At 69.7% G+C, this 102,637-nt stretch carries 132 protein-coding genes, 1 tRNA gene and 3 pseudogenes (1 of these 136 only partly in view); 56 read left to right on the top strand and 80 right to left on the bottom strand.

Annotated elements, in window-relative coordinates; genetic code table 11:
* Window positions 1-214, bottom strand: the 5' end (the start) of a protein-coding gene (gene cmk / locus HWV07_RS18625; RefSeq protein WP_178335769.1) for a (d)CMP kinase. Its footprint begins 365 nt before the window's first position; 214 of the gene's 579 nt are visible here — the first part of the coding sequence; the start codon lies at window positions 212-214; its stop codon lies beyond the left edge, outside the window.
* A gap of 231 nt (window positions 215-445) precedes the next feature.
* Between cmk and HWV07_RS18620 the strand changes: the two genes are divergently transcribed.
* Window positions 446-1,093, top strand: coding sequence for a hypothetical protein (locus tag HWV07_RS18620; protein ID WP_178335768.1), 648 nt, complete (start codon window positions 446-448; stop codon window positions 1,091-1,093).
* Window positions 1,094-1,227: 134 nt separating this feature from the next.
* On the opposite strand, the gene HWV07_RS18615 is transcribed toward HWV07_RS18620, so the two are convergent.
* The 4 genes from HWV07_RS18615 to HWV07_RS18600 all read right to left on the bottom strand — a co-directional run bounded on the left by HWV07_RS18615 (window position 1,228) and on the right by HWV07_RS18600 (window position 4,285).
* Window positions 1,228-2,130 (bottom strand): DUF106 domain-containing protein, encoded by a 903-nt coding sequence (locus HWV07_RS18615; protein WP_178335767.1) that lies wholly within the window; start codon window positions 2,128-2,130, stop codon window positions 1,228-1,230.
* 56 nt (window positions 2,131-2,186) lie between these two features.
* Window positions 2,187-2,465 (bottom strand): DUF3006 domain-containing protein, encoded by a 279-nt coding sequence (locus tag HWV07_RS18610; protein ID WP_211694181.1) that lies wholly within the window; start codon window positions 2,463-2,465, stop codon window positions 2,187-2,189.
* A 1-nt stretch (window position 2,466) separates the two neighbouring features.
* Window positions 2,467-3,573 (bottom strand): ComEC/Rec2 family competence protein, encoded by a 1,107-nt coding sequence (locus HWV07_RS18605; RefSeq protein ID WP_178335766.1) that lies wholly within the window; start codon window positions 3,571-3,573, stop codon window positions 2,467-2,469.
* Window positions 3,574-3,652: 79 nt separating this feature from the next.
* Window positions 3,653-4,285, bottom strand: coding sequence for an adenylate kinase (locus HWV07_RS18600; RefSeq protein ID WP_178335765.1), 633 nt, complete (start codon window positions 4,283-4,285; stop codon window positions 3,653-3,655).
* An 85-nt stretch (window positions 4,286-4,370) separates the two neighbouring features.
* On the opposite strand from HWV07_RS18600, the gene HWV07_RS18595 reads away from it, so the two are divergent.
* On the top strand, window positions 4,371-4,718 hold the full coding sequence (locus HWV07_RS18595; RefSeq protein WP_178335764.1) for a DUF7975 family protein: 348 nt from the start codon (window positions 4,371-4,373) through the stop codon (window positions 4,716-4,718).
* A gap of 21 nt (window positions 4,719-4,739) precedes the next feature.
* On the opposite strand, the gene HWV07_RS18590 is transcribed toward HWV07_RS18595, so the two are convergent.
* The 5 genes and pseudogenes from HWV07_RS18590 to HWV07_RS18570 form a co-directional block, all read right to left on the bottom strand.
* Window positions 4,740-6,272 carry a TrkH family potassium uptake protein gene (locus HWV07_RS18590; RefSeq protein ID WP_178335763.1) on the bottom strand — a complete coding sequence of 511 codons (1,533 nt, stop codon included), beginning with the start codon at window positions 6,270-6,272 and terminating at the stop codon, window positions 4,740-4,742.
* A gap of 69 nt (window positions 6,273-6,341) precedes the next feature.
* Window positions 6,342-7,841: a TrkH family potassium uptake protein gene (locus HWV07_RS18585; protein WP_178335762.1), complete on the bottom strand. Its 1,500-nt coding sequence runs from the start codon at window positions 7,839-7,841 to the stop codon at window positions 6,342-6,344.
* The gene (gene trkA / locus HWV07_RS18580; RefSeq protein ID WP_178335761.1) at window positions 7,842-9,179 is read right to left on the bottom strand and encodes a Trk system potassium transporter TrkA; all 1,338 of its coding nucleotides are present in this window, start codon (window positions 9,177-9,179) and stop codon (window positions 7,842-7,844) included. It lies immediately after the preceding gene.
* Window positions 9,180-9,260: 81 nt separating this feature from the next.
* Window positions 9,261-10,112: pseudogene (locus HWV07_RS18575) on the bottom strand (universal stress protein); the annotation flags it as partial.
* An 8-nt stretch (window positions 10,113-10,120) separates the two neighbouring features.
* Window positions 10,121-10,546: a universal stress protein gene (locus HWV07_RS18570; RefSeq protein ID WP_178335760.1), complete on the bottom strand. Its 426-nt coding sequence runs from the start codon at window positions 10,544-10,546 to the stop codon at window positions 10,121-10,123.
* A 162-nt stretch (window positions 10,547-10,708) separates the two neighbouring features.
* Between HWV07_RS18570 and HWV07_RS18565 the strand changes: the two genes are divergently transcribed.
* Window positions 10,709-11,188, top strand: coding sequence for a hypothetical protein (locus HWV07_RS18565; protein WP_178335759.1), 480 nt, complete (start codon window positions 10,709-10,711; stop codon window positions 11,186-11,188).
* A 140-nt stretch (window positions 11,189-11,328) separates the two neighbouring features.
* On the opposite strand, the pseudogene HWV07_RS20175 reads toward HWV07_RS18565, so the two are convergent.
* From HWV07_RS20175 to HWV07_RS18435, 26 genes and pseudogenes are all read right to left on the bottom strand, one after another.
* Window positions 11,329-11,463: pseudogene (locus HWV07_RS20175) on the bottom strand (DUF7127 family protein); the annotation flags it as partial.
* 124 nt (window positions 11,464-11,587) lie between these two features.
* Entirely contained in the window at window positions 11,588-13,069 is a 1,482-nt protein-coding gene (secY, locus tag HWV07_RS18555) for a preprotein translocase subunit SecY (RefSeq protein ID WP_178335757.1), read from the bottom strand.
* Window positions 13,070-13,579, bottom strand: coding sequence for an uL15m family ribosomal protein (locus HWV07_RS18550; RefSeq protein ID WP_178335756.1), 510 nt, complete (start codon window positions 13,577-13,579; stop codon window positions 13,070-13,072).
* The gene (locus HWV07_RS18545; RefSeq protein ID WP_178335755.1) at window positions 13,579-14,043 is read right to left on the bottom strand and encodes a 50S ribosomal protein L30; all 465 of its coding nucleotides are present in this window, start codon (window positions 14,041-14,043) and stop codon (window positions 13,579-13,581) included. The genes HWV07_RS18550 and HWV07_RS18545 overlap by 1 nt, the downstream gene beginning before the upstream one ends.
* Window positions 14,040-14,675, bottom strand: a complete 636-nt coding sequence (locus HWV07_RS18540) for a 30S ribosomal protein S5 (RefSeq protein ID WP_178335754.1) — start codon at window positions 14,673-14,675, stop codon at window positions 14,040-14,042. Before HWV07_RS18540 ends, HWV07_RS18545 begins: the two co-directional genes overlap by 4 nt.
* The gene (locus tag HWV07_RS18535; protein ID WP_178335753.1) at window positions 14,672-15,223 is read right to left on the bottom strand and encodes a 50S ribosomal protein L18; all 552 of its coding nucleotides are present in this window, start codon (window positions 15,221-15,223) and stop codon (window positions 14,672-14,674) included. Before HWV07_RS18535 ends, HWV07_RS18540 begins: the two co-directional genes overlap by 4 nt.
* A complete protein-coding gene (locus HWV07_RS18530) occupies window positions 15,223-15,672 on the bottom strand; it encodes a 50S ribosomal protein L19e (RefSeq protein WP_178335752.1) in 450 nt (149 codons plus the stop codon). Before HWV07_RS18530 ends, HWV07_RS18535 begins: the two co-directional genes overlap by 1 nt.
* Window positions 15,669-16,382 carry a 50S ribosomal protein L32e gene (locus HWV07_RS18525; protein WP_178335751.1) on the bottom strand — a complete coding sequence of 238 codons (714 nt, stop codon included), beginning with the start codon at window positions 16,380-16,382 and terminating at the stop codon, window positions 15,669-15,671. Before HWV07_RS18525 ends, HWV07_RS18530 begins: the two co-directional genes overlap by 4 nt.
* Entirely contained in the window at window positions 16,382-16,915 is a 534-nt protein-coding gene (locus tag HWV07_RS18520; RefSeq protein WP_178335750.1) for a 50S ribosomal protein L6, read from the bottom strand. The genes HWV07_RS18525 and HWV07_RS18520 overlap by 1 nt, the downstream gene beginning before the upstream one ends.
* A gap of 4 nt (window positions 16,916-16,919) precedes the next feature.
* Window positions 16,920-17,312, bottom strand: coding sequence for a 30S ribosomal protein S8 (locus HWV07_RS18515; protein WP_178335749.1), 393 nt, complete (start codon window positions 17,310-17,312; stop codon window positions 16,920-16,922).
* A gap of 2 nt (window positions 17,313-17,314) precedes the next feature.
* Entirely contained in the window at window positions 17,315-17,494 is a 180-nt protein-coding gene (locus HWV07_RS18510; RefSeq protein ID WP_178335748.1) for a 30S ribosomal protein S14, read from the bottom strand.
* Window positions 17,491-18,027: a 50S ribosomal protein L5 gene (locus HWV07_RS18505; RefSeq protein ID WP_178335747.1), complete on the bottom strand. Its 537-nt coding sequence runs from the start codon at window positions 18,025-18,027 to the stop codon at window positions 17,491-17,493. The genes HWV07_RS18510 and HWV07_RS18505 overlap by 4 nt, the downstream gene beginning before the upstream one ends.
* Entirely contained in the window at window positions 18,024-18,785 is a 762-nt protein-coding gene (locus tag HWV07_RS18500) for a 30S ribosomal protein S4e (protein ID WP_178335746.1), read from the bottom strand. The genes HWV07_RS18505 and HWV07_RS18500 overlap by 4 nt, the downstream gene beginning before the upstream one ends.
* Complete coding sequence (rplX, locus tag HWV07_RS18495) at window positions 18,782-19,138, bottom strand: 50S ribosomal protein L24 (protein WP_178335745.1); 357 nt, start codon at window positions 19,136-19,138, stop codon at window positions 18,782-18,784. Before rplX ends, HWV07_RS18500 begins: the two co-directional genes overlap by 4 nt.
* Window positions 19,139-19,140: 2 nt before the next feature.
* Complete coding sequence (locus HWV07_RS18490; RefSeq protein WP_178335744.1) at window positions 19,141-19,539, bottom strand: 50S ribosomal protein L14; 399 nt, start codon at window positions 19,537-19,539, stop codon at window positions 19,141-19,143.
* A gap of 11 nt (window positions 19,540-19,550) precedes the next feature.
* A pseudogene (locus HWV07_RS18485) lies at window positions 19,551-19,883 on the bottom strand (30S ribosomal protein S17); the annotation flags it as partial.
* Window positions 19,874-20,152 carry a ribonuclease P protein component 1 gene (locus tag HWV07_RS18480; RefSeq protein ID WP_178335742.1) on the bottom strand — a complete coding sequence of 93 codons (279 nt, stop codon included), beginning with the start codon at window positions 20,150-20,152 and terminating at the stop codon, window positions 19,874-19,876. The pseudogene HWV07_RS18485 and the gene HWV07_RS18480, both read right to left, overlap by 10 nt.
* Window positions 20,149-20,358 (bottom strand): 50S ribosomal protein L29, encoded by a 210-nt coding sequence (gene rpmC / locus HWV07_RS18475; RefSeq protein WP_178335741.1) that lies wholly within the window; start codon window positions 20,356-20,358, stop codon window positions 20,149-20,151. Before rpmC ends, HWV07_RS18480 begins: the two co-directional genes overlap by 4 nt.
* 2 nt (window positions 20,359-20,360) lie before the next feature.
* Window positions 20,361-21,338 carry a 30S ribosomal protein S3 gene (locus HWV07_RS18470; protein WP_178335740.1) on the bottom strand — a complete coding sequence of 326 codons (978 nt, stop codon included), beginning with the start codon at window positions 21,336-21,338 and terminating at the stop codon, window positions 20,361-20,363.
* Window positions 21,338-21,808 (bottom strand): 50S ribosomal protein L22, encoded by a 471-nt coding sequence (locus HWV07_RS18465; protein WP_178335739.1) that lies wholly within the window; start codon window positions 21,806-21,808, stop codon window positions 21,338-21,340. The genes HWV07_RS18470 and HWV07_RS18465 overlap by 1 nt, the downstream gene beginning before the upstream one ends.
* 2 nt (window positions 21,809-21,810) lie before the next feature.
* On the bottom strand, window positions 21,811-22,233 hold the full coding sequence (locus HWV07_RS18460; RefSeq protein ID WP_178335738.1) for a 30S ribosomal protein S19: 423 nt from the start codon (window positions 22,231-22,233) through the stop codon (window positions 21,811-21,813).
* On the bottom strand, window positions 22,230-22,961 hold the full coding sequence (locus HWV07_RS18455) for a 50S ribosomal protein L2 (RefSeq protein ID WP_178335737.1): 732 nt from the start codon (window positions 22,959-22,961) through the stop codon (window positions 22,230-22,232). Before HWV07_RS18455 ends, HWV07_RS18460 begins: the two co-directional genes overlap by 4 nt.
* A gap of 2 nt (window positions 22,962-22,963) precedes the next feature.
* Complete coding sequence (locus HWV07_RS18450; protein WP_178335736.1) at window positions 22,964-23,212, bottom strand: 50S ribosomal protein L23; 249 nt, start codon at window positions 23,210-23,212, stop codon at window positions 22,964-22,966.
* Complete coding sequence (rpl4p, locus tag HWV07_RS18445; protein WP_178335735.1) at window positions 23,209-23,955, bottom strand: 50S ribosomal protein L4; 747 nt, start codon at window positions 23,953-23,955, stop codon at window positions 23,209-23,211. The genes HWV07_RS18450 and rpl4p overlap by 4 nt, the downstream gene beginning before the upstream one ends.
* Window positions 23,956-23,958: 3 nt before the next feature.
* The gene (locus HWV07_RS18440; protein ID WP_178335734.1) at window positions 23,959-24,969 is read right to left on the bottom strand and encodes a 50S ribosomal protein L3; all 1,011 of its coding nucleotides are present in this window, start codon (window positions 24,967-24,969) and stop codon (window positions 23,959-23,961) included.
* A gap of 5 nt (window positions 24,970-24,974) precedes the next feature.
* Window positions 24,975-25,814, bottom strand: a complete 840-nt coding sequence (locus HWV07_RS18435; RefSeq protein WP_178335733.1) for a putative RNA uridine N3 methyltransferase — start codon at window positions 25,812-25,814, stop codon at window positions 24,975-24,977.
* A gap of 194 nt (window positions 25,815-26,008) precedes the next feature.
* Between HWV07_RS18435 and HWV07_RS18430 the strand changes: the two genes are divergently transcribed.
* The 9 genes from HWV07_RS18430 to HWV07_RS18390 all read left to right on the top strand — a co-directional run bounded on the left by HWV07_RS18430 (window position 26,009) and on the right by HWV07_RS18390 (window position 33,071).
* A tRNA-Gly gene (locus HWV07_RS18430) sits at window positions 26,009-26,079 on the top strand.
* Window positions 26,080-26,193: 114 nt separating this feature from the next.
* Window positions 26,194-26,565 (top strand): hypothetical protein, encoded by a 372-nt coding sequence (locus HWV07_RS18425; RefSeq protein ID WP_178335732.1) that lies wholly within the window; start codon window positions 26,194-26,196, stop codon window positions 26,563-26,565.
* A 103-nt stretch (window positions 26,566-26,668) separates the two neighbouring features.
* Window positions 26,669-26,872 (top strand): hypothetical protein, encoded by a 204-nt coding sequence (locus HWV07_RS18420; protein ID WP_178335731.1) that lies wholly within the window; start codon window positions 26,669-26,671, stop codon window positions 26,870-26,872.
* A gap of 176 nt (window positions 26,873-27,048) precedes the next feature.
* The gene (locus tag HWV07_RS18415) at window positions 27,049-27,363 is read left to right on the top strand and encodes an MTH1187 family thiamine-binding protein (protein ID WP_178335730.1); all 315 of its coding nucleotides are present in this window, start codon (window positions 27,049-27,051) and stop codon (window positions 27,361-27,363) included.
* Window positions 27,364-27,456: 93 nt separating this feature from the next.
* Window positions 27,457-28,035: a DUF2150 family protein gene (locus HWV07_RS18410; RefSeq protein ID WP_178335729.1), complete on the top strand. Its 579-nt coding sequence runs from the start codon at window positions 27,457-27,459 to the stop codon at window positions 28,033-28,035.
* Window positions 28,036-28,210: 175 nt separating this feature from the next.
* Window positions 28,211-29,461 carry a hypothetical protein gene (locus HWV07_RS18405; protein ID WP_178335728.1) on the top strand — a complete coding sequence of 417 codons (1,251 nt, stop codon included), beginning with the start codon at window positions 28,211-28,213 and terminating at the stop codon, window positions 29,459-29,461.
* A gap of 110 nt (window positions 29,462-29,571) precedes the next feature.
* The gene (gene hmgB, locus HWV07_RS18400) at window positions 29,572-30,915 is read left to right on the top strand and encodes a hydroxymethylglutaryl-CoA synthase (protein ID WP_178335727.1); all 1,344 of its coding nucleotides are present in this window, start codon (window positions 29,572-29,574) and stop codon (window positions 30,913-30,915) included.
* Between the two features lie 179 nt (window positions 30,916-31,094).
* The gene (locus tag HWV07_RS18395) at window positions 31,095-32,246 is read left to right on the top strand and encodes a sensor histidine kinase (protein ID WP_178335726.1); all 1,152 of its coding nucleotides are present in this window, start codon (window positions 31,095-31,097) and stop codon (window positions 32,244-32,246) included.
* A 285-nt stretch (window positions 32,247-32,531) separates the two neighbouring features.
* Entirely contained in the window at window positions 32,532-33,071 is a 540-nt protein-coding gene (locus HWV07_RS18390; RefSeq protein WP_178335725.1) for an NUDIX hydrolase, read from the top strand.
* 78 nt (window positions 33,072-33,149) lie between these two features.
* On the opposite strand, the gene carA is transcribed toward HWV07_RS18390, so the two are convergent.
* Complete coding sequence (gene carA, locus HWV07_RS18385) at window positions 33,150-34,214, bottom strand: glutamine-hydrolyzing carbamoyl-phosphate synthase small subunit (protein ID WP_178335724.1); 1,065 nt, start codon at window positions 34,212-34,214, stop codon at window positions 33,150-33,152.
* Window positions 34,215-34,316: 102 nt separating this feature from the next.
* Between carA and HWV07_RS18380 the strand changes: the two genes are divergently transcribed.
* Window positions 34,317-34,730, top strand: a complete 414-nt coding sequence (locus tag HWV07_RS18380) for an Lrp/AsnC family transcriptional regulator (protein WP_178335723.1) — start codon at window positions 34,317-34,319, stop codon at window positions 34,728-34,730.
* A 21-nt stretch (window positions 34,731-34,751) separates the two neighbouring features.
* Here the strand turns inward: HWV07_RS18380 and HWV07_RS18375 are convergent, their stop codons facing one another.
* Window positions 34,752-35,402: a PHP domain-containing protein gene (locus tag HWV07_RS18375; protein WP_178335722.1), complete on the bottom strand. Its 651-nt coding sequence runs from the start codon at window positions 35,400-35,402 to the stop codon at window positions 34,752-34,754.
* A gap of 53 nt (window positions 35,403-35,455) precedes the next feature.
* On the opposite strand from HWV07_RS18375, the gene HWV07_RS18370 reads away from it, so the two are divergent.
* From HWV07_RS18370 to HWV07_RS18360, 3 genes are all read left to right on the top strand, one after another.
* Window positions 35,456-36,394: a diacylglycerol/lipid kinase family protein gene (locus HWV07_RS18370; protein WP_178335721.1), complete on the top strand. Its 939-nt coding sequence runs from the start codon at window positions 35,456-35,458 to the stop codon at window positions 36,392-36,394.
* A gap of 91 nt (window positions 36,395-36,485) precedes the next feature.
* Window positions 36,486-37,079, top strand: coding sequence for an NUDIX hydrolase (locus HWV07_RS18365; RefSeq protein ID WP_178335720.1), 594 nt, complete (start codon window positions 36,486-36,488; stop codon window positions 37,077-37,079).
* A gap of 341 nt (window positions 37,080-37,420) precedes the next feature.
* Window positions 37,421-37,606: a DUF7317 family protein gene (locus tag HWV07_RS18360; RefSeq protein ID WP_178335719.1), complete on the top strand. Its 186-nt coding sequence runs from the start codon at window positions 37,421-37,423 to the stop codon at window positions 37,604-37,606.
* Here the strand turns inward: HWV07_RS18360 and HWV07_RS18355 are convergent.
* From HWV07_RS18355 to HWV07_RS18345, 3 genes are all read right to left on the bottom strand, one after another.
* Window positions 37,603-38,847 (bottom strand): MmgE/PrpD family protein, encoded by a 1,245-nt coding sequence (locus tag HWV07_RS18355; RefSeq protein ID WP_178335718.1) that lies wholly within the window; start codon window positions 38,845-38,847, stop codon window positions 37,603-37,605. The genes HWV07_RS18360 and HWV07_RS18355 overlap by 4 nt on opposite strands.
* A 63-nt stretch (window positions 38,848-38,910) precedes the next feature.
* Complete coding sequence (locus HWV07_RS18350) at window positions 38,911-39,240, bottom strand: DUF7977 family protein (protein ID WP_178335717.1); 330 nt, start codon at window positions 39,238-39,240, stop codon at window positions 38,911-38,913.
* Entirely contained in the window at window positions 39,233-40,288 is a 1,056-nt protein-coding gene (locus HWV07_RS18345) for a zinc-binding dehydrogenase (protein WP_178335716.1), read from the bottom strand. Before HWV07_RS18345 ends, HWV07_RS18350 begins: the two co-directional genes overlap by 8 nt.
* A gap of 126 nt (window positions 40,289-40,414) precedes the next feature.
* On the opposite strand from HWV07_RS18345, the gene HWV07_RS18340 reads away from it, so the two are divergent.
* The 3 genes from HWV07_RS18340 to HWV07_RS18330 are packed head-to-tail and all read left to right on the top strand — an operon-like array spanning window position 40,415 to window position 43,142.
* A complete protein-coding gene (locus tag HWV07_RS18340; protein WP_178335715.1) occupies window positions 40,415-40,984 on the top strand; it encodes a MogA/MoaB family molybdenum cofactor biosynthesis protein in 570 nt (189 codons plus the stop codon).
* A 39-nt stretch (window positions 40,985-41,023) separates the two neighbouring features.
* A complete protein-coding gene (locus HWV07_RS18335; RefSeq protein WP_178335714.1) occupies window positions 41,024-42,088 on the top strand; it encodes a DUF7972 family membrane protein in 1,065 nt (354 codons plus the stop codon).
* 55 nt (window positions 42,089-42,143) lie between these two features.
* Window positions 42,144-43,142: a DUF7972 family membrane protein gene (locus HWV07_RS18330; RefSeq protein ID WP_178335713.1), complete on the top strand. Its 999-nt coding sequence runs from the start codon at window positions 42,144-42,146 to the stop codon at window positions 43,140-43,142.
* Between the two features lie 5 nt (window positions 43,143-43,147).
* On the opposite strand, the gene HWV07_RS18325 is transcribed toward HWV07_RS18330, so the two are convergent.
* Together HWV07_RS18325 and HWV07_RS18320 are read right to left on the bottom strand one after the other, a co-directional pair.
* Window positions 43,148-43,675 carry an HPP family protein gene (locus HWV07_RS18325; RefSeq protein ID WP_178335712.1) on the bottom strand — a complete coding sequence of 176 codons (528 nt, stop codon included), beginning with the start codon at window positions 43,673-43,675 and terminating at the stop codon, window positions 43,148-43,150.
* 77 nt (window positions 43,676-43,752) lie between these two features.
* Window positions 43,753-44,067: a cupin domain-containing protein gene (locus HWV07_RS18320; protein WP_178335711.1), complete on the bottom strand. Its 315-nt coding sequence runs from the start codon at window positions 44,065-44,067 to the stop codon at window positions 43,753-43,755.
* Between the two features lie 108 nt (window positions 44,068-44,175).
* Between HWV07_RS18320 and HWV07_RS18315 the strand changes: the two genes are divergently transcribed.
* A complete protein-coding gene (locus tag HWV07_RS18315; RefSeq protein ID WP_178335710.1) occupies window positions 44,176-44,550 on the top strand; it encodes a 30S ribosomal protein S8e in 375 nt (124 codons plus the stop codon).
* A gap of 45 nt (window positions 44,551-44,595) precedes the next feature.
* Here HWV07_RS18315 and HWV07_RS18310 read toward each other — a convergent pair whose 3' ends face one another.
* Entirely contained in the window at window positions 44,596-45,300 is a 705-nt protein-coding gene (locus HWV07_RS18310) for a helix-turn-helix domain-containing protein (protein WP_178335709.1), read from the bottom strand.
* A gap of 135 nt (window positions 45,301-45,435) precedes the next feature.
* Here HWV07_RS18310 and HWV07_RS18305 point away from each other — a divergent pair, with 135 nt between their 5' ends.
* The 6 genes from HWV07_RS18305 to HWV07_RS18280 all read left to right on the top strand — a co-directional run bounded on the left by HWV07_RS18305 (window position 45,436) and on the right by HWV07_RS18280 (window position 48,441).
* Window positions 45,436-45,849, top strand: coding sequence for a DUF2178 domain-containing protein (locus HWV07_RS18305; RefSeq protein WP_178335708.1), 414 nt, complete (start codon window positions 45,436-45,438; stop codon window positions 45,847-45,849).
* A gap of 39 nt (window positions 45,850-45,888) precedes the next feature.
* On the top strand, window positions 45,889-46,281 hold the full coding sequence (locus HWV07_RS18300; RefSeq protein WP_211694175.1) for a DUF2178 domain-containing protein: 393 nt from the start codon (window positions 45,889-45,891) through the stop codon (window positions 46,279-46,281).
* Window positions 46,278-46,484: a helix-turn-helix transcriptional regulator gene (locus HWV07_RS18295; RefSeq protein ID WP_178335706.1), complete on the top strand. Its 207-nt coding sequence runs from the start codon at window positions 46,278-46,280 to the stop codon at window positions 46,482-46,484. The genes HWV07_RS18300 and HWV07_RS18295 overlap by 4 nt, the downstream gene beginning before the upstream one ends.
* Window positions 46,485-46,566: 82 nt before the next feature.
* Complete coding sequence (locus tag HWV07_RS18290; protein ID WP_178335705.1) at window positions 46,567-47,238, top strand: metal-dependent hydrolase; 672 nt, start codon at window positions 46,567-46,569, stop codon at window positions 47,236-47,238.
* On the top strand, window positions 47,238-47,912 hold the full coding sequence (locus HWV07_RS18285) for a metal-dependent hydrolase (protein WP_178335704.1): 675 nt from the start codon (window positions 47,238-47,240) through the stop codon (window positions 47,910-47,912). The genes HWV07_RS18290 and HWV07_RS18285 overlap by 1 nt, the downstream gene beginning before the upstream one ends.
* Window positions 47,905-48,441: a GNAT family N-acetyltransferase gene (locus HWV07_RS18280; RefSeq protein ID WP_178335703.1), complete on the top strand. Its 537-nt coding sequence runs from the start codon at window positions 47,905-47,907 to the stop codon at window positions 48,439-48,441. Before HWV07_RS18285 ends, HWV07_RS18280 begins: the two co-directional genes overlap by 8 nt.
* On the opposite strand, the gene HWV07_RS18275 is transcribed toward HWV07_RS18280, so the two are convergent.
* The 4 genes from HWV07_RS18275 to HWV07_RS18260 all read right to left on the bottom strand — a co-directional run bounded on the left by HWV07_RS18275 (window position 48,436) and on the right by HWV07_RS18260 (window position 51,856).
* On the bottom strand, window positions 48,436-49,029 hold the full coding sequence (locus HWV07_RS18275) for a DUF7978 family protein (protein ID WP_178335702.1): 594 nt from the start codon (window positions 49,027-49,029) through the stop codon (window positions 48,436-48,438). The two genes, HWV07_RS18280 and HWV07_RS18275, sit on opposite strands and share 6 nt — an antisense overlap.
* A gap of 56 nt (window positions 49,030-49,085) precedes the next feature.
* The gene (locus HWV07_RS18270) at window positions 49,086-49,922 is read right to left on the bottom strand and encodes a TatD family hydrolase (protein ID WP_178335701.1); all 837 of its coding nucleotides are present in this window, start codon (window positions 49,920-49,922) and stop codon (window positions 49,086-49,088) included.
* Window positions 49,923-50,008: 86 nt separating this feature from the next.
* Window positions 50,009-50,461: an NYN domain-containing protein gene (locus HWV07_RS18265; protein ID WP_178335700.1), complete on the bottom strand. Its 453-nt coding sequence runs from the start codon at window positions 50,459-50,461 to the stop codon at window positions 50,009-50,011.
* 54 nt (window positions 50,462-50,515) lie between these two features.
* A complete protein-coding gene (locus HWV07_RS18260; protein ID WP_178335699.1) occupies window positions 50,516-51,856 on the bottom strand; it encodes a sodium:calcium antiporter in 1,341 nt (446 codons plus the stop codon).
* Between the two features lie 217 nt (window positions 51,857-52,073).
* On the opposite strand from HWV07_RS18260, the gene gcvT reads away from it, so the two are divergent.
* From gcvT to HWV07_RS18240, 4 genes are all read left to right on the top strand, one after another.
* The gene (gene gcvT / locus HWV07_RS18255) at window positions 52,074-53,162 is read left to right on the top strand and encodes a glycine cleavage system aminomethyltransferase GcvT (RefSeq protein ID WP_178335698.1); all 1,089 of its coding nucleotides are present in this window, start codon (window positions 52,074-52,076) and stop codon (window positions 53,160-53,162) included.
* 42 nt (window positions 53,163-53,204) lie between these two features.
* Window positions 53,205-55,676 carry a PAS domain-containing sensor histidine kinase gene (locus HWV07_RS18250; protein WP_178335697.1) on the top strand — a complete coding sequence of 824 codons (2,472 nt, stop codon included), beginning with the start codon at window positions 53,205-53,207 and terminating at the stop codon, window positions 55,674-55,676.
* 58 nt (window positions 55,677-55,734) lie between these two features.
* Window positions 55,735-56,118: a glycine cleavage system protein GcvH gene (gene gcvH / locus HWV07_RS18245; RefSeq protein WP_178335696.1), complete on the top strand. Its 384-nt coding sequence runs from the start codon at window positions 55,735-55,737 to the stop codon at window positions 56,116-56,118.
* Between the two features lie 131 nt (window positions 56,119-56,249).
* Complete coding sequence (locus tag HWV07_RS18240) at window positions 56,250-57,200, top strand: phytoene/squalene synthase family protein (protein ID WP_178335695.1); 951 nt, start codon at window positions 56,250-56,252, stop codon at window positions 57,198-57,200.
* On the opposite strand, the gene cruF is transcribed toward HWV07_RS18240, so the two are convergent.
* The 3 genes from cruF to HWV07_RS18225 are packed head-to-tail and all read right to left on the bottom strand — an operon-like array spanning window position 57,197 to window position 60,402.
* Window positions 57,197-58,021, bottom strand: coding sequence for a bisanhydrobacterioruberin hydratase (gene cruF, locus HWV07_RS18235; RefSeq protein WP_178335694.1), 825 nt, complete (start codon window positions 58,019-58,021; stop codon window positions 57,197-57,199). The two genes, HWV07_RS18240 and cruF, sit on opposite strands and share 4 nt — an antisense overlap.
* Entirely contained in the window at window positions 58,014-58,898 is an 885-nt protein-coding gene (locus HWV07_RS18230) for a prenyltransferase (protein WP_178335693.1), read from the bottom strand. Before HWV07_RS18230 ends, cruF begins: the two co-directional genes overlap by 8 nt.
* Window positions 58,899-58,926: 28 nt before the next feature.
* Window positions 58,927-60,402 carry a phytoene desaturase family protein gene (locus HWV07_RS18225; RefSeq protein WP_178335692.1) on the bottom strand — a complete coding sequence of 492 codons (1,476 nt, stop codon included), beginning with the start codon at window positions 60,400-60,402 and terminating at the stop codon, window positions 58,927-58,929.
* 110 nt (window positions 60,403-60,512) lie between these two features.
* Here HWV07_RS18225 and HWV07_RS18220 point away from each other — a divergent pair, with 110 nt between their 5' ends.
* Window positions 60,513-61,208 carry an SDR family NAD(P)-dependent oxidoreductase gene (locus tag HWV07_RS18220; protein WP_178335691.1) on the top strand — a complete coding sequence of 232 codons (696 nt, stop codon included), beginning with the start codon at window positions 60,513-60,515 and terminating at the stop codon, window positions 61,206-61,208.
* A 19-nt stretch (window positions 61,209-61,227) separates the two neighbouring features.
* Complete coding sequence (locus HWV07_RS18215) at window positions 61,228-61,887, top strand: Pr6Pr family membrane protein (protein ID WP_178335690.1); 660 nt, start codon at window positions 61,228-61,230, stop codon at window positions 61,885-61,887.
* Between the two features lie 4 nt (window positions 61,888-61,891).
* Here the strand turns inward: HWV07_RS18215 and HWV07_RS18210 are convergent, their stop codons facing one another.
* The 7 genes from HWV07_RS18210 to mch all read right to left on the bottom strand — a co-directional run bounded on the left by HWV07_RS18210 (window position 61,892) and on the right by mch (window position 67,606).
* Window positions 61,892-62,596, bottom strand: a complete 705-nt coding sequence (locus HWV07_RS18210) for a universal stress protein (protein WP_178335689.1) — start codon at window positions 62,594-62,596, stop codon at window positions 61,892-61,894.
* The gene (locus tag HWV07_RS18205) at window positions 62,597-64,009 is read right to left on the bottom strand and encodes an APC family permease (RefSeq protein ID WP_178335688.1); all 1,413 of its coding nucleotides are present in this window, start codon (window positions 64,007-64,009) and stop codon (window positions 62,597-62,599) included.
* 66 nt (window positions 64,010-64,075) lie between these two features.
* A complete protein-coding gene (locus HWV07_RS18200) occupies window positions 64,076-64,846 on the bottom strand; it encodes a Nif3-like dinuclear metal center hexameric protein (RefSeq protein WP_178335687.1) in 771 nt (256 codons plus the stop codon).
* A gap of 64 nt (window positions 64,847-64,910) precedes the next feature.
* Entirely contained in the window at window positions 64,911-65,717 is an 807-nt protein-coding gene (locus HWV07_RS18195; protein WP_178335686.1) for an arginase family protein, read from the bottom strand.
* 8 nt (window positions 65,718-65,725) lie between these two features.
* Window positions 65,726-66,100: a translation initiation factor IF-5A gene (locus tag HWV07_RS18190; protein WP_178335685.1), complete on the bottom strand. Its 375-nt coding sequence runs from the start codon at window positions 66,098-66,100 to the stop codon at window positions 65,726-65,728.
* 54 nt (window positions 66,101-66,154) lie between these two features.
* Window positions 66,155-66,667 carry a double winged helix-containing putative transcriptional regulator gene (locus HWV07_RS18185; protein ID WP_178335684.1) on the bottom strand — a complete coding sequence of 171 codons (513 nt, stop codon included), beginning with the start codon at window positions 66,665-66,667 and terminating at the stop codon, window positions 66,155-66,157.
* Window positions 66,668-66,673: 6 nt separating this feature from the next.
* The gene (mch, locus tag HWV07_RS18180; protein ID WP_178335683.1) at window positions 66,674-67,606 is read right to left on the bottom strand and encodes a methenyltetrahydromethanopterin cyclohydrolase; all 933 of its coding nucleotides are present in this window, start codon (window positions 67,604-67,606) and stop codon (window positions 66,674-66,676) included.
* 255 nt (window positions 67,607-67,861) lie between these two features.
* On the opposite strand from mch, the gene nirK reads away from it, so the two are divergent.
* The 3 genes from nirK (at window position 67,862) to HWV07_RS18165 (ending at window position 69,954) form a co-directional block, all read left to right on the top strand.
* Complete coding sequence (gene nirK / locus HWV07_RS18175; RefSeq protein ID WP_178335682.1) at window positions 67,862-68,965, top strand: copper-containing nitrite reductase; 1,104 nt, start codon at window positions 67,862-67,864, stop codon at window positions 68,963-68,965.
* Window positions 68,966-69,034: 69 nt separating this feature from the next.
* Window positions 69,035-69,475 carry a DUF2240 family protein gene (locus HWV07_RS18170; protein WP_178335681.1) on the top strand — a complete coding sequence of 147 codons (441 nt, stop codon included), beginning with the start codon at window positions 69,035-69,037 and terminating at the stop codon, window positions 69,473-69,475.
* Complete coding sequence (locus HWV07_RS18165) at window positions 69,475-69,954, top strand: DUF7993 family protein (protein WP_178335680.1); 480 nt, start codon at window positions 69,475-69,477, stop codon at window positions 69,952-69,954. The genes HWV07_RS18170 and HWV07_RS18165 overlap by 1 nt, the downstream gene beginning before the upstream one ends.
* Here HWV07_RS18165 and HWV07_RS18160 read toward each other — a convergent pair.
* Window positions 69,904-70,569, bottom strand: a complete 666-nt coding sequence (locus HWV07_RS18160) for an HAD family hydrolase (RefSeq protein WP_246279796.1) — start codon at window positions 70,567-70,569, stop codon at window positions 69,904-69,906. The two genes, HWV07_RS18165 and HWV07_RS18160, sit on opposite strands and share 51 nt — an antisense overlap.
* A gap of 124 nt (window positions 70,570-70,693) precedes the next feature.
* Between HWV07_RS18160 and pyrF the strand changes: the two genes are divergently transcribed.
* Both pyrF and HWV07_RS18150 read left to right on the top strand, forming a co-directional pair.
* Complete coding sequence (gene pyrF / locus HWV07_RS18155; protein ID WP_178335678.1) at window positions 70,694-71,515, top strand: orotidine-5'-phosphate decarboxylase; 822 nt, start codon at window positions 70,694-70,696, stop codon at window positions 71,513-71,515.
* A 117-nt stretch (window positions 71,516-71,632) separates the two neighbouring features.
* Window positions 71,633-72,307, top strand: coding sequence for a response regulator (locus tag HWV07_RS18150; RefSeq protein WP_178335677.1), 675 nt, complete (start codon window positions 71,633-71,635; stop codon window positions 72,305-72,307).
* A 63-nt stretch (window positions 72,308-72,370) separates the two neighbouring features.
* On the opposite strand, the gene HWV07_RS18145 is transcribed toward HWV07_RS18150, so the two are convergent.
* A complete protein-coding gene (locus HWV07_RS18145; protein WP_178335676.1) occupies window positions 72,371-72,574 on the bottom strand; it encodes a hypothetical protein in 204 nt (67 codons plus the stop codon).
* A 68-nt stretch (window positions 72,575-72,642) separates the two neighbouring features.
* Here HWV07_RS18145 and HWV07_RS18140 point away from each other — a divergent pair, with 68 nt between their 5' ends.
* The gene (locus tag HWV07_RS18140) at window positions 72,643-73,176 is read left to right on the top strand and encodes a J domain-containing protein (RefSeq protein ID WP_178335675.1); all 534 of its coding nucleotides are present in this window, start codon (window positions 72,643-72,645) and stop codon (window positions 73,174-73,176) included.
* Between the two features lie 76 nt (window positions 73,177-73,252).
* Window positions 73,253-74,209 carry a ribose 1,5-bisphosphate isomerase gene (locus tag HWV07_RS18135; protein ID WP_178335674.1) on the top strand — a complete coding sequence of 319 codons (957 nt, stop codon included), beginning with the start codon at window positions 73,253-73,255 and terminating at the stop codon, window positions 74,207-74,209.
* On the opposite strand, the gene HWV07_RS18130 is transcribed toward HWV07_RS18135, so the two are convergent.
* Complete coding sequence (locus HWV07_RS18130) at window positions 74,210-74,521, bottom strand: DUF7991 family protein (protein WP_178335673.1); 312 nt, start codon at window positions 74,519-74,521, stop codon at window positions 74,210-74,212.
* A gap of 66 nt (window positions 74,522-74,587) precedes the next feature.
* The gene (locus tag HWV07_RS18125) at window positions 74,588-74,818 is read right to left on the bottom strand and encodes an Lrp/AsnC ligand binding domain-containing protein (protein WP_178335672.1); all 231 of its coding nucleotides are present in this window, start codon (window positions 74,816-74,818) and stop codon (window positions 74,588-74,590) included.
* 159 nt (window positions 74,819-74,977) lie between these two features.
* On the opposite strand from HWV07_RS18125, the gene HWV07_RS18120 reads away from it, so the two are divergent.
* From HWV07_RS18120 to HWV07_RS18110, 3 genes are read left to right on the top strand one after another with little or no spacing between them, the layout of a single operon-like run.
* Window positions 74,978-75,664 (top strand): potassium channel family protein, encoded by a 687-nt coding sequence (locus HWV07_RS18120; protein WP_178335671.1) that lies wholly within the window; start codon window positions 74,978-74,980, stop codon window positions 75,662-75,664.
* Window positions 75,665-75,666: 2 nt separating this feature from the next.
* Window positions 75,667-75,894: an Lrp/AsnC family transcriptional regulator gene (locus HWV07_RS18115; RefSeq protein ID WP_178335670.1), complete on the top strand. Its 228-nt coding sequence runs from the start codon at window positions 75,667-75,669 to the stop codon at window positions 75,892-75,894.
* 42 nt (window positions 75,895-75,936) lie between these two features.
* On the top strand, window positions 75,937-76,290 hold the full coding sequence (locus tag HWV07_RS18110) for a DUF7113 family protein (protein ID WP_178335669.1): 354 nt from the start codon (window positions 75,937-75,939) through the stop codon (window positions 76,288-76,290).
* Between the two features lies 1 nt (window position 76,291).
* On the opposite strand, the gene HWV07_RS18105 is transcribed toward HWV07_RS18110, so the two are convergent.
* Window positions 76,292-77,536, bottom strand: coding sequence for a DNA double-strand break repair nuclease NurA (locus tag HWV07_RS18105; protein ID WP_178335668.1), 1,245 nt, complete (start codon window positions 77,534-77,536; stop codon window positions 76,292-76,294).
* 126 nt (window positions 77,537-77,662) lie between these two features.
* Here HWV07_RS18105 and HWV07_RS18100 point away from each other — a divergent pair, with 126 nt between their 5' ends.
* The 4 genes from HWV07_RS18100 (at window position 77,663) to HWV07_RS18085 (ending at window position 79,225) form a co-directional block, all read left to right on the top strand.
* The gene (locus HWV07_RS18100; protein WP_178335667.1) at window positions 77,663-78,268 is read left to right on the top strand and encodes an arsinothricin resistance N-acetyltransferase ArsN1 family B; all 606 of its coding nucleotides are present in this window, start codon (window positions 77,663-77,665) and stop codon (window positions 78,266-78,268) included.
* A gap of 70 nt (window positions 78,269-78,338) precedes the next feature.
* Window positions 78,339-78,629, top strand: a complete 291-nt coding sequence (locus tag HWV07_RS18095) for a helix-turn-helix domain-containing protein (protein ID WP_178335666.1) — start codon at window positions 78,339-78,341, stop codon at window positions 78,627-78,629.
* Between the two features lie 70 nt (window positions 78,630-78,699).
* On the top strand, window positions 78,700-78,924 hold the full coding sequence (locus HWV07_RS18090) for a DUF7996 family protein (RefSeq protein ID WP_178335665.1): 225 nt from the start codon (window positions 78,700-78,702) through the stop codon (window positions 78,922-78,924).
* 40 nt (window positions 78,925-78,964) lie between these two features.
* Window positions 78,965-79,225 carry a DUF8006 family protein gene (locus HWV07_RS18085; protein WP_178335664.1) on the top strand — a complete coding sequence of 87 codons (261 nt, stop codon included), beginning with the start codon at window positions 78,965-78,967 and terminating at the stop codon, window positions 79,223-79,225.
* Between the two features lie 118 nt (window positions 79,226-79,343).
* On the opposite strand, the gene ahbB is transcribed toward HWV07_RS18085, so the two are convergent.
* A complete protein-coding gene (gene ahbB / locus HWV07_RS18080) occupies window positions 79,344-80,381 on the bottom strand; it encodes a siroheme decarboxylase subunit beta (protein WP_178335663.1) in 1,038 nt (345 codons plus the stop codon).
* A 190-nt stretch (window positions 80,382-80,571) separates the two neighbouring features.
* Here ahbB and HWV07_RS18075 point away from each other — a divergent pair, with 190 nt between their 5' ends.
* Complete coding sequence (locus HWV07_RS18075; RefSeq protein WP_178335662.1) at window positions 80,572-81,636, top strand: anthranilate phosphoribosyltransferase; 1,065 nt, start codon at window positions 80,572-80,574, stop codon at window positions 81,634-81,636.
* Window positions 81,637-81,665: 29 nt separating this feature from the next.
* Here HWV07_RS18075 and HWV07_RS18070 read toward each other — a convergent pair whose 3' ends face one another.
* From HWV07_RS18070 to pdxS, 3 genes are all read right to left on the bottom strand, one after another.
* Entirely contained in the window at window positions 81,666-81,956 is a 291-nt protein-coding gene (locus HWV07_RS18070) for a hypothetical protein (protein WP_178335661.1), read from the bottom strand.
* A gap of 86 nt (window positions 81,957-82,042) precedes the next feature.
* Window positions 82,043-83,182 (bottom strand): multicopper oxidase domain-containing protein, encoded by a 1,140-nt coding sequence (locus HWV07_RS18065; protein ID WP_178335660.1) that lies wholly within the window; start codon window positions 83,180-83,182, stop codon window positions 82,043-82,045.
* Window positions 83,183-83,295: 113 nt separating this feature from the next.
* The gene (gene pdxS / locus HWV07_RS18060) at window positions 83,296-84,201 is read right to left on the bottom strand and encodes a pyridoxal 5'-phosphate synthase lyase subunit PdxS (RefSeq protein ID WP_178335659.1); all 906 of its coding nucleotides are present in this window, start codon (window positions 84,199-84,201) and stop codon (window positions 83,296-83,298) included.
* Window positions 84,202-84,341: 140 nt separating this feature from the next.
* On the opposite strand from pdxS, the gene HWV07_RS18055 reads away from it, so the two are divergent.
* The 3 genes from HWV07_RS18055 to HWV07_RS18050 all read left to right on the top strand — a co-directional run bounded on the left by HWV07_RS18055 (window position 84,342) and on the right by HWV07_RS18050 (window position 86,266).
* Entirely contained in the window at window positions 84,342-85,046 is a 705-nt protein-coding gene (locus tag HWV07_RS18055; RefSeq protein WP_178335658.1) for a DUF1405 domain-containing protein, read from the top strand.
* Between the two features lie 136 nt (window positions 85,047-85,182).
* Window positions 85,183-85,305 carry a hypothetical protein gene (locus tag HWV07_RS20000; protein ID WP_281362316.1) on the top strand — a complete coding sequence of 41 codons (123 nt, stop codon included), beginning with the start codon at window positions 85,183-85,185 and terminating at the stop codon, window positions 85,303-85,305.
* Window positions 85,306-85,354: 49 nt separating this feature from the next.
* Window positions 85,355-86,266: an alpha/beta fold hydrolase gene (locus HWV07_RS18050; protein WP_178335657.1), complete on the top strand. Its 912-nt coding sequence runs from the start codon at window positions 85,355-85,357 to the stop codon at window positions 86,264-86,266.
* Here HWV07_RS18050 and HWV07_RS18045 read toward each other — a convergent pair.
* The 4 genes from HWV07_RS18045 to HWV07_RS18030 are packed head-to-tail and all read right to left on the bottom strand — an operon-like array spanning window position 86,244 to window position 87,582.
* Entirely contained in the window at window positions 86,244-86,609 is a 366-nt protein-coding gene (locus HWV07_RS18045) for a DUF8048 family protein (RefSeq protein WP_178335656.1), read from the bottom strand. The two genes, HWV07_RS18050 and HWV07_RS18045, sit on opposite strands and share 23 nt — an antisense overlap.
* Complete coding sequence (locus HWV07_RS18040; protein WP_178335655.1) at window positions 86,609-86,890, bottom strand: MoaD-like domain-containing protein; 282 nt, start codon at window positions 86,888-86,890, stop codon at window positions 86,609-86,611. The genes HWV07_RS18045 and HWV07_RS18040 overlap by 1 nt, the downstream gene beginning before the upstream one ends.
* Window positions 86,891-87,172 (bottom strand): ubiquitin-like small modifier protein 1, encoded by a 282-nt coding sequence (locus HWV07_RS18035; protein WP_178336099.1) that lies wholly within the window; start codon window positions 87,170-87,172, stop codon window positions 86,891-86,893.
* A gap of 23 nt (window positions 87,173-87,195) precedes the next feature.
* On the bottom strand, window positions 87,196-87,582 hold the full coding sequence (locus tag HWV07_RS18030; protein ID WP_178335654.1) for a DUF7971 family protein: 387 nt from the start codon (window positions 87,580-87,582) through the stop codon (window positions 87,196-87,198).
* 137 nt (window positions 87,583-87,719) lie between these two features.
* On the opposite strand from HWV07_RS18030, the gene HWV07_RS18025 reads away from it, so the two are divergent.
* Entirely contained in the window at window positions 87,720-88,364 is a 645-nt protein-coding gene (locus HWV07_RS18025; RefSeq protein WP_178335653.1) for a DUF6517 family protein, read from the top strand.
* Window positions 88,365-88,379: 15 nt separating this feature from the next.
* Here the strand turns inward: HWV07_RS18025 and arcS are convergent, their stop codons facing one another.
* Together arcS and tgtA are read right to left on the bottom strand one after the other, a co-directional pair.
* Window positions 88,380-90,134 (bottom strand): archaeosine synthase subunit alpha, encoded by a 1,755-nt coding sequence (gene arcS / locus HWV07_RS18020; protein ID WP_178335652.1) that lies wholly within the window; start codon window positions 90,132-90,134, stop codon window positions 88,380-88,382.
* Complete coding sequence (gene tgtA, locus HWV07_RS18015) at window positions 90,131-91,663, bottom strand: tRNA guanosine(15) transglycosylase TgtA (RefSeq protein ID WP_178335651.1); 1,533 nt, start codon at window positions 91,661-91,663, stop codon at window positions 90,131-90,133. The genes arcS and tgtA overlap by 4 nt, the downstream gene beginning before the upstream one ends.
* A gap of 114 nt (window positions 91,664-91,777) precedes the next feature.
* Here tgtA and HWV07_RS18010 point away from each other — a divergent pair, with 114 nt between their 5' ends.
* Window positions 91,778-92,062 (top strand): ubiquitin-like small modifier protein 1, encoded by a 285-nt coding sequence (locus HWV07_RS18010; protein ID WP_178335650.1) that lies wholly within the window; start codon window positions 91,778-91,780, stop codon window positions 92,060-92,062.
* A 58-nt stretch (window positions 92,063-92,120) separates the two neighbouring features.
* Here the strand turns inward: HWV07_RS18010 and HWV07_RS18005 are convergent, their stop codons facing one another.
* Together HWV07_RS18005 and gatD are read right to left on the bottom strand one after the other, a co-directional pair.
* On the bottom strand, window positions 92,121-93,053 hold the full coding sequence (locus HWV07_RS18005; protein WP_178335649.1) for a GNAT family N-acetyltransferase: 933 nt from the start codon (window positions 93,051-93,053) through the stop codon (window positions 92,121-92,123).
* 6 nt (window positions 93,054-93,059) lie between these two features.
* The gene (gene gatD / locus HWV07_RS18000; protein WP_178335648.1) at window positions 93,060-94,304 is read right to left on the bottom strand and encodes a Glu-tRNA(Gln) amidotransferase subunit GatD; all 1,245 of its coding nucleotides are present in this window, start codon (window positions 94,302-94,304) and stop codon (window positions 93,060-93,062) included.
* A gap of 82 nt (window positions 94,305-94,386) precedes the next feature.
* Between gatD and HWV07_RS17995 the strand changes: the two genes are divergently transcribed.
* A complete protein-coding gene (locus HWV07_RS17995) occupies window positions 94,387-94,896 on the top strand; it encodes a hypothetical protein (RefSeq protein WP_178335647.1) in 510 nt (169 codons plus the stop codon).
* A 93-nt stretch (window positions 94,897-94,989) separates the two neighbouring features.
* Complete coding sequence (locus HWV07_RS17990; protein ID WP_178335646.1) at window positions 94,990-95,289, top strand: DUF6684 family protein; 300 nt, start codon at window positions 94,990-94,992, stop codon at window positions 95,287-95,289.
* 1 nt (window position 95,290) lies between these two features.
* On the opposite strand, the gene HWV07_RS17985 is transcribed toward HWV07_RS17990, so the two are convergent.
* The 3 genes from HWV07_RS17985 to HWV07_RS17975 all read right to left on the bottom strand — a co-directional run bounded on the left by HWV07_RS17985 (window position 95,291) and on the right by HWV07_RS17975 (window position 98,633).
* Window positions 95,291-96,112, bottom strand: coding sequence for an ArsR/SmtB family transcription factor (locus HWV07_RS17985; RefSeq protein ID WP_178335645.1), 822 nt, complete (start codon window positions 96,110-96,112; stop codon window positions 95,291-95,293).
* A 54-nt stretch (window positions 96,113-96,166) separates the two neighbouring features.
* Window positions 96,167-97,186 (bottom strand): hypothetical protein, encoded by a 1,020-nt coding sequence (locus HWV07_RS17980; protein WP_178335644.1) that lies wholly within the window; start codon window positions 97,184-97,186, stop codon window positions 96,167-96,169.
* 193 nt (window positions 97,187-97,379) lie between these two features.
* A complete protein-coding gene (locus tag HWV07_RS17975) occupies window positions 97,380-98,633 on the bottom strand; it encodes an RNA-guided endonuclease InsQ/TnpB family protein (RefSeq protein WP_178335643.1) in 1,254 nt (417 codons plus the stop codon).
* A 197-nt stretch (window positions 98,634-98,830) separates the two neighbouring features.
* Between HWV07_RS17975 and HWV07_RS17970 the strand changes: the two genes are divergently transcribed.
* A complete protein-coding gene (locus HWV07_RS17970) occupies window positions 98,831-99,187 on the top strand; it encodes a DUF5802 family protein (RefSeq protein ID WP_178336098.1) in 357 nt (118 codons plus the stop codon).
* Between the two features lie 24 nt (window positions 99,188-99,211).
* Entirely contained in the window at window positions 99,212-100,114 is a 903-nt protein-coding gene (locus HWV07_RS17965) for a Vms1/Ankzf1 family peptidyl-tRNA hydrolase (RefSeq protein ID WP_178335642.1), read from the top strand.
* 38 nt (window positions 100,115-100,152) lie between these two features.
* Here the strand turns inward: HWV07_RS17965 and HWV07_RS17960 are convergent, their stop codons facing one another.
* Window positions 100,153-101,214 (bottom strand): preprotein translocase subunit SecD family protein, encoded by a 1,062-nt coding sequence (locus tag HWV07_RS17960; RefSeq protein WP_178335641.1) that lies wholly within the window; start codon window positions 101,212-101,214, stop codon window positions 100,153-100,155.
* A gap of 43 nt (window positions 101,215-101,257) precedes the next feature.
* Entirely contained in the window at window positions 101,258-102,613 is a 1,356-nt protein-coding gene (locus HWV07_RS17955; protein WP_178335640.1) for a cyclase family protein, read from the bottom strand.
* Window positions 102,614-102,637: the final 24 nt, after the last annotated feature.

Raw genomic sequence — 102,637 nt, 5'->3', positions numbered from 1 at the left:
CGGCGATCTCCCGCAGCCGTCGGTCGAGGTCGCGGTCGATCTGCTCGTCGTCCTCGGCGAGCCGGTTGAGTTCCAGCGGCGTGAGGTCGCGCTCGGCCGCCAGGTTGCGGAAGATGTCGCCGCCGCTGACGTGGTCGTAGCCGAGTTCTTCGGCCAGCGCGGCGGCGACGGTGCTCTTGCCGCTGCCGGCGGGGCCGGAGATGGTCAGCAACATATCAGTACTCCGCCGCTACGCCCCAAAGAGGTTGTCCTTCGCGCCGGCGAGACGGCCACAGCGGCCGGTCCCCAGGGTCCAAGTGAGCGCGTGCCACGGCTTACCGCCGGGCCGTTCGAGGTGGCGTCCCGCTTACTCCGTGATAACGCTGGCTTATGGTCTGCCCGTGGGGAGTTCCGTCCGACTACTTATCCACTCATAGGGGCACGTCTAGCATGGAGTGAGTACATTTTGACACGAGATTCCCAGTCCCTCGACGACGCGGTGGAGGACGCGATGGAAGGAACGGTCGGCGAACAGCTCGTCCAGGTCATCCAGAGCGACAACCCCGACGAGAGCGGGCTGATCCGCCCGTTCATCGTCATCGACCTGCGCAACGCGCTGAAGAAGGTCCGGAAGAGCGACGCGCCGGTGCCGGGCATCGACGAGGCAGCCCAGGCCGCCAGCGACCTGACCGCCGAGACGGACGGCGAGTCCCAGACCAGCCAGCAGAGCTCCGGCGGGAGCCGGCTGCCGCGGCTGCTGCTGGCCGGCGTCGTCCTCGGCGTCGGCTACGCGCTGCGCAACCGCCGGCAGTCGCAGTCCGAGACCCCGTCCGTCGACGAGGCCGCCGAGGAGGCCGCCGGCGAGACCCAGAGCATCGCCGAGAAGGCCGCGAGCACGATCCAGCAGCGCGGCGAGGTCGCCGCCTCGCGCATCGAGGAGAGCACCGAGGTCATCGCCGAACGCATCGAGGAGCGCGGCGAGATGACCGCCGAGCAGATCGAAGAGCAGGGCCAGCGCCTCGACGAGAAGGAGTCCGAAGCCGAGGAGAAGGCCCAGGACGTCAAGGAGGACGCCGAGGAGAAGGCCGACGAGATGAGCGACGACGAGGAGTGACCTCGTCCTCGTAAGACCGGACCGAATCGATAGAACGAACGCGACGAACAGGGCGTCCCCGCCGCGGGGCGGACGCAGTATCTCGTTTCTCCGCGGTTTCCCGCCGCGCTACGGACGGAAGGACGACCACGCCGTCACGTCGGCGTCGTCTGGATGTTCAGCGCCTTGCGGATGACCTGCGTGAAGCACATCGAGCAGACGAAGTACCAGACGATCCACACCTGCAGCGGGCCGACGAACCCGTCGGTCCAGGCGACCTCGCCGGCGATCGGGATCACCACGTTCGAGAGACTGTCGGCGATCTCCGGGTAGAGCGGCTGGCCGCGGAAGCCGATGATGGCGTACATCCACAGGAAGACGGGGATGGTGATGACCATGATCCACACCATCGGGCGGAACTGCTCCTTGAACATGCCCATGTTGTCGGCCATCGCCTCCATCTGCTCCTCCTGGATGCGCTCGAGCTCCTCGTCGTCGCCGCGCTCCTTTGCCTGCTTGCGCTTCTCCTGGATGTCCTTCATCCGCTGCTGGTACTCGCCCATGACCTCCATGTCCATGAGGTTCGCCTGCAGCAGCGTCGAGTACAGACCGGTGAACAGCGCGAGCACCATCACGACGGCGAAGAACGGCAGCACGTCGATCAGCGGGCCGAGGACGACGTGCAGCGCACTCGCCAGCGGTTCGCGGACCGACTGGAACGTGTAGCCGGCGAACATCGCGATCGAGCCGACGGCGGCCATCTTGTCCCACTTCGTCCACGAGGAGTCGGTGTCCGGGGCGTCGGGGATCTCCAGTTCGTCGTCGGAGAGGGCCTCTCGGACGCCCTCCGGGTCCGCGACGTCGAACCCCTCGCCGTCGGAGTCGACGAGGATCCCCTTCTCGATGAGCCGGCCCCACTGGCCGCTCGACAGCTCGTCGGAGACGTCCCCCCAGGAGACGGTCCCGTGGTCGGCCTGCTCGAGGACGTACTCGAGGGCCGGCTCCATCTCGGGGTCCTCCCTGACGAGCTCCTGCACCTTCGACGCTGTACGTGCCATTACCAGTCCGTATACGAGCGCGGGTAATCAACCTTTTACATCCCGCCGACCGGGAGTCACTCCTCGTCGTCGCCCAGGCGCCGCGACAGCCGGTCGAACTTCTCGCGCATGCGCTCGCGGCGGTCCTCGGTCTCCTCGGGCCGGTACTCGACGTCCTCGAGGTCGCCCGACTCGAAGTCCAACTCCAGGACCGCGCCCTCGCCGGCGCCCTCCGGGAGGGACGCCTCGGGGAGGTGCCGCTCCGCGACTGTCTCGCCGTCCGATTCGACGAGGAGGACCGCCCGACCCTCCTCGATCCTGTCGACCGTCGCCGCGTAGGTTCCATCCAGTGTCATGTCAGCCTCCCGCCGCAGCGACCGCCCCAGCCGGCGCGGGCGGCGCCAGCCGGTCGTTCGTCCCGCCGACGGTGAACCGCTCCTCGGTGGCGTCGCTCGGGTCCGCCGTCGCTTCGCCGGCGTCGCGTAGCTCCAGCGGGTCGGTCGTGACGTCGTGCTGGGTCCGGACGGAGAGCGCCGAGCCGTCGCTGACGACGACCGTCGTGCCGTGGGTCGCAGTCCAGGTCGTCCTGGTGTCCCGTTCGGCGAACCGCTGGAGCGGTTCGTCGTGCGGGTGGCCGTACTGGGAGTCGTAGCCCGACGAGACGACCGCGACCTCCGGGTCGACGGCGCCCAGGAACGACGCCGAGGAGGAGGTCTCGGAGCCGTGGTGGCCGGCCTGGTAGACGTCGGCGTCGAGGTCGTCGCCGTAGTCGTCGACCAGCCGGTCCTCGACGGGGCCCTCCGCGTCGCCGGTGAACAGGAACGTCGTCTCGCCGAACCGGACGTCGAGGACGACGCCGTTGGCGTGCAGGTCGTCGCCGCCCGGTTCTACCGGGTTGCGCACGGTAGTCGCGGTCCCGGGGAAGGGAATCTCGTCGCCATCGGCGACCTCGTACAGCGTGACGTCGTGGCGCTCGACGGCGTCCAGGTAGTTCTCGTAGGTCTGGGAGGTGTGGACCACACCACTGTCGTAGACCGCGCCGACGCCGTCCTTCTCGGTCTCGAAGTGGTCGATGACCGCCGCGTGGCCGCCGATGTGGTCGGCGTGGGCGTGCGTCGACACCAGGTGGTCGATCCGGTCGACGCCGCGGGCCTCGAGGTAGTCGATGACGGTCTCGCCGTCGTTGCGCCAGTCGCCGGAGTCGATCAGCATCGTCTCGCCCTCTGGAGAGATTAGCAGCGTGGCGTCGGCCTGCCCCACGTTGATGTAGTGGACCGACAGCTCGCCCTCCGCGCCGGTCCCGTCGTCGCCATCACCGTCGGGCGACGAGGTCGAGTCGGGCGTCTGGAGCGGGGTCTCCGTCCCCTCGGTCGAATCGGTCGGCTCGAGGCCGATCCCCGCGTCGGTACAGCCCGCGGTGGCGAGCAGCGTACACAGCGCCAGGACGGCCAGCAGTCGTCGCATCGTCGACACTTCGGCGGGGGGCTACTACGGTCTTGCGGGTGGGGAACGGGGTCGCTGGGAGAAGAGTGAGCGGTCCGCGTCAGGTCGCGTCCTCGATGGCCGACCGCAGCTCCGACCAGACCTCGTCGGGGGTCCCCTCGCCGTCGATGCGGGCGAGTTCGCCCTCGTCCTCGTAGTAGTCGATGACCGGCTGGGTGTTCTCCTCGAAGACGTTCAGCCGCTCCTTGACGGTCTCCTCGTTGTCGTCGTCGCGCTGGATCAGCTCGCCGCCGCACTCGTCGCAGACGCCCTCCTCCTCCGGCGGGTTGAACTCGACGTGGTAGTTGGCGCCGCACTCCGAGCAGACGCGGCGGCCGGTCAGCCGGTCGACGAGTTCGCTGCGGTCGACGTCGAGCAGCGCGACGAGGTCGAGGTCCGTGATCCCGTCGAGGTACTCGGCCTGCGAGAGGTTCCGGGGGTAGCCGTCGAGGACGAAGCCGTCGGCCTCCTCGAGGGCGGCCCGGACGATCTCGTTGACGACGGGGTCGGGGACGAGCTCGCCCGCCTCCATGTACTCGCGGGGGGTGCCGTGCTCGGTCTCCATGTCCTTGTTCGCCCGCAGCGCGTCGCCGGTCGTGACGTGGTCGACGCCGTACTCCTCGACGACGTTGCTGGACTGGGTGCCCTTGCCGGCCCCGGGCGGACCGAGCAGCAGGATCTTCGGCTGGCTCATACCTCGTCGTTTCTCACCGCCGGTAAAAGGCTTGTATGAACGCGGCGAGCGTCGCCTTCTTGTCGTCGCCCGCCCGAGACACCGCATGGACGCCGACGACCCCCGGAGCCGCCGGCAGGCGCTCGTCTCGGCCATCGTCGAGGCCAGGCGCACCGACGAGCCGGTCGTGTTCTCGTCCGCCGACGCGCGCGTCCGGTACGCCGACCGGACGCTCCGGCTGGAGGTCGACGCCGACGAACGCGAGCGCCTCGACGAACTGCTCGCGGCGTACCACGTCTTCAAGGTCGAGCAGCCGGCGACCCGGAAGGCCGACGACGGCGTCGTCTACCTCTCGGCGGTCACCGACCCCAAGCACGCCGCCGACTTCCTCGAGGGGCTGTTCCGCGAGGTCTACGGCGCGCCCGAGGACTACGAACTGCAGATCTCCGAGTAACGTGGTCTTCCCGCAGCGCCCCTACTCGCGGGTCGTCCCGACGAACAGCGCCAGCACGGGGACGATCTCCAGGCGGCCGACCCACATCAGGAAGATCATCAGTAGCTTCGAGGCGTTCGAGAACTGGAGGTAGCTCCCGAACGGCCCGAGCGACCCGAAGCCCGGGCCGATGTTCCCGAGCGTCGCGATGGAGGCGCTGATCGACTCAAGCGTCGTGAGGTCGTAGCCGACGCGTGCGGAGTCCAGCGAGATGAACACCGTCGCCACCCCGAACATGACGAGGTAGAGCACGGTGAACGCGAAGACGCCGCGGACGGCGTCCTCGTCGACGACCCGGCCGCCGAGGCGGATCGGCTCCACGACGTTCGGCCGCGCGGTCACGAACAGTTCGCGGTAGATGGCCTTGAGGACGACCAGCCACCGGACGACCTTCACGCCGCCACCGGTCGACCCCGCGGAGCCGCCGACGAACATCGCGAACAGGAGGACCATCTGGGCGTTCGAGTCCCACTGGGCGAAGTCGCTCGTGGCGTACCCCGTCGAGTTCAGCAGGGAGACGATCTGGAACGTCGCCTGCCGCAGCGCGTTCTCGCCGACGCCCTCGGTCGCCCCGCCGAGGTCCAGGACCGGCGCCGCACCCGAGTACAGCAGCGCCGCCAGCACCCCCGTGATGGCCGCGGTCGCGCCCGCGTACCACCGGAACTCGGGGTTGTCGGTGAGCTCCCGGACCTCCCCGCGCAGGACGTACCAGAACAGCCCGAAGTTGACGCCCGCGACGAACATGAACGGGATGACCGCCCACTGCACGACGGCGGAGAAGGCCGCGATGCTGTCGGCCTCCGGCGAGAACCCGCCGGTCGGCAGCGTCGTGAAGCCGTGGGCGAGGGCGTTGTAGAAGTTCATGTTCGGCGCCAGCCCCCCGAGGTGCAGCGCGTACAGCAGGGCGACGTAGACGACGGTGAAGCCGAAGTAGACGATCCAGAGGACCCGCGCGGTCTCGGCGATCCGGGGGGTGAGCTTCTGCAGTTCCGGCCCCGGAGCCTCCGCCTGCATCAGCTGGGCGCCGTTGACCGCCAGCTCCGGCAGGATGGCGATCATCAGGACGATGATGCCCATCCCGCCGAGCCACTGGGTGAGCTGCCGCCACATGAGCAGCGCGTGGGAGTGCCGCTCGAAGCTGATCTCGCCGAGCACCGTCGCCCCGGTGGTCGTGAAGCCGGACATCGACTCGAAGAGCGCGTTGACCGGGTGCGCGACGGTCGAGGCCGTGCCGTACCCCGCGAGGACGTAGGGGATCGCGCCGACGACGGCGACGGCGAGCCAGGAGACGGCGACGAGCGCCAGCGCCTCCGGGGCGCCCACGTCGGGGTCGGGGTCGAGCTGTTCGAGCAGCAGTCCGAGCGTCACGGTCAGGACCATCGTCACCACGAACACCCAGACGTCCTCCCAGTAGACGAGCGAGACGACGAACGGGACCAGCATCGCCACGGCGAGGTACTTGATCACGGTCCCGACGAGGCTGAGCGTGGTCCGCCACCGGACCCGGAACGTCACCGAACGACGACCTCCATTGGCGCTGTGGTTTCGCACCTGTCACAATAAACCGGGCGATTCCCGGGGCCGTCACGACGTCCAGAACGCCTTCGTGAACAGCACCAGCACCGGGATGATCTCGATGCGGCCGATCCACATCAGCACGATCATCACCGCCCGGGTCGTCCGCGGGAAGTTCGCGTACGTGTCGTAGGGGCCCGCCAGCCCGAACGCCGGGCCGATGTTGAGGAACGTCGAGGCCGCCGCGCTCATCGCCTCGAACTCGGTCACCGAGTCCGAGACCCGGGAGCCGTCGACGACGATGAACACCGTCAGCAGGACGAAGATGACGATGCTCAACAGGAGGTACTGGTAGATATCGCGGATGGTCGCCTCGTCGACGGCCCGACCCGAGACCCGGACGGGGCGGACCGCGGACGGGTGGATCGTGGTGAACAGCGACCGCCGGAAGGCCTTCAGCGCGACGAGCCACCGCAGGGACTTGATCGAGCAGGTCGTCGACCCGACCATCCCGCCGACGAACATCCCCAGGAAGAGGACGTGCTTTGCAGCCGGCGACCAGGCGTCGAAGTCGACGCTCGCGTAGCCGGTCGTCGTCACGATGGAGGCGACGTTGAACAGGGCGTGCCGGATCGTCGGCTCCAGCCCGTAGTTGACGTCGGGGTCGACCGTCAGCGAGAGGGCGACGACGGCACTGCCGGTGGCGACGACGCCCATGTAGAAGCGGAACTCCTCGCTCTCGACCAGCCGCCAGGGGTCGCCGTGGATGGCGAAGTACAGCAGGACGAAGCTCGTCGACCCCACGAGCATGAACGGGATCACCGCCCACTGGACGACGGGCGTGAAGGCGCCGATGCTCTCCGGCTCCGGGGAGAATCCGGCCGTCGACACCGACGTCAGTGCGTGGGCGACGGCGTTGTAGAACGTCATCTCCGGGGCCAATCCCGCCAGGTGGAGCCCGAAGTAGACGGCGACGGCCAGCACCGTCAGACCGATGTAGAGCCCCCAGATGAGCTGTGCCGTCTGGGTGATCTTCGGCGTCAGCTTGTCGACGCTCTGGGTCTGGGTCTCCGTCTCCATCAGCTGTGCGCCCCCGACGCCGATCTCCGAGAGCACCGCCGTCGCGAGCACGAGGATGCCGAGTCCGCCCAGCCACTGGAGGACCTGCCGCCACATCAGGACCGCACGGGAGTGTACAGAGAAGTCGCGGAGCGCCGTCGCGCCGGTGGTCGTCAGGCCGCTCATCGACTCGAACAGAGCGTCGACCGGGTGCGCGAGGACGCCGGTGCCGGCGACGTAGAACGGGACCGCGCCGACGACGGCGACGAGCAACCAGATCAGCGAGACGCCGAGGAACGCCTCCCGCGCGCCGAGTTCGCCGGGCTCGCCGGGGAGCCTCCGGAGGGCGGCGCCGGCTAGGACGGTGACCGCGATGGCGGCCAGGAACGGTACGATCGGGTCGCCGTAGTAGAGGGCGACGAACAGGGGGATCCCCAGCGGGACCGAGACGTACAGCAGGACGCGCCCGGTCAGATCCAGGCTCGCGCGCCAGTCGACGCGGAGGTGCATCTACGCCATCGACATCAGCGCCTCGACGCAGGCTGTCTCGACGAAGACGACGACGTGGTCGCCGGCCTCGAGGACTGTGTCGCCGCGCGGCGTGATCTGGTCGCCGTTCCGCGTCACGGCCCCGATGACGATGTCGGAGTCGAACTCCGCCGAGATGTCGCGGATGGGTTTGCCGACGAGGCTGCTGTCAGGCGACAGCTCCAGCTCCAGGACCTCCGCCTGGTCGTTCTCGAGGACCGAGAGGTTCTCTGCGACCCCCTCGTGGGTGAAGCGGGTGATCTCCTCCGCGGTTACCTGCCGGGGGTTGATCGCGACGTCGACGCCGATCTCCTCGAAGACGGTGACGTAGTCGCCGCTGTCGACGATGGCGACGACGCGGTCGGTGCCCAGCCGCTTCGCGAGGATGGACACCAGGAGGTTCTTCTCGTCGGAGTCCAGCGCCGCGACGACGATGTCGGCCTCGTCGACGTGTTCGCGGGCGAGGAACTCCGTGTCCGTCGCGTCGTGCTCCATGACGAGCGTCTTCGGGAGTTCCTCGGCCAGATACCGGGCGCGGTCGTGGTCGCGCTCGATGATCCGGGGTTTCAGCCCCCGCTTCTCGAGCAGCCGGGCGGTGTGGTAGCCGATCTCGGAGCCGCCGATGATGACGATCTCGTCGGCCTCGTCGGGCGTCGCCTCCGGCGAGATGTCGTCGGCGAACCCCTGGACGCTCTCGGGGCTGCCGATGACGACCGCGCGGTCGCCGGCGCGGATCTCGGTCGACCCCTGCGGGAGGATCATCTCGCCGTCGCGGAACAGGCCGGCGAAGGTCAGCGACTCGAAGCGGTCGGCCTCGGCGACGGTCTGGCCGTCGACCGGGCTGCCGTCTGCGATCTCGAACTCCGCCATCTGGATCCGGCCGCCAGCGAAGGGGTCGACGTCGACCGCCGCCGGGAGCCCGACGACGCGGACGATGTTCTCGGCGGTCAGCAGGTCCGAGCACACCATGAAGTCGACGCCGAAGGCCGCCTCCGTCATCTCCCAGGTCCGCAGGTACTCGACGCTCTTCACCCGCGCGATGGTGAAGGGGTCCGAGACCGTCTTCGCCGTCTCGCAGGCGACGAGGTTCGTCCGGTCGTCGTCGGTGCTGGCGATGAGCATGTCGGCGTCGGCGACGCCGGCCTCCTGGAGGACCGACAGCGACGTGCCGTCGCCGGCCAGCGTCATCACGTCGAGTTCGTACTTCAGCTGGTCGGCGCGGGCCTGATCGACGTCGATGACGACGACGTCGTGGCTATCGTCGAGGCTCTCGGCGATCGAGGTGCCGACCTCCCCCGCCCCGATGATGACGACGTGCATGCAAAATCCGTCTCGGGCCGCCCGTAAGTGGATTACTATCGGCGAAGTGACCGCTTCGGGAGATCGGCGCGGATCACCGCCTCACCGCCGGCCGAACAGCCGCCGCCAGATGGACCGCGAGGTCGGCCGCTCGGCCATCACCACCGGCGTCTCGAGGTCCTCGATCACGTCGAAGGTCAGCGAGCCCCGGACGACCCGCGCGAGCAGCCCGCGCCCGGTCGCACCCACGACCACGAGGTCCGCCTCGGCGCCGTGTCGCGCGATGGCCGCCTCGACGTCGCCCGTCTCGACGCGGCGTTCGGCGTCGCCGAGACCGTGTTCCGCCGCCCACTCCGTCAGGAACTCACGGCCCGCCGCTGCCTCGCTCTCGTCGGCGACGTACAGCAGCGCGACGTCGGCGCCGGTCGTCTCCCGCAGCGCGACGGCGACCTCCGCCGAGAGGTCCGACGAGTAGCCGCCGGCCGTGGGGACGAGTACCGACGACGCGTCGACGGACTCGCCGTCGAGGACGAGGACGTCGCAGGGGAGGTCGGCCGCCAGCTCGTCGAGGACGCCCTCCGCGCGGCCGCCGGCGAACTGCGCGCCGCCGTAGCCCATCACCACCGCGTCGGCGTCGTGCGTCCGCGCCGCGTCGAAGACCTCCGCGAGCCCCCGGTGTGAGAGGACGGTCCGCGTCTCGACCGGGACGCCCACCGCCTCGACGTCGGCCGTCGCGTCCGCGAGCAGGTCCGCGGAGGCGGACTCGATCCGGTCGCGGTTCTCGGCGGCGGCCGCCAGCGGCGTCTGGTCGGGGACGGTCACGACGTGGACGGCGAGGACGCGGCCACCCCGGTGGTCGGCGAGCGCGGCGCCGAGCGTCGCCAGCGCCCGCTCGGTCCGGGGGTTGGCGAGAGCGACCAGCACGGTGCTCGCCGGCTCGTCGCTCGAGGCGCCCACGGCCCTCACCCCCCGTCGGGGACGGGCAGCGAGACGACGGGGAGCTCCGGGTCGGTGACGAGGTCGGTCGCCACGTCCCCGGTGAGCAACTGGACGATGCGGCTCCCGCCGCGCGCCCGGAACGCGATCGCGGTCGCGCCCGCGTCGGCCGCCTCGTCGAACAGCGTCTCGACAACGTCGGTGCCGAAGGCGGTCCGGGTCTCGACGGCCACCCGGTCGCCCAGCCGCGAGTCGACGATGGAGAGGAACGCCGCGGCGTCCTCGCGGCGCTTCTCCATCGGCGCTTTGTCCATCGCCCCGCCCGCCTTCTCGACGACGTGGACCGCGGTGACTCGATCGACGTCGGACAGGTACGGCTCCAGGGCCGCGCAGGTCGCCCGCGCGTCCTCCTCCGAGGCCACCGGGAGCAGGACGTGGTCGAGCAGCGTCATCGGTCGCCCCCCGCACCGTCGCGACGCCCGGTCGGTGAGATCGGTTGTCGGTCGTGCATGTGTGGTTGAACTCCGTCGACGCCCATAAAGCACCAGTCCCGTCCGTGGCCGGACCGGGCGTCCGACGCAACCCCTATCCCGGACCGCGCCGACTCCCCACCCATGCAGCGACGATCCGTCCTCGCCGGGGCCGCGTCGACCCTGGCGCTCGGCGGCTGTCTGGACGTCCGCTCGGTCGGCGACGAAGGGGGTGGCGACGGCGGCGGCAGCGGTGACGGGGAGTTCTACGAGTCCGGCACCATCGAGGTCGCCGTCGACGGCGAGGCCGTCGACCTCACGGCCGACCGGTTCCAGGCCGAGCACGCCGACGAGGACGTCCGCTTTCACTTCCACGAGGGCGACGACCGCTGGCACATGGAACGCGAGCGCGTCACCTTTGCGACGGCCGTCGACCTCCTGCCGCGCTTCGCGTACGCCCGCGAGGAGGACGCCCACGTCGCGACCGTCGACGGGACCACCTACGACGGCCGCGAGCCGGGGACCGAGATCGCCTTCCGCGTCGACGGCGACCCGGTTGACCCGACTGCCCACCAGGTGCGCGAGGGCCAGCATCTGGTCGTGGCAGTGACGACAGGAGAATAGGGAGCCGCCGGCGTCACGCCGTCGCGTCCGGCGCCGACGTGATGAACAGCATGCCGCCGTTGGTGGCGACGTCCGTCGCCCCCTCCGGGACCCTCGAACTCGAACTGCCGGTCGCCCGCCACGACGATGGCCGTCCCGCCGACGACGTCCACCACTGCCTCGACGCCCGGCCCGAAGTCCACCGCGACCACGGTCTCGTCCGGATACTCTCGCCGACTGACGGTCACGTCGTCGCGCTGGTCGGCCGCGAGCCGTAGCGAGCCTGGTAACTCCATACGTCGACTTGGTCGCAGACACGGGTAAGGGGAGAGCCTACGCTCTTTGGGATGGACGGCCGCCGGGCTATTCCCCGGCGTTCGCGGCTACGTCGACAAAAAACGAGCGGCGTCGGATACCGAATCAGTCGCCGAACATCTCGCGCATCATCGGGTGCATCTCCATCATCTGCTCCTCCGCGATCTCCTCGTAGAGCTTGTAGGTGATGGAGACGGTCAGCAGCAGGCCGGTGCCGGTGACCTGCCCGATGGTGCCGAGCATGTTCGCCATGACGGCGAGCAGGCCGACGAGGGCGCCGCCGATGACGGTCACCTGCGGGATGTACCGCTCGAGGACCTTCTCGGTGACGCCGGGCGACTGCCGGAAGCCCGGGATCTGCATCCCGGAGTTCTGGATCTGCTTGGCCGTCGAGTGCGGGCCCATGCCCGTCGTCTCGACCCAGAAGACGGCGAACACCGCGCCGCCGACGAGCATGAACGTCAGGTCGATCCCGACGCGGATCATGATCTGCCAGGGCGCCGCGGTGGTCTCGCCGAGCCACCACATCCAGTCCTCGGGCGCGTAGATCGGAGCCAGGTAGTAGAACAGCCCGCCGATCGGTTCGGCGAAGCCGCCGCCACCCGGGTTCGAGTAGTTCCCGAGCCACGCGGGCATCCCGCCCCACTGGGCGTTGAGGATGCGGCCCAGGAACTGGACGTTCGCCTGCAGCGCGCGGACGAGGATCATCGGCAGGACGCTCGCGTAGATGAGCTTCACGGGGAAGCGACCGCGGGCGCCCTTCACGCGGGCGTGGCTCAGCGGGATCTCGACCCGCACGGACTCGGCGTAGACGACGATGCCGAAGATGAACAGCGTCGTCAGTAGCGCGAGCAGTTCGCCCGGCCCCAGGAACAGGTCCCGGAGTCCGGCGGACGTCAGGATCGGGTCCATCTCGACCTGGCCGGTGAGGATGCCCCACCAGCGCGGGAAGAACCCGACGTAGCCGGCGCCGAGGCCGCTCCAGGCGATGAACCCGCCGATGAGTCGCTGGCTCACGCCGGCGATGATGAACAGCCCGATCCCGGAGCCGACGCCCCACTTCGAGATGACCTCGTCCATGTAGAGGATCAGGAGGCCACCGACGAAGATCTGGGCGAACATGATCCAGCCGAGGACCGACGTGCTGACGCCGATCTGGCTGGCGATCTGTGGGCTCGGCCGGAGGAAGCCGGCGAACACCATCGGCAGCGCCGTCAGTACCGTCATCACGACGACCAGCAGCTTCTGGAGCCCCTGGTACAGCGCCTGGTCGCGCGGGTTGTTCTCCGTGTCGAGTCCGAGCAAGTCCGCGCCACCGAGCAACTGCAGCACGATGGACGCGGTGACGATCGGCCCGATGCCGACCTGTAGTATCGACCCCTGCGACCCCGCGAGGATGGTACGGAACTGCCCGAATATGTCCGAGTTCTGACCGAGTCCGTAGATACCGACGTTGGTCAGGAAAAAGTACAGCACGAGGATGCCCGCGGTCCAGCCCAGCTTCCGACGGAACGGGACGTGTCCCGTCGGACGCTTGACTGCGGGCATGCGCGTGAGTACCGGTTCGGCGGCCTCCTTCCAGCTCATTTACGCTTCCTCGTTCTCCTCTTCGGTAGAGTCACTTTCGGCTGACTCATCTGCTGCGGCGAGTTCCTCGCCGTGTTCGGTGAGGACCGCCTCGCCGCCGGCCGCCTCCAGCGCCTCGCGGGCGCCGTCGGAGAAGGCGTCGGCGGTGACCGTCAGCTCGTTGTGGACGCGCCCGGCCGCCAGGACCTTCACGACGTCGGCGTCGTGGCCGTCCTCGACGATGTCGCGGGCGTCGAGCTCGTAGCCGTCGCCGGACTCCTCGGCGAGGCCCTCCTCGGCGAGGACGACCGCGTCCTCGTCGAGCTCGCGGAGGTTGATCGTCTCGACCTGCGTCTGCGTCTTCTGCGGCCGCGAGAAGCCCGATTTACCGAGCGGTTCGTAGTTGTGGAACTCGTGTTTGTCGCGGCCCGCGCGCCCGCGCCCGCCCCGGTGGCCGGCGCCGCGGCGGTTCTTGTGGGTGCCGCCGCCGTGCGTGCGGGAGCCGCGCTGTCGTCGTTTCTTGCTTGTCATTATCGCATCGCCTCCAGGAGTGCGTCGATGTCGGCGTCGGAGTGGGGGCCGAGCTGGCCGCCCTCCGTGGTCGGGTGCTTGACGCCGTCGTGGCCGCCGCGCGGCGGGTGGAGCCGGAGCGTCGGGGAGAGGCCCTGCTCCTGCAGGGTCGTCTCCTCGTCGACCAGCGCCGCCGCCAGCGCGTCGACGCCGTCGTAGTCGGTGTTGTCGCCGACCCACTCGTCGTCGACGTCCGCGGCGCCCTCGGCGGGCTGTGCGCGGCGCTCCAGCAGCAGCGCGACGGTGTCCTCGTCCGGGTCGCCGTGGGCGACCCAGTCGTTGACCTTGTTCACCATGCCGCGGTAGGCGTCCGTGTCGGGCACGAACGTGGCGTGGTTGACGCGGCCGAGGTTCAGCATCTCCAGGGTGTCGCGGACCTCCTGGTTCTGGTTGACCTCGCCGCGGAGTTGGACGACCGCCCTCATTCTCGGGCCTCCTGCTGTACCTGCTGGGCGTGCTCCGGCGTCCGGGACTCCGAGGCGTTCTTCAGCGCGATGTAGGTCGCCTTCGCGAGGTTGATCGTCGTCCGGGTGTTGCCGTGGCACTTCGTCCAGGCGTCCTCGACGCCGGCGAGTTCGAGCACGTGCCGCACCGTCGGCGCGGCCGCGAGCCCGAGCCCGCGTGGCGCCGGCTCCAGTTCGACCTCGACGGAGCCGGCCTTGCCGGTCGTCCGCCGCATCAGCGAGTTGCGCCCGCCGGGGCGGTCCTCCCACGACCCCGAGCCGAGCGGCACCTCGATGACGTTCAGCTTCGCGACCTCGATGGCCTTCTGGATCGCGCCGCCGACCTGGTCGTCGCGGCCCTGCGCGTAGCCGACGTAGCCGTCGCGGTTACCGACCACGACGACACACCGGAACTTCACCCGTCGACCGGAGTCGGTCATCCGCTGGACCATGTTGATGTCCAGGACCTCGTCCTCCAGCCCCGGGAGGAGCTGGTCGACGATCTCCGGTTCCTTCAGCGGCAGGCCCGTCTCGAGGGCCTCCCGCATCGAGGTGATCTCTCCCTCAGCTACCTGTCGTCCGAGCCGCGTGCGCGGCTCCCATCCGTGACTCATTGTTCATCCTCCAGGCGCTCTCGCACCTCGTCGAAGTGGTCCGGAAGCTCCGTCGCGTCGAAGTCGCCCGAGTAGAGGCCGTCCTCCTGCTCGGCGTACTCCGCGATGTGGGCACCGCGCGTGCGCTGCCAGTCCGCGAAGACGTCCTCGTTGTGCGGGATCTCCAGACCTGCGTCGATTGCACCTTCCTGTACCGCGAACACCTTGTTCCCGGGCGTCGCCGAGTTCAGCCCGATGTCGAGGACGGCCTCCTCGAGGCCGGCCTCGACCGCGCGCGCGCCGGCCAGCATGCCGGTCAGGTACGCCGCAGGGAGGTTGCCCGTCGGGGCCTCCCAGCCGAACTCTTCGAGATCGGCCGAGGAGGCGTTCGCGACGGTCTCGTCACCCTGCGGGCCCGTGACGACCAGCTGCGCCCTGGTTTGGTTGTTGCTCTTTCGAGCGACCAGGCGTGGCTTGCCGGATTTCAGCAGGCGCAACCTCTGATGGTAGTTCGTTCGGGCCTCGCGGCGACGCCGCATCGGCACCTTGTATCGTGGTCCTGTCGCCATTATTGTTCACCGTAGTTGTCTTCGATGTACCGCTCGAGGTCCGCGACGCTGTCGAACTCGCCACCGCTGGCCTGGTCGTACAGCGCGCGGTACTGCGAGCGGCTGATCTCGTCGTCGTCGCGCAGGTCGCGCAGCTTGTTGCGCTGTGCGCGGATCTTGCTCTGCCACTCCTCCTTCCGGTTCTGCCGGGCGCCGGACTTCCCCTTCCGGGAGCCGTGTCCCTTCTGGTGGCCGTAGGCGCGCTTCTGTGCGCGCTCGCGGGCCCGACCGCGGGAGTTGCCCTTCTCGCGCTCGGCGTCGATGATGCCCTCCTCGACGAGTTCGCGGACGTCGTCGCGGGTGATGGCGTCGGCGATCTCGCCCTGGGCGTCCGGGTCGAACCACACGCGGTTCTCCCCGACGCCGAGGACGTCGGCCGCCAGACGCTTCTGGGCCTTCAGGTCGGTCATTCTTCCACCTCCACTTCGACGTAGGTGGGGTTGAGGACGCGGATGTCCTCCTCCTCGGCGACCTCCTCGATGCGCTCGCGCTTGCGGGCGCCGACCGTCGAGCCGATGCGGACGGCCTCCGCGTCGCCGTCGACGCCCTCGAGGTCGTCCACGTTCTCGACGCGGACCTCCTCGAAGCCGCTGGGGTGCTTGCCGCGCACCGCCTTCGGCGTCCGGTAGCCGGCCTCGACCTTCGGGCCCTTGCCCTTGATGCCTCGCCGCTGCTTGGAGAGGCCGCCGCGGGGCTTGCGCCACGAGGTGGGCGTCCGCTTCTTCTTGTGGTAGTCCTGCCGGTTGAACTGCGGCTTGCCCTCGCTGTGTCGCTGCTTGAGGAGCCGCGCCTCGTTCTCCGAGAGGTCGGGCGTCTTGTCCGCGAGCCCGCGCGGCTGCAGTTCGGTCTCGACGTCCTCGTCGGCTTCCTCGGCCGCTTCTTCCTCGGGCGCTTCCTCCTCGACTTCTGCCTCGGTGTCGTCGGAGACCTCGAGGCCGCCGACGTCGCCCTTGATCCGCGCGGCGAGCGCGTTGCCGATGCCTTCGGCCTCGGCCAGTTCCTCCTGGGAGGCCTCGCGGACGTCGTCGACCGTCTCGAAGCCGGCGTCCTCCAACGCGTCCGCCTTCGAGGGGCCGACGCCGCTGATGTCGGTCAGTTCGTCGTATTCCTCGTCGCTCATCAGACCTCACCTCGGTCGGGCGTCTGCGTGATGTAGACCCCGTCCTGGAAGACGCGGGTGTCCTTGTCGGTCACGCGCGTCAGCTGTTCGATGTCGGCCGCCGTCTGGCCGACGTCCTCGATACTCGGGCCCGAGATGGTCAGTTCCTCGCCGTCGACGGAGACCTGGGTGTCCCCGCGGATCTCGGTGGTTCGCGGCGCCTTCTCGCCGAGGAAGTTCTCGATGACGACCTCCTCGTCCTGCGTGGAGACCTGCATCGGGAAGTGGGAGTAGAACACCTCCATGGTGTACTCCCAGCCCTCGGTCACGCCGTGGAACATGTTCGTGACGTGGCTCTCGAAGGTGCCGACCGTCGATCGGGCCTTGGCGTTCTCGTCGTCCGTCTCGACGACCACGGTGCCGTCCTCGACGCTCACGCTCACGTCGGGGTACCAGAGGCGTCGCGTGACGCTCCCCTCCGGTCCCTCGACGGTGAGTTCGAGGTGGTCCATCGTCGCCGTGACGTCGTCCGGGATGTCGATTTCTGTGCGCATTGTTCTAGTAGACGTAGGCGATCACCTGGCCACCGATGCCCGCCTCTCGGGCCTCGTAGTGGCTCATGATGCCGTGGCTGGTCGTGACGACGAGCGTCCCGTAGTCGCGGGCCGGGAGGAACCGCTTCTCCCACTTCTCGAACTCGTCTGCGCCCGCCGAGTAGCGGGGCTTGACCGCGCCACACTCGTTGATCGCTCCCTTCAGTTCGACCTCGAACCGACCGGCCTTGCCGTCTTCCACGAACTGGAAGCCGTTGATGTACCCGCGGTCGTAGAGGACCTCGAGTACGGAGCCGATCTCGTTCGAGGCGGGCGATACCGTCTGGTCTAGGTGGCCGACGCTCTCGGCGTTGTCGAGTCCCGACAGCGCGCTGGCCAGTGGATCGTTGTCCGCCATTGTTAGCTGTACTTCTTGAAGCCCATGCTCCGGGCGACCTCGCGGAAGCACTGTCGGCACAGCCAGATGTCGTACTTGCCGACGAGTCCCTGCTCGCGCCCGCAGCGCTGACACGATTCGAGCTGGCCGGTTCGCTTGGCGGCCTGCTCGCCCGTCTCAGGTTCTGTCTCTGATTCGCTCATTCGGTCACCTCCACGTCGTAGTTCGCTTCGAGGAACGCGATGGCGTCCTCGGCGGTCAGCCGGTGTCGCGACGGGATCTGCCGTGCGACCTTGTCTCGCTTGCGCACGCGGTAGCCCGGCCGGACCAGGTTCACCGTCACGTCGAGCCCGAAGATACCGATCTCCGGGTCGTACTCCTGGCTCGGGAACTCCGTGTGCTCCTCGACGCCGAAGCTGAAGTTGCCGGTCTCGTCGAACTGCGAGGCCGAGACGTCGGCCAGCGGCAGCGCCGTCTCCAGGAACGCCTCGGCGGCGTCCCCGCGCAGGGTGACCTTCGCGCCGATCGGGTCGCCCTCGCGGACGTTGAAGTCCTGGATGGTCCGCTGGGCCGTCGTCCTGACGGGGTCCTGCCCCGTGATCTCGCTCAGGATGGTCTCGGCCTCGGCGAGCGGTTCGCCACCGCGGCCGATGCCCATGTGGGCGACGACCTTCTCGACGGTGGGCTCGCGCATCTCGTGGAACTCGCCGGCGTCGGCGTCCGATTCGGAGCTCATTCGCCGTCACCTCCGTCCTGCTCGCGGCTCCCGCCGCTCGCGTCTTCCGACTCGGTGCCCGAGTCGCCCGTGAAGTTCTCGTCGATGACGACGACGTACTCCTCGATCGTCTCGAAGTCGTCGCCGTTCTCGGCGTCGATCAGCACGTTGTTGTCGGAGGACCCGGGGGTCACCTGGATCTCGTCGATGGTGCCGATCTGGCCCGCGTGGGCGCCGCGAACGGCGGTGACGAGCGCGCCCTCTTCGTAGGTGAAGTGGGCGACGACCTCGTCGCCCTCGTTGGAGACGACGATGGAGTCGTTCGTGCTGTAGCCGGCGTCGTCGTCGACGAGCAGCGTCTGTCCGTCGTGCAGCGTCAGCTGCGTGTCGCCGCCGGCGACCTGCTGCTTGCCGGCGATTTTACCGAGCTTCGACTGCGCGGCGTCCTCGGCGATGGCCGTCAGCGAGAGCCGACCGCCCTCGTCCGGGAACACGCGGTAGTACTCCTCGCGTTCGACGAACGCCAGGATGTCGAACATCCCGATGGGGATGCGCTCGTCGGAGACCGCCTTGCCGTTGACCAGGACGCTGTCCTGCTCGAGGGCGTAGCGCGCCTCCTTCTTCGAGTCGACGTAGCCGAGCACGTCGCGCAGGACGATGAGGAGCGGAACCCCCTCCTCGCCGTGCGGTCCCGCGCCCGCCTTCGTCGTGTACTTCTCCTCCTTCCGCTCGACCGGCCACGACTTCGGTACCGCGAGCCGTTTCTGGTGCTTCGTCATTCGTTGTCCTCCTCGAGGCGCGCCTCGCGCACGTCGTCGGAGAGGTCCAGGTCGGTGACCTGGACGTTGCTGGCCTCGAGCGAACGGGGAACCTCCTCGCCGTCCGCCGTCTCCAGCGTCACGTCCTCGACGTTGATCTCCGCGGCACGGAGGTCGACGTCGACGACCTCGCCGGTCTCGCCGGCGAAGTCGCCGCGCTGGACCTCGACCGTGTCGCCCACGTTGACGCGGACGGACCGCTGGCCGTACTCCTCGCGGAGGTCGGGCGACAGCGGCGCGCGGACCTGCTTCTGCTTGTCGTGCAGCGCGGCGCGCTCCTGTCGGTTGCGCTGTTTGGTTGGTTGTCGTGTCATTGCTATACGATGATGGTCGCCGTGCTGGCGATGCTCCCGAACCGCTCTGCGACCTCGCGAGCGATGGGGCCCTTCAGTTCGGTCCCGCGGGGGTCCTCGTTCTCGTCGACGATGACCGCCGCGTTGTCCTCGAACTTCACGCGCGTGCCGTCCGGCCGCCGGACCGGCTTGCGCTGGCGGATGATGACCGCCTCGAGGACCTGTCGCCGCATCTCCGGGGTGCCCTTGGTGACCGAGACGGTCACCTTGTCACCGAGGCCCGCCTTCGGGTGGCGGTTCTTGGTGCCGGAGTAGCCGGAGATCGAGATGACCTTCAGCTCCCGGGCGCCCGTGTTGTCGGCGCAGGTGATCAGCGACCCCTTCTCGAGGCCCTGCGTGACGTCGGCGTTCAGCGCCTCCATCACTCCTCACCTTCCTTGACTTCCACGACCACGTGGCTCTTCGTCTTCGAGAGCGGTCGCGTCTCTGCTATCTTCACGTCGTCGCCGACCGAGAGCGGCTCCAGTACCTCCGGCACGTGCGCCGGGATGCGCGACCGCCGCTTCATGTAGCGGTCGTACTTGGGTACCTTCACGTCGTACTCTCGCTCGACGACGACCGTACGGTCCATGTCGTTGGAGACGACCGTCCCCTCGATGATTTGCCCGCGGACGGGCAGGTCACCGTAGAACGGACACGTCTCGTAGTCGTACTCCTCCGGATTTTCGGGTTCCGGAGGTTTGGTTACGTCGAGTCCTATTGCCATAGTGAACCTCCATTCGTTTCGGTGCGCCGGGCGGGCCGGGCGACGAGTCGGTCACCGTCGACGAGCACTGTGGCGTCGTCTAGGTCGAACCGGAACGTCGCGTCGGCCTTCGGCACCTGCTTGACTCCCTCGCCCGTCGCCACGAGCAACGTGTGCATCGTCTCGTCGACGACGCGCCCGGCTACCCCGACGAGGTCGGGATTGGGCGAGTCCTCGACGGCGACGTCGAGTCCGGCGAGTTCGTGGCGGACGAGCGATTCGGGAGTCATTCGTCCAGATCGCCCTCCTCTCGCTGGACCGTCTTCAGCCGCGCGATCGTGCGCTTGAGCTCGCCGATGCGGCCCGGGTTCTCCGGGGCGCCACCGGCGGCCAGGACGGCCTTCTCGTTGAGCAGCTCGGTCTCGAGCTGCTCGAGCTCTACCTCGCGTTCGGCGGGCGTCATGTCGCGGATCTCGTCGACGTGCAGGATGGCCATGATCACTCACCCTCCTCGTCGGCGTCCGCGTCTCCCTCGCCCTCCATCTCGGCGACGAGTTCCTCCGCCTCGGCGGCGACGTCCTCGTCGAGGTCCTCCTCGGCGTCCTCGAGGTCGTCGATGTCCTCGTCGGACTCCTGGGCCGCCGTCTCCGAGACGCCGGACTTCGTCTGGCCGGCGTCGGACTCGTCGGCCGCCTCCGACTGGACGATCTCCTCTTCGACGACCTCCTCCTCGATGTCGGCGGCCTCCTCGGCCTCGCCGCGGGCCTCCGCGCCCTCGGCCTCGGTGCCGGTGGCCGCGTCGGGTTCGTCGGCCTCGTCGGGCTCCTCGAGGAGCTCCTCGACGTCGCCCTCGGGTTCCTCGACGAAGTCCTCGACCTCCATGTCCTCGTAGACCTCGAAGTCGTCGGGGAGTTCGGCGTTCGGCGGGATGATCTTCACCTGGACGCCGATGGTGCCGAGCTTCATGACCGCCGTCCCGATACCGTGGTCGACGATCTCCTCGGCGGGTTCGCCGTTGTGCTTGATGTACCCGCGATTGAACTTCTCGACGCGCGAGCGGGCGCCCGTGACCTTCCCGCTGAGGACGATCTCGGCGCCGAGGGCGCCGGAGTCCATGATGCGGTCGATGGTCGTGTGGCCCGCCTTCCGGAAGTACCAGCCGCGCTCGAGGGCGTTGGCCAGCCGGTCGGCGACGATCTGGGCGTTCAGGTCCGGCTCGTCCACCTCCTGGACGTCGATCTGTGGGTCGTCGAGGTCGAACCGCTCCTCGAGTTCCGTCGTGATCTTCCGGATGTTCTTCCCGCCCTTGCCGATGACCATGCCGGGCTTCTCGGCCTTGAGCACGATCTGGGTGCCCATCGGCGTCTTGGCGACGTCCATGCCGCCGTAGCCCGCGCGGCTCAGCTCGTCCGAGAAGAACTCGTCGATCTGGGTCCGCTGGAGCCCGTTCTCGATGAACTGGTGTTCGTCGGCCATTATTCGTCACCCTCCTCCTCGGTCTCGAGGACGAGTTCGACGTCGACCTGCGGGGTGTTCCAGGGGGAGGCACGACCGAACGCCCGCGGCTTCTGGCCGGGGGACTCCCCGACCTTGTGCGCCGCGACGTGCGCGATGGTCATCGCCTCGCCCTCGAAGCCCTGGTGGTCGGCGTTGTTGATGGCGTTCTCGAGCAGGTCGAGGAACGCCTTCGACGCCTTGTTCGGGTACCGGCCCGCGTCCCAGCCGTCGATGTCGTTGCGGTGACCGACACCGGTGTTGTGGGACTTGAAGGGAACCGACCGCTCTTCGTCGACGACCGCCTCCAGGTACTCGACGGCCTCGCCGGCCGTCTTGCCCTTGATCTCGCGGGCGATCTCCTTGCTGTGCTTGTGGCTCATGTGACGCTCCCGGAGCATGGCTTTCGCCGTCGTGTCCGGATCCGCGTCGATTGAGTAGCTGATTCCCATGGTTACTTGAGCGGTACGAACTTCGAGGAGCGGGTGGCCCCGATTCCTGCCTGTCCGTGTTCGACGGACGTGCGAGTCAGCTGGAACTCGCCGAGGTAGTGCCCGAGCATCTCGGGTTCGACCTCGACGCGCTCGAAGCTCTGGCCGTTGTACACCGCGAACGTGAGTCCGACGAACTCCGGCAGGATCGGCATGTCCCGCAGGTGCGTCCGGATCGGGTCGTTCGCGGTCTCCTCCTCCTCGGCGTTCCGTGCCTTCTCGAGCAGCTTCTGCTTCTCGACGGAGAGGCCCCGCGCGATGGTTCGCCGCTGGCGTGCGGGCAGCAGTTCCGCGACCTCGTCGAGCTCCATGTCCTGCAGCTCGTCGAGCGTGTGACCACGGAAGGAGAACTCCCCCTCGTGGCCGATCTGGTATTCCGAACTCATTCTCTACCTCCTTTGCCGCCGCGTCCGGTCCGCTTGGAGGCGATGTCGCCGACCTTGCGGCCCGGGGGCGCGTTCCGGGAGATGCTCTTAGGTTTGCCGGGGTGCTGTCGGCCGCCGCCACCGAAGGGGTGGTCGACGGCGTTCATCGCGACACCGCGGACTCGCGGGTACTTCGTCCCGCGCGCTTTCATCTTGTGGTGCTTGTTGCCGGCCTTCACGAACGGCTTCTCCGTCCGACCGCCGCCGGCGACCACGCCGATCGTGGCGCGGCACTCCGGGGACAGCCGGCGCATCTCGCCGCTCGGCAGCTGGACGACCGCGGCGTTGCGGTCGTGGGTGAGCAGCGTCGCGCTCACGCCGGAGGCGCGGGCGAACTTGCCCCCGTCGCCGGGCTGGCGCTCGACGTTGCACACCGGGACGCCCTCCGGGATCTCCGCCAGCGGCATCGTGTTGCCGGGTGCGATCTCGGCGGAGACGCCGATCTGGATCGTGTCGCCGACCGTGACGCCCTCGGGGGCGAGCACGAGCCGGCGGTCCTCGTCCTCGAACTGCACGTCGGCCAGCGGCGCCGACCGCGCGGGGTCGTGCTCGATGCCGACGACCTCGCCGGAGACGACGTCCGAGTCCTCGACGTTGCGGTACGAGAGGTCCGCCTTGTATCGGTGCGACGGCGCGCGGAACGTCGACGTCCCGCGGCCACGTCGCTGACCCTGGATTCTGCGTCCCACGGTCAGAACACCCCGATCCGGGAGGCGACTTCCTGTGCGTCGTCGCCTTCCCCGAGTTCGACGGTTGCTTTCTTCTCGCCGTTCATCGTGTTCTGCGTGTTGACCGAGGCGACCGAGACGTCGAACTGCTGCTCGACGGCCTCGGCGATCTCGCCCTTGCTGGCGCCGGTGTCGCAGATGAACTGCAGCTTGTTGTCGAAGTCCATGGCGTTCATGGCCTTCTCGGTGACGAGCGGGTGCTTCAGCGTCATCGCCCCGCCACCTCCTCGACGGCGCTCTCGGTCCACAGCGTGAGGCGACCGGCCTGCGTGCCGGGCGCGAGATCCTCCGCGTTGACCTCGCCGGCCGTCGCGACGTCGGCGCCCGCGAGGTTGCGGGCGGCCAGCGACGGCTCCTCGCTGGTGACGACCAGGAGCGACTTCGGCTGCGTGTACTTCCGCCCGCGGGTCGTCCCGCGGCCGGCCCGGACCGTCTTGCCGTCCTCGGCGCGCTCGACGTCCGCGTAGACGCCCAGCGTCTCGAAGAACTCGACGGCCTCCTTCGTCTTCTGGAGGTCCTCGAAGTCGTCGCTCACGACGAGCGGGATCTCGAGGTCGTCGTCGAACGCGTGACCGCGCTCGGCGACGAGCTCCGGGTCCGCGGTCGCCGCGATGGCGCTGCGGGTGGCGAGCTTCTTCTCCTTGGTGTTCATCTCGAGTCCGCGGTCCGTCTCGACCTTCGGCGGGTGCGCCGGGCGGCCGGAGACGGCCTGCGGCACCTCGCGTGCGCGCCCGTTCTGTCTGGGCACGTGCGCCATCCCGCGGCCGCTGCCGTGGGACTCCGCCGGGGTCCTGAGACCCGCGTACTCGTCTGTACCTGTGTCCTGCTGTCGGTTGGCCTGGGCGGCGAGCACCGCGCGCTTGATGAGGTCGGGCCGGTAGGGCGTCTCGAAGACGTCCGGCAGGTCGACCTCGCCCGCGTCGTCGCCGTCCAGGTCTCGTACTGTTGCGTTCATGTGTTATCCCTGGTTGGAGGCGGTTGAGACGTACCGAACCTCGGGGTCGAGGCGCGGCTGGTCTGCAGGTCGCACCGCCGGGCGGAAGCGCACGAGGCGCTTGTCGGGGCCCGGAACGGAGCCCTTCACCAGCGCGTACGAACCGTCGACCTCGCCGTAGTTGACGAAGCCACCGTCCGGGGTGACGTCGTCGTCGCCGAGGTCGACGAGCCGCTTGTTCAGCTCCGTACGCTGGTGGTAGCCGGTCTGTCCCTGCTGGGGGACGGTCGACCGGACGCGCGAGGGGTTCCAGGGGCCGAGGTTGCCGATGCGTCGGCGCCAGCCCTGTCGGGCGTGCTTGCCCTTCCGCTTCTGGACGCCCCATCGCTTGACGGGACCCTGCGTGCCTTTGCCCTTCGTGACGCCCGCGACGTCGGCGTACTCGCCGGCGCGGAACACGTCCGTCACGGAGTGTTCCCCGCCCTCGTCGACGAGGTCGAACGCGAAGTCGACGCGCTCGTCCAGCGAGCCGCCGCCGACGCGCGTCTCCATCACGTCGGGGCGTTTCTTCGGGACGCTCGAAAGCTGGCTCGGGACCGTGTGGGTGATGACCCGCACGTCCCCGAGGGCACCCTCGTCGAGTGCATCGCGGATCTCGCTTTCGGCGTCGCCGGACTGTCCTTCAGGTACGGAGAGCGCCCGCTCGAGGTCGTCGTGGACGTCGTCGGTCCAGACCTCGGTCAGTGGACGCTGCCCGTACGGCGTGTCTTCGTAAGCTCGGACGGCTACAGCCCGCATCGGTGGCGTCTCGACGACGGTCACCGGGACGGTCTCCTCCTGACCCTCGCGGGGGGAGTTGGGCTCGTCGTTGATCGAAACGACGTGGCTCATACCGGCCTTGTAGCCGGCGAAACCCTGGAGCCCGGGCTGTCCCTCGTCGTCCGGCCAGGAGTTGAATCGCGGGACCTCACTGGCCGCACGGCTGCGGGGGCTGAAGCCCATCGAGCCTTTGCGTGGTCTGCTTGGTTGTGGCATTTATCTCACTCCAGTGTGAGGGGCGCGAGAGTGGCGAACAGAGCCTCCTCCGTCCGCACGACCTCGCTACCCTGGTTCGGAACCGTATTGAGCCAAAGGTCGAACCGCGCTGTGGGTTCGTCGTCGTCGATGGTCTCCTCGCCGGGCTGGCAGTCCAGAACCTCCGGCAGCCCCCGTTCGGGGGCGCCGAAGGCGACTGTCAGTCCGTCGGACGTCGTCCGCTCGACCAGCTGGCCGAGACGGTCGACCGTCAGCACCTCGCCGTGCCGCGACGCGGCGATCCGTACGCCGGCGTCGGGGCGGGTGAGGGCGTCCGCGATGGTCGCACGCTCGACGGAGAACCCCGGAAGGGGTTCGTCCACGAGTTTCGCGCGAACCGGTTCTCTCGAAGAGACCCTGATGGTGACGCGCTCCCCCTCCGCGACCTCCATCGATGGAGGGACGGGGAGGGAGATCGGGTGTTGCAGTCCGCAATTGACCCGGACGCGCCCGTCAGATCCGACCTCGGTCACGATTCCCTGTCTTAACGACCCCGAACCGTCCGATCCGGAGCCGGTCTGTGAACGGACGCGGAGCGGCGGCAGGATGCCCGCGTACTCTAGTTCGTCCCGCCTGCTCCACGCCTCCTTTCGGAGGTACGGAGCCGTGGCGGCGTACGACAGCACGGTGCTGACGAACCCGTCGCCGAACCGGCCGTCGTCGCCCCCGGAATCGGGGTAGACGACGAGCCGATCCACCCGGAAGATGACCGCCGCGCGTGCGACGTAGCCGAGCTTGCGAGTCGCCTCGCGTTTGTCCTCGGCCTCCCGGGTCAGAGACGACGGCACGAGCACGCTGCGTGTCATGCCGTGACGCTTCCTCGTCCCTTCACTAGACTGTGACGGTCCTACCGAATGCTACCTTAAAAGTATCGCGATGTTCGACCGCCGTGGTTTCCGTTGACAGCCCCGTGGTGGGGGCTGACGGGGCGGAAACTCACACACGGGGCGAGGTTCCGCAAGCCTTTTATCCATATCCCCGGTACCAGAGATTGCGAAAGGCGTCGGTAGTGTAGTGGTATCACGTGACCTTGCCATGGTCACAACCTGGGTTCAAATCCCAGCCGACGCACTTCTACGGCGAATCGACCGACAGCGTCGCCGACACCCGGCCCATCCGGAGGGTAGAGGCAAAATTCAGCGTTTAGGCCCGCCTCTTTTCACTTCAGAAGTCCAACCATTCGGCGTGAACGTTCCAGACGACGCGACACGGCGGCGAGTCCTCACTGGTACCGGCGCGGCATTCGCGGCGGCGCTCGCAGGGTGTGGAAGCCCGGGCGGCGACGAGGGCGACGACGGGAACGCCTCCGGCGACGGCGGAACCGAGACCGACTCCGTGGCCCAGGAGGGTAACGAATCCGGTAGCGGAGTCCCGACCGACGAGGAGGCGGACGACCCGTACGCCCCCGAGGATAACTCGACCCGGGGTTCGGGCAACAGGACGGTCGAGGAGCGGACACCGGGTGACGCGGAGACTGAGAGCAGTGGCGGAACCGGCGGGAACCAGAGCGGGACCGGAGACGGTGGCGGCGATGGCAGCAGTCAGAACGGGAGCTAGTCCACGGTAGCGGACGACACCGGCGATTCTGTCACCTATCTCACCTCTTTCAGCGGCTGAAAGGGGTGGTAGACTAAAGTACTCGCGACCCCGTGGCGAGTCTATGGGTACCACCCGTCGAGTGCTGGAGTTCGGGCCGGTCTCCGTCGAGGTACCGGCCGTGACCAGCGTGCGGGTACTCGGTCGGAGCCGGTTCGCCGCGTGGTCGGACGAGGACCTCGTGACCGTCTCCGTCGGGCGTTACAGCCTCGCTCTCAACGAGCGCGGGATGCTCGTGCTGCGGAAGTACGAACTCCCGGCCAAGTGACCGACCGGGTCGAAAGCCCCGCCGCGGTAGCTCTCTTGTTAATTCACGCGCACGCGTGAGGAGATAGAATCGTCTGCACTATAGTCTGCACTGTAGCCCACCGGCGACGTTGCGCTACAGCCCACCGGCCACGTCTCGGGGGTACGCTATAACTCGGTGGCGCACGTAGGCCCCGTATGAGCGTCGTCGCGTTACTGAGCGTCGCACCGGTGATCGAGGACAGCATGGCTCCGGAGGTCGCGAAGGCGGTCGACGCCCTGGAGGACTTCGACGTGAGCTACGAGACCACGCCGATGGGGACGATTCTCGAAGCCGACGAAATCGAGGAGCTGATGGCCGCCGCGACCGCCGCCCACAGGGCGGTCGACGCCGACCGCGTGAGCACGTTCCTCAAGATCGACGACAAGCGGACGCGGGACCACGACGCCGCCGAGAAGGTCGAGGCCGTCGAGCGCGAGCTCGGCCGCGAACCCCGCGGAGAGCGGTCGTGATGGCCACGTGGATGGCCGGTGGTCGTCCGTTGCGAGCGGCGCGCAGCCTGAGATAAGGAAAAGGCATATCCCCCGCCCAACATACGTTCTGGCATGAGCACGCCCCCCGGCGAGTACTACACCGAGGAACGCTGGAACAACTGGCTCGACAGGCTCCGGGAGGAGGAGATCGACCCCGAGAACGAGGACTCCGCCCGCCTCCTGTTGAACCTCCAGGACGACACCGCCATCGCGATCGCGAAGATCGTCACCGACTACGAGGACGGGGAGCTCGACGAGGACGCCGCCCTCCAGGAGCTCGCCCACCTCCGCGATATCGTCCTCTCGGAGGTCGAGTTCGAGGACGAGGAGAAGCTGATGCTCGTCGACGGCGTCCAGACCTCGCTGGTCTGCGTCTTCTACGCCGCCGAGGAGTACATCGCCGCCGGCCCCGCCGAGGACGGCACCGTCGAGGAGTACATCCGCGGCGCGGCCGACGCCGAGGCCGAGGAGGACCTCGACGCCGCCCTCGCCCACTGCGCGCAGGCCGGAACGCTGCTCTTCGCCGGCGAGGAACTCGACATGGAGGTCGCCGAGGACATCGAGTACGGCCTCGTCGCCGAGTGGGTCAACGGCCTCGACTCGCTGGGGACCGCGCTGGCCGACCCCGAAGTCGTCGAAGAGGACGGCTGAACCCGCGGTCGACCCTCCGACGGCACCGCCGATCCGGTTCGAAGATTCTCGCCGGGCGAACTTCGACGTCCCCATCACCGACGTGTCGCGGCAACACGCGTGACGTAAACGCTGTGGCTCCCTCCTGGCTGGAGCGAGGGGACATCCTTTTAGTTACCAGTTCCGTTGGTCGGCCATGGATTTCTGGGGCGACGAGCGCGGCCAACCCGTCCAGATCGGGTTCATCCTGCTGTTCGGCATCCTGGTGCTCGCGTTCGCGGGGTACCAGGGCTACGTCGTCCCCAACCAGAACTCGCAGGTGGAGTTCCAGCACAGTCAGGAATCGTCGAACGAGATGCAGACCTTCCGGGAGGACTTCCTTGGAGCGGCGGAAGACGGGCGACGCTTCTCTGCCGGGTTCACGCTCGGAACGGACTACCAGCCCAGGCTCATCGCGCTGAATCCGCCACCGGTCAGTGGCAAACTCCGCACGGAACAACCGGGTAACGGTCGATTCTACCTCGATACTGGCGACGAGTCGCTGGCGGAGGTCTGCGGTGTCGAACAGGGCGGCGACGGAGGCGTCCCGAGCAAAGCGCTCGTCTACCAGCCCGCGTACAACGAATACCAGAACAGCCCTCGGGTCGTCTACGAGAACACCGTCACCTACAACCGCTTCAGCCGGAACGACGCCGTGACCCTGACCACCGAGCAGACGCTCATCCAGGGGACAGACATCCTCATCCCGCCCCTCGTGGGTGAGGTCTCGGAGCACGGGACGGAGCGGCACACTGTGGATCTGTACCCGGGGAAGGCGGGCGTCGGTAAGGCGACCGGGTCCGGTATGACGTTGACTGTCCCCACAGAACTCGGCGCAGAACAGTGGGAGCGCCTGCTGGAAGACGAGATGGGCGAGGACGGGAAGGTCGAGTCAGTGAGTCCCAACGGTTCCAACGTGGACATCGCCCTCGAAGCCGGCTCGTACGACATCACCTGTCCCGTCATCGGGGTCGGTGATCAGCCAGATAACGCACCAGCGCAAGTGCGGGGTGCGGACGACGACATCAATCCGGCGGCACCCGGTGGAGTCCAGCTCGTCGGAGCCGATTGGAACAAAAATGCCGTGACGTTGACCTTCGAGAACTCCGGTGGCCAAAATAACTTCACAGAAGGCCGGATCAATTTCTACCACGGTAATCAGAAACCGGAAAAGGTAGTCGCGGTCAACGCGATCGGAGCAGGTGACAATCCTCGGGGAGAAAATTGGCCGGTAATGGGTGAGTTCAATGATCTTACACCACCCGTACTGTTAGAAGGTGACGGCGGCACGGCTTCGGTCGAAATCGAGTTCGACAGGAACATCAACGTGAACCAGGATTTCATCGTCATCACCTTTACCCTCGAAACGGGAGAGCGAGCGACGTACTTCGTCGGTGGGGAATTTTAGGCCTCGGAGATTGGATTCTTAGAGAAGGCACAGTGACAGACCACCGTTCTTCGACAAACGTCGAACCCTGCGTCGACAGACCCTTATAGCAAACTCCCGACGTTCCGTACATGACCGACCAGAGCGTGGGCATCGACGCCATCGAGATCCACACGGGCAAGCTCAAACTCGACCTCGCCGAGACCTTCGCCCCGAAGATGGGCGACGACCCCGGCAAGTACACAAAGGGCCTGGGGCTGTACGCGAGTTCCTTCCCGGACACCTACGAGGACATCGTGACGATGGGCGCCAACGCCGCCCACCGGCTGATGGACCGGAAGGGACTCGAACCCGAGGACATCGGCCGCATCGACGTGGCCACGGAGTCCGCCTTCGACCACTCCAAGCCCGTCTCGACGTACATCGCGGGCTGTCTGGAGCAGGTCTACGAGGGCGACTTCCACCACGCCAACAAGGGCGAGCGGAAGTTCGCCTGCGTCGCGGGCACCCAGAGCATCGACGACGCGTACAACTGGATCCGCGCGGGGCGGCACCGCGGCCGCGCGGCGCTGGTCATCGCGACCGACACGGCGCTGTACGCCCGCGACGACCCCGGCGAGGCGACGCAGGGCGCGGGCGCCGTCGCGATGCTCATCGACGAGGACCCCGACCTCGTCGAGCTGTCGAACGCCCAGGGGTACGGCTCCGCCGACGAGACGGACTTCCTGAAGCCCCAGCAGCAGTTCCCCAGCGTCGACGGCAAGCGCTCGGTGAAGGTATACCTCGCCCGCATGCGCGAGGCGCTGGTCGACTACGAGTCCGTCGCGGGGGACATCCACCCCGACGACTTCCGGCTCGGGCCGTTCCACACCCCGTTCCCGGGGATGGTCCGGAAGGCCGCCGTGCTCGCCTACCGGCACATCACCCGCGACACGGAGATCGAGGACGACCTCGACGACCAGATCGGCCGGCAGCCGCGTCCGGAGGCCTTCGACGACGATGCCGCGTACATGGACGCCCTCGGCGACTATACGGACAAGCTGAAGGACACCGACCGCTACCAGGAGTGGTACGACCGGACCATCGACCCGACGCTGTCCATCTCCCGGGAGGTCGGCAACTGGTACACCGGCTCGGTCCACGTCGCCCGCGTCTCCGGGCTGAAGGCGCTGGCCGAGGACGGCGAGGACGCGACCGGACAGAAGCTGCTGGTCGGCTCCTACGGGTCCGGCGCGCAGGCGGAGATTCACGTCGAGACCGTCCAGGAGAACTGGCTCGACGAGATCGACGCGCTGAACGTCGACGAGCAGCTCGAGGCCCGCTACGACCTCGACTTCGACGAATACGAGGACGTCCACGACGCCCACAACTTCGACGAGGAGCGCGGCGTCGAGGAGTTCCGGACGCCCGACGAGGAGTTCGTCTTCGACGGCTGGGGCCGGATGGGCGAGCGGAAGTACCAGTACGTCGAGTAACAGTTCGGCCGCCGCCGCGGACGGATTCGACCCACCAAATCGACCTCCGCTTATAAAGACCTTGTATAGTTAAAGGCTGTCCTCAAAGGAATCGGCCCACTGTATTGGGCGTGATGAGTGGGGCGCTCCCCGGTACGTCGAGAGGTGCGACCGGATACTGGCAGCTGGTGATACCCGCGATGGGAGGGGTGCTGCTGGTCGCCGCGTTCGTGAAAGCGTTCGCCGCGCTGACCGGGGGTGACGGACTCCTGGAGGCCACGCTGGATCTGGTCCTCCTGTGTTCCCCGGGCCTCGTGATGCTGTACGTCGGGCGCTGGCTGCCGTCCGCGTCCATCGAACCGGAGCTGTACCCCCGCATCGTGGGCTGGGTCCTCGGCGGCATCGGCGTGATGGGCGTGGTCCTCTGGCTGCGGGTCATCCACCCCGGGGTCGACGTCCAGTTCACCTTCGGGACGCAGGCCGTCCTCCTGTCGATCGGCTCCATCGCGGGACTGGGGATCAGCGTCCACGAGGCGATCGCGTTCACCAACGCCCGCGTCCTCGAGACGCAGAACGAGAAGCTCCGGCGCGCCGAACGGGAGCGCGAGGAGGCCGTCGAACAGCTAGAGGCGTCGAACGAGCGCCTCGAGCAGTTCGCCTACGCCGCCTCCCACGACCTCCAGGAGCCGCTCCGGATGGTGACCCGGTACCTCGAACTCGTAGAGCGACGGCTGGGCGACGACCTCGACGAGGACTGCCGGGAGTTCATGGGCTACGCCGTCGACGGCGCCGAGCGGATGCGTGGGATGATCGACGGCCTGCTCGACTACTCCCGGGTGGGGACGCGGGGCGAGTCCTTCGATACCGTCGGACTCGACGACGTCCTCGACGACGTGCTCACCGACCTCCAGTTCAGGATCGACGAGACCGACACCGAACTCACCCGCGATCCCCTCCCGGCCGTCCGCGGCGACGAACGACAGCTCCACCAGCTCTTCCAGAACCTCCTGAGCAACGCGATCGAGTACAGCGGCGACGGACCGCCGCGGATACACGTCGGCGTCGAGGAGCCGGCCGGCTCCGATCCGGTGGTCTCGGTCCGCGACGAGGGGATCGGTATCGAGTCCGGCAACGAGGACCGCATCTTCGACATCTTCCAGCGGCTCCACTCGATCGACGAGCACGAGGGGTCGGGCATCGGGCTCGCGCTCTGCGAGCGAATCGTCGAGCGCCACGACGGCGAGATCTGGGTCGACTCGACGGTCGGCGAGGGGACCACGTTCTCATTCAGCCTCCCGCCCGGCCTCCAGCGACGGGACGCCGTCGACGCCGCCGAACCGATCGAGCAGTGAGGCGTCCTCGCGGCCGGTTCGGCACGCCAGCGATCCGGCCGTCCCGCGGTCTGTATTGGGGCTCGGGACCAGGCCCGCGACCCGGTATCGACGTCCGGCGCTTCAGTCTCCCAGGATATTCTTCCAGTCGAAGACCGGGAAAACTATTTACCGTTACCCGAGGAGGTAGCACCATCGTTCGCACTGCTGCTGACCCCGGGAGTCGCCGCTGGCGTAGGTGACGCTCCCTGAACGGGGTACAGCACGGTACCGAAATGCCTCCACGCGGACCTCCATCACTACGCGATGACGAGCCACAGAGCCACGGACGACCCCGCTTCGACCGGTATCGATTCGATCGACGACTACGAGTCGCTACGCGACCGCGACGGCGTCCCCTACCACGAGGAGAGCGACGTCGTCGACGGCGAGACCGTCGGGGCGGTCGCCGACCTCCCGGATCTGGCCGCCGTCGGCGTCACGAACCCGGACGGCGACCTGCTGTTCCGGCGACTCACCAACACCTGTTCCTGGAAAATCCCGGTCGCGACGGTCGGCCCCGGCGACGACTTCGCCCGGTCGATCGTCGAGCACGTCGAGGAGACCATCGGGTTCACCCTCGAACTGGAGTCGGTCGCCGGCGTCTGGAACATCGGCGTCCGGACCGAGGACGGCGAACGGACGGCGTCCCGCGGGTTCGTCACGTTCGGCGCCGCGCCCGTCTCGGGGGAGTACGACCTGGACGCGGCGGTGGCTGCCGGCGAGGCCGTCGAGGAAGCCGGCTGGTTCGACGAACGACCAGCGGACGCCGACGAGATTCCGGGGACGGACCTGTTCCTCGACTGACCGGCAGGTCGTCGGGCGGGAACGCTCGAAGAACGGGAGCCGGTGACCGGGAGGAGAGAAACGCGGGCAGTCAGTTAGTCAGTCGGCGTTCGGCTTCGGCGCCGCCTCGATCATCTCGACGACGTCGTCGAAGAAGCCGAGCGTGTCGTGGGGGCCGGGGTTGGCCTCGGGGTGGTACTGACGCGTGATGACGCCCAGTTCGTCGCTCTCGAGGCCCTCCGGGGTGTCGTCGTTGACGTTCTTCTGGGTGACCTCGAGCTCGCCGGGTTCCGAGACCGTGTAGCCGTGGTTCTGGGTCGTCATGACGACCTTCCCGGTACGGAGGTCCTGGACGGGCTGGTTGACGCCGCGGTGGCCGAACTCCATCTTCTCGGTCTCGCCGCCGAGGGCCTCGGCGATGACCTGCTGGCCGAGGCAGATGCCGGCCATCGGGACGTCGCCGACGTACTCGTCGACGAGGTCTGCGGCGGCCTCGAAGTTCTTCGGGTCGCCGGGGCCGTTGGAGATGAAGATCACGTCGGGGTCGATCGCCTCGACGTCCTCGGGCGCCGCGTCGTACGGCAGGACCTCGACGACGGCGTCGCGCTCGACGAGGGAGTCGACGATGGAGCCCTTCGCGCCGCAGTCGACGAGCGCGACGGTCGGGCCGTCGCCATCGGCGTTGTGGGTGAGCTGCTCGTCGACGGAGACCTGCGCGCCGATGTCGGTGTGGTCGCTCATCTCCTTGCACTCGGCGAGCTCCTCCCGGGCGGCCTCGGGGGTCGCGTCGGGGCCGGCGGCGATGCCGCACTTCATGGCACCCTGCTCGCGGATGCCGGTCACGAGGTCGCGGGTGTCCAGGTGGTCGACGGCGGGGACGCCCTCGCTCTCGAGCCACTCGGCGACGTCCTCGGTGAGCTCGCGAGCGACGACCGCCCGCGGGTGGACGCGGTCGGACTCGAAGCGTTCCTCCCGGACGCCGTAGTTGCCGATGAGCGGATACGAGAAGGTGAGGATCTGCTCCTCGTAGCTCGGGTCGGTCAGCGACTCCTCGTAGCCGGTGTAAGCGGTCGTGAACACCAGTTCGCCGCGGCTGCGACCCGGCGCGCGGGCGCGTGCTTCGACGGTGCGGCCGTCCTCGAGCGCTACGTAGGCATCGGTCATTACGAGATGCGTACGAATCACCCCCAAATAACGCTTGTGTTCGAAGCGTCGTTACGAAATTCGTAACGGGTAAGTGGTCCCGGGGGGAAGGTACGCACCTCGATGGACGACCTCGACCGCGAGATACTCGCGATCCTCCGTCGCGACTCCCGGACGCCCTACACGGAGATCGCCGACCGCATCGGGACCTCGGAGGGGACGGTCCGCAACCGCGTCGAGCGGCTCATCGAGGACGGCGTCATCGAGCGGTTCACCATCGCTACGCGGACCGGGAACGTCAAGGCCATGGTCGAGGTCGGCGTCGCCGTCGACGTCGACACCAGCCACATCTCCGACCGGATGGCCGAGTGGACCGAGGTCGACTTCGTCTGGCAGGTCTCCGGCGAGGAGGACATCGTCGTCGTCGCCGACACCGCCGACACCGGGACGCTCAACGACCTCATCACCCGTGCGCGCGAACTCGACGAGGTCGTCTCCACGAAGACGCGGCTCATCCTCGACGAGAAGCTCGGGTGACGGACGGCGGTCGGCGGACCGCTACTTGGCGCCCTTCATCTTGTGTATCGTCCGGTAGGCCGGCTGGAGCAACCGCTCCAGGGGGCCGCCGCGGTAGATCGGCTCGACGCGGCCGTCGCGGACCGCCTCCACGACGCTCTCCGGGGTCAGCTCCTCGGCTTCGACGCGCGTGAAGCCGCGGGCGGCCTCGAACGGGAAGTGCGCGTCGCTACCGCCGGTCATCGGCAGCGATCGCTCCTCGGCCAGCCGCCGGACCCGGTCGTGTGTGTCGGGGTGCTTGCCGTTGAGCTCGACGGCGTCGAAGGGCGCCTGGCTCTCCCGGACGGAGCTGCTCCGGAAGGGGTGCGGGAGGATGGCGGCGCAGTCGCGGTCGTGGGCCTCCTCGACGACCTCCTCGGGGGTCAGGGTCCCCGCCTCGGTGTGGTCGGGGGGGTCGGGGCCGACGACGAGGACGTGGCCCTTCGTCGTCGTCACCTCGATGCCGGGGATGAACGTCACGCCGCTGTCGGCGAACGGCTCGTAGTAGTCGTGGTTCGTGAGCGCCACGGCGTCGAGGCCGCGGGCGCTGGCGGTCCGCCCGAGGAGTCGGGCCCCGATGGGATCGTACGGCGTCGCTTGCTCCGGGATCGAGTGGAAGAATCGCGTGTGCGCGTGCAAGTCGACGTGGTACACGTCCGGAACGTCGGGTGCCAGCTTATTTGTCTTTCTGGGTTCAACGGAATACGATGGCCGACTCCACCGAGGCGACGGGCGGCCGCGTCGTCGTGTTGAACCCGGTCTCCGGGGCCGGCGACCACGGCCCGCAGGTCAGGCGCCTCGCCGACGAGTACGGGTTCGACGTCGTAGAGACGACAGAGGAGGAGGGCGCGGCGCCGCTAACCGAGCGGGCCTCCCGCCGGGCGTCGCTCGTCGCGGCCTGCGGCGGCGACGGCACGATCAACGAGACCGTCCGGGGGCTCGTCGCCGCCGACGCCCTCGAGGACACGACGCTCGGGGTCGTCCCGGCCGGGACCGGCAACAACTTCGCGGGCAACATCGGGGTCGAGAGCATCCCCCAGGCCTTCGAGGTCCTCGTCGACGGCGAGGAACGGCAGATCGACCTCGGGACGGCCTGGGAGTCCGCGACCGACGAGGGCCGGCCGTTCGTCAACTCCTGTATCTGCGGCATCACGGCCGAGGCCAGCGCGAGCACCGACCACGAGCAGAAGAACCGCCTCGGGACGCTCGCGTACGTGCTCAACGGCCTCCGGGAGGCCCAGCAGTTCGACCCGATCCCGATGCGCGTCCACACCAGCGACGATATCGAGACGACGTGGGACGGCGAGGCGATGATGGTGCTGATCGGCAACGGCCGTCGGTTCCCCGTCGAGGGAGCGACGCAGGCCAACATGGAGGACGGTCTCCTCGACGTAGCGATCATCGAGGACCGCCCCACCTTCGACCTCGTCGGCGAGGAGGCCCGGCGGCGGCTGCTCGACGCCGAGGCCGACCACATCACGCGGCTGCGGACGCCGGCGCTGCAGCTGGCCGTCCGGGACGACGAGCCGGTGTCGTTCAGCCTCGACGGCGAGATGCTGTCGGCCAACGACCTCCGGCTGTCAGTCGACCGGCAGTGCCTCGGGCTCCGGGTCGGCGAGGCCTACGAGCCCGCGCCGGGCGAGTGAGGCCCGCGGGCCGGAACCCAGCCCCGGCAGCGGACCCGGCGGAGTGACCCGTTTCGAAGAGTCCTTAACAACCACCACCGATTGAACGCCCATGAGCACCGACGACGTCGACTCCGCGGGGTCGAGCGCGGAGGGCGCGCAGGACCACGAGAACGCCCTCCAGGACGTCATCGCCGTCGACGCCGACGACGAGCCGACGGAGCTGGTCAACCGCCTCGACGCCCACACCGGCGAGGGCATCCGCCACCGCGCGTTCACGGCGCTGGTCTTCGACGGCGACGACAACATCCTGCTGGCCCAGCGAGCCCCGGGCAAGCGCCTCTGGGACACCTTCTGGGACGGCACGGTCGCCTCCCACCCGGTCGAGGGCCAGACGCAGGTCGAGGCGACCCGCCAGCGGCTCGAGGAGGAACTCGGCGTCTCCCCGGACCAGTACGACGACCTCCGGGTCACGGACAAGTTCGAGTACAAGCGCTACTACATGAACGAGGGCGTCGAGTGGGAGGTCTGCTCGGTGCTGCAGTGCACCCTCCAGGACCACGAACTCGACCCCGACGAGGCGGAGGTCGCCGGCCTGATGTGGGTGCCCTACCAGCGGCTCCACGAACACCCCAAGTGGTACCGGCAACTGCGCCTCTGTCCGTGGTTCGAGATCGCCATGCGTCGGGACGTCGGCGACGCGTAGAGTAACCGAAACCTCGTTCTCCAGTTCCGATCCAAGCCGCCAGTCGCTGCACGGTCCGGCTTTCGTATGCATCCATCCTCCAACGAGATTCTTCGATCGACTAGCCGAAGCTGCCGCGTCGTACGGCGAAACCCTCGATCAGCTACCATTTCCCCGCGTCCTCCTGGCCGCGAGCGTCGGGGTTGTGACGGTTTCAGTGGACAGAAGATTCCTGGACGTCTGGTTACCCGATTAGACCTCGAACAAACGCCCGTCGTCTTTATCAAAGTACTAAACGCTGTTCGGTCGCCTTCGTCGGAGATAGATTTACAAGAGTGGGGAGATTACCGCGATTCTGTACGATGTACGACGACCAGGTCCGGACGGCCGTGGCACTGTACCTGTCGGGGGCGCTGACCGAGGAGGAGGCGGTGCGGCGCGCCGACATCTCGCGGTCGGAACTCCGGCACTACGCGCGGACCTCCGGGACGGTCGTCCCCGCGCCCGACCCCGACGTCGACGACGAGTCGAACACCGAACCGGCCTAGTCGAGCAGGCGGGTGAGTTCGGCGGCGCTCTCGGCCTCGAGGCCGCGGACCGTGTCGACGATCTCGGTGCGGCGGTCCGCGTCGTAGCGGTCGCCGACGGCGGCGTGGAACTTCTCCTCGACCGTCCCCCACGTCGCCGGGTCCGCGGGGTGGCCGGTGAACCACTGCCGGTCGGCCTCGTGGACGGCGCCGTCGCGGCACTCGACGACGACGCGGGCCGGTACCGCTCCCTCGGCCGCCCGCGACGTCAGGTCCTCGGTCTCCTCTATCGCGACCGTCTCGGCGACCGGCTGGAGGTCCGCGCGGTCGCCCGGGCGGGCCGGCAGGTCGCGGTCGACGAGCGCGGCGGCGACCGCCCGCGGGTCGACCTCCGGGACGGCGTCGGCGAACGTCTCGACGCGGACCGACTCGACGTCGGCGGGGTCGAGCGCGGCGTCCCCGGCGAGTTCGACCCCCGCCTCGACTGCGGTCTGGGCGTAGGGGTGGACGGCGTAGGGCAGCAGCGCTGCGTCCTCGACCCGCTCGCAGCCGGGGTCCAGGTCCAGGTCGAACGGGCCGACGTGGGCCGCCCAGCCCTCGGGGTCGTCCAGCGGGTCCGGGCCCTCGATACCGCCGTCGGCCAGCAGACACGCGTAGACGGCGGTCTGGGCGGCCGTGCCGGCCGCCAGCGGATCGACCTCGCCGCCGACGGACAGCGTCGCCTGCGTGGCCGCGAGGCCGACGGCGTTCGCCAGGACGTCCGGCGCGAGGTCCATCGTTCGCCCGACGCCGGCGGCCCCGGCGACGGCGCCGTGGCTGGCCGGGTGGAAGCCGTCGACGGGGACGTTCCAGGCCAGTTCGCCGCGGACCTCGTGGGCGACCGCCAGTCCAGCCAGGACGTCCTCGCCGTTGGCGCTGCGGGCCTCGCCGGCCGCGAGGACCGCGGCCACGCCGTCGCCGGCCGAAGCGAGCGTCGGCGCGAGGAACACCGCGCCGTTGCCCGAGGCGACCAGCGCCGCGTCGTACATCGCGGCGTCGGACGGCGAGGCGCTCAGCTCCGAGCCCCACAGGCGGCTCCGGCCGGTCGCGTTCTGGACGGACACGGCCCGGCGGACGGCGTCGGTCGGGTGGTCGCCGACCGCGCCGAGCCCCACCCCGACGGCGTCGAGGACCCGACGCTTGACCGCCTCGCGGACGGCTTCCGGGAGGGCGTCGTAGCTCACCTCGGTCGCGAAGGCCGCGAGCTCCTCCGTCGAAGTCATGCTAGGGGATGACACACTGCGACGGCAAAAGCGTTCCGCGCCGCCCGCCCGGGGTTCCGGGGTTCAGGGCCGGGTCGTCGCCCAGACCGCGAGGATGCCGAGGAGGATGGCAGGGATCATCGGCAGCGCGAGGTAGGTGTCCCAGAAGGTCAGTCCCATCGCGGAGCCGACGTGCGGGTAGAGGTAGATGAGTCCCGGGACGACGAGGAACGCGACGACGATGGCGGCGACGAGCGTCCAGCCGCGCCAGTCGAACTCCCGGTCGACGCCCTCCGGGTGGGCGCCCTGCTCGTCGGCCGTCGGGTCGCGGTCCGGGTCGGCCGCGCCGCCGTCGCCCACCCCGGGGCCGTCGCCGTCGATGGCGTCCGGGTCGTGGGTGTAGCCGTCACTCATAGTCGTCGGGGTCGTACTCGCTGTCCGGGACGACGACCACCGAGCCGAACCCCTCCCGGTCCTCCAGCATCTCGTGGGCGCGGACGATCTCGCTCATCGGCATGACGTCGCGGACCCGCGGCTCGAAGGTGCCGTCGAAGACCTTCGCCATCACGTCGTCCATCTCGCCGGGCGTGCCCATCGTCGACCCGAGGATGTCGAGCTGCTTCCAGAACACCTTCGGGATGTTCGTCTCCGGGGAGATGCCGGAGGTCGCACCGCAGGTGACGATGGCGCCCCCGTGGGCGGCCACCGAGAGGGAGCCGTCCCAGGTCGCCTCGCCGACGTGGTCGACGACGACGTCGACGCCGCGGCCGTCCGTGGCGGACTTGATCTCGTCGACGAAGTCGTCTTCCTCGTAGTTCACGAGGTGGTCGGCGCCGATCTCCGAGGCGTACTCCAGCTTCTCCTCGGAGGAGGCCGTCGCCCAGACCTCGCAGCCCTCGTTGGCGGCGATCTGGACGGCGGCGTGGCCGACGCCGCCCGAGGCGCCGTGGACGAGGACGCTGTCGTTCTGCTGGATCTCCGCGCGGGTGACGAGCATCCGCCAGGCGGTCTGGAACACCAGCGGCGCCGAGGCGGCGGTGACGAAGTCGACGTCGTCGGGCAGGTGGATGAGGTTGTCCTCGTGGAGGGCCGCCTGCTCGCTGTGGACGCCGCGGACGTGCTCGCCGATCATCTTGAAGTCGACGCACAGCGAGGTCTCGCCCTTCCGGCAGAACTCGCAGTCTCCGCAGAACAGGTTCGGGTCGACGACGACGCGGTCGCCGGGCTCGAAGCGGGTCACGCGGTCGCCGACCTCGCTGACGACGCCCGCCGCGTCGCTGCCGGGGACGTGCGGCAGTTCCTCGGGGCTCGGCATCCCCTTGCGCGTCCAGACGTCGAGGTGGTTGAGCCCGCCCGCCTTGACGTCGACGAGCACCTCGTCGGGCCCGATCTCTGGGTCCGGGAACTCGCCGTACTCCAGGACGTCCGTCGAGCCGTGCTCCTCGTAGAAGATGGCTTGCATACCCCCACGTGCGCTCGCACCGTGCAAAACAGTAGCGAAGACAGCAAGCTGTCCCGGGACGGCGCCCGCGGGCGGCCTCTACGGCGACGGCGGGGATTTACCCCGATGGGGTCCGGAGGTGCTCCCATGAGCGACAACGAGGGTGCGGGCTCCCACGAGCGCGATAGCGGGGGCGAACCCGAGCCGGAGCGGTACCACCACCATCACCACGACCTCGACGAACTCGGCGTGGCGGTCCTCACCGTCTCGTCGTCGCGCTCGCTCTCGGACGACCCGGCGGGCGACGCCGTCGCCGAGATCGTCGAGGGGGAGGGCCACTCGGTCGTGATCCGCGAACTCGTCCGCGACGAGCACGACCGCGTCCAGGACACCGTCAACCGGTTCGTCGACCGCGAGGACACCGACTGCGTCGTGACGACCGGCGGGACCGGCGTCACCCCGGACGACGTGACCCTGGAGGCCGTCGACCCGCTGTTCGACAAGCGCCTCCCCGGGTTCGGCGAGCTGTTCCGGCGGCTCTCCTACGACGAGGTCGGGACGAAGATCGTCTGTACGCGCTCGGCCGCCGGCGTCGCCGACGGCGTCCCCGTGTTCTGTCTACCCGGCAGCGAGAACGCGGTCCGCCTCGGGGTCGAGGAGATCGTCGTCGAGGAGGCCGGCCACCTCGCGGGGCTGGCCCGACGCGACGAGGCGTAGGGCGCCCGCTTTTTCTGTCTCGACAGCAGATTGTCAGGTATGGGTGCCGACAGCAGCGACGGCGACGACCTCGCGTCGTCCGCGGGCGAGCAGCCCCCGGCGACGGGCGACCGGTCGCCGCCGTCGCGGTGGACCGAGTGGGTCCTCGTCGACGGAGACCGGATCCTCATCGCCGGTGCGGTGACGGCCCTCGTCTTCTGTTTCCTCGTCGGCGTCGAGGCCCTCGGACTCGTCGCGTTCGACGACGGCGGACCCGTGAGCCGGGTGGCCAGCGGACTGATCGCCGGCGTCTTCTCGCTGACCACCATCGTCGTCTCCATCAACCAGCTCATCCTCTCCCGGGAGTTCACCACCCCGAAGGAGTCCCGCGAGCGCCTCGACGGCGTCGTCTCGTTCCACGAGGACATCGAGGACGCCACGGACATCTCGACGGTCCCCGCCGAACCGACCGAACTGCTCGAACTGCTCGCGGTGGTCGTCGACGACCGGGCGCGGACGGTCCGGCGGCTCGCCGAGGACCACCCGGACGAGGAGTTCCGGCGGCGCGCGAAGGCCGTCACCGACGAGGTCGTCGAGAGCGCCGACGGCCTCGACAGCAGCCTCGAGTCGACGGACGTCGGCGCGTTCTCGGCGCTCTCGGCGACGATGCGGTACGACGATCACTGGCAGATCTACGCGACGAGGCACCTGCGGAACGGCTACGCGGCGGAGACGTCGCCGGCCCTCGACGGCGCCCTGGCGGACCTGCAGGAGGTCCTGGAGTTCTTCAGCGTCGCGCGGGAGCACTTCAAGACCACCTACATGCAGCGGGAGCTCACCCGGTTCTCCCGGCTGATCGTCGTCGCCGGCGCCGTCGGTCTCGTCGCCGCGGCGATGCTCGGGCTCCTCTACGGCGACCTCCGCGGCCCCACCCTGCGGCCCACCTACCTCCCGTACGCCGCCAGCGCGCTCGTCTCGATCGCGGCGTTCCCCGCCGCGCTCCTCGTCACCTACACGCTCCGGACCGCGACCGTGACGCGGCGGACGGTCACCATCGGCCCGTTCCTCGCCAACTCCGACCCCGACGCCAAGCCCTTCGGCGGCTCCGCCCGGTCCGACGACTGACGGAGCCCCGCCGCGGTGGCGGCCGTTTTACGGAGCCCCCGGTCGAAGCGTCCCCATGGCCCCCGACGACGGGCCCGACCCGTTCGAGGACGAGGACAGCGAACTCACCTACGACCCCGTCTCCGAGTCGCCGGTCAAGCGGTGGCTGCTCCTCGACGGCGACCGGCTGGTCATCTCCGCGGTGCTCGCGGCGGGCGTCTTCACGGCGGTCGTCGCCCTCCACCTCGGCGGCGTCCTGCGCGTCCGGAACGACCAGGCGGTGGTGACGCTCCTGTCGGGGCTTGTCGGCGGGACGCTCCCGTTCATCACCATCGTCCTCGCGATCAACCAGCTCGTGCTCTCCCAGGAGCTGGGCTGGACGGACGAACTCGCCGACCGGTTCCAGGGCATGGTCTCGTTCCGCCGCGACGTCGAGGAGCTCACCGGAGAGACCGTCAGCCCGGCGTCGCCCGCCGACTTCCTGAAGCACGTCGTCCTGGCGACCGTGGAGACGGGACGGCGGCTGCCCGGCTCGCTGGCCGACGACGCCGACGAGGACGACGTCGCCGACGTCGAGCGGTTCGGCGACGCGCTCGTCGCGGAGGGACGGCCGGTGATCGACGCGCTCGACGACGCGGAGTTCGGGACCTTCGACGCCCTGACGGCCGTCCTCGGCCACCACCAGGGCGACCACCTCCACACCGCGCGGGTCCACCGGCTGGAGCGGACCGACGCCTTCGCGGACACCGGGCCGCTGGACGAGCTCATCGACCTGCTGGAGGCGCTGGCGGTCGCCCGCCAGACGTTCAAGACCCTCTACGTCCAGCACGAGCTGGCGGTCCTCTCGCGGCTGCTGCTCTACGTCGGCTTCCCGACGCTCGTCGGCGGCGGCCTCCTCGTCATGGTCTATCCGACGCTCGCGGGGGACGTCGCCATCGGGACGCTGGTCGTCGTCGCCGCGGTCGGCGTCACGCTCGTCTTTCTGCCGTTCATCGTGCTGTTGAGCTACTCGCTTCGGATCGCGACCATCGCCGCCCGCACCGCCGACTTCGGGCCGTTCGTCCCCGGCGACTAGGCAGGTTACTCCGTCTCCTCGCCCGTGTAGAGCGGGTAGGACTCGCCGACGACCCGCTTGAAGCACTCCAGGACCGCGGCGTGGACCGCCACGAGCACGACGACGCTGACGACGATGGTGACCACCTGGAACGCCGTCGAGAGCAGGCCGAGCGAGACGATGAGCGTCGTCGCGCAGGCCGGCGCGTGATTGGCGTCGGTCGCGATCATCCCCCAGCTGGTCGCGACGATGGAGAGCATCCCGCTGGCGGCCAACCGGAGCCCGTCGGCGGAGAACGCCCCCGCCGTCGTCGTCAGGGTGACGCCCGACGCCAGCAGCGAGTACGCCAGGAAGCCGGCGACGGCGCCGATCAGGTGGCTGCCGACGACGCGGTAGACGCGGGTGCGCTCGCCCTGGCGGTCGAACGCCAGGATGAACGCCGACGGCCCGAGGCTCGGGAAGATGAACGGCTGGCCGCTCGCCCACGCGACGGTCCCCAGCACCGTGAACAGGAACCCCGCGTAGAGGCTCGTCCCGACGCGCCGACGGTTCATACCAGGTACTCGACAGCGGCCCGATGATAGACCTGTCTACTCAGGACGGGTTTCGGGGAGTCCACTCGGCGGGCGAGTCAGGGGAGCGGACAGAGACTCGCCGTCAGCAGGGCCCGGTCGTCGCTCTCGTTCCGTGCACCGTGTTCGACGCCGCGGGGATTGTGGACCACCGTCGGCGCGGTCAGCGTCTCCGTCTCGTCGCCGCGCGTGACGACGACCTCCCCCTCGAGCAGGTGGAAGACGTTCGTGCTCGCGTCGTGGACGTGCGGGTCGAAGGCGCCGCCCGGCCCGAGCGCGAACAGCTTCACGAGGACGTCGTCCTCGACGACCAGTTCGGCGGTCTCGACCTCGCCCTCGGCCGGGTCGATGTCCGGGAGTTCGTTCAGCGTCATGGTGTGTAGTGGGTGGGGCCGTCCCCCTCAACGTTCCGGCGCTGGCGACCCGGATCGGGGCGAGTCCAACCCGAGGCATTGAAGTACGCGCCCGGACTTGCTACCCATATGAATCACGCTCGGTCCACCAAGAAGCGCACCGGTGGGCGACGTCGTCCGGTTCGAAAGAAGCGAAAGCACGAGCTCGGCTCGGCGCCGACGGAGACCCGCCTCGGCGACGAGCAGCTGAAGGTCGTCGACGCCCACGGCAACACGGACAAGGTCCGCGCCATCGCCCGGAGCGTCGCCAGCGTCGCCTCCGACGGCGGCGTCGTCCAGGCCGACATCGAGGACGTCGTCGAGAACCCCTCGAACCCGAACTACGTCCGCCGGAACATCATCACGAAGGGCGCCATCATCGAGACCTCCGAGGGCAGGGCCCGCGTCACCTCCCGACCCGGCCAGGACGGCCAGGTCAACGCCGTCCTCGTCGACGACGAGTAACCCGCCAGTTCTCAGTTCTCTTCCGCCGTCCAGCGACGCCGTCGGTCAGGGAAGCTCCCGGAGAGCCTCCAGCAACTCCTCGAGCGGCCGGGTCGTGGTCGCCAGCGAGACGCCGTCGGCCCGCGCCAGCGCGGGGGCGTGCTCCCAGAGGCCCTCCGGCTCGATGCCGTGCAGGACGACCGCCGACGGGGTCGGCGTCACGACGCGCAGGGCGACGAGCGGCGACTCCCCCCGAGTTACGTCGGTGAAGACCAGCGCGCGGTTCGTCGACTGTCCGTAGAGGCGGTAGAACTCCTCGCTGGAGAGCCGCTTGATCGCCTCGACGCTGTTGATGACGGTGTGGCCGGCGACGGTGTCGGCGGTGCCGGCGGTGATCTCCTCGGCGTCGATGGTCCGGTAGAACCGGGTCAGCGGGACGGTCGCGGCGTACTCCCGGAGGTCGTAGACGACGTCCTGGTCGAAGCCGGCCGAGAGGACGCGGGCGTGCTGGCGGACGCGGTCGCCGCCGCGCCGCTCGTCGACGGCGAGCAGTCCCTCGACGACCCGCCGGACGACGCGGATGCCGGGGTTCTCGCGGCGGCCGCTCTCGTAGTCGGAGACCACCGACGCGGAGACGTCGAGTTCGTCGGCCAGCGTCGTCTGGGCGACGTCGAACTCCTCGCGCCACTTCCGGAGGGTCGCCCCGGGGTCCTCCGAGAGGGCGACCTCGCCGGCGATGCGCTCGGCGAGCTCCTCGCGAGGGTCGCGCATACGCCGAGATGGGCAGCCCCCGGTATAAGCGTACCTTCACGGCCACGAACCGGCGAAAAGAATAAGTAAGTGTGTAAAGTACGCTTTACTGTAAAGGACGCTTTACGACAAGCGTCCTTTCCAGGTGATCCGATCATGACGACCAACGCGGCGCAGGGGACGAACCTGCCCTCCAAGCGACGCAAGTACAGATACGCGATGTACGGCTGTCTCGCGGTGGGGATCGCGGGATACCTGCTCGGCCTCCAGGTGGAGATGCCGCTCGCCGCCCTCGCCGTCTACTGGGCGGCGTTCCTCGGCTTCCTCGGGATCCAGAGAGGGAGTTCCGTGACCATCTACGACGAACGGCACCACGCCCTGGAGCGGAAGGCGGCGAAACGGACCATCGGAGTCGTCGGTGCGGTACTGATACTCGTCGGCCCGGCGCTTCCGGCCCTCTCCGCCGCCGGGTACGAACCGCCCACGCTCGTGCTCGGGGCGCTGTACGGCTACGCTGCCATGTTCTTCCTCCTGGGAGCGTTCTGCATCGGGATGCGCTGCTGGAAGTGACCCGCGTGAACGACAGACCGAACGACCGACATGATGACCATGACAACGACACGATTCGAACCCGCGACGTATCGACGATCGACACTCGCCTTCGGGCTCGCCGCGGGGCTCTGTCTCGCCGTCGGCGCGATGATCGAGCGGCCCCTACTCGGGGTCGGACTGTACGCCGTCGGGATGGCCGTCGCCGCCGCGCTCCCGTACGCGGTGGACGTCCGGCTGTTCGACGAACGGGACGACCGCATCCACCGGCGGGCCAGCGGCCTCACGCTGGCGCTGTTCGGCTGGCTCTCCGCGCTGGTGTACCCCTCGCTCGTCGTCCCCGCCGGGACCGAGCACTTCTCGTGGGGGCCGGCCAGCGCGGCGGTCGCGTGGACGACGACGGTCGTGTACAGCGTCTACCTCCTCGCGATGGGCTACTACCGGACCCGATGAAGAACGACCTGAAGGACCGGCGCGCCGGCGCGGGCGAGAGCCAGGCCGACCTCGCGGCGGCCGTCGACGTCACCCGCCAGACCATCAACGCCATCGAGCGCGACCGCTACGACCCGTCGCTGGAACTCGCGTTCGAACTGGCCGACCACTACGACTGCGCCATCGAGGACATCTTCTCCCCCGGCGCGGACGGCAGCGAGTAGCCGCCGGGTCCGCACTCCGGAGTTGCGGTGCGAGGCCACCTGCCAGCGAAGTTAAGTCCCAGGCCGCGCAGGAACGGGGTAGATGCCGCCGACCCTCGTCGCCGTCGCCGTCGGCGCCCTGCTCGGAGTGGCGCTGCTCGGGTCGGCGTTCGACCGCCGCTCGCTCACCCTCGTCGTCGTGGCCGCCGCCCTCCCCGACCTCGACGCCGCCCTCGCGCTCGTGGTCCCGGGCGCCGCGAACGCCCTCCTGCACACGCTGTTCGTCCCGCTCGCGGCCGCCGTCGCCCTCTACTACGACACCGAGCTCCGGGCGGCCTCCTGGCTCCGCTCGCGGTACGGCCGGTACGGCGTCCGGGTCGCCTGGGTCGCCGTGGCCGCCTACGCCGTCGCCGGCATCGGCCTCGACCTCTTCAACGTCGACAGCGCCGCCGTCCTCTACCCGCTGTCGGACCGCTACTACGCGATCATCGGCAAACTCGTCCTCTCGACGCAGGAGGGCGTCGTCCAGACCTACGTCTCGCTCGGCGACGGCTGGCTGGAGGTGGCCTCCCCCGGGACCGTCGGCGACCACCACGTCGAAAGCTGGCTCGACCCCGGCGACGGGCAGCGCCGGCTCCGCCTCGCCGACTCGGGCTGGCAGGCCGCCCTCGTCGCGACGGCCGCCGCGGCGGTCCCCGCGAAGTTCCTCGCCCGGCGCGCCGAAGCGAACGGGCGGACCGCCCGGACCGGTCGGGGCGAGGGAGGGGACCGCTGATGCCGTCGACGGTCGTCCACGCCGCCGTCGGGTTCACCGTCGCCGTCGGCCTCCTGGGAACGTACTACGACCGGCGGGCGCTGGCCGTCGTCCTCGTCGCGCTGCTGATCCCGGAGACGGACACCTTCGCCGGCTACCTGATGGACGGCGCCCACCGGGCGCTGCTGCACAACCTCGTGTTCACCGCATCGGCGGGCGGCCTACTGTACTGGGAGACCGCCCGCGAGTCGTCGCGGCTCCGGGGCCGCTACGGGGCCCGCGGCGTCCGGCTGGCGTGGGTCGCGCTGTTCGTCCACGCGTTCGCGCACATGGCCTTCGACTGGGCGCACCTCGAGGGCATCAACGTCCTCTTCCCGCTACACGACCGGTTCTTCCAGCTCTCCGGGGAGGCGTACCTCGCGCCCGCCGAGGGGTTCGTCCAGACGTTCGTGGAGGTCGCCCCCGACCCGGAGACGGGCCGGACCAGCGTCGACGCCGGCCAGGGCGGGACGACCGACGACACCCACGTCGCCAGCCCCGCCCAGCCGACGAAGGAGCCGGACCCGGGCCCGGTCGACCGCCGGTTCCCCATCGCCGTCCAGGGGTGGCAGCTCTACCTGATCGGCCTCGGCGCCTTCACCCTCGTCGCGAAGCGCCTACAATCACCCGTCCCCTCCGGCCGGAACGATGACTGACGCGACGCTCCGCCCCTACGACCCCGACGACGAGGCCGACCGCAGCGCGCTCTGGGCGCTGAAGACGGCGTTCGAGACCGACCTCGCGGACGGCACGGGCGGCGAGGAGAAGGCCGCCAGGTACGACGCGAAGCTGACCGACGACTACCGGCGGCGGTGGCTGGCGTGGGTCGACCGCTGCGTCGCCGACGACCGGCGGTGCGTGACGGTCGCCCACGAGGGCGGGGACGCCGAGTACGGCACCGCTGGCGATCCCGACGACGCGGTCGGCTACGTCTTCGTGCTCCCCGAGCGGCTGTCGTTCGTCTGGGACGCCGCCGTCGTCAACGAACTGTACGTGGTCCCGGAGCATCGCGGCGCCGGCGTCGCCGACGCCCTGCTGGAGTCGGCCGTGGACCTCGCCCGCGACCAGGACCTGCCGCTCGACAGGCTCCTGCTCGACGTGGACCCGGAGAACGAGCGCGCGTACGCCTTCTACGAGCGGTTCGGCTTCGAGCCGTGGGGTGAGATCGTCGCCCGCGAGTTATGACGTGCTGCGCCGGCGAGCCGGTTCATCGTCGGTGGTGACCGCCGCGGCGACGCCGCCGATGGCGCCGAAGACGAGCGGGTAGACGATGCCGGCCAGCAGGATCGCCGGCAGTAGGTCGGGTTCGCCGCTGGCGCCGCCGACCTCGACGCGGAACAGGATGGCGCCGACGATGCACAGCACCAGGTAGCCGGGGACGACCAGGGCGCCGGCGACGGCGCCGTCGTTGGCGCGGGTGACGCCCTGCGAGCGACCGACGGCGAGGCCGGCGGCGAGCAGGAGCACCGCCGGGATCACGAAGAGGAGGACGCTGAAGCCGTCCTCGCCGCCGACGAAGTTCGCCGTCCGCGAGCCGACGAACGGGGCGTCGATGACCGCGTCGACGAGGTGGGAGTTGAAGAACACCCAGCCGACGAGCTCGTAGGTCGCGTCGCCGTCGCCGAACGCCTGGGCGAACTGGTTGAGCCCGGACTCGCGGATGTCGGAGGCGACGAGCAGGTACGTGAGCACGTACCCGACGATCCACGAGAGGAGGCCGGCCACGGCCCCGGGGACGATCGGCAGGTCGTTGACGTCGAAATTGGCGGACATACGGACTCGACCGTTGTCGGCCCTTTAAATATAAGTTGCGGTGTATGGCCGGCGTATTAATCCAGCGCCGCCTCGGTGTCGACGCCGTAGACCCGCGCGGGCGTCTCGACGTGCGCCCGACGCAGCGCCGCCTCGTACCCCTCCTCGGCGAGCCACGTCGTCCGCCGCGGGACCGTCTTCGGCCCCATCACGGCGCCCGGCCGGTCCGGGTCGTCGATGAAGTCCGTCTCCATGAAGAACGGCCAGTCGCCGCCGCAGGCCCGCTCCAGTTCGTCCTTGTCGCAGATGACGCTGGGAATCGGCCCCTCGACGTGGCCGTTCGAGTAGTGCTTGACCACCTGCTCGCGCGGCAGGCCCTCGGCCTCGGCCCACTGGGCGACCTCCTCGAAGTCCTCGCCGCCCTCGGTGTGCAGTTGGACGGCACAGCCCACCTCCGCGCCGCGGGCGAAGGCGTGCCGCATCACCTCGTTGGAGGCGTCCCACACCGCGTCGTCGACGTCGTAGTGCGGCCGGCCGGACTTGATCGCCAGCGCCGGCCCCTCCGCGACGAACTCCGCGGCCACGTCGATGCCGGTCTTCATCAGGTCGGCCGCCTCGTCGGCGTCGTAGCCGCGGTCGACCAGCTGGGAGATCAGCGCCGGGTGGACGCCCAGGACGGGCCACGCCTCGCCGGGGAGGATCTCGTCGGCCGCCTCGGTCACCTCGACGGTGATCTCGAATGTCTCGCGGAACCCGTCGGCGCCGTCGACCTCGCCGACGAGGTGCCAGGACGGCTTGTTGAGGACGTTGAGGTGCGTGCCGCCGGCGCCGGCGAACTCCTCGGCCGCCTCGACGCCCCGACCGTTGACCGGGTCCAGGTGGAGGTGGTTGTCCAGGACTGGTCCGTCGTACATGGACGCGTGTACTCGCGGCGCGTGGAAAAGCCGTGTGTTCGCGCCCGACGCCGACCCCGCGATCGGACGGGGCCGACCGGGCGCAGCTACTCCAGCGTGATCTCGTGGTGGGCGGCGTTCCGGAGGGCGTCCGAGCGGCCGTGCGTCCCCGGAGCCACCGCGACGGTGCGCAGCCCGCGCTTGGCCGCCAGCTCCAGGACCGGCTTGAAGTCGGTGTCGCGGGAGACGACGACGACGGTGTCGATGCGGTCGGCGACGGCGGCCTCGACGGCGTCGATGCCGAGCTTCACGTCGACGTCGCCGCTCGTGGTGACGACCTCGAAGCCGCGGGCCTCGGCGGCCTGGATGAGCCCGCCGCTGGCGTTCTCGTCGACGTACACGCGGGCGAGCGCCACGGTGCCCTCCTCGCGGGCCAGCTCCCGGAGCTCGTCGAGGTCGACGTCGAACTCGCTGCGGAAGACGTTCGGGCCGTCGACGAAGATGCCGACCCGCGGCGCGCCGCGGCGCGACCCGCCGCGGAGCCGGTCCAGCAGTCCCATACGTCGACTCTGCCCGGCCCCGTCAAATCGGTGACGGTCGGCGGGCGCCGGGGGTCAGCCGCCGGAGAAGGCGGTGCGGACCGTGCCGGCGGTCCGCCGGAAGAGCGCGGCGAGGGCCTTTCGGCGGCGGACGAACAGGACGGAGCCGAGGACGAGGTAGATCCCGCTGAACGCCAGCAGGAATTCGTAGTCGGTGAGGGGGAACGCGACGAGGTCGCGGATGATGAGGAACTCGATGAACACCTGCGAGCAGAAGAGGACCAGCAGCGTGATGGCCTCCTTCACCGAGATCTCGAAGTTGACGAGGATGGCGATGGCGAAGAACGACTGGGCGGCGGTGAGCCAGATCTCCGCGCTCTGCTTGTCGTCGAACGGCAGGGCGCCGTAGCGGCCGAGCGCGACGGAGTAGACGACGACGAGCGTCCCGATGAGCAGCGTCCACTGGTTGAGCTTCGAGGAGATGAGCGCGTTGAAGCCCGCCGTCGAGCGGGCCTTGTTCACGAGGTAGACGACGACGATGAGCTCCGGGGACTCGGAGGCCAGCGGCGCGATCCACTGGATCATGAAGAACGGCGGGATGCCGACGCTCGTCCCGATCTCCTCGAGGCCGTGGGCGAACGGCTCGACGGCGACGAAGATGACCAGCCCGGAGTACGCGAACAGCGCGATCACGGTCGCGATCCGGCGGGGCTTGCGGAACCCCTGGAGGTACGCCGGGACCCCGACGTGGTCGAGGTCGGGGTCGACGTCGCCCTTCAGGACGATGGCGATGTAGGTGACGTAGATGCCGACGAGGACCGCCATGTCCAGGATGTCGATGCCGCCGTTCAGCGGGATGAGGAACGCCCACGTCGTCGCGGCCAGCAGGAAGACGATCTCGAGGCCGATGTCGCGGTCGAGGGTGACGGCGGAGTCGAGGAAGCCGGATCCCTTATCGACGGCGGTGTCGACGTTCGTCCGGGCCCGGATAACGGTGAACAGCGCGATGCCGGCCCACCCGATGCCGATGAGGATGCGGTTGGCGCCGGTCATGTTCGCGACCGCGAGGTTGCCGGCCTCGGCGCCGCGGGTGGTGCCGAAGTTGACGCCGGCGTTCCAGGCGTAGAGGGCGTCGACGGCGTACTCGGGGGCGACGGCCAGCACCGCCAGCACTGCGATGGCGAACGCCCGGGGGACGTCCTTCTCTGCGGTCTCGGCCGCCCACGCCAGCAGGAACGACGCCCCCAGGATGGAGAGACCGCTGACGGCGACCTCGCCGACCGTCGATAGCTGTTCCTCGAGGTGGGGGACCCCGACGCCGAGACTCGGGAGGACGCTGCTCGTGAGCCAGACCGCGACCCACGGAACCGTCACCGCAACCACGATCATGATCGCTTTGACGTTCCGGTTTGTCATGCGTAGCACTCCGTCGTCGAGGCGACCGCCGGCCGCTCGGCCGACGGCGTCCGACTGACCGCGTCCACGTACAGGATGTGCGGAGAGACGCGCGCCTGGTTTATAAAAATCGAGCGTTCGTCCCCGCCGGCGCTCGGCGGCGGGTCGCCCCGCCGACCCGGCCCACCGCGACCCCGGGAACCGAACTACTTACTCCCTCGCCGCCGACGGTCCGGGTATGACGCTCCGAGAGCCGCCGCTGGGCGGCGTCCACGCCGACGCGGGCGCGAAGACAACCGAGTTCGGCGGCTGGGAGATGCCCGTCGAGTTCGACTCCATCCGGACCGAGCACGAGGCCGTCCGGGAGGCCGCCGGAAAGTTCGACGTCTCGCACATGGGCGAGATCGAGGTGTCGGGCCCCGACGCCGCCGAGCTGACGAACCGGCTGACCACGAACGACGTGACGGCCCTCGGCCCAGGCGACGCCCAGTACTCCACCATCACCGACGAGCGCGGCGACATCGTCGACGACACCGTCGTCTACCGCCTCCCCGCGGACGACGACCCCGACTACCTGTTCGTCCCGAACGCGGGCCACGACGGGGACGCCCACGAGCGCTGGGTCGACCACGCCGCCGAGTGGGACCTCGAGGTCGACGTCGAGAACGCCACCGGCGACTACGGGATGATCGCCCTCCAGGGCCCCGACGCCCTCGGGCTGTTGGGCGACCACTGCGAGTCGCCGGAGTCGATATCGCGGTTCACCGTCGAACGCCGGACGGTCGCGGGGGTCGACTGCCTCGTCGCGCGGACCGGCTACACCGGCGAGGACGGCGTCGAGTTGCTCTTCGACGCCGACGAGTCAGAGGCGGTCTGGTCGGAGCTGGACTGCCAGCCCTGCGGGCTCGGGGCCCGCGACACGCTCCGGCTGGAGGCCGGCTTCCTGCTCTCCGGACAGGACTTCCACATCGACGAGAACCCCCGCAACCCCTTCGAGGCCGGCATCGGCTTCGTCGTGGAGACCGGCACCGAGTTCGTCGGCCGCGACGCCCTCGAGCGGGTGGAGGCGGAGGGCGTCGAGGAGAAGCTGGTCGGCTTCCGGCTCCAGAAGCGCGGCATCGCGCGCCACGGCTACGACATCGTCGACGACGGCGAGACGATCGGTACCGTCACCAGCGGGACGATGAGCCCGACGCTCGGCGAGGCCATCGGCCTCGGTTACGTCCCCGTCGAGTACGCCGGCCCGGGGACGGAACTGTCCGTCGAGGTCCGCGGCGAACCGAAACACGCCGAGGTGGCGTCGCTACCGTTCTACGAGCGGGCGTGAACCACGCGAAGTGTTTATGGACCCACACCTTTTCTCGCCTCCATGGGGTCACCAGGAACGGCGCCGGACGGGGCCACCGAGGAGGTCCGGCGCCACTTCGCCCGGTCCGACGATCCGTCGGCGCCGCGGACGGCCGCCGAGGTCGCGGCGGACCTCGGGTGCTCGCTCGACGTCGCGCAGGACTCTCTGACGGATCTCGCCGAACGCGGTGCCCTGCGGTCGAAGGAGGTCGCGGCGGGGACCCGGGTCTGGTGGCAGCCGGCTGATGCGACGACCGGAGCGACGGCGGAGCGCGAGGAGTTCGACGCCTTCGTCAGCGCCGTCCAGGACTACGCCATCTTCAAGCTCGATCCCGACGGCCGGGTCGCCAGCTGGAACGCGGGCGCCCGACGGATCAAGGGCTACGAGGAGGCCGAGATCGTCGGCGAGCACTTCTCGACGTTCTACACCGACGACGACCGCGCCGCCGACGTCCCCGAGACCAACCTCGAGACCGCGGCCGCGAAGGGGCGCGTCGTGGACGAGGGCTGGCGCGTCCGGCGGGACGGCACGCGGTTCTGGGCGAACGTCACGATCACGGCCGTCCGCGGCGACGACGGGGCGCTCAGGGGGTTCACGAAGGTCACCCGCGACATGACGGAACAGCGGGAGTACGAAGAGCGGCTCCGCCAAGAGCGGGACCTCAACCGGCAGGTCCTCGAGACGGTTCCGGTCAGCATCGGCGTGCTCACCGACGAGGGGGGCTTCGTCCGCGCGAACCAGCAGATGCTCGATCGGCACGGCATCGACGACTCGGACCTCCCCGGCTACGGCATCGATTCACTCGACGTGTACGACGGTGACGGCGACCCGATCCCGACGTCGGAGTGGCCCCTCACCAGGGTCGTCGAGACGGGCGAGCCGGTCCGCGGCTTCCAGTGCCAGGTCGAGTTCCCGGGCGGCGACCGGCAGTGGGTCTCGATCAACGCCGCGCCGCTCGAGGACGGCCAGCAGGACGGCGACCGCGTCGTCGCCGCCATCGAGGACGTCTCCGACCAGAAGGCCCGGGAGCGCCAGCTCCGCCGCGAGCGCGACCAGACCGAACAGCTGCTCCGGACGGCCCCCGTCGCCATCGCCGTCCACGACGCCGACGGCGAGACGATCATGGCGAACCGGCGGGCCGGCGAGTCGCTCGGCCTCACGGAGGAGGAGATCGTGGAGGAACCCGAGAACCCCGACGAGTGGACCGTCTACGACGCGGACGGCGAGGAGATCCCCGACGAGCGGCTGCCGACCGCCCGCGCCGTCGCCACGGGCGAGGCGGTGTTCGACGAGGAGGTCGTCATCGAGCGACCGAGCGGCGACCGCATCCACTTCACGATCAACTCGGCGCCCCTTTTCGGACCGGACGGGGACCTCGAGCGCGTCATCACGGCCGGGAAGGACATAACGGAGCTGAAACACCGGGAGCGACAGCTCGAGCGGCGGAAGGCGGAGCTCGAGACGGAGCTCAGCGAGATCCTCGATCGGGTCTCCGACGCCTTCTACGCGCTCGACGACGAGTGGCGGTTCACGCACCTCAACGACCAGGCCGTCGAGCTCCTGGGCCAACCCCGCGAGGAGCTCCTCGACCGGACCATCTGGTCGGTGTTCCCGCAGGCGACCGACAGCATCTACCACGAGCAGTTCCAATGGGCGATGGAGACGCAGGCGCCCGCCGACTTCGAGGTGTTCGTCGACAACCTCGATGCCTGGCTGGAGTTCAACCTCTACCCCTCCGAGAGCGGCCTCTCCGTCTACCTCCAGGACATCACCGAGCGGAAGGAGTACGAGCGCAAGCTCGAGGAGTCCAACGAGCGCCTCGAGCAGTTCGCCTACGCCGCCTCCCACGACCTCCAGGAACCCCTGCGGATGGTCTCCAGCTACCTGCAGCTCATCGAGCGGCGGTACGCCGACGAACTCGACGCGGACGGGGCCGACTTCATCGAGTACGCGGTCGACGGCGCCGACCGGATGCGCGAGATGATCGAGGCGCTGCTGCAGTACTCGCGGGTGGAGACGCAGGGCGACGCCTTCGAGCCCGCCGACCTCGAGGCCGTCCTGTCGGAGGCCCGCGAGAACCTCCACCTGCAGATCGAGGAGAGCGACGCCGACGTCACGGTCGGCCGGCTCCCGACCGTCTCGGGCGACGCCAGCCAGCTCCGGCAGGTGTTCCAGAACCTGCTGGACAACGCCATCGAGTACAGCGGCGAGGCGCCGCTCCAGGTCCACGTCGACGCCGAACGATCCGGCGAGGAGTGGGTCGTCTCGGTCAGCGACGAAGGGATCGGCATCGAGCCGGACCAGCACGAGCGCGTCTTCGAGGTGTTCCAGCGACTCCACTCCCGCGACGAACACGAGGGGACGGGCATCGGGCTGGCGCTCTGCGAGCGCATCGTCGAGCGCCACGGCGGCGACATCTGGGTCGACTCCGACCCCGGCGAGGGCACGACGTTCTCCTTCACGCTCCCAGCGACAGACGGTATCGACTCCTGAGCGGCACACCGGCGGGAAGTGGGAAAGCACTACGTGCCCCACTGCAGATACTCGAACCATGAGCTTCGACGTACCCGAGGACTGCCGGTACCTGGAGAGCCACGAGTGGGCGCGCCGCGACGGCGACGCGGTCCGCGTCGGCATCACCGACTTCGCGCAGGACGAGCTCGGCGACGTGGTGTTCGTGGAGCTGCCCGAGGTCGGCGACAGCGTCGAGCGGGAGGCGGAGTTCGGCGTCGTCGAGTCCATCAAGGCCGTCTCTGACCTCTACGCGCCCGTCTCCGGCGAGGTGACGGCCGTCAACGAGGCGCTGTTCGACGAGCCGGAGCTCGTCAACGAGGACCCCTTCGGCGACGGCTGGATGATCGACGTCGAACTCGACGACGAGGGTGAACTCGACGACCTGCTCTCGCCCGCCGAGTACGAGGACCAGATCGCCTGAGCGGTCGACGGACCGAGCGACCGTCCGGGGTTCAGACGGGAGCGACGCTGGCGCCGCGGGGGAGTTTGCTGACGCGGTCGCAGAGCCGCAACAATGTATAAGCGAATCCGAGCCGTACGTGTAACCACGAGATGGTCGATTCTGCCCAGCTCTCGCGCAGCAAGTCGATCCACCGGCGGACCGGTCGGACGTTCTACTTCGCGACGCGACTGTTACCGAAGCGGGTCCGCCGCGCCACGTACGTCCTGTACGCCTTCTTCCGGGTGGCCGACGAGGTGGTCGACGACCCCGGCGAGGCGTCGCCGGCCGCACAGCGGCGACGACTGGAGGAGTTCCGCGAGGCGGCCCTCGGACGGCGGTTGACGGACGACCCCGTCGTCTCGGCGTTCGCCGAGCTCCGGGCGGAGTACGACATCCCCGCCGAGGAGGTCGATGAGTTCATCGACGCGATGGCCAGCGACGTCGAGACGTCGCGGTACGAGACCTACGAGGAGCTGGAGGCCTACATGCGCGGGTCGGCGGCCGCCGTCGGGGCGATGATGACGTACGTCATGGAGCCCGACGACCTAGAGGCGGCGCTGCCGCACGCCCGGACGCTGGGGGAGGCGTTCCAGATGACGAACTTCCTGCGGGACGTCGGCGAGGACGTCGCCGAGCGCGACCGGATCTACCTGCCCCAGGAGACGCTCGACCGCTACGACGTTGACGTCCGGGACGTCGAGGAGCGCCGGTTCACCGGCGAGTTCGCGATGGCGGTCGAGCGGGAGCTCCAGCGGACCGAGCAGCTGTACCTCGAGGGCGTCGCCGGCATCCAGTACCTCCCGGCGGACTGCCAGCTACCGGTGCTGACGGCGGCCGTCCTCTACGCCGACCACCACCGGCTGATCCGCGAGGGCGGTTACGACACGCTCACCCGGACGCCGTCGCTGGGCACGCTCCGGAAGCTAGTGCTCGTCGCGCGCACCCGGTGGCACTGGCAGTTCGTCGAGGACCCCGAGGCCGTCTTCCGGACGGTCAGCGAGGGGGTCGCGGGCGACGAGCCGACGCCGGCGCGGCCGGACGACCCCCTGCCGACGCACTAGCGGGACGGGAAGTCGAAGCGGTCGGCGCGCCAGAGCCCGTAGCCGTAGGCGAGCGCCAGCGCCGTCGCCGCCCAGTTCCCGAAGTACGCGTTGACGCCGCCCCACAGCAGGACGAAGCTGACCAGGTCGTCGAGCGCGAACCGGCAGGTCTCGAGTCGCGCGAGGAGCGCGGCGCGGTCGAAGGCCGCGTCGAGGATGACCACCGCGACGGTCGCCGAGAGCAGCCACCCGGCGTAGTTCGACAGCGGGACGCCGTAGTAGGCGCCGCCGGCCGCGTACGTCCAGAAGCCCAGCGAGACGGCCGCCGGGTCGAGGACGAGGTCCATCCCGACGACCGCGAGGACGACCGCCGGGAGCCTGACGGCGGCGCGGTCCGCCGCGTCGCCGAGCAGCAGGAGGCCCAGCAGGTAGGCGTTGCCCACCAGCGGCAGGAAGAACAGCGGCAGCGCCGCCGGGATGTCGGCGACCATCGGCCCGAGGTCGACGCCGTACTCGAAGCGCCCGTAGGGCCAGCCGGTCCGGACGCCGACCGCCTCGATCGCGTAGGTGTACGCACAGAGCACCGCGACGCCGGCCGCGACCCGCCGCGTCACCAGCGGCGCGACGCCCGCGACGAGCGGCAGCCGCATCACCGCGATGCCGACGAGCAGGAAGTAGGGGTTGAAGGCCAGCGGCTCGGGCAGCAGTCCCTCGGCGGACGCCAGCAGCGTGACCGCGCCGACCGCCGGGAAGACGACCGCGATGACGAACCGGTTCTCGGCGACGAGTTCGTCCAGCCGGCGCTGGACGGGGCCGCGGGCGGGCAGCGTCGCCTCAGCCAAGCAGCATCACCCACAGGGCGCCCATCGTGAGGACCATCCCGGCGAGGGTGTTGATCGCGGGGAACCACCAGTAGGCGCGGTCGACGTCGACGTCGGTGAGGGCGACGCCGGCGACGAACAGGGGGTAGACGGCGAGGACGGCCCCGAAGAACGGGTGGACGAGCCCGAAGATCGCGGCCGCGGCGAGCCAACAGCCCCCGCAGTAGACGTAGGTCCGCCCCTCTCCCAGCAGGGTCGCGGTCGTCTCGATGCCGGCCGCTCGATCCGGTTCGATGTCGGGGATCGCCGAGAACGTGTGCATCCCCATCGCCCACAGCCAGCCGGCGGCGACCGCCGCGGCGGGCGGCGCCTCCCCCGCGACGGCGGCGTAGGCGACGACGCCCGGCAGGACGTAGAGGCCGTTCGACACCGAGTCGAGGAACGGCGTCGTCTTGAACCGCAGCGGCGGGGCGCTGTACTCGACGCCGAGCAGGAGGAACGCGATCATCGCGGCGGCGCCGACCGCCGGGAGGACCGGGAGGAACGCCAGGCCGAGCAGTCCGGCGCCGGCGACGAGGAGCGGGACCAGTCGGTCGCCGCGGTAGCGGACCTCCCGGTCGGCCTTCTTGGGGTTCTCGGCGTCGACGTCGGCGTCGAAGACGTCGTTGACCCCGTAGAGGAAGACGTTCGCCGGCAGGAGGAAGTACGCGAAGAGCGCGACCGCGACCGGCGCGAACAGTTCGGTTATCGTGGAGGCGGCGTAGGCGACCCCGACGATGACCGGCCCGGCGAGGTAGAGCCAGAAGCGCGGCCGGGAGGTCCGCAGGAGGTAGCCCGCGAGCGTCTCCTCGCCGGGGAGGGCGCGGTCGAGTACCGCGTCGGTGGTGCCGTCGGTCATGGGTGGGTGGAGTCGGCGTCGGTCATCGCTATCCGACGTCCTCGACGAGGGCGTTCGCGGTGTGCTCGCCGCTGATGAGGCACATCGGGACGCCGATACCGGGCGTCGTGTAGGAGCCGGTGAAGTACAGCCCCGGGCAGGCGTCCGAGCGGTGGCCGGGCCGGAGGATGGCCGTCTGCCGGAGGGTGTGGGCCAGCCCCAGCGCCGTCCCGTTCCAGCTGTTGTAGCGGTCGGCGAACTCCGAGACAGAGAATGCCTCCTCGAAGACGATGCGGTCTTGCAGTTCGACGCCGGTGTTCCGGGCGATGTCGTCGAGGAGGAGGTCGCGGTACCACGTCCGCACCTCCTCGCCGTCGTCGAGGCCGGGGGCGACCGGGACGAGCGCGAAGAGGGCCGAGTGTCCCTCGGGGGCGACGTCGTCGTCGGTCTTCGAGGTGACACAGAGGTAGTAGGCCGGGTCGTCGGGCCACGACGGCTCGTCGAAGATCTGTGCGAAGTGGGGGTCCCAGTCCTCCGGCAGGACGAGGGTGTGGTGCTCGAGCGGCTCGACGTCGCCCTCGACGCCGAGGTAGAGCAGGAACGCGCTGGGCGCGTAGGTCCGGTCGTCCCAGTAGTCGGCGTCGTACTGCCGCTCGTGCTCGGGGAGGAGCTCCTGCTCGGTGTAGGCGTAGTCGGCGTCGCTGACGACGTAGTCGGTCGCGTAGTCGCCGGCGGCCGTCTCGACGGTGAACCCGTCCTTGCGGTTGACGATCTCCGAGACCTCGGCGTCGGTCTCGTAGTCGACGCCCAGTTCCGCGCCGAGGTCGACGCAGGCGTCGACGACCGACCGCATCCCGTCTTCCGGATAGTGGACGCCGAGGTTGAAGTCGACGTGGCTCATCATGTTGTAGAGGGCCGGCGTGTTGTGCGGCGCGCCGCCGAGGAACACCAGCGAGTACTGCATGATCTGCCGGAGCTTCTGGTTCTCGAAGTAGTCGGCGACGTAGTCGTCCATCGTCCCGAGCAGCTGGAGTCCGATGGGGGCGGCCTTCATCACCGCGGGGTCGACCCAGTCGCGGAGCCGCGGCCGGTCGGTGTAGACGAAGTGCTCCATCGCGACCTCGTAGTGCTCCTGGGAGGTCTCGAGGTACTCCCGGAGGGCGTCGCCGGCGCCGGCCTCGTGGGACTCGAAGACGTCGTACATCGCCTCGCGGTCGGAGGTGACGTCGATGCGGTCGCCGTCCTTGAAGAAGACGCGGTAGTGGGGGTCCAGCTGCTCGAGGTCGTAGTAGTCCGCCGGCCGGCGGTCGAAGTGCGAGAAGAACCGTTCGAAGACGTCCGGCATCAGGTACCAGGAGGGCCCCATGTCGAAGCGGAACCCCTCGGCCTCCAGCACGGAGGCGCGGCCGCCGAGCTGCTCGTTCTTCTCCAGGACGGTCACGTCGAACCCGGCGTCGGCGAGGTAGCAGGCGGTCGAGAGCCCGCCGAACCCTGAGCCGACGACAACCACCGAACGGGCAGGCATACGCCGACGTACGACCGCCCCGCCCATAAACGACGGTGACCCGGAAGGTTCCGATACCGGCGCGGGACGGTCGGGGAAACGGCCTTGTCGGCGCCGGCCCGAGAGCCGGTATGGACACCGCAGTCGTCACCGGCGCCTCCCGCGGCATCGGGCGAGCCGTCGCCGAGCGGTTCGCCGAGGCGGGCGCCCACGTCGTGCTCTGCTCGCGCGAGGCCGACGCCGTCGAAGGGGTCGCCGAGGACATCGAGGCGGCGGGCGGCGCGGCGACGGCGATGCGCGCCGACGTCCGCGACGAGTTCGACGTGGAGCGCCTCATGGAGACCGCCGCCCGCGCCGGCGACGCCGCTGGCGTCGACTGCGTCGTGGCGAACGCCGGCGTCTACCACGGCGACCCGGGCGAGACGCCGCTGGCAGACGAGCCCTACGCCGCGCTCGACGACACCATCCGGGTCAACGCCCGCGGCGTCTTCGCCACCGTCCGCGAGGCGGTCCCCCACCTGACCGACGGCGCGCGGGTGCTCGTCCCCTCGGGCCGCGTCGCGGAGGCGGCGACCGCCGGCTACGGCGCCTACGCGGTCTCGAAGGCCGCATCGGAAGCCGTGGCCCGGCAGTTCGCGGCCGAACTCGAGTACGTCGTCGGCATCGTCGACCCCGGACGGGTCGCGACGGAACTGACCGACGGGGAAGGCGACCGGACCCCGGCTGACGTCGCGCCGCTGTTCTGGTGGGCCGCGGCGGAGGCCGACGCGGAGACGGTCGACGGTCAGATCGTCGACGCTGCCGACCGACAGCCGACGACCGACTGAGCCTCCGGTCCAGAAAGCGATGTTCCACGTCGACCACACCGAGCGGACCCGAACCGCCGCCGCCCTCGTCGGCGCCGTCGCCTGGGCCTCCCTGGCGGCGCTGCTGTACCTCTCGATGCAGGACGCCGGGGGCGGCGTCGGTGGCGTCCTGGCCGGCGTCGTCGACCTCCTCTACTACTTCACGGTGCTGACGAACCTCGGGGTGGCGCTGGCGACGACCGTGCCGCTGGTCGCACCAGAGTCGGTCGTCGGGCGGTTCCTCCGGCGCGCCGGGACGCAGACCGGCATCGCGGCGAGCATCGCCTACGTCGGCGCGGTCTACCACCTGCTGCTGCGGCGGCCGTGGGAGTCGCCGAGCCTCGCCGTCCTCGCCGACGCCGGCGTCCACTACGCCACGCCCGCGCTCTTCGTCGCCTTCTGGTGGTACGCGGTCCCGAAGGGATCTCTCGAGTGGCGGGACGTCGGCTGGTGGTGCGGCTATCCGGCCGCGTACTTCGTCTACGTCCTCCTCCGCGGGGCGGCCAGCGGCGACTACCCGTACCCCTTCCTCGACGCCGAGGCGCTCGGCTACGCAGGGGTGTTCGCGTTCGGCCTCGGGCTGCTGGTCGCGTTCGCGGCGACGTCGCTGCTCTTCGTCGCCGCCGGACGCTTCGAGGCCCGGCGGTCTGGAGAAATGTGAGCGGTCAGTCCCCGTCGCCTTCTTCGTCGCGCTCGTTCCGGACGACCAGCACCGGTCCGACGGTGGCCGAGGCGAGCCGCTCGGCCTCGTCGCCGAGGAGGAACGACGACAGCGACGGCGCCGCCTCGCCCATCACGATGGCGTCGTGCCCGGGGACGGCATCGACGAGGGCGTCGAAGGGCCTGTCGGAGGCGACCAGTTCGGTCGCGACCGCCACGCCGTCCGTCCGGAGTCGGTCGGCCGCGGCCGCGAGGCGGTCGCCGGCGTCGTCGGCCTCGCTGGCGAGGAACAGCGTCACGTCGATCGCCCGGTCGCCCACGAGTTCGGCGACGAAGTCGACGACGCGCTCGACGGCGACGTCGCCGGAGACCGGGACGAGCAGGCTGTCGACGTCGCCGGTCGCACCGGTGATGGCGTAGGCGCTGGCGTCGACCTCGTCGGCGACGCGGTCGATGGATTTCTCGCGGTCCTGCGTGAAGACGAGCCGGGAGTCGGCGTCGCCGCCCGCCGCGCGGAACTCCTCGGCGAGGTCGTCGAGCGCCGAGACGGCCCGCTCCTCGTACTGCTCGCGGGCCTGGTCCGGCGGCGTCTGCTCCGGGAGGACGTGGTAGCCGAGGACCGTCACGTCCATCGTCCCGAGGAGGTCCATCAGTCCCGCCGCTACCGATTCGCCCTCGAGCACCGCGACCGGAACGAGCACGCGCGTCATCTACAGGGCCCCCTTGAGTGTCACGTCCCGAGCGTAATAGAAGTACCACCCGGCGGAGGCGACCATGATCGCGGCGCCGACGTACCGCGACAGCGGCTGCATGAACACCAGTAGCGCGAAGCTCGCGAGGGCGCCGAGAATCGGCACGACGGGGTAGCCGGGCACCCGGAAGTCCGGGTCGTACCACTCGGGTTCGTCGCGGCGCAGCGCGACGAGGGCGATGCAGATGAGCCCGTACATGACGAGGTGGAGGAACGAGGCGACCTCCGCGAGGATCTCGACGCGCCCGGTCGCCGCGAGGGCGAGGATCGGGCCGCCGGCCATCCCGAGGGCGACGTGCGGCGTGCCGTACTTCAGGTTGATCCGACTGGCCCGCTTCGGCAGGAGGGCGTCCTTCGAGACGGCGTAGATGGCCCGGGACGTCGAGAGGATGGAGGCGTTGGCGCTCGACATGGTCGCCAGCAGCCCGACGAAGACGATGGCGAAGGCGCCGGCGGGGCCGAGCAGGTCCCGGCCGACGGCGACCATCGCGGTCTCGCCCTCCGTCGCGAGGCGCTCGGCGCCGAAGGCGCTGGTCGCGACGAAGATGGTCGCCACGTAGAGGACGCCCACCAGCAGGACGGAGCCGACCATCGCCAGCGGGAGGTTCCGACCGGGGTCCTTCATCTCGCCGGCGACGGTCGCCACCTGCGCGAAGCCGAGGTAGGAGGTGAACACCAGCGCGGCGGTGGTGAGCACCGGGAAGTAGCCGTTCGGCGCGAACTGCTCGGGGGCCGACGACTGGCCGACGACGCCCAGCGCGTCGAGGACGCCGAAACCGAGGAAGACGACGAGGATGGAGAGCAGCAGCGCGACGACGCCGTTCTGGAGCTTCGCGGCGTTCTCGGTGCCGGTAACGTTCAGCACGGTGAAACCGGCGCCGAACAGCAGGGCGACCGGGATGACCCACCCCTGTCCGACCGCGAGGCCGACCAGCGCCAGGGCGTCGACGGCGTAGTAGCCGAAGCCGACGAGGTAGAAGGCGGTCGCGAAGACGAGGCCGAACCACAGCGACAGGCCGACGACCGCGCCGGCGAGCGTCCCCAGCCCCCGCGAGATGAAGTAGTAGCCCCCGCCGGACTTCGGCATCGCGGTCGCCAGCTCGGAGGCCGGCAGCGCGACCAGCAGCGCGACGACCATGCCGATGCCGAACGACGCGGCGGCCGCGGGGCCGGCGTTGCCCGCCGCCAGCCCCGGGAAGACGAAGATGCCGGCGCCGATCATCGTCCCGACGCCGATGGCGAGACCGCCGGAGAGGCCGATGGTCCGCTCCAGTTCGGCGTTCTCGGTGACGGTCGCCTCCTCCGTCTCGACGACCGTCTCGGCGACCGGTTCCTCCCCCGCGACGTTGCTGCCGCCCGGCGCCTGGCTCATACGGTTCGAACGTCTCTCGGCTGTCACTTACGTCTGGCGTCGGGGTGGATGGGCAACGCCGTCCGTTTACAGCCCGGTCGGGTGGTCGACGTAGGTCGTCTCGACGCCCCACTCCTCGACGAGCCCCTGTAAGGCCCGGACGCCGAAGGTCTCGGTCGCGTAGTGGCCCGCGAGGAAGACGTTCAGTCCCGCCTCCCGCGCCTCGTGGTAGGCCTTCTGCTTGCCCTCGCCCGTGACGAGGGCGTCGACGCCCGCGTCGGCCGCCTCCCGGATCCAGTCGGTCCCCGAGCCGGTGACGATGGCGATCTCCTCGATCGCCTCCGGGCCGAAGTCGAGGACCTGTACCGGCTGGCCGCCCGTATCGAGTTCTGCGAGTCGTTCCCGAAGCCCGTCGACCGAGTACGGGTCGTCGGCCGCGGCCCGCTGGCCGATGGTGACGCCGCCGTAGTCGCCGAACGGCTCGACGGGTTCGCAGTCCAGGAACGACGCGAGGCCTGCCGCGTTCCCCAGGTCGTCGTGGCCGTCCAGCGGGAGGTGGGAGACGTACAGCGCGACGTCGTTCTCGACGAGCGCGGCGACCCGCTCGTAATCGCGGCCGGCGACGCGGTCCAGCCCGCCCCAGACCATGCCGTGGTGGACGACGAGGACGTCCGCCCTCGCCTCGGCCGCGGCGTCGAACGTCGTCTCGACGCCGTCGACCGCGAACGCGGCGTGTGCGACCTCGCCGACGGACTCGGCGCTCCCAACCTGCAGTCCGTTCGCGCTCGCGTCGACGCCCGCGTACGCGTCGTGATCGAGTCGCTCGTTCAACCGGTCGCGGAACTCCGAGAGGTGCATGCGTGAGCCGTCGCAGGGGAGCGTCTTGTATGGGTCGGGAGACTCGCGGCGGCCGCAGAACGAATCAGTCGGCGTCGGCGTGCGCGAAGACGAACTCCCGGAGCAGGCCGGCGCCGAGCGACGCCGCCTGGCCGTCGTCGCGGTCGTTGACCTCGACGAGGTCGAACCCGACGGCCCGCGGCGCGACCCATCGAACCGCGTCGCGCAGCTCCCGCGGCTCGAGGCCGAACGGCTCCGGCGTCCCCGTCCCGGGCGCGAATCCCGGGTCGGCGGCGTCGACGTCCACGCTCAGGTAGACGTCCTCGTTCCCGAAGTCGGGTTCCCAGTCGGGGACGTCTTCGGGGCCGACGACGGTGACGTCGGCTTCCGCGGCGCGGTCCCACTCGGCCTCGCTGCCGGTTCGGGCGCCGAGCAGGACGGCCTCGTCGGCGACGTCGAGGGCGTGACGGGTGACCGTCGCGTGGGAGTACTCGTCGCCGGCGTAGGACTCGTACAGGTCGAGGTGGGCGTCGAGGCAGACGTAGACGTCCGGGTCGGCGGCGCGGACGCCGGCGACGGTGACGGTGTGCTCGCCGCCGACGAGCAGCGGGAGCCGGTCCGCCGCGTGGTGGTCGGAGAGTTCGCCTTCGAGGAAATCGAGGTACGCCGGGACGTCGCTCCAGGGGTCGACGTCGCCGGCGTCGGTACAGAGGTCCGAGAGGTCGCGGTCGGTGCGCTGGTCGTACTCGTCGAACGGGCGGGCGAAGCGCCGGACCCGGTCGGGCCCGAAGCGGGCGCCGGGGCGGAAGGTGGTAGAAACGTCCAGCGGCGCGCCGACGACCGCGTAGGCGGCGTCGTCGGCGTCGGCCCTGGCGCCCGGGAACTCGCCCATGCCGGACCTCAGACGACCTTGCGCTGGCCCTCGTACTCGAGGTACTCGATCTCGTCGTCCGGCGAGGGGTCGATCTCGTCGGGGATGCGCATCGTGATCGTGTCGTACGTCTCGAGGTCCATCACCTGCATGTCGTCGCCGGAGACGGAGACGACCTGGCCCTGCTTCCGGTTGATGATGGGCACCCAGACCTTCGCGTCGACCGGCTGGGTGAAGTTCCGCTTCTGGGCGTCGAAGACGCCGGTGCCCTCGACGCGAGCCTTCGCGCTGCCGTGCTTGCCGGGCTTGGACGTGCTGTAGGAGGTGATCTTCGACGGCACGTCGTCGATCATCACGTAGTTGCCTTCCTGGAGGTCACGGACCTCGGTCTGCTCTTTCGGCATACCCACGGCTTTCCGTCGGTGCAGTATAAACGGTTTGGAACCGCTCGGGCGCCGTCAGTCCGGCACGCGGCCGTCGTCGGCCGCCTCCACGTAGGCGCCGTCGTCGGTCCGACTCGCCAGTCCGAAGGTGACCGCCCACTCCAGGAGCCGGTCGACGCGCTCCCGCCACACCTCGTCGGCGTCGGTGTGGCGGTGCTGCTCCCACTGGGGCAACCGGTCGCGCACTCGCTCGAAGACCGCTTCGCTGGACTGCGGTCCGTCCGCGTCGGCCAGCAGCGCCAGGACGTCCTCGGCGAGGTAGACGCGCTCGCGGAAGGCCTCGCGGAGCTCCTCGGGGTCGGCGGCGTGCGGGAGCCGCCGGTACTGCCCGCCGTCCTCCTCGACCAGCCGGAGCGCCCGGAGGAAGGTCAGCCACTCCTTGGCGCGGTCCTGGGAGGGGACGCCCCGGCGTTTCATCAGCCGGGCGCAGCAGGAGGTCTCCTCGTCGGGGACCAGCGGCACCGCCGCCTGCATCTCGGCGACCCGCTCGACGTCCGCCGCCGGCTCCGGGAGGACCTTGAACTTCATCGGCCGTCAGAGCCCGAAGGACTCCGCCAGCAGCGCCTCGTCGGTCCGGCCGTACGCCTCGACGCCCTCGCCGACGACGTCGACGGTCGCCTGCGCGGGGGCGAACAGCTCCACCGGGACGTCGTAGAAGTCCCACTCGTGCTCGTCGAAGACGTCGGCGAACGGGCGGCCGTACTCGTCGGCCGCCGTGGAGACGATCTCGTCGAAGCGGTCGAACGGCGCGTCGACGGTGAGGTGGACCTGGCCGCCGTAGGCCAGCGCGTCGTTGGTCCGGGCCAGCGCCGCCTCGTCGTCCTCGGCGACGGGCGCGACGGGCGCCTTGCAGGTCGCGGTCAGGACGTCCAGCGGGTCGTAGCCGAGCTCCGAGAGCCGGAAGGCGGCGAGCTCGGCGGCCCGCGAGGCGACGTTGACGCTGCCGGTGACGCTCGCCGTCGAGAACGTCGGCAGGAAGACGCTGGAGACCGGGACGCCGGTCATGTCGGCGACGTGCTCGGCGGCGGCCTCGGTCGGCAGCTCCTCGCTCTCGACTGCCAGCACCGCGAAGTCGGCGGCGTCGCGGTAGCCGACGCGCTGGAACTCCTCCTCCTCGGCGACGAGCGCGCGCGCGGGGCCGCTGCCGAGGCCCTCGAAGTCGTCGACCGACAGCTCCCAGCCGGCCTTCTGCGCGCAGAGCAACGCCATCGCCGGGTGGTCGGTCGACAGTTCGACGTGCGTGAAGGGGGCGTCGCCGACCTCGTCGACGCCGATCTGGACGGTCGCGAGGCCGCCGGTCTGGATCTCGGCGAGCAGCAGCCCGGCCTCGACGCCGCCGACCGCCTCGACGCCGAAGTCCAGGACGGTCGCGCCGTTGTCGAGTTCGTGGATCTCGACGGCGAGCTCGTCGGCGAAGTCGATAGCCTCGTCGACAAGCTCGACGGCCATCCGGTTGAGACTCTCCATACGGGACACACACGCGGTTCCGGTGAAAAGGGTTGTTGACCCGACGGCGGATTCCGATCGGCCATCCGCCCGGTAGGACGACCGCTTCCGAAGGGCAGTCCTCTGGTGGGGTGTCCGATAGGTACCCCACGATAGCAGCCGATCTATCCCGTCTGAGATCCCCGATCGGCCGTTCAGCCAACCGTTTCCCAGGTTTCGGGAATCCTGTTCCCGGTTTAATGTATCACAGGTAGTAGCTGTAACTGTGAAAGGACCATGCAACCAAACCACATCTCCCGCCGTCGATTCGTCCAGGCGGCCGGTCTCACGGGCGCCACCGCCCTCGCCGGCTGTGTAGTCGGCAACCAGCATCCGCCGACCGGCAACACCGGCCAGACGACGACCCCCGTCGAGGACGTCCTGCCGGCCGCGAAGGCCGTCGACGTCGACCGCATCGCGGCCGACCCCACCGACGTCCCCGCGCCGGTCGACTGGACCGAGCCCCGGACCCACGACCTGACGCTCCGGACCGAGGAGCACGTCGCGGAGATCGAGCCCGGGGTCACGTTCAGCTACATGACCTACAACGGGCAGGTCCCCGGCCCGATGCTCCGCGTCCGCGTCGGCGACACGGTCAACCTCACGTTCGAGGTGCCGGAGGACCACAACGTCGCGGCGCACAACGTCGACTCCCACGCGATCTACGGGCCCGGCGGCGGCGCCGAGGCGACGACGCTCGCGCCCGGGGATGGCCCCGCCCGCATCCGGTTCAAGGCCTCCTACCCCGGCCTGTTCATCTACCACTGCGCGGTCCCGAACATGGACCAGCACATCAGCTCGGGGATGTTCGGTGCGATCCTCGTCGAGCCCGAGGAGGGGCTGCCGGCCGTCGACCGGGAGCTGTACCTCGGCCAGCACGAGCTCTACACCAAGGGCTCGGTCGGCGAGGAGGGCCACCACGAGTTCGACTTCGCCGCGATGCGCGAGGAGGACCCGACCTACGTCGTCTTCAACGGCGAGGCCTACGGCTTCACGGCCGACGGCCGCGGCCCGATGGAGGCCGCCGTCGACGAGACCGTCCGGGTGTACTTCGTCAACGGCGGGCCGAACCTCACCAGTGCGTGGCACCCGATCGGCAACGTCTGGTCGCGGCTCTACCGCGACGGCGACGTCCTGTCCGAGCCCGCGCGGTACGTCGAGACGACGCCGGTCGCCCCCGGGACCGCGACGATGGCCGAGATGGAACTGCCCGTCCCCGGCCACGTCAAGGTCGTCGACCACGCGCTGTCGCGGGCCGGCCGCCGCGGCGCCCTCGCGGACATCGACGTCCGGGGCGACGCGAAGCCCGAGGTCTACGACCCCGACCCGGCGGACGAATAGGACGCTTCTCCCCTTTCTATCGACCGCGAGACCGACGGGTATTTCTCGCCGCCGGAACAGGTCCGGACGATGAGTCTCCGGACAGCCGTCGCCGCGCCGTTCCGCCAGGAGGGCGCCCGCGAGATGGGCGAGAGCGCCTTCGTCGTCGCGCTGTCGCTGGACCGCGACTGGTTCTCCCCCGACCAGGCCAAGCGCCTCGTCGACGTCGCGGCCAGCGAGGGGCTGGTCGCCCGCGACGACGGCCAGCTGACCGCGCAGTTCGACCCCCAGGAGGTCCAGGTCCCCGAGGAGTTCGTCCCCGACGAGTCCATCCTCCAGGAGCGCTCGACGTTCGAGCGGCTGCTGGGGGCGCTCGTCGAGGCGGGCCACGAGAAGCAGGACGCCGTCGCGGCGGTCAACGGCCTCCAGTCAGACCTGGGAGTCACCATCGAGACCGCCGCCGTCCTCTACGCGCACCGGCAGGGCATCGACGTCCGGGAACAGGCCGCCGCAGCGCGCGCCGAACTGTAATGGTCCACGACGAGATCGCAGACGGCGAGCGAATCGGACAGTTGCTCTCCTCGGAGATCCACGGCCACGAACGCGGGAGCCTCGGCCGCCTCGCCGTGGTCGACGCCGACACCGACGTCGAGCCGACGGAGGCCGGGGCCTTCGCGTACGCCGTCGCGTTCGACCCCGACCGAGGCGAGGAAGGGGACGAGGGAGGTACCGAAGACAACGAGAACGGTACCGAAGACGACGAAGAAGGCGAGACTGACGACGGTCGGCGGATCGCCGAGGTCTACGTCCACCCCGACCGCGCGCACGTGGAGTTCCGGGCGGGAATCGACCGCGCCGTGGAGACCGCCGAGCGCGAGGGGCTGCGCGTCCGGCCGAAGGCGGTCGAGCCGCCGCGGACGCTCGTGTTCGTCGAGAATGGCGCCGAGGTGAAGGCGGCGTTACGCGTCGTCCGCGCCGTCGCCGCCGACCTCCTCGAGGACGGCGGGTAGCGTCGCGAGTTCGGTCCTGCGTATCGTCCCGGCGGCCGCGGGGTGGACGTCGGGGCCGCCGTCGTAGAGGACCTGGATCGGGAGGAGGCCGGCCGCGGCGGCGCCGGCGACGTCGCGCTCGGGGTCGTCGCCGACGTAGGCGGTCTCGCCCGGTTCCGTGCCCAGCTTCTCACACAGCGTCGCGAAGGCGTCGCGGTCGGGTTTGGGCGCGCCGATGGCGCCGGTGACGACGACCGCGTCGAAGTGGTCCGTCCAGCCGAGCCGCCGGAGCTTGTCCCGTTGGGTCTCGTCCGGACCGTCGGTGAGCAGGCCGATGTGGTACCGCTCGCGGAGGTCGGCGACCGTCTCGACGGCGTCCGCCGCGGGCTCCAGGGCCCCGCCGATGGCCTCGCGGTAGGCGTGGGTGATGGCGTCGGCGTCGCCGTCGACGAGCGCGTCGAAGACGGGCCGCCGGCTCTCCGTGCCGCTGTGTTCGCGGTGGGCGTCGCGGTAGTCCTGGCGGTCGAAGGTGAAGGGGACGTCCGCCTCCTTTGCCGCGGTCCGGAGGAGCGCCTCGCGGTCGCTCGCCGTGAGCGCGAGCGTCTCGTCGAGGTCGAAGGCCACCGCTCGTAGCACGCTCGCCGCTTGTGAGGCCACCCCTATAGCTCCACCGTCAGCGTCCGACCCCGAAATCGGTCGCCCGTCGGGCCGGCGCCGCGAACGGGAGCGTTTTTGCTCGCCCGCCGCCAGGCACCCCACGATGAGCTTCTTCGACGACCTCGCGGCCCGCATCGAGGCGACAGACAGCGTCGTCTCGGTCGGCCTGGACCCGGACCCCTCGCGGCTGCCCGACTTCCTCGACTCGGAGCTCCCGCGCTGGGCGTTCAACCGCCGGGTGATCGACGCGACACACGAGCACGCCGCCTGCTACAAGCCGAACGCGGCCTTCTACGAGGACGCCGACGGCTGGCGCGCCCTCCAGGAGACCGTCGCCTACGCCCACGGCAAGGGCGTCCCCGTCCTGCTGGACGCCAAGCGCGGCGACATCGGGAACACCGCCCGGCAGTACGCACGGCTGCTGGACGACGACGGCCTCGGCGTCGACGCCATCACGGTCAACCCCTTCATGGGCCGGGACACCCTCGAGCCGTACCTCTCCCGCGAGGAGAAGGGCGTCGTCGTGCTCTGCCGGACGTCGAACTCCGGCGGCGCGGACTTCCAGAACCTCGAGGTCGGCAACGGCAAGCGGCTCTACGAGTACGTCGCCCAGCGCTGCGAGGAGTGGAACGAGCACGGGAACGTCGGCCTCGTCGTCGGCGCGACGACGCCCGACGAACTGGAGGCGGTCCGCGACCTCGTCGACCTGCCGTTCCTCGTCCCGGGCGTCGGCGCCCAGGGCGGCGACGCGGAGGCGGCCGTCGAGTACGGCCTCGCCGACCGCGACGGCACCGACGTCGGCCTCGTCAACTCCTCGCGCGGCATCATCTTCGCCGGCGAGGGCGCCGACACGGAGTCGGCGTACTTCGGCGCCGTCGGCCAGTCCGCGAAGCGACTGAAGCAGCGGCTGAACCAGTACCGGTAGCCGAGAGACGCACCGGTCGGGGACCCGGAGAGCCGTCACGCCCGCGTCAGACATCGGCGTAACGCCTTTCTACCAGGGAGACGGGAGTCAACCAGCCCTCGGGTGGGAGGAACTAACATGGGAGAGAGACCGACGGTCCTGTTCGTCGACGACGAACCGGCCCTCGTCGACGGCCGCGCCGCACAGCTAGCTGACGAGTACGACACCCGGACGGCCTACGACGGCGAGGCCGCCCTCGAGGTGCTCGACGACGAAGACGGGGAGGTCGACGTCGTCTTCCTCGACCGCCGGATGCCGGGCCGTCCCGGCGAGGCGGTCCTGGAGGCCATCGGCGAACGGGGGTACGGCTGCCGGGTCGTGATGCTGACGGGCGTAGAGCCGGACGCCGACGTGGTCGAGATGGGCTTCGACGAGTACCTCGTCAAGCCCGTCGAGGCGGACGACCTCCGGGCGGTCGTCGAGCGGCTGCAGGCGCGGTCGCCCGCCGGCCTCGACGTCGACGACGGCGTCCTCGACGTGCTGGGCGACCCGAAGACCCGCCACTGCTGGTACGTCCTCGCGAGGGAGTCCCACAGCGCACGCGAACTGGCCGACGCGACGGGATACTCGCTGCCGACCGTCTACCGTCGGCTCAACGCGCTCCGGCAGGCCGACCTGATCGCCTCACAGATTGCGATCGACCCCGGCGGCGACCACTACGAGACGTTCGCGGCGGTGCCCACCCGGATCGAGATCGAGATACCGGGCGAGGACCCCGTCGCCGTCGAGCGGCACGAGACGGAGCCGGCGTGATAGCTGGCGGGGGTCCGACCGGAAGCCGGCGAAGCGACGAGAGCGTCGGGCGGGAACCCGGGATCAGAACTGGTGCTCGTCGACGCCGTCGGGGCGGTCCTGCTTCTCGCCGCCACCCGTAGGCTGGCCGCCGCTGCCGGACCCGCACTCGACGCAGACGCCGGCGGGGGTCTCGTAGTGGGTCTCACAGACCATCCGCCCGCAGAGGTCGCAGCCGTGGTCGGCGGTGCTGTTCTCACAGATCGCACAGAGGCCCTCGACACTCATACGCACACTTCGGTCGCGAGCCGGATAAATCCCGGAGCCTTACGTGCTCTCGCCCCCTACGCCGGGGTGTGCAGCGAGACCGCCTGGTCCTGGGGCTCACCGGCGTCTTCGCCGGGATGACGGCCGTCGTCCTCCTGGTGAGCGTCGCCTTCCGCGAGCCGGTGCTGTTCGTCGTCGCGCTCCCGCTCGGCGCCGCGACCTACGCCTTCTGGTACCAATCCTCCGGTGCCCTGAAGGAGCGCATCCGGCGGACCCAGCGCCGTTCGAACCCGGGCGAGCGGCGCCAGCGCGGCGGGTTCGGCGCCGCGCCGCGTGAGGGGTTCGAGGGGGCCAGGGGACAGCAGGCCCGAGAACGGTGGGAGCGACGGCAGCAGGCGCGGCAGCGACAGCAGCGGGGCGGCCGGCGAGGGCCCGGCGCCGAGCCCGCCAGCGCGATGAGCCCGGCTGAGGCGTACCGCCGGCTCGGCCTCGACCGGACCGCCGACGAGGCCGAGGTCCAGCGCGCCTACCGCGAGAAGGTCAAGGAGGTCCACCCGGACCGCGGCGGCGACGAGGAGGCGTTCCGGAAGGTCAACGAGGCCTACGAGACGCTGAAGGGCTGACGCGGCTCGGCAGGCCGGCGCTTTCGGTCGACGACCGCGGCGCGACGCTTTTAGGGTCGCCGTGCCAACCACCGGCATGGTTCAATCGCCGGCGGTACACCCCGAGGTCCGGGAGACGGCGCGGCAGATCGCGGAGATGGAGACCCGGGGCGCGGCGACGATCGCCGACGAGGCGGCGGCCGCGCTGGGCGCCCAGGCCGCCGAATCCGATGCGGACGATCCCGAAGCGTTCAGGACCGAGATGCGCACCGCCGCGCGCGAACTACACGACACCCGCCCGACGGCGGTCAGCCTTCCGAACGCCCTCCGGTACGTCCTGACCGGCATGGAGGGCGAGTCCGTGGCCGCCCTCAAACGGTCCGTCGAACGACGGGTCGACGAGTTCCGTGCGGACCTCGAGGACGCCCAGGAGCAACTGGGCCGTATCGGGGCCGGGCGGCTCCGCGACGGGGACGTGGTGATGACGCACTGCCACTCCACGGACGCGCTGGCCTGCGTCGAGGCCGCCGTCGAGCGCGGGACCGAGGTCGAGGCGGTCGTCAAGGAGACCCGACCCAGGAATCAGGGCCACATCACCGCCAAGCGGCTCCGCGAACTCGGCGTGCCGGTCACCCTGATCGTCGACAACGCGGCCCACCGCTACATGGACGACGTCGACCACCTGCTGGTCGGCGCCGACAGCATCGCCGCCGACGGGTCGGTCGTCAACAAGATCGGCACCGCCGGCCTGGCCGTCTCGGCGCGCGACCGCGGCGTCCCGGTGATGGTCGCCGCCCAGTCGATCAAGCTCCACCCGAAGACGCTGACCGGCGGCGCCGTCGAGATCGAGGAGCGCGACGACGTGGAGGTCATCACCGAGGACGATCGCGCCGACATCGGCGAGATCGAGGTCGCCAACCCGGCCTTCGACGTGACGCCGCCGCGGCACGTCGACGCCATCGTCACCGAACGCGGGCAGTTCCCGCCGGAGAGCGTCGTCGTGCTGATGCGGGAGCTCTTCGGCGAGAGCGTCGAGGAGCCCTGGACGGAGTAGTCAGAGCGTGTCCGGGACCTCGACCTCGTCCGGGTGGGGCATCCAGAAGTAGTCGAAGGCGATGCCGAGCGTCAGCGGCAGCAGGATGGTGACGCCGACGACCGTGGCGGGGCTGCCGAGGTTCGGCCCGAAGACCTGCCCCAGCACCAGCGTCACGACCGTCAGCACGACCGGGGTGAGCAGCAGCGTGTACAGCGCCCCGCCCCACCGCGTCTCCAGCCGGACCCGGAACACCCGGGTGCAGACCGCCGCGATGCCCGTGTTGAGGCCGACGAGGACGAGCAGCCCCGCGGCTTCGAACAGGGTGACCATGTCGACCGGTTGGTCGCCCGGGCCCTTTGCTCCGTCGTTCCAGGCCGGTGCGACCGCTACGAGTAGTCACTCCAGACAGACGTACGTCTTCGTGTCGCTCACCTCGTCGAAGCTCCGGATCCGCGTCGCCACGGCGTTGATGACGTCGTAGACCTCCTCGTCGGCGGCCTCGACGATGACGTCGAAGTCGCCGGCGACGACGTTGGCCTCGACGACCTGCTCCAGGCCGCGGATCCGCTCCAGCAACTCCTCGGCGTGTCCCGTGTCCGCCTTGACCATGATGAACGCACGAACCATGGTAGCACTTCGCAGAGACCTGCGAAAAAACTTTCCCGGGACGGGACCCGGTGCCGACGCCGCGACGCGGACGACCCCCGCCGGGCCGTCGGCGGTCTGCCCGGGACCGGATTGTGCTACGGAGTAACATTATTGGGGCCGGTCGTCGTAGGGCACTGCATGAGATTCGTTATCGTCGGTGCCGGCCGGGTCGGGATGCGGACGGCGCGGGTGCTCCGCGACGAGGGCCACGACGTCGTCCTGGTGGAACCGGACGAACCGAAGGTCGAACGGCTCGAGGAGGAGGGCTTCGAGGTCGTCCACGGCGACGGCGGCGACGAGGAGACGCTGCTAGACCTGGGTCTCGACGACGCCGACGGCCTCGCCGCGGTCTCCGGGGACCTCGTCACCAACTTCGTCGCCTGCATGATCGCGAAGGCCCACGACTGCCGGACCGTCCTCCGGGTCGACGACGACTACCGCGAGTACGTCGTCCGGAAGTACGCCTCCGACGTCGACGAGGTCATCTATCCCGAGCGGCTGGGCGCCATCGCCGCGAAGAACGCCCTCGTCGGCGGGAACGTCCGCGCCGTCGCCGACATCGCCTACAACCTCCAGCTCGTCGAGCTGACGGTCACCCCGGACTCGCCGATGCGCGGGTACACCCTCTCGGAGCTGGAGCTCCCCGCTGACTCGCGGGTCCTCGCGTTCGGCAAGGACGACGGGCCGCTGCGGCTCCCGGACGCGGACGTCTCGCTGGCCGCCGGCGACCGCCTCGTCGTCATCGCGGACTTCAGCGTCCTCCAGGACGTCGAACAGATCATCGTGGGTGAATCAGGCCAGGCCGTCGCGAGGGGAGGTGTCTGAGGATGGTCGTCGCCTACATCATGGTGAAGGCCCACACCGGCGACGCCGACCGCCTGCGGGACGAGACCGAGACCGTCGACGGCGTCGTCTCGGCGCACATCGTCGCCGGCGACGTCGACATCATCGCGAAGGTCGACGTCGACTCCCCGGCCGACGTCAAGGACATCGCCAAGTCCATCCGCGACCTCGACGGCGTCGAGAACACCCAGACGTACATCGCGATGGGGTAGCCGCCGCGACACGCTTTTTCCCGACTGCGCCCTAGGCGGCGTATGCTCCACATCCGGGGGTCCGCTCGCGGCACCGAGCTGACGGGGACGCTGTTCGAACCCGGCGAGGACCCGCCGGCGTTCCGCGGCGCGCCCGACGACGACGCCCCCTACGTCTGGGTCTGCGACGCCTTCTACGAGGTCGAGAGCGGCGGGCAGACCCAGCGGCTCGGCGACCGCGAGGTCCAGGTCGCCTTCGAGTCGCCCATGCCGCGGGGCTTCGAGACCCGCGAGGCCGCCGTCGAGGCGGCGACGGACCACGTCCGCACCCAGTTCGTCCGCGTCGGCGTCCCCGGCGAGGAGGTGACCGTCGAGGTCGCCGAGGTGGCGGAGGGGGCCTCCGGGACCGACGCCTGAGTCAGGCGACGAGCCCCCAGCGCTCGTCGTCGTAGCTGCGGTCGCGCTCGGCGTCGAAGCGGTCCTCGATGGCCCGCCCCAGCGCCGCCTTCTCCTCGCGGCTGATGCGCGCCAGCTCGTCGGCCTTCTCGACGGCCAGCGGCGGGCCGCGCTCGTGGGCGACGTCCCGGAGCAGCTGCATCGTCAGGGCCTCCCGCAGCTCCGCGTCGCGGGTGAACACCGCCGGCGCCTCGACGCGGAACACCAGGTCGTCGCGGGGGTCGTAGATACAGCAGAACGTCACCTCGTAGTCCTCGGGGTCGCGCTCGCGGTCGATGCCGAGCGCGTCGCCGTCGATCGACAGCGGCTCGTCGACGCCGCACCGGGAGACGAACCAGTTGGTGAACGTCAGGTGGTCGGTCAGCCGCTCGTCCTCGTCGTCGGTCCGCTCGAGGACGCGCCGGAAGAACGCGGCGTCGTTCACCCAGGGCGCCCGCTCCTTGTTCCGGACGGCGCGGGTGATGGCCTTCGAGGCGCTGTTCTTCACGAAGCCGACGAGCGGGACGCCGCGGTCGGCGAAGGTCTCCACGAGGTCGATGTAGCCGGCGACCACGTCCCGCGGGCGCTCCTCCTCGACGAGCAGGTCCGCCAGCTCCGGGTGGCGGTCCGACCACGCGAGCAGGCCCTTCGGGTAGATGGGCCCGTCGAGGATCAGCAGGTCGTCGACCACGTCGGCGTTGGTCCGGGCGTGTTCGACCTCCGCGAGATAGAGGGAGAGCGCGTGGACGACGGCCTCCTCGTAGCGGTTGACGTGCGGCGCCTGGAGGATCCGGCCGCGGGAGTAGCCCCCGTCGAAGACGGTCCAGTCCTCCTCTTCGCAGTCGACGGTCGCGTCGTTGGAGTGGACGGTGGCGACGACGGTCCGCCCGCGGTGGAGGTCCAGGTCCGAGGGGACGGCGGCCATCGCCGCCTGTGCCACGTCGAGGACGAGGCCGTTCGTGAACGTCGTCGGGTTGATGGTCCCGGAGTCCAGGCCGTGCTGGGTGGGGAACGGCGCCTCCTGCAGCGCCGCGTCCTCGAGGTCGACTCGGCGGCGCCGCAGTTCGCCGAGGGGCTCGACGACGCGGCGGCCGTCGTACCACAGCGGGTCCAGGAACTCCTCGAACACCGTGTCGGCGAAGGCCTCATGGTCGGTGGCGTCGACGCGCTGGCTGATGCGGCCCGCCATCTGGGCGATGCCGTCGAAGTGCACCGGGTCGAGGGTCATGGTTGGTCTGGGTCGCTCCCCCGCTTAAAGGATTGGCCGCGGGACGGCGACCGAGCCGCGGGGGCGGTCGTCGCCCGGTCGTCGTGACTCCGTCACCGCTTTGCCTTCCGGGCCTGCCCACCCGGTATGAGCGACCTTCGACTCCGCGTGGCCGCGCCCGACGACGCGGCGGCGGTCGCCGACATCTACCGCCCGTACGTCGAGGAGACGGCGGTCACCTTCGAGGAGGCGCCGCCGGACGCGGCGGACGTGTCGGACCGCATCGAGACGAAGCTCGAGACGTTCCCCTGGTTCGTCGCCGAACGCGACGGCCGGGTCGTTGGCTACGCGTACGCGAGCAAGCTCCGCGACCGGCCCGCCTACCGCTGGAGCGCCGAGCTATCGGTGTACGTCGACGGCGAGGACCGCGGCTCGGGCGTCGGCTCGGCGCTGTACCGCGCGCTCCTGGCGACCCTCGAGCAACAGGGCTTCGAGAGCGCCTACGGCGTCGTCACGGTGCCGAACCCCGAGAGCGTGGGCTTCCACGAGTCGTTCGGCTTCGAGCGGGTCGCGCTGTTCCCGGAAGTCGGGTACAAACTCGGCGAGTGGCACGACGTCGCCTGGTACGAGCACGCCCTCGGCGAACGGAGCGACGACCCCGACGACCCGACGCCGTTCGGGGAGTGCCGCGAGGCGCCGTGGCTCCGGGACGTCCTCTCGTCGGTCGCGGACGGCGCGGATTCCGCCGGATAACCGACGGGATTCCGGCAGTCGGCCGTGACTCCGGTAGGGTTTTGCACGTGGCGCGGGAACCTGCTGACGAATGATAGCGCGGCTGGCGAGACAGTTGGGGAAGGAGGAACGGGACCTCCAGGTGTTGGAGGCCGTCCTGGAGCACCAGCCGATCGGCATCACCCGCATCGCCCGGGAGACGGACATCGACGAGCACAAGGCTCGGTACTCCCTCCGGATGCTGGAGAACGACGGGCTGATCGAGCCGACGCCGGACGGCGCCGTCGCGACGGACGACGTCGAAGAGCGGGTCCGGGAGATCAACGACGGGCTCGACGACCTGATCGACCAGATGGAGTCGCTGAAGGACCTCGACGGCTAGCGGCCGTGCGAGGGGCCCCGTCGACGCCCGAACCGGAACACTCGAAACCGTCCAAACCGTACCAGCGGATATGTCCTCGACCGTGACCGACTCGAAGCTCCCCCAGTGGGTAGCGGGGGTCCTGCTCGTCGCGGGCACCGTCTCCCTCGCCGGCATCGGCGACGGAGTGCTGAACAACGCCGGGTACCCGGCGCTCGGAGCGTTCTTCTGGGTCGTCTGCTACGCCACCGCGATGGTGGTGGTCTGGCTCGTCTGGCTTCGCCACATCGACTTCACGGGGGCAGCGGACTCCTAACGGAACCATTAAGACCGAAACACCGCGATAGCCCACAAGGATGTTCGAGATCCCGTTGCAAATCATCGACGACTTCCTGAGGAGTTACACCGTGGGCCACGCGCTCCTTCTCGTCTTCCTGCTGGCGGTCGTCGGCGGGTTCGCCGTCAACCGCTCGATGAAGGTGCTCGGTCTCCAGCTGTCGCTGTTCGGTGTGCTCTTCGTCCTCACGCCCAGCACCACGATGCCCGTCTGGATGCTGTACTTGGGCGTCGGGCTCGCTGTCGTCGGGCCGGTCGTCTTCGTCGCCGCCGAGGACTGACGGCGCGTCCGGTCCGCCGCCACTCCCGGCTGGTCGAACCCCTCTCTACTCCGCAGCGTACTTCTCTTCCGTTCCACCCGTCGCGATTCCGTTCCTTCGGTACTCTCCCGCCGACGAGCTACTCCCCGCCGACGATGTCCTCGTAGCGCGCGCCCGTCTGCTTCAACGTCCCCGTCGAGTAGAGCCGCTCGTGGTCGAACGGGAGGTGGTCGGACGCGAGTTCGTCGATCTTCTCGTCGACGGCCGCCGGGTCGCGGCCGTGGATCATCGTAAAGAGGTTGTACGGCCACCCCTGCTCGGGGCGGCGCGGCCGGTGATAGCAGAGCGTCACGAACGGGAGTTCGCCCGCGCCCTCGCCGCGGGCGTCGAGTTCGTCGTCCGGGACGTCCCAGACGACCATGCAGTTGGCGTCGAAGCCGGTGACGACGTGGTTGACGACGCAGCCGATACGCTTGATGCAGCCCTGCTCGCGGAGCCGCTCGACGGCTGCAAGGACGTCGTCGACCGGCGCCTCGACCGCTTCGGCGACGTCGCGGTACGGCGTCTCCGACAGCGGGAAGCCGCCCTGGATCTCCAGCAGGAGCCGCCGGTCGAGGGCCGAGAGGTCGGCGGCCGCCGTCTCGGCGATGCGCGTGGCGGTCACCGTCGTCTGGTCGACGGATTCTCTCGCAAAACGGTCCCCGTTGACCACGGGGAACTCCAGGTCGATGTAGAAGTCCGTCAGCATCGGAAGGTTCAGCACCTCGCAGCCGGTCCGCGCCTCGATGTCGGCGAGGATCTCGTCGCGTGTCGCCAGCGACCCGGCGGTGACGACGAACCACATGTTCCACTCGTGGTCCCGGCGGTAGTTGTGGTTGACCTGCCGGTAGGAGTTGACCACCTCGGCGACCTCGTCGAACCGGCCCTCGGGAGCCTGGACGGCCGCGAGCGTCGACGCGCCGATCACCGGCGGGTTGAGGACGGGGCCGAACCGCCGGAAGAGCCCGTCGTCGCGGAGCCGCTGGACGCGGGCCAGGGCGTCGGCTTCGTCGACGCCGAGGTCCTCGGCCACCCGGCGGAACGGGCGCTCCTCGATCGGGAACCCGGACTGGTAGCCGTCGATAAGCGCCGCGTCCACCTCGTCGAGCCCGGCCCGCCAGTCGCCCGTCACGGTCATTACCCCCGATATAGGCCAGGGAAGGGTATCGCTTTCGCTCTCCGTTCGGGTCGTCCCTCGCCTCGCTCCGAGGAAGCGATTCACAGTGGCCTCGACCCGTCCGGCCCCGTACGGACGTCTACTTCCGGCTCGCGGATTCGGGCGGGCCGACAGCGAACCGTTCTTGTGCGAGGCGACTGAACGCACGGACATGTCACAGACCACCGAGACGTACGGCGAGTGGCCCCTCAAGCGGCTCATGACCGAGGTGGTGGGCTCGGGGCACAAGTCCGCCGACGACATGACCCGCGAGCAGGCCAGAGAGGCGTTCCGCCGCATCCTCGACGACCAGCCGGACCCGACGACGCTCGGCGCCTTCTGGCTGGCGAACCGCTGGAAGCGGAACACCCCCGAGGAGCTCGCCGCCTACGTCGACGTCATGGACGAGGGCGTCGAGTCGGCCGCGCCGGACTGCGACCCCGTCGACTGCGGCGCCAACTACGACGGCAAGGGCCGCAGCGCCATCTTCGGCGTCGCCGCGGGGCTCGTCGCCGCGGCCGCGGGCACGCCCGTCGTCGTCCACTCCGGCGACCGCGTCCCCACCCAGAAGCAGGACGCCTACAAGCACGTCCTCGACGACCTCGGCGTCCGGACCGACCTCGCCCCCGACGAGTCGGCCGCGATGACCGACGAGGTCGGCTTCGGCTTCTACTACCAGCCGAACTTCGCCCCGGGGGTCGACGCGCTCGCGGACCGCCGCGACCAGATGGGCGTCCGGACCTTCGTCAACACCATCGAGACGCTCGCCAACCCCGCCGAGGCGTCGACACACCTCGGCTCGTTCTACCACCTCCCCTACGCGAAGCGCATCATCGACACCTTCCAGGCCAGCGAGACGGCCGACGTGGAGCGCGTCGTCATGTTCCAGGGGATGGAGGGGTACGACGACGTCCGGCCCGGGTCGACGAAGGTCGCCGTCTGGAACCAGGGGTCGGAGATGGAGGACTTCGACATCGAGACCCCCGAGTACGGCATGGACTTCGAAGCGGAGGACCTCCACGTCAACGAGGTGGCCGCCCAGTCGGCCCAGATCACCGAGGAGGTGCTGACCGGCGCCCGCGACGACGAGTTCGCCGACGCCGTCGCCGTCAACGCCGCGCTCCGCATCTACGCCGGCGAGGGCGCCGACGACATCGAGGGCGGTCTCGAGCAGGCTCGCGAGGCGCTGGAGAGCGGCGCTGCCGAGGAACGACTCGAGGCGCTGCGGGAGTTCTGACCGTTCGGCGGCCGTCGGAGCGCGGCCAGTCAGCCCTCGTCCGTATCGTCGAGCAGGTCTTCCGCTCGCTGCTGTAACGACCCGTCGAGGCGGTCCCCCTCGACGAGGTTCTCGAGCATCGAGTCGCACTGCGGCGTGGCGAGCGCCCGGAGCGCGCGCTGCCGGATGTCGGAGCCCAGGTCGTCGTTCGCGGCGATGTCGGCGAGTTCGTCGCACTCGTTGGCCGTCTTCAGTTCGTCGATGGCGTCCTCGCGGTCCGCCTTGCTGGCCGAACTGTCCACGGCGAGGTCGACGCACTCCTGGGGGGTTCGAGAACTCATGCGAACACCTTCGAACGCGCGCCCAATAATCGCTGATACCAGTTTGCTGTGAGCCGCGTCGGCTCCCGCCGGCGAGGGCCGCGCGGTCAGCCCTCGTAGCCGGCGTAGTTCATCAGGTCCGCGAAGATGGCGGAGTCCATGACCTCCTCGTAGACGATGGCGCCGACCATCCCGCCGGGGTAGCTGTTGCCGTTCATCGCGTGGCTGACCTTGTGGCAGTGCATCAGGTAGATGCCCGGGTCGGCGTCGGCCTCGAACTCGATGGTCCGCCGCTGGGCCGGCGCGACGTCGACGATGTCCTGCTCGTGCTGGGCGGCGTCGGGGACCGGCGCGCCGTCCTTCTCGACGACCCGGAACCGGTGGTTGTGGGTGTGCATCGGGTGGTTCATGTAGCCGTTGTTGGCGAGGTGGATGCGCACCGTGTCGCCCTGCGAGACGATGACCGGGGAGCCGTCCTCGGGGTGGAGCGTCCGCGGCGCCGAGCGGCCGTTGATCGTGAAGACGTCGGGGTTGCGCTGCCGGGGGCTGTAGGAGACGTCCTCGCCGGCGATCTGGCGGTTGAGCCGGGAGTCCCAGTCCTTCAGCGTCATGAACACCTCGGTGTCGGCCGGCTCGTACCCCTCCGGGTCGACCCGGAAGATACCGTACATCCCCATGTCGATGTGCCGGTGGGTCTGGTAGTGGCAGTGGTAGAGGTGGGTGCCGGGCACGTTCGCGGGGATCTGGTAGGTGTGCTCCTCGCCGGGCATCACGGTGATGCCGGTCGTGGTGGGGACGCCGTCGTTCTCCCAGGTCTTCCGGACGCCGTGGAAGTGCAGCGTGTGCGGCATGCTGGCGTCGGTGTTGTCCAGCGTCACCTCGATGTCCTCGCCCTCGGTCGTCCGGATTATGGGACCGGGGACGCTCGGGGTGCGATCGTCGGCCTGGAACGCCCACACCTGCGGGAGTTCGACGGGGCCGCCCATCTTCTCGCCGGGGTGGACGGGAAGCTTGGAGGTGACAGACCGGAGGGTCACCTGGTTGTCCTGTTCGGTGACGTCGACGACCTCCGGGGCGCCGGCCAGCGGGAGGTCGTTCGCGGTGGACTGGCTGGCGGGCTGTCGGTTGGCCGTTCCCTGGTATCCGGTCGCACAGCCGGCGAGGCTGGCGATGCCGACCGTACCGGTCGCCTTGGCGAAGTCGCGACGCGAGAGATCCGTACCGGGGGCGCCGATGTTGGGGCTCATTACAGTCGGTGGTAGGAGAGACGGACGTAAACCCCCCTACGCAGCGTCCCAGCGAGTGAGACACGGCGAAAGCGGTGACGCGGAATCGAAAGAGAAGATTCGGTTGGCCCGGCTCAGACGCCGCGGCCCTGGAGGCGCTCCTCCTCGGGCATCGTCTCGTTGGCCTGGCCCTTCATGCCGCGGCCGATGCCCTTCGCGATGTCGCGCAGCGTCTCGGGGTCGTCGTAGTTGTTGACGGCCTCGACGATGGCGGTGCCCATCGCCTCGGGGTCCTCGGCGCCGAAGATGCCGGAGCCGACGAAGATGCCGTCACACCCCAGCTGCATCATCAGCGCGGCGTCGGCGGGCGTCGCGATGCCGCCGGCCGCGAAGTTGACGACGGGTAGCCGGCCCATCTCGGCGGTCTCGTGGACGAGGTCGGCCGGAGCTTCGTTCTTCCGGGCCCACTCCTCGCGCTCCTCGTGGGCCATGCCCTCGAGCGTGCGGATGGCCCGCTTGATGGCCCGCTGGTGAGTGACCGCCTGGTTGACGTCGCCGGTGCCGGCCTCGCCCTTGGTGCGGATCATCGCCGCGCCCTCGTCGATGCGGCGCAGCGCCTCGCCGAGGTTCCGGGCGCCGCAGACGAACGGCGCGGTGAAGCCGCGCTTGTCGATGTGGTAGCGGTCGTCGGCGGGCGTCAGCACCTCGGACTCGTCGATCATGTCGGCGCCGGTGGCCTCCAGGATCTGGGCCTCGGCGGTGTGGCCGATGCGGCACTTGCCCATCACGGGGATGGAGACCTCGTCGATGATCTCCTCGAGCGCCCCGGGGTCGGCCATCCGGGCGACGCCGCCGCGCTTGCGGATGTCCGCGGGGACGGCCTCCAGGGACATCACGGCGACGGCGCCGGCGTCCTCGGCGACGCGGGCCTGCTCGCGGGTGACGACGTCCATGATGACGCCGCCCTTCTGCATCTTGGCGAAACCGCGCTTGACGAGGTCCGTCCCGCGACGGAGGTCCTCGAGGTCCGTTTCGGTCATACCCCGGCTTTGGAAACGGACGTACTTAATGCGCTTGTTTCTCGGGGCCGGGTGCGGCCCGGACGGCGGCAGCCGACGCGTTGGCCGTCGGCGAGCGGGACCCCGGGGCGTTTTTGTAGTCGGCCGCGGAGGTGGTCGACATGGACATCCGCGGGCTCTTCGAGTCGGACGTCCCGCGCGAGGACCTCCCGTGGTACGTCGCCCCGCTGCCGGCGCCGCTGGAGAACCTCGGGCTGAACCTCGCGTGGCTCGTCGTCGCCGTCAACCTCGGCGGCACCGCCTTCGGCTTCTACTACTACTCTCTCCAGTTCCTCGAGACGCCCGTCGAGATGTGGCCGTTCGTCCCCGACAGCCCGATGGCGACGCTGCTCATCGCGCTCGCGCTGGCCGCCTGGAAGCTCGGTCGCACCCAGGAGTGGCTCGTCGCCTTGGCGTTCTTCGGGAACGTGATCCTCGGCGGCTGGACGGTCTACGTCCACCTCGCCTTCTGGGACTCGTTCGGCTACCTCCACCCGCTGATGCGGCAGTTCCTCATCTGGAGCCACGCCGCGATGGTCGTCCAGGCGTTCCTCCTCCACCGGATCGCCGACTTCTCGCCGGCGGCCGTCGGCGTCGCCACGCTGTGGTACACCGTCGACACCGTCGTCGACTACTTCGTCCCCGTCCGCGGCGACCTCCACCACACCACCCTCCCCATCGTGCGGGGCGAGGAGATGTACCTGGGGGCGACCGCCCTCGGCGTCGCGACGACCGGCGCCGTCGTGCTGCTGGTCGTCGCCATCTACCTCGCGATGCTCACCCACGTCGAGAAACGGCGCGCCGGACGCCTCGAACGTCCGGGCTGACAGTCACCCGCAGTCACGACCGGCTCGAGTGAATCCGACGACAGGAGACGAGCCAGGGCTCGGCGACCTGATTCCGGTGGTGTAACTATCGGCGTAAAAACACCGATTTAACCACCGGAAAGCCGTACCCGCCGCTATGGGGTCGAACTGGCTGACGACGGACGACCGGGACCGCATCGAGAACTACCTGTCGAAGCCGGCCCACGAGCGCCGCATCGAGGACCTCGTGCCCGACGACGACGTTCCCGACCGACCGTAGGCCACGCGGGAGCCGGACCCTCTTGTAAGTCGGTCTCCAACAGTACGGTATGAGCCACGGCACCGCGCCCGCCGAGACGTGGACGGACGACCGCGACTGGACCCACCAGGTCCGGAAGGTCGGCGGCGTCGACCTCCACTACGTCACGGCCGGCCCGGAGGATGCCGACCCTATCGTCCTGCTGCACGGCTTCCCGGAGTGCTGGTGGGCGTGGCGCCGCCACGTCGACCCACTGGCCGAGGACTACAGGGTCGTCGTCCCCGACATGCGGGGGTACAACCGCTCGGAGAAGCCCTTCGAGGTCGAGCAGTACCGCCTCGAGCGACTGGTCGACGACGTCGCCGGGCTGATCGCCGCGGAGGGGCACGACAGCGCCCACGTCGTCGGCCACGACTGGGGCGGCGTCGTCGGCTTCGCGACCGCGCTCCGCCGCCCCGAGCGCCTCGACCGACTGGTCGTGATGAACGCGCCGTACCCGGGCGCCTTCGAGGACCAGCTCACCGTCCGGCAGGCGATGCGGTCGTGGTACGCCGGCTTCTTCCAGCTGCCGGCGGTCCCCGAGCGGGTGCTGTCGGCGCGGGACTTCGCGCTGCTGGAGCGGCTGTTCCGCGAGACGCCCACCGTCGAGGGCGCCTACACGGACGACGACGTCCGACGGTACAAGCGGGCCTGGCGGCGCGACCGGGCCGTCCGGTCGATGGTCGACTACTACCGGGCGTTCGCCCGCGAGCACGTCCGGGAACTGTGGCGCGGCCGCTGGCGTGCGGGCCGTCGCGTCCGGGCGGAGACGCTGCTGCTGTGGGGCGAGAACGACCGCGCGCTCGGCCGACACATCCCGTCCGTCGTCGAGGACGAACTCGGGTCCGCGACGGTCGAGTACTACCCCGAGGCGAGCCACTGGATTCACGCGGAGTACCCGGAGCGGACGACCGTGGACGTCAGGTCGTTCCTCGCCCGATGACGACGACCTCGCGGAGGTCGAGTGCGGTCTCGAACTCCTGACGGCGGTCGATGTCGGTCCCCAGGCGGGAGAGGTGCTCCTCGTGGGCGCGGCGGACGCCGCGCCACTCCCGGTCGTCGAGGCCGAGGTCCTCGCCGAGGTCGGCCCAGTGGCCCTCCTCGACGAAGAAGACCGTCTGGTCGTCGTCCTCGTGGATGCACTCGTAGCGCCGGCCGTACTCGGGCAGCCGCGCGCCGAGGTGCGCCTGCACGCGGTCGACGAGGTCGGGCAGGCGCTCGCCGGAGACCGACGCCTTCGCGGCGGCGAGGACCAGCGCGTTCCCGTCGATGGGGCCGCCCGCCATCAGCCACCCGCCCGCATCGCCTTCCGGGCGAAGGCCTCGACGAGCGGTTCCAGCGTCTCGCCGTCCCCCTCGAAGTCGACGGTCACCTCCGTGAGCTCGATGGACCCGGCGACGGGGACCGTCTCCTGGGAGAGCGTCGCGGTCCACCCGTCGCCCTCGACGCGGTACTCGTCGGTCCCGTCGGCGACGTCGTCCGACCCGGCGCGCTCGCCGCCGAGGTTCTCGAGGTACTGGACGGCCAGCCGCCGCGAGATGCCGCGGAACTGCCGGGTCTCCCGCATCTACCCACCCGCGACCGGCGGGAAGACGCTCAGCCGGTCGCCGTCCGCCAGGGCGGTCTCGGTGCCGTCGATGTGGACCACCTCGCGGCCGTTCTTCAGGATGGACAGCTGCGGCCGGATGTCGCCGTCGTGGTCGAGGATCTCGCCGACCAGCTCCGGGTACTCCGCCTCGATGGCCGCGAGGACGTCGCCGACGGTCGCGCCCTCGTCGAACTCGCGGTCGACGACCTTCTGGCCGACGGCCTCCCGGAACGTCGCGAAGAACCGCAGTTCCAGCTCCATCGTCCCCTCCTGGCCGGCCCCGCTCATAGGTCCGAGAGCCGGACGCCGTCCTCGACGAGGCGGGCGTTCCGCTCGCGGTCGAGCTGTGCGGCCAGCCAGTCGTGTTCGTACAGCTGGGCGATCAGGTCGGCGTAGAGGTTCCGCCAGGCGATGGCGAAGATGGGCGACTGCCCCCACGCCCGGAGTTCCGGGACGAACTCGTCGAAGCGCTCGCCGCGGGCCTCGAAGTGCTCGATGACGTCGAGGACCTTCCCCGCCGCCTCCGCGTCGTCGTCGACGTCGGCGACGAGGTCGTTGACGCGCTGTTCGTACCCCTCGACGGCCCGCCGCATGTCCCGGGCCGCGCCGGAGTCGTCCTCCGGCAGCGAGTCGAGGAGGGGTTCCGGGACGCCGAGCGTGATCTCGTCCATGGGACGTGGTGGCGCTACGCGACCAAAAAGGTGGGCGCAGTCCCGCCGGGGTGGCGCCGGCCGGAGGGGCCGCCGTCGGTCGGTCATCCGGTGACCCGGTCGGGAGCCTTATGCCGACTTCCGGCTACTGGCCGCGTATGAGAAGGTTGACGGCGCTCTTGCTGGTCGCGGGACTCGTGCTGACCGCCGGGTGTTCGGGGATCTCGGTCAGCGGGGATCGCATCGAGTTCGACGCCGGCCAGACGGTCGTCGACGAGGCCGCCGCGGCCGACGCGGGCTACGAACTGCAGGAATCGCGCACCGAGGAGCTGAACGAGACGGTCTCGCCGGCCGGCCGGGAGATGCAGATCGTCGTCCGGAACCACGTCGCCGTCTACGAGAAGACCGGCGGGCCCGAGGGGATGGCCGCCGCGAGCGTCGGCGTCGTGACGATGCCCGACGCCTCCGTCGCGGGCCGGAACCTCAACCCGGTCGCCAGCATGAACGAGACCGAGCTGCTCCAGCAGTTCGCCGGCGACACGGGCGGCTCCCTGGAGTTCGAGCGGCAGGAACGGTACACCGTCCGGACGCTCGGCGGCGAGGCGAACGTCACCGTCTACCGCGCGACCTCCGACGGCGACCAGCCGGACGCCTACGTCCACCTCCTGCGCGACTCGCCGTCGGGGAGCGACGACGCGGTGCTGGCCTACGCGATGTACCCGGTGCAGGCCGAGGAGATCGAACGCGACAACGTCGAAGAGATGCTGTCGTCGCTGGTGTACTCAGCGCCGGACGACTCGTAGCACAGCCGCGCCCGATTATTTTGCTTCGGAGTGCCTGACGTCGACCGCGACGCCGCGCGTCGACTCGACCATCGCCCGACCGTGGGCCGCCGCGCGGCCGACGGCGAAGGCCTTCGGCCCCTCGACGACGACCTCGTCGCCGGGCCGGATGGACTCGTCGGCGTCGACGATTCCTGGCGCGAGGACGCTCCCGCTGGGGACGAAGGCGTCGATCTCGACGCGCTTCGTCGGCGCGTCGCTGTCGATCCAGGCGCGGGCGCCGGCGCGGGTCAGCGAGAGGGTCCCGTACTGCGGGACCATCGTCGCCAGTTGCTCGCCGTCCGGATCTTTCACGCGGAGCTTCGGGTATCGGCCCTCGGTCTGGGAGTCCGGGCCGAACACCTCGTCGCCGGCGCCGTCGCCGAACTGGAAGTCCGCGATGGCCCGGACGATCGACGACTCCCGCTCGCTCTTGTAGTAGCTGTCCACGCCGTCGAGAGCGGCCTCGAGGTTCGCCAGCGAGGCCTCGGTCGTCGGGTGCTCCTCGACGGTGTACTCGAAGTCGATCCCCAGCGACTCCTCGACCCGCTCGCAGATCTCCCGGTAGCCCTCCCCGGGGACGTGGGCGATGTGCCGGTCGTAGTCGGCGCGCTCGAGGTACCGCTCGAGGACGGCGGCGACGAACTCGATCTCCGAGGCCGTCCAGTTGCCCGTGACGACGCTGTCGTAGTGCTGGGCCGGGTAGGTCGTCTCCAGTTCGCTCGGCACGACGCCGATGGGCGAGGTCATCGAGACGACGTGGCCGCGGAACTGGACGGCTCGCATGAACTGCTCGTGGCTCTGGGACTCGCTGTAGGGTTTCGTCGCCGAGCAGGGCAGGAGCACGAGCGGTGCGTCCAGCCGCCGGCGGTAGCGGCTCGTCACGCGGTCGGCGAACCGCTGGATCTCGACGCGGCGGAGCGCGTCGTCGGTCGCGGCCAGCAGCTCGTTGCGACGGAAGACGGGCGTCCGCTCCTCGAGGTAGCCGTACTGCTGGTCGAGGCGGCGGAACGTCGCGGTCAGCCACGCCTCGTGGCGGGCCTGCCCCTCGACGTAGTCGCGGAGGCTCCCCTCGGCGATGCGGTGGCGGACGCGAGCGAGTTCCGCGCGGAGGGCGTTGGCGTTGTGGTCGGCGCAGTCGGCCCGCGTGAACTCCTCGACGGGCGTGCGGCAGGCCTCGCAGGCGCAGGGCAGCTCCTCGAGGTCCTCGAGGAACTCCTCGCCGTCGGTGGCGAGGTAGAACCCCTCAAGGCCGCGCGCCCGGGCGCGCTTCTCGTCGAGCAGGTCGACGCCGGCGTAGACGAGCGTGGCGGCGTTGGCGGGGGTTGCGACCCCCGAGAGGTAGAGTGCGGTGTCGTCGGGGATGGCGTCCTTCACTCCCAGGAGGGCGTCGACGAACGCCTCGGCGTGGCCGGCGTAGCCTGACGCGCCGGCGAGGACGTACGCGTCGGCGCCGTAGTCGGCGGCGGTCCCCGGCGAGACGACGACGGCGCTCGGATAGTCGACGTCGGGGTAGTCGACGCCGAAGGCCTCCTCGACGGGCGGCTCCGTCCCCGGCGGCAGCGACCGGTGGGGCAGCACCGTCAGCGTCGACTCGTCGCCCGCCGGCGCGTCCTGCGCTTCGTGCCACAGGCTGCCGGCGTCCTCGACGACGCCGTCGACGAGCGCGGGCGTGTCGCAGGGCTCCGCGAGGCGCAACTCGCCGCGGCGGGCGGCGGCGTCGCGGGCGTGGACCTCGAAATACTCGGTCATGCGTCCTGCTCGTCGTCCGCCGGGTAATCCTCCTTCGGTTCGTCGCGCGGCGGCGCGCTGTCCTCGCCGAGTTCGAGCGTCTCGACCGACTCGGGCAGCGCCGCGAGCGTGCGGTCGGGCCACCGCCAGTGGGCGACGCTGAACTCGACGTCGGGGTTGGCCTCGACCAGCCGGCGGACGCCGTCGGCGGCCGCCTCGCGGGCGTCGCGGTCCGGCCGCTCCGGCAGTTCCGCGGTCAGGGGGTAGCTGTCCGACAGCGCCGGCGGGACGGGGCCGAACGGCGGCCGGAGCCGCCAGGTCTCGTCGTACCGGCTGTTGTTGCCGCCCTCCGACAGCAAAACGCGGTCGCCGTCGACGGCGAGGCGCCCGAGGCGGTCGTGGTGCCGGCGGATCTCGGGGCGGCGTGCCGACTCGTTCGAGAGGTAGAAGAACGACCCCTTCGAGACGGGGTCGGACCGCTCGAGTTGGTCGGCGTGGTCCAGCAGCGCCCGGTAGCCGTCGAGCATCGCCGGGTGGCCGCGCGCGCGGCGCTCGACGAGTTCGAGGAGGTTGCCCTTCCGGATGGCCTGCTTGACGGTCCGGAGCTCCTGATAGCTGACGTGGAGGTTGTGGCGGGCGAGCAGCTCCTCCCGGCGGTCCTCGCCGGCCGCCCGGAGGTCCGTCGCCGAGTGCTCGGCGCAGATCGGACACGAGCAGGGGAGGTAGTCGAGGTCCTCGAGGTGCTCGGTGCCGGAGACGGTGAGGTAGCGGTCGTCGCGGGCGTACAGGGCGTAGGCGGCGGAGTCGAAGAGGTCGCAGCCGGCGGCGACCGCGAGGGCGAACATCATGGGGTGGCCGGCGCCGAAGAGGTGGACCGGGGCGTCGGCGCCCAGCCCGCGCTTGGCGGCCATGACCACGTCGACCATCTCGGCGTACCGGTAGTCGTTCATCAGCGGGACGACCGCGCCGACCGGGAAGACGTCGAGGCTCGTCCCGTAGGCGTGCTCGGCGGCCGACTCCCGGAGGTCGGCGTAGGTCGACCCCTGGACGGGCGCGTTGACGAGCATCTCGCCGACGTCGACGGACTCGGCGGCCTCGAGGCGCCCCTGGGTGGTCTCGAGTTCGGTCTCGGCCCGCTCGCGGCCGACGTCCGACGGCGTCGGGACGTCGATGGGCGTGCCGATGTCCGAGCCGATCTCGTGCTGGAACCGGAGGATCTCCTCGTTCGTCACGGTGATCTCGCCGTACTCCGAGAGCTGGAAGGAGCCGGAGTCGGTCATGATGGCGCCCGAGAAGTCCAGCAGGTCGTGGAGGCCCTCCTCGAGGGCGCGCTCGCGGTAGTCGTCGCTCTTGAAGAAGATGTAGCCGTTGGTGATGAGGATCCGGGCGCCGAAGTCCGCCTCCAGGGTCGCCGGCTCCACCGTCCGGATGTGGGGGTTGATGACCGGCAGCAGCGCCGGCGTCTCGACGGTGACGCCCGCGCGGGGGACCTCGAGGTCGCCGATGCGGCCGGCGCCGTCGACGTCCCGGAGCTCGAAGATGTCGCGCATGACCCGTCGTTCCGGGGGGACGGCGGTAAGGGTTACGAGGCGGCGACGAGGTGCTGGACGACGAGGACGGCCGCCGTCGACAGCCTGAAGGGGGACGGCGGCCGAGCAACGGGCATGCAGTGGCGACTGTTCGCCAACCTCGCGGAGACGGTCGGCGCCAAGCGCGTCAACGTCCCCGCCGAGGCCGGCGACACGTTCGGCGACGCCTTCGAGCAGCTCCTGGAGGCCCACCCCGAACTCGAAGACGAGGTGCTGGACGACGAGGGCGACCTCCGCGACCACATCCGCGTCCTCCGGAACGACCACAACCCGTTCGTGAAGGACGACGGGTTCGACACCGTCCTCGAGGACGGCGACGAGCTGGCGCTGTTCCCGCCGGTCAGCGGCGGCGCCCGGTAGGGCCGGCGCTGTTCGCTGATCGTCGGCCACGTGGGCCCCGACGTGGTGAACGAGGGCCTCAGTAGCGGGTCAGGTCCCGCTCGAGGACGAAATCTGGCTCTTCGGAGACGTCGACGCGGGCGTAGGCGGCGTCGGAGACGTGCCGCGGCGTCTCGGGGACGACCATCCGGCACTGCTCGGCGCCCTGCTCGGCGGCGTCGCGGGCGACCGCCGCGGCCAGCGAGCGCAGCGTCTCGTGGTCGTCCCACGCGCCGACGCCGTACTCGGCCCACGTCTCTGTCTCACCGCCGCCGTCCTCGTCGTCGACCTCGCGTTCGAACGTCCGCGTCCGGTAGGTCATCCCGCGGGCCCGGTCGTCGTCCGCGACGACGAGGGTCTCCTCGGCCGCCTCGAGTCGCTCCCTGGTCACCTCGGCGAGCGCCCACGACTCCTCGAGGTCGAGTCCAAGGCCGACGAGTTCGCGGTAGGCGTCGCTGCCGTGGAAGACGCGCCAGGCGAGCGCGGGGTCGGAGCGGACGTCGAGGTCGGGGGCGGCCGCCGGGTCCGGCTCGGGTTCGACCCAGCGGAACTCACAGAGCGGTTCGAACCCGACCGCGCGGGACTGTCCCAGGCCCGCGGCGTTCCACGAGAACACCATGTTTCGGCAGACGGTCGCGCCCTGGTCGGCCGCCCACGCGAAGACCGCCTCGCTGAGCGCCTCGCTGACGTCGGCGCCGCGGTATTCCGGGTGGACGCGCATCCCCTGTGCCCACCCCTCGTCGTCGGAGAGCAGCGCGCCCTGGCAGATGCCGACCGGGTCGCCGTCGAGCGTGGCGACGAAGGTCCGCTGTGTCGGCCCGTCGGATTCGACCCAGTCGTCGAAGACCCGCGGGATGTAGTCGCCGCCGAGTTGCGGCCAGGTGTCGCTGGTGAACGCGACGACGGCCTCGCGGTCGTCGAGGCGGGCCTGGCGGACGTCGACAGCGTCGGCGCTGTCGGAGGTTCCGGCCATCGCCGGTCAGGTCCAGGGGACCGACCGCTCCTGCAGTTCGCCGGCGACGGGCCGGCGCATCGTCTCGGCGACGCTCTCGACGTTCGCGAGCGCCCACATCAGCTTGACGTACGCCGTCCCGGGCAGCGTGTCGCCGGCCTCGACGACGCCGGCCTCCAGGAGGTCCCGACCGGTGTCGTAGACGCGGTCGCAGACGCGACCCTCGAGACACTGGCTCGTCATCACGACGGTCGTCCCCTCGTCGGTGAGTTCGTCGATGCGGTCGATCCACTCGGTGTTGACGTGGCCGAGGCCGGTCCCTTCGAGGACGACGCCCGAGGCGTCCTCGGCGACGTCGAGGTAGTCCGGCGAGGTCCCGGGGACGAACTTCACGAGTTCGACGTCGGTCGCGAGGTCAGTCGTCAAATCGAGGTCGGCGGCGCCGCGGTCGGCGACCGGCCGGCGGAACGACACCGCGCCGCTCTCCCACTCGACCTCCCCGACCGGCTCCGCGCCGACGGTCTCGAAGGCGTCCCGCCGGGAGGTGTGGTTCTTCCGGACGCGCGTGCCGCGGTGGAGCGCGCAGACGTCGTCGGACTCGGTGGCGTGCATGCAGACGAGCACCTCGGAGTGGTCGGCCGTCGCGGCCTCGACGGCGCAGACCGCGTTCATCACGTTGTCCGAGGAGGGGCGGTCGGCGGAGCGCTGGCTGCCGGTGAAGACGACCGGCACCGGCGTGTCGAGCAGGAACGACAGCGCCGAGGCGGTGTACTGCATCGTGTCGGTGCCGTGCATGACGACGACGCCGTCGGCGCCGCGCTCGATCTCCTCGTGGACGGCCTCCGCGAGGTCGACCCAGACCTCGGGCGTCATGTTCTCCGAGAGGATGTTGGCGACGACGCGGCCGCGGTAGTTCGCCCGGCCGGCCAGCTCCGGGACCGCCCGGAGGACGTCCTCGGCGTCGAACTGCGCCGTGACGGCGCCCGTCCGGTAGTCGACCGTCGAGGCGATGGTCCCGCCCGTCGAGATGAGCGCGACGGTCGGCAGGTCGTCCTCGAAGGTGATCTCGGAGGTGCCCTCGGCGTCCTGGGCGCCCTCGACGTCGTAGGTGTCGGTCTCCAGTACCTCGACCTCGGCGTCCGCCCGGTCGACGCCGACGTTGTAGCCGCCCTCGAGCTTGACGACGAGGTGGTCGGCGCTCGTCGAGGGCATGAGCACGCCCTCGTAGGTGGCGGCGCCGCGGTCGACGCGCACGCGGTCCCCTGGGTTCATGGCAGCGCCTACCGGCCGCGGTGACTTCAATTACGTCATTTCCTGGGAAAGACGGATATCGCTGGGACCGTAGCACTCCGACATGAGCCGCGACCGGACCCGGACGACCGACCGTTCGGGGAGTTCCACCGACGGCGACCCCGTGACCGACTTCGACATCGGACTCGACGAGGAGGTCGGCGCGAGCGACGACCGGAGCCGCGCGCAGAGCGGCCTCCGGGGCCGCGCGGCGAGCCGCGCGACGTCGCTGTTCGCTCCCCGGCGGTTCCTCCTGGCGCTCGCCCTCTCCGTCGTCGGGTTGCTCGGCGCCAACGCCGTGGTCCCGCTCCCCGGGTCGGGGCTGCTCGGCGTCTTCCTCGCGACGTTCCTGTTCGGGTTGCTCCTCGAGGAGCGCCGCTACGCGGAGGCGGCCGCTGCCGGCGCCGTCACCGTGGGCGCGAGTTTCCTCCTCGACTACGCCGTCGTCGCGTTCCTCGGCAGCATCGGCCCGTCGCTGGCGCTGGTCGGCGTCGCGCTCGGGGGCGTCGTCGGCCTCGCAGGCACGTACTTCGGGCGGGACCTCAGGCACGGGTTGACGCAGGATATCCCCTGAATCGACCGGGAACGGTCGGCGACGCCGCCCGAGCGCCGACGAAGAACATGTTCGGCAGAAGGCCGTTCTCCCGACGAGCCGTACCCTCCGCGCATGTCCGACAGTTCCCTGTTCACGCGGGAGACGCTCGGCGACGTGCTCGTCAACCTGGTGCCCCTCGGCGTGCTCGCGGGTTTCGTCGCGATGTTCCTCCTCGCGAGCCCGTACGCGAAGGACCCGGTGTACACGACGGTCCAGCTATCGCTCGTCGCGATCCCGGCGGCCATCCTGCTGGTGCTCACCTACTACGCGCTGAAGGCGGTGAACGCGGCGGAGCGCGAGGCGGGCGAGGACCTGCACCCGGGCTACTCCGACCGCGACGCCGAGGCGGTCCGGACGGCCGGCGACGACTGAGCTACGCGAGGTGCCACTCGTCGCCGTCGGCCTCGACGACGCCGTGGGCCGACAGCCCCTCCAGGGCGTCGGCGACCACGTCCGGCGGCGCGTCGACCCGGTGGCTGAGCTCCTCGGGGGTGGCCGGCCCGGTCGCCAGCCCGCGGATCAACTCGGCGTAGAAGCGGCCGTCGACGCCCTCGAAGTGGGCGCTGATCCGGTCGAGCGTGTCGATGAGCCGCCCCTGGACCCACCGCTGGGCCATCGATAGCTCGTTCTCGAGGCGTTCGAGCCGCTGGAGGTCGGCCGCCAGCGCGGAGAGGTTCTCCGGGCCCTCTTCGGCGTCGGCCCCGGTGGAATCGCCATCCTTGATTGGATCGTCGTCCCCGGTAGTGTCGACGTCGCCCGCGGGCTCCGGACCCTCCGTATCCGGCATCGTCTCGATCTCGTCGGCGTCTGTCGGCGGCTCGGTAGCGTCGTCGGGGGCGTCGTCCTCGTCGTCGCCCGCGACGCGCTTGACGTCCAGCGAGACGTACCGCCACGAGGTGATGTCGAGGTCGGGCGAGGCGGAGTAGGCGCTTTTCGTCCCGAAGTCGTACGGCGAGACGTTCACCTCCAGGCGGAGGTTGCGCGCGATCGAGAAGTACTTCCGACGGCCGTCGTCGACGTGGGACTCGACGAGGCCCGCCTCCTCGAGCTTCCGCAGGTGGTCGATGACGGCCTTCGGACTCACCCCGAGGTACTCGCTGATTTCGGTGACGTAACAGGGTTTCCGGGCGAGCAACCGCAGGATGCGCCTCCGGTTCTCGTTGCCCAGCAGGTCCAGAAGTGCCGCCGAATCCATCAGCCCCCCCTTGGGGACGTGGACGAAAAAGGGTGACGCGAGGCGTCGCGCCGGTTATCGGTCGTCGCTGTCGGCCTGCGGGCCGCCCTGGCCGTTTCCGCGCTCGTCGTTCGGGGAACCGTCACTTCCCGACTGGTCGGAGCCCTGGCCACCGTCGGCCCGGTCGTCATTTCCCGAGTCGTTATCCGTCGAACTTTCATTTCCCGAGTCGTCACTCGCCGAGCTCTCGTTTCTCGACTCGTTCGTTCCCGATCCATCGGCTCCCGAATCGCTGGCTCCGGAGCTCTCATTTCCCGTCTCGTTTGATTCCGAGTTATCGTTGCCCGTCTCGTTAGCTTCCGAGCTCTCGTTTCCCGTCTCGTTCTCCGGCGGGCCGGCGTCGTCGGGTCGGCCGCGGTCCCGGTCACTCGAGTTCGGGCCCGATCCGTTACCGGGTTCGCCGGCACCGATGTTGACGGGCAGTCCGGACCCGTTCGAACGGTTCGTGGACGGTCCGTCGGCTTGACTGCCGTTCCGTCCCGGCACGTCGGTCGGCGGGCCGCGCTCGCCGGCTGAGCGTCCACTGACGCTCCGCGCCAGTTCGGCCACCTCGGAGCCGCGGAGGTCGCGGGCGCTCGTCCGGATCTCGTTCAGCGACTCGGTGTCCACGCCGGACGCCTGTGCGGCTCGCTCGGTCCCGTTGACGGACCGTTCGAGGTTGGAGGCGCCGACGGTGACGTGGACGGCCAGCGCCCGGTCGCGGATGTCGGCCCCGTCGTCGGCGGAGATCTGCGACCGGCGCTCCTCGAGTCTGGCCTGTCGTTCCTGGAGGCGTTCCTGCCGCCGTTCGACGAGCTCGCGGCGCTCATCGGGGTCCTCCGTCCGGTTCATGGCGGCGTTGAACATGCCGTCGTCGACCTCGCCTTCGGCTTCTGCGCTGCTGGCCTGCATGAACGAGGAGATCTCGGCCCCGAAGGAGCCGTTGGCCTCGTTCCCGGTGTCGGCCTGGGTCGTCGCGCCGACGCCGCCGGCCGCCATGACGGCGACGGCGACGAGCGCCACGAGCACTCCAGCGCTCACAGCGATGCGTTTCATCACCGGATACTCAGACGTACTCCCCGTAAAAACCCACCCTCCGTTCGATTCGTTCATCCGCTCGCGAGACTAGCGCAGATCGTCCAATAGCGTTCAACTGGGGATCTCGTCGCGTTATTCTGGGTTAGCGGTCATCCCCGGGCTGTACTGGCAAATCTCTCTGATAGCACTACGATAAGTCAGGTACCCACTTCTAATGAGGTGGGCTTGTCAGTGGACTCCTGGTCTGGCCGTCAATGACGGCAGGCCTAAACTTGCCGTTCCCATTCAGCGTCCCTGACTTCAGCGCAACCTGACAGTTTGCGCGTCCAGCACCAGACATGTGCCAGTGCTGGACAAGCTGCCACCCGATATTCCGTGCAGCGTTATAGTCAGCATGAAGTTCCTTTCCGCACTTTAGACACTCGAACCTGTTACTCGTTCTATTCTTCTCATGGGTGAATCCACAAGCCGTGTGACTGCATCGCTGACTCGTATATGCCGGTGAAACCCTCTCCACGGAAATCCCGTTTGCTTCGGCTTTGTACTCAGTGAACCGTTGAATCGTGCGAAACGCCCACTGCTGGAACTTTGGGAGGTTCGAGATTCCGGTACGGATGCTCGCTAAATCCTCGAATGCGATTGCAGCACAGTCGTGTCGGCGAGCTTCCTGAACGATGGCTTTTGAAACTTGGTGGAGATACTCGTCACTCCATCGAGCAAACCGGTCACCAATCGACTGGATTGTAAGACGGGCTGACCGCGTACCGGTCTGCTGCAGGCGTCCGCGCCGCCGTTCGTACACAGCACGCTTGTGGTTGAGGTAATCCGCGTTGCCGAGAAAACGACCCGTACTCGTGACCGCAAGGTATCCGTCCACATTGAGATCAACACCGAGAACCACTCCGTTCTCGACCGTTGACGCAGCCGTCTCCAGTTCTTGCTCGACGGCGACGTGGAGATAGAATTCACCATCGCGCTTGTGGAGTGTCGCTTCCTTGCGCTCCCACTCATCGCGATCCCAGTACTCCGCGAATGGGGTACCCGTTTCGTCTTCCGGGATGACGTAGTGGGCGCGAACACGTCCATCAACGGTGGCGAGTGTGCAGTAATCGTCGTTGTATGTAATTGTGCGGCTGCCGTACACTATAACAGACCCACGGAATGTGGGCTTGCTCGTTTTCTTTCCGTCGAAAATGCGATCTTGGCAAGTTTTGAGCGCGTCGGCTGCGAGCCGTCGCGCCGATTGGACGTGATTCGAATGGAGGTCTGTCTGCTCACGGACCTCATCGTACGTGGCGGCATTGAGATCACCTTGGTCACTGATAATCTCGGTCGGTTCATCGGACCAGCCGTAGTCAGCAACGTGCTGGGCGGCACCGCGGAATTGCTCGAACGTCTCTTCGAGCACGTCATGAGTTTCTTCGGGCACTTCGAGTTTGACCTGGATGTTCCGAACGGCCGCCACACCTTCTCTGGGTGGGTGATGTTTTATAAACATTCGTTCGGCAGTAGGAGGTTGATTGTGGCATCAGCTGCGCCTTGTGTAACGGAATCAACCCCACGGATTTTCTCCCACGGCAAAAGCCGCGGGTTTCCGCGCGGCATTTCATGATTCCCGGCCAACCCTTATGTGTGTTACTCACTAACGTGGAACCAGCGGACATGTTCGAACCGTTCTCCCGAAGCTACTACCTGGGGCGGCTCTACGTCGAGCCGTACGCAGGAGACCGAGCAGTGATGCACGCCGAGCAACACGAGCAGGTCAACGACGAACTGTACGACGACCACCCGGGACCGCTAGTCATGAAGATCGGCACCGCCCACGTCCCCGTCCACGGGGCCGACGACGTCCCGGGTGGGACCGTCGCCCTGCCGGAGGCGGCGCTGTCGGCGACCGGCGTCGACAATCCGCCGACGCTCAGCGAGGTCCTGCTCGCGAAGGCCGACCGCGCGAGCCAGCTGCTCGGCCTGGCCACCGACGCCGACCCCTCGAACACCGAGCGGGCCGCGGGATTTTAGGCCCGGCCCGCCCTCGGTCCGCCGATGCTCGACGACCTCCTCGGCCGGACCGAACTGAAGGAACGCATCGAGGCCCTCGAGGAGGAGCGCGACAGCCTGGCGGCCCAGCTCGAGGCCGAGAGCGAGCGGCGCAGCGAGGCCGTCAGCGCCAGACAGGACGCCGAGGAGCGCGTCAACCGGCTGGAGGATCGCATCGCCGAGATGGAGGGCCGCCTCGCCGAGCGGGAGGAGACCGCCGACCTCGCGTTCCGCCGCGAGGAGTCGGTCCGCGGCCGCCGGCTCGAATCCGTCGTCTCGCGGCTGGAGTCATTCGAGAGCGACCCCGAGAGCGTCCTGTCGGCGTACGTCGAGGCTGGCGTCCCCGAGGACCTCGCGGACGTACTGGGTGACCGCGCCACGCTCGTCGACCGGGCCGCGCCGTGTCTGGTCTGGGCCGACGACGCCGGTCTGCTGGCCGTCGCCGCGCGCCCGCCCATCGACCCGGAGCCGTTCGTCGAGTGGGGTGACGCGCCCCGTGTAGACCGCGCGTGGCTCCAGCCGACGGGGCGGTTCGCGTTCGCGCTGGTCCGCTCGGACACCTTCGCCGTCGGCGTCTACGAGAGCGACGAACGCGTCGACTACGAGGGGTTCACGACCGACGTCAAGAGCGACCACTCGAAGGGCGGGTTCTCGCAGGCCCGGTTCGAGCGCCTGCGCGACGAGCAGATCGCCACGCACGTCGAGAAGTGCGAGGACGCGCTGGCCGACGTCGACGCAGACCGGCTGTACGTCGTCGGCGACCGCCGGCTCGTCGGCGAGTTCGACGCCGACGGGGAGGCGAGAGTCACCGCGGACGCGACGGCAGCCGTCGACGCGACCGGCGACCCGAAGGACGCGCTCGCGGACGCCTTCGACGACTTCTGGACGGTCCGGCTCTACGGGCTGTAACCCGAACCGGCACCGTCTCGCTCGGTACGCTTTGGCGACTATCGACGAGTGACCCGTGCCAGCAGTAGCGCACCCACGACGCCAGCCAGCGCCGCCAGCGGGCCGAACCCGGCGCCGTCGCTAGTGACCGCACGACCGGACTCGGCGAGGGAGCCGTCGTCCGTTGCGGTCACCGTCGTCTCCGCGGGCAGCGACCCCGACCGCGTGAGGTGTTCGATCTTCTCGGCGTCCCCCTCCGTCTGCGCCCCGAGACGTAGCTTCGGGTCGGCGGCGAACTCGCCGGTCCGGAAGCTCTCGGCTAAGCCGGTGGAGACGCCGGAGGCGTAGACGACCTCGTCGCCGACTCTGGTCAGCAGGCAGCGCTCGTCGGCGTCCATCCCCTGGAGGTTCGCGCCGAGCGGTTCGTCGACGTCGTAGTCGCAGGCGACGCCGTCCGCCTGTGTAAACCCGTACTCCTGCATCGACGCCTGGAACGATTCGGCGCCGGGCTCGGTCAGCTCAACGGGGACGTACGCTCGCTCCTGGGACTTCTGGACCGATTCCACCGTCGCCACGTCGTCGCCGGTCAGCACCAGCTCAGCAGTGGTGCCGTCCTTGGTCGGCACCGTCGCCCACAGCTCGACGCCGCGGACCGACGCCAGTTCCTTCGCCGTCTCGGCGTCGTCCCCGGGGTTGACGACGAGTCGGTCCTCCCGGACGGTCACGTTCGCTTCGACCCCGGCGGACTCGTAACGGGTCGAGAGCACAGAACCGAAGCGCTCTACTGTCGCGAGGGTGGGTCGGTCCCGGACGTCGTTCTCGCTGGCCTCGATCCCAGCTGCGTCGAGCGCATCGACGAACTCGGACGTCGAGACGTCGCCGACGAGTACCTCGACGGTGTTGGCGTCGGCGTCGGCCCGCACGTCTCGCCGGTCCACGTCCAGTTCGTCGACGAGGGCCGACTCGACCGCGGCGCCGTCGTCGACCGACGCCTCGACGTGCTGGCCGGCCGGGACGACCGCGAACTCGTCGTCCGCGTCGGCGACGGCCGGCGTCGCGGCCCCGGCCCCGACCAGCAGGAGCGCCGCCGCGACGGCGAGTCCCGCACGACCTGATACCATGTTGAAACGTTCGCGGCCAGTCCAAAGAACGTACCGGCGATCGTTACCCGTCGCTTCGGTCGTCGGGCTCGTCGCTCCGGCTACGCCGGTCGGCACTCCGGCCGCCCGTCTCACCCTCGCATTCGGACGCGGTGGCCTTCACGGCGACGGGGTTGACGGGCGCGCCGCTGGAGCGTTCGACGTTCAGCGGCGCGGTGGTGTAGAGGAACTCGTAGATTCCGTCCGAGGCGCACTGTTCGGCGAGGTCGTCGAGCCACAGGATCTCGTTGAGGTAGACGCCGAGGTTCCGGAGGAGCGCGCCGTGCAGCGGGATGACGAACGTCTGTTCCTCGCCGTCGACCTCGTGTCGCTGCATCACCTTCTCGACGGCGATGTTGTCGGCGCCGATCATGGGGAAGTCCATCTCCGCGATCCACTCGACGAGTTCCTCGCTGTAGACGAGCCCGGGCTCAGTCAGCGGGCTCCACTCGAGGTCGGGGTCGCGGGTTCGGGCCATCGCTCCGGTCCGCACGAAGACGATATCCCGCTCTCGGAACTGCGTCCCCTGGGCCTCCGCCGTCGCCTGGAGGTCGTCGTACGTGATTCCGTGTCCGAGCGGGAGTCGACCGTCCTCTCCCAGTTCCCGACCGACGTCCAGCAGGACGGCGCGTCCGACGATGCCCTCGTCGGCGGCGACGCCGATGCCGGCGCGTTCGTGGCCGCGCGTCTCGTCGACGGGGACCCGCTCGCCGTCCTCGATCTCGCAGCTCTCGACCGCCCGGTCGAACTGCTTCGTCGTCCCGGTGGTCGCGGCGTCGAACCCGTTGTAGATGCGGCTCTCATCGCCGTCGTCGGGTTCCGCGTACCAGGCGTGTGCGAGCGCGTCGACGTGGGTCGTCCCCTGGAGGAAGAGCTCGTTGATGAAGCGGTCGTCGGAGAACCGCATCCCGGCCTGCGGTTCCACCTCGCCGTCGCGATAGGAGCCCTCGTCCTGAACGTTGTTCCGACGGGCCGGCGCGCGGCCCGGGAACACCGGATCGCCCGTCTCCGACGTGGGGTCGGGTTCGGCTTCGGCCGGGTCGAAGATTATCTCACCCGTGAGCGGGACCTGTAGCGTGAACGTCTGGATGCCGCGTCTCCCGCCTCGCATCGCGGCCTTCATCCCGTCGAAGGCCTGCTCGCTTCCGAGCAGGTTGAGCGCGCCGAGTTCGTCGTCGTCGCCCCAGCGACCCCAGTTGTCGGGGGCGTCATTGAGCAACTCCCCGACGTCGCCGTAGTTTGTCTCCGCCTGGGCCGAGGCGGTGAACGAAGCCGGTCCGATGCCCGCCGCGGAGAGTGCCATCGCGGCGCCACAGCCTCGGACGAAGCCCCGCCTGTCGATTCCGTGCTGCTCGTCGTGGTCGCAGGTATGGTCGGTCATAGGTGTCTACCACGTTATGTGGTA

Source organism: Natronomonas salina (genome assembly GCF_013391105.1).
GTDB lineage: Archaea > Halobacteriota > Halobacteria > Halobacteriales > Haloarculaceae > Natronomonas > Natronomonas salina.
This window is presented reverse-complemented; position numbering and strand designations above follow the sequence as displayed.

What these genes read in the sequence shown, in the direction of transcription:
- HWV07_RS18615 (WP_178335767.1), bottom strand. Translation starts at nt 2,130, where the DNA reads ATGGCACGTACAGCGTCGAAGGTGCAGGAGCTCGTCAGGGAGGACCCC.
- HWV07_RS18610 (WP_211694181.1), bottom strand. Translation starts at nt 2,465, where the DNA reads ATGACACTGGATGGAACCTACGCGGCGACGGTCGACAGGATCGAGGAG.
- HWV07_RS18605 (WP_178335766.1), bottom strand. Translation starts at nt 3,573, where the DNA reads ATGCGACGACTGCTGGCCGTCCTGGCGCTGTGTACGCTGCTCGCCACC.
- HWV07_RS18600 (WP_178335765.1), bottom strand. Translation starts at nt 4,285, where the DNA reads ATGAGCCAGCCGAAGATCCTGCTGCTCGGTCCGCCCGGGGCCGGCAAG.
- HWV07_RS18595 (WP_178335764.1), top strand. Translation starts at nt 4,371, where the DNA reads ATGGACGCCGACGACCCCCGGAGCCGCCGGCAGGCGCTCGTCTCGGCC.
- HWV07_RS18585 (WP_178335762.1), bottom strand. Translation starts at nt 7,841, where the DNA reads ATGCACCTCCGCGTCGACTGGCGCGCGAGCCTGGATCTGACCGGGCGC.
- trkA (WP_178335761.1), bottom strand. Translation starts at nt 9,179, where the DNA reads ATGCACGTCGTCATCATCGGGGCGGGGGAGGTCGGCACCTCGATCGCC.
- HWV07_RS18570 (WP_178335760.1), bottom strand. Translation starts at nt 10,546, where the DNA reads ATGACGCTGCTCGACCACGTCCTGCTCCCGGTGGCCTCGGAGGAGGAC.
- HWV07_RS18565 (WP_178335759.1), top strand. Translation starts at nt 10,709, where the DNA reads ATGCAGCGACGATCCGTCCTCGCCGGGGCCGCGTCGACCCTGGCGCTC.
- secY (WP_178335757.1), bottom strand. Translation starts at nt 13,069, where the DNA reads ATGAGCTGGAAGGAGGCCGCCGAACCGGTACTCACGCGCATGCCCGCA.
- HWV07_RS18550 (WP_178335756.1), bottom strand. Translation starts at nt 13,579, where the DNA reads ATGACAAGCAAGAAACGACGACAGCGCGGCTCCCGCACGCACGGCGGC.
- HWV07_RS18545 (WP_178335755.1), bottom strand. Translation starts at nt 14,043, where the DNA reads ATGAGGGCGGTCGTCCAACTCCGCGGCGAGGTCAACCAGAACCAGGAG.
- HWV07_RS18540 (WP_178335754.1), bottom strand. Translation starts at nt 14,675, where the DNA reads ATGAGTCACGGATGGGAGCCGCGCACGCGGCTCGGACGACAGGTAGCT.
- HWV07_RS18535 (WP_178335753.1), bottom strand. Translation starts at nt 15,223, where the DNA reads ATGGCGACAGGACCACGATACAAGGTGCCGATGCGGCGTCGCCGCGAG.
- HWV07_RS18530 (WP_178335752.1), bottom strand. Translation starts at nt 15,672, where the DNA reads ATGACCGACCTGAAGGCCCAGAAGCGTCTGGCGGCCGACGTCCTCGGC.
- HWV07_RS18525 (WP_178335751.1), bottom strand. Translation starts at nt 16,382, where the DNA reads ATGAGCGACGAGGAATACGACGAACTGACCGACATCAGCGGCGTCGGC.
- HWV07_RS18520 (WP_178335750.1), bottom strand. Translation starts at nt 16,915, where the DNA reads ATGCGCACAGAAATCGACATCCCGGACGACGTCACGGCGACGATGGAC.
- HWV07_RS18515 (WP_178335749.1), bottom strand. Translation starts at nt 17,312, where the DNA reads ATGGCGGACAACGATCCACTGGCCAGCGCGCTGTCGGGACTCGACAAC.
- HWV07_RS18510 (WP_178335748.1), bottom strand. Translation starts at nt 17,494, where the DNA reads ATGAGCGAATCAGAGACAGAACCTGAGACGGGCGAGCAGGCCGCCAAG.
- HWV07_RS18505 (WP_178335747.1), bottom strand. Translation starts at nt 18,027, where the DNA reads ATGAGCTCCGAATCGGACGCCGACGCCGGCGAGTTCCACGAGATGCGC.
- HWV07_RS18500 (WP_178335746.1), bottom strand. Translation starts at nt 18,785, where the DNA reads ATGACGAAGCACCAGAAACGGCTCGCGGTACCGAAGTCGTGGCCGGTC.
- rplX (WP_178335745.1), bottom strand. Translation starts at nt 19,138, where the DNA reads ATGACACGACAACCAACCAAACAGCGCAACCGACAGGAGCGCGCCGCG.
- HWV07_RS18490 (WP_178335744.1), bottom strand. Translation starts at nt 19,539, where the DNA reads ATGGAGGCGCTGAACGCCGACGTCACGCAGGGCCTCGAGAAGGGGTCG.
- HWV07_RS18480 (WP_178335742.1), bottom strand. Translation starts at nt 20,152, where the DNA reads ATGACTCCCGAATCGCTCGTCCGCCACGAACTCGCCGGACTCGACGTC.
- rpmC (WP_178335741.1), bottom strand. Translation starts at nt 20,358, where the DNA reads ATGGCCATCCTGCACGTCGACGAGATCCGCGACATGACGCCCGCCGAA.
- HWV07_RS18470 (WP_178335740.1), bottom strand. Translation starts at nt 21,338, where the DNA reads ATGGCCGACGAACACCAGTTCATCGAGAACGGGCTCCAGCGGACCCAG.
- HWV07_RS18465 (WP_178335739.1), bottom strand. Translation starts at nt 21,808, where the DNA reads ATGGGAATCAGCTACTCAATCGACGCGGATCCGGACACGACGGCGAAA.
- HWV07_RS18460 (WP_178335738.1), bottom strand. Translation starts at nt 22,233, where the DNA reads ATGAGTTCGGAATACCAGATCGGCCACGAGGGGGAGTTCTCCTTCCGT.
- HWV07_RS18450 (WP_178335736.1), bottom strand. Translation starts at nt 23,212, where the DNA reads ATGACGCTGAAGCACCCGCTCGTCACCGAGAAGGCCATGAACGCCATG.
- rpl4p (WP_178335735.1), bottom strand. Translation starts at nt 23,955, where the DNA reads ATGAACGCAACAGTACGAGACCTGGACGGCGACGACGCGGGCGAGGTC.
- HWV07_RS18440 (WP_178335734.1), bottom strand. Translation starts at nt 24,969, where the DNA reads ATGCCACAACCAAGCAGACCACGCAAAGGCTCGATGGGCTTCAGCCCC.
- HWV07_RS18435 (WP_178335733.1), bottom strand. Translation starts at nt 25,814, where the DNA reads ATGACACGCAGCGTGCTCGTGCCGTCGTCTCTGACCCGGGAGGCCGAG.
- HWV07_RS18420 (WP_178335731.1), top strand. Translation starts at nt 26,669, where the DNA reads ATGGGTACCACCCGTCGAGTGCTGGAGTTCGGGCCGGTCTCCGTCGAG.
- HWV07_RS18415 (WP_178335730.1), top strand. Translation starts at nt 27,049, where the DNA reads ATGAGCGTCGTCGCGTTACTGAGCGTCGCACCGGTGATCGAGGACAGC.
- HWV07_RS18410 (WP_178335729.1), top strand. Translation starts at nt 27,457, where the DNA reads ATGAGCACGCCCCCCGGCGAGTACTACACCGAGGAACGCTGGAACAAC.
- HWV07_RS18405 (WP_178335728.1), top strand. Translation starts at nt 28,211, where the DNA reads ATGGATTTCTGGGGCGACGAGCGCGGCCAACCCGTCCAGATCGGGTTC.
- hmgB (WP_178335727.1), top strand. Translation starts at nt 29,572, where the DNA reads ATGACCGACCAGAGCGTGGGCATCGACGCCATCGAGATCCACACGGGC.
- HWV07_RS18395 (WP_178335726.1), top strand. Translation starts at nt 31,095, where the DNA reads ATGGGAGGGGTGCTGCTGGTCGCCGCGTTCGTGAAAGCGTTCGCCGCG.
- HWV07_RS18390 (WP_178335725.1), top strand. Translation starts at nt 32,532, where the DNA reads ATGACGAGCCACAGAGCCACGGACGACCCCGCTTCGACCGGTATCGAT.
- carA (WP_178335724.1), bottom strand. Translation starts at nt 34,214, where the DNA reads ATGACCGATGCCTACGTAGCGCTCGAGGACGGCCGCACCGTCGAAGCA.
- HWV07_RS18380 (WP_178335723.1), top strand. Translation starts at nt 34,317, where the DNA reads ATGGACGACCTCGACCGCGAGATACTCGCGATCCTCCGTCGCGACTCC.
- HWV07_RS18370 (WP_178335721.1), top strand. Translation starts at nt 35,456, where the DNA reads ATGGCCGACTCCACCGAGGCGACGGGCGGCCGCGTCGTCGTGTTGAAC.
- HWV07_RS18365 (WP_178335720.1), top strand. Translation starts at nt 36,486, where the DNA reads ATGAGCACCGACGACGTCGACTCCGCGGGGTCGAGCGCGGAGGGCGCG.
- HWV07_RS18360 (WP_178335719.1), top strand. Translation starts at nt 37,421, where the DNA reads ATGTACGACGACCAGGTCCGGACGGCCGTGGCACTGTACCTGTCGGGG.
- HWV07_RS18355 (WP_178335718.1), bottom strand. Translation starts at nt 38,847, where the DNA reads ATGACTTCGACGGAGGAGCTCGCGGCCTTCGCGACCGAGGTGAGCTAC.
- HWV07_RS18350 (WP_178335717.1), bottom strand. Translation starts at nt 39,240, where the DNA reads ATGAGTGACGGCTACACCCACGACCCGGACGCCATCGACGGCGACGGC.
- HWV07_RS18345 (WP_178335716.1), bottom strand. Translation starts at nt 40,288, where the DNA reads ATGCAAGCCATCTTCTACGAGGAGCACGGCTCGACGGACGTCCTGGAG.
- HWV07_RS18340 (WP_178335715.1), top strand. Translation starts at nt 40,415, where the DNA reads ATGAGCGACAACGAGGGTGCGGGCTCCCACGAGCGCGATAGCGGGGGC.
- HWV07_RS18335 (WP_178335714.1), top strand. Translation starts at nt 41,024, where the DNA reads ATGGGTGCCGACAGCAGCGACGGCGACGACCTCGCGTCGTCCGCGGGC.
- HWV07_RS18330 (WP_178335713.1), top strand. Translation starts at nt 42,144, where the DNA reads ATGGCCCCCGACGACGGGCCCGACCCGTTCGAGGACGAGGACAGCGAA.
- HWV07_RS18325 (WP_178335712.1), bottom strand. Translation starts at nt 43,675, where the DNA reads ATGAACCGTCGGCGCGTCGGGACGAGCCTCTACGCGGGGTTCCTGTTC.
- HWV07_RS18320 (WP_178335711.1), bottom strand. Translation starts at nt 44,067, where the DNA reads ATGACGCTGAACGAACTCCCGGACATCGACCCGGCCGAGGGCGAGGTC.
- HWV07_RS18315 (WP_178335710.1), top strand. Translation starts at nt 44,176, where the DNA reads ATGAATCACGCTCGGTCCACCAAGAAGCGCACCGGTGGGCGACGTCGT.
- HWV07_RS18310 (WP_178335709.1), bottom strand. Translation starts at nt 45,300, where the DNA reads ATGCGCGACCCTCGCGAGGAGCTCGCCGAGCGCATCGCCGGCGAGGTC.
- HWV07_RS18305 (WP_178335708.1), top strand. Translation starts at nt 45,436, where the DNA reads ATGACGACCAACGCGGCGCAGGGGACGAACCTGCCCTCCAAGCGACGC.
- HWV07_RS18300 (WP_211694175.1), top strand. Translation starts at nt 45,889, where the DNA reads ATGACAACGACACGATTCGAACCCGCGACGTATCGACGATCGACACTC.
- HWV07_RS18295 (WP_178335706.1), top strand. Translation starts at nt 46,278, where the DNA reads ATGAAGAACGACCTGAAGGACCGGCGCGCCGGCGCGGGCGAGAGCCAG.
- HWV07_RS18290 (WP_178335705.1), top strand. Translation starts at nt 46,567, where the DNA reads ATGCCGCCGACCCTCGTCGCCGTCGCCGTCGGCGCCCTGCTCGGAGTG.
- HWV07_RS18285 (WP_178335704.1), top strand. Translation starts at nt 47,238, where the DNA reads ATGCCGTCGACGGTCGTCCACGCCGCCGTCGGGTTCACCGTCGCCGTC.
- HWV07_RS18280 (WP_178335703.1), top strand. Translation starts at nt 47,905, where the DNA reads ATGACTGACGCGACGCTCCGCCCCTACGACCCCGACGACGAGGCCGAC.
- HWV07_RS18275 (WP_178335702.1), bottom strand. Translation starts at nt 49,029, where the DNA reads ATGTCCGCCAATTTCGACGTCAACGACCTGCCGATCGTCCCCGGGGCC.
- HWV07_RS18270 (WP_178335701.1), bottom strand. Translation starts at nt 49,922, where the DNA reads ATGTACGACGGACCAGTCCTGGACAACCACCTCCACCTGGACCCGGTC.
- HWV07_RS18265 (WP_178335700.1), bottom strand. Translation starts at nt 50,461, where the DNA reads ATGGGACTGCTGGACCGGCTCCGCGGCGGGTCGCGCCGCGGCGCGCCG.
- HWV07_RS18260 (WP_178335699.1), bottom strand. Translation starts at nt 51,856, where the DNA reads ATGACAAACCGGAACGTCAAAGCGATCATGATCGTGGTTGCGGTGACG.
- gcvT (WP_178335698.1), top strand. Translation starts at nt 52,074, where the DNA reads ATGACGCTCCGAGAGCCGCCGCTGGGCGGCGTCCACGCCGACGCGGGC.
- HWV07_RS18250 (WP_178335697.1), top strand. Translation starts at nt 53,205, where the DNA reads ATGGGGTCACCAGGAACGGCGCCGGACGGGGCCACCGAGGAGGTCCGG.
- gcvH (WP_178335696.1), top strand. Translation starts at nt 55,735, where the DNA reads ATGAGCTTCGACGTACCCGAGGACTGCCGGTACCTGGAGAGCCACGAG.
- HWV07_RS18240 (WP_178335695.1), top strand. Translation starts at nt 56,250, where the DNA reads ATGGTCGATTCTGCCCAGCTCTCGCGCAGCAAGTCGATCCACCGGCGG.
- HWV07_RS18230 (WP_178335693.1), bottom strand. Translation starts at nt 58,898, where the DNA reads ATGACCGACGGCACCACCGACGCGGTACTCGACCGCGCCCTCCCCGGC.
- HWV07_RS18225 (WP_178335692.1), bottom strand. Translation starts at nt 60,402, where the DNA reads ATGCCTGCCCGTTCGGTGGTTGTCGTCGGCTCAGGGTTCGGCGGGCTC.
- HWV07_RS18220 (WP_178335691.1), top strand. Translation starts at nt 60,513, where the DNA reads ATGGACACCGCAGTCGTCACCGGCGCCTCCCGCGGCATCGGGCGAGCC.
- HWV07_RS18215 (WP_178335690.1), top strand. Translation starts at nt 61,228, where the DNA reads ATGTTCCACGTCGACCACACCGAGCGGACCCGAACCGCCGCCGCCCTC.
- HWV07_RS18210 (WP_178335689.1), bottom strand. Translation starts at nt 62,596, where the DNA reads ATGACGCGCGTGCTCGTTCCGGTCGCGGTGCTCGAGGGCGAATCGGTA.
- HWV07_RS18205 (WP_178335688.1), bottom strand. Translation starts at nt 64,009, where the DNA reads ATGAGCCAGGCGCCGGGCGGCAGCAACGTCGCGGGGGAGGAACCGGTC.
- HWV07_RS18200 (WP_178335687.1), bottom strand. Translation starts at nt 64,846, where the DNA reads ATGCACCTCTCGGAGTTCCGCGACCGGTTGAACGAGCGACTCGATCAC.
- HWV07_RS18195 (WP_178335686.1), bottom strand. Translation starts at nt 65,717, where the DNA reads ATGGGCGAGTTCCCGGGCGCCAGGGCCGACGCCGACGACGCCGCCTAC.
- HWV07_RS18190 (WP_178335685.1), bottom strand. Translation starts at nt 66,100, where the DNA reads ATGCCGAAAGAGCAGACCGAGGTCCGTGACCTCCAGGAAGGCAACTAC.
- HWV07_RS18185 (WP_178335684.1), bottom strand. Translation starts at nt 66,667, where the DNA reads ATGAAGTTCAAGGTCCTCCCGGAGCCGGCGGCGGACGTCGAGCGGGTC.
- mch (WP_178335683.1), bottom strand. Translation starts at nt 67,606, where the DNA reads ATGGAGAGTCTCAACCGGATGGCCGTCGAGCTTGTCGACGAGGCTATC.
- nirK (WP_178335682.1), top strand. Translation starts at nt 67,862, where the DNA reads ATGCAACCAAACCACATCTCCCGCCGTCGATTCGTCCAGGCGGCCGGT.
- HWV07_RS18170 (WP_178335681.1), top strand. Translation starts at nt 69,035, where the DNA reads ATGAGTCTCCGGACAGCCGTCGCCGCGCCGTTCCGCCAGGAGGGCGCC.
- HWV07_RS18165 (WP_178335680.1), top strand. Translation starts at nt 69,475, where the DNA reads ATGGTCCACGACGAGATCGCAGACGGCGAGCGAATCGGACAGTTGCTC.
- pyrF (WP_178335678.1), top strand. Translation starts at nt 70,694, where the DNA reads ATGAGCTTCTTCGACGACCTCGCGGCCCGCATCGAGGCGACAGACAGC.
- HWV07_RS18150 (WP_178335677.1), top strand. Translation starts at nt 71,633, where the DNA reads ATGGGAGAGAGACCGACGGTCCTGTTCGTCGACGACGAACCGGCCCTC.
- HWV07_RS18145 (WP_178335676.1), bottom strand. Translation starts at nt 72,574, where the DNA reads ATGAGTGTCGAGGGCCTCTGTGCGATCTGTGAGAACAGCACCGCCGAC.
- HWV07_RS18135 (WP_178335674.1), top strand. Translation starts at nt 73,253, where the DNA reads ATGGTTCAATCGCCGGCGGTACACCCCGAGGTCCGGGAGACGGCGCGG.
- HWV07_RS18130 (WP_178335673.1), bottom strand. Translation starts at nt 74,521, where the DNA reads ATGGTCACCCTGTTCGAAGCCGCGGGGCTGCTCGTCCTCGTCGGCCTC.
- HWV07_RS18125 (WP_178335672.1), bottom strand. Translation starts at nt 74,818, where the DNA reads ATGGTTCGTGCGTTCATCATGGTCAAGGCGGACACGGGACACGCCGAG.
- HWV07_RS18120 (WP_178335671.1), top strand. Translation starts at nt 74,978, where the DNA reads ATGAGATTCGTTATCGTCGGTGCCGGCCGGGTCGGGATGCGGACGGCG.
- HWV07_RS18115 (WP_178335670.1), top strand. Translation starts at nt 75,667, where the DNA reads ATGGTCGTCGCCTACATCATGGTGAAGGCCCACACCGGCGACGCCGAC.
- HWV07_RS18110 (WP_178335669.1), top strand. Translation starts at nt 75,937, where the DNA reads ATGCTCCACATCCGGGGGTCCGCTCGCGGCACCGAGCTGACGGGGACG.
- HWV07_RS18105 (WP_178335668.1), bottom strand. Translation starts at nt 77,536, where the DNA reads ATGACCCTCGACCCGGTGCACTTCGACGGCATCGCCCAGATGGCGGGC.
- HWV07_RS18100 (WP_178335667.1), top strand. Translation starts at nt 77,663, where the DNA reads ATGAGCGACCTTCGACTCCGCGTGGCCGCGCCCGACGACGCGGCGGCG.
- HWV07_RS18095 (WP_178335666.1), top strand. Translation starts at nt 78,339, where the DNA reads ATGATAGCGCGGCTGGCGAGACAGTTGGGGAAGGAGGAACGGGACCTC.
- HWV07_RS18090 (WP_178335665.1), top strand. Translation starts at nt 78,700, where the DNA reads ATGTCCTCGACCGTGACCGACTCGAAGCTCCCCCAGTGGGTAGCGGGG.
- HWV07_RS18085 (WP_178335664.1), top strand. Translation starts at nt 78,965, where the DNA reads ATGTTCGAGATCCCGTTGCAAATCATCGACGACTTCCTGAGGAGTTAC.
- ahbB (WP_178335663.1), bottom strand. Translation starts at nt 80,381, where the DNA reads ATGACCGTGACGGGCGACTGGCGGGCCGGGCTCGACGAGGTGGACGCG.
- HWV07_RS18075 (WP_178335662.1), top strand. Translation starts at nt 80,572, where the DNA reads ATGTCACAGACCACCGAGACGTACGGCGAGTGGCCCCTCAAGCGGCTC.
- HWV07_RS18070 (WP_178335661.1), bottom strand. Translation starts at nt 81,956, where the DNA reads ATGAGTTCTCGAACCCCCCAGGAGTGCGTCGACCTCGCCGTGGACAGT.
- HWV07_RS18065 (WP_178335660.1), bottom strand. Translation starts at nt 83,182, where the DNA reads ATGAGCCCCAACATCGGCGCCCCCGGTACGGATCTCTCGCGTCGCGAC.
- pdxS (WP_178335659.1), bottom strand. Translation starts at nt 84,201, where the DNA reads ATGACCGAAACGGACCTCGAGGACCTCCGTCGCGGGACGGACCTCGTC.
- HWV07_RS18055 (WP_178335658.1), top strand. Translation starts at nt 84,342, where the DNA reads ATGGACATCCGCGGGCTCTTCGAGTCGGACGTCCCGCGCGAGGACCTC.
- HWV07_RS20000 (WP_281362316.1), top strand. Translation starts at nt 85,183, where the DNA reads ATGGGGTCGAACTGGCTGACGACGGACGACCGGGACCGCATCGAGAAC.
- HWV07_RS18050 (WP_178335657.1), top strand. Translation starts at nt 85,355, where the DNA reads ATGAGCCACGGCACCGCGCCCGCCGAGACGTGGACGGACGACCGCGAC.
- HWV07_RS18045 (WP_178335656.1), bottom strand. Translation starts at nt 86,609, where the DNA reads ATGGCGGGCGGCCCCATCGACGGGAACGCGCTGGTCCTCGCCGCCGCG.
- HWV07_RS18040 (WP_178335655.1), bottom strand. Translation starts at nt 86,890, where the DNA reads ATGCGGGAGACCCGGCAGTTCCGCGGCATCTCGCGGCGGCTGGCCGTC.
- HWV07_RS18035 (WP_178336099.1), bottom strand. Translation starts at nt 87,172, where the DNA reads ATGGAGCTGGAACTGCGGTTCTTCGCGACGTTCCGGGAGGCCGTCGGC.
- HWV07_RS18030 (WP_178335654.1), bottom strand. Translation starts at nt 87,582, where the DNA reads ATGGACGAGATCACGCTCGGCGTCCCGGAACCCCTCCTCGACTCGCTG.
- HWV07_RS18025 (WP_178335653.1), top strand. Translation starts at nt 87,720, where the DNA reads ATGAGAAGGTTGACGGCGCTCTTGCTGGTCGCGGGACTCGTGCTGACC.
- arcS (WP_178335652.1), bottom strand. Translation starts at nt 90,134, where the DNA reads ATGACCGAGTATTTCGAGGTCCACGCCCGCGACGCCGCCGCCCGCCGC.
- tgtA (WP_178335651.1), bottom strand. Translation starts at nt 91,663, where the DNA reads ATGCGCGACATCTTCGAGCTCCGGGACGTCGACGGCGCCGGCCGCATC.
- HWV07_RS18010 (WP_178335650.1), top strand. Translation starts at nt 91,778, where the DNA reads ATGCAGTGGCGACTGTTCGCCAACCTCGCGGAGACGGTCGGCGCCAAG.
- HWV07_RS18005 (WP_178335649.1), bottom strand. Translation starts at nt 93,053, where the DNA reads ATGGCCGGAACCTCCGACAGCGCCGACGCTGTCGACGTCCGCCAGGCC.
- gatD (WP_178335648.1), bottom strand. Translation starts at nt 94,304, where the DNA reads ATGAACCCAGGGGACCGCGTGCGCGTCGACCGCGGCGCCGCCACCTAC.
- HWV07_RS17995 (WP_178335647.1), top strand. Translation starts at nt 94,387, where the DNA reads ATGAGCCGCGACCGGACCCGGACGACCGACCGTTCGGGGAGTTCCACC.
- HWV07_RS17990 (WP_178335646.1), top strand. Translation starts at nt 94,990, where the DNA reads ATGTCCGACAGTTCCCTGTTCACGCGGGAGACGCTCGGCGACGTGCTC.
- HWV07_RS17985 (WP_178335645.1), bottom strand. Translation starts at nt 96,112, where the DNA reads ATGGATTCGGCGGCACTTCTGGACCTGCTGGGCAACGAGAACCGGAGG.
- HWV07_RS17980 (WP_178335644.1), bottom strand. Translation starts at nt 97,186, where the DNA reads ATGAAACGCATCGCTGTGAGCGCTGGAGTGCTCGTGGCGCTCGTCGCC.
- HWV07_RS17970 (WP_178336098.1), top strand. Translation starts at nt 98,831, where the DNA reads ATGTTCGAACCGTTCTCCCGAAGCTACTACCTGGGGCGGCTCTACGTC.
- HWV07_RS17965 (WP_178335642.1), top strand. Translation starts at nt 99,212, where the DNA reads ATGCTCGACGACCTCCTCGGCCGGACCGAACTGAAGGAACGCATCGAG.
- HWV07_RS17960 (WP_178335641.1), bottom strand. Translation starts at nt 101,214, where the DNA reads ATGGTATCAGGTCGTGCGGGACTCGCCGTCGCGGCGGCGCTCCTGCTG.
- HWV07_RS17955 (WP_178335640.1), bottom strand. Translation starts at nt 102,613, where the DNA reads ATGACCGACCATACCTGCGACCACGACGAGCAGCACGGAATCGACAGG.